A 111,376-nucleotide genomic window follows, 5' to 3' on the forward strand; every position below is an offset into this window, starting at 1 on the left:
CGCAGCAGATGGCGCGGTGAGGGGTAGTGCTCGAGTTGTCGCCGCATCGCAGATGCGCTCCCTCTCCCGCTTGCGGGGGAGGGCTGGGGTGGGGGTGTCGCCGCTGGGGCGCTGCTTATTTGTGCTGAGACAACCCCCACCCGCCGCGCTTCGCGCGTCGGCCTCCCCCGCAAGCGGGAGAGGCGAGCCGCGCGGCTCGACGATCGATCCGCAACCACCGCACCAACAAAAATGGCCGGGATCGCTCCCGGCCATCTTGCTTCGTGCTCCAAGTCGGCTCAGCGCGGCGGCGCCGCGGCCGACTGGTCGCCGTTGAGCAGTGGGGTGATGCGGCGGACGGTGACGCGCCGGTTGATGCGGCTCGGTCCGTCGGTCTGCTCCTTCAGATACTGCTTGCCGTAACCCTGCGACGTCAGGTTCTCCGCCGGCACGCCGAACTGCTGGGTCAGCAGTTCGGCCGCGGCCTGCGCACGGCGATCCGACAGCGACAGATTGTCGACGTCGTTGCCGACCGCGTCGGTGTGCCCCTCGATCAGGAACACCTCGCGCGGATTGCGCTGGATCGCCCGGTTGAGGCCGTCGGCAATCACCTGGAGCTTCGCAGCCTGGTCGGGCGGGATCGCCCAGGATCCGGTCTCGAAGTTGATGGTGTTGATGTCGATCGACGGCATCAACATGCGCACGTTCGGGCTGTAGCGGATCTCGTCGAGCGAATAACGCCGCTGGATGCGATCCACCGGCGGCGCTTCCATGGTGTCGTAGATCACGTCGGGCGAGGCATCCTCCGCGCTGACGATGTAGCGGTCGTAGGGAATGCTGACCACCGGCGGCGGCGCGTCGACATAGAAGCCGCCGACCGCCTGCGGGTCACGGTAGCTGTTGTCGATGATGATGAGCTCACGCCCACCGCGATCCCTGCGGATTCGCCGCAGCAACTGACCGTCGGGGCCGACCACGGTGATGATCTCGCTGCCGTCGGGACGGATCACGACGGTGCGGGTTTCGCCGCCGACGGTCTCGGTGCGGATGTCGCGGGCACCGTAGCGGAAGCGATACAGATCGTTGCCGCGCACGTACTCCTGCCCGCTCGGATCGCGGATGATGATGCGGTCGGGCTCGGTGTAGATCGTGCGGCCGCCTTCGACGACCTCCTGTCGCTGGTTGTGCAGGTCGGCGATGGTCGCGCCGATCACGGCGCCGGCCACCACGCCCGCGCCGATCGCAAGCGGCGTCAGGTCACGCCGCGGCGGTGCCGGCGGCGGCGGCAACGGAGCTGCAACCGCGGGCGCGGCCCGGAAAGCCGGCGCGACCGTCGGCGGGGCGTATTGCGCCCGGCCGGGCGGAGGTGCAGCGGCCGGAGAGCCTGGGACGACGGTCGGCGCCGCAGCACCCGCCGGGAGCGGCGGCCGGGCCGGAGCGCCTGCCTGCGGGCTCGCCGGCGCCGTCGGCAATGCGCCGGGACGCGCCGGCGGCGTTGCGCCGCCCGCGGCCGGAGGCTGGGTCGGCAGCGTGCCCGGTCGCGCCGGCGGCTGTCCGCCGGCGGCTGGAGGTGTCGTGGTCGACGGCGTCGGCGCAGGTGTGGCGGCCGCGGGTGGTGTGCCCGGGGCCGGCCTTGCGCCGCCGGCGGCAGGAGGAGCGGCTTGCGGGCGGGCACCCGGCGCCGGAGGCGGCGGCGTCTGCGCGGCGGGCGGTGAGGTCGGCAAGGCATTGGGGCGCGCGCCAGGAGTGGCGCTCGGAGCTGGGCTTGGCGCCGGGCTCGGCGGTGCATGCGTCGGGCCAGCGGCGGGCGGCGTTGCCGGGCGCGCGGGGGCCGCTGCCGGCGGAGGCGTCGGGGCGGGACGGCTGGGCGCGGCCGCAGGGGGCGCGGGCGGAGTCGGGTGCGCCGGTGCTGCTGTCGGTGGAGGTGTCGGCGACGGCCGCGCGGGTGCAGCAGCGGGCGGCGCCGGTGGCGTGGGATGTGCGGGCGCAGCCGCTGGCGGTGGGGTCGGAGCCGGCCGTGCCGGGGCGGCTGCCGGCGGAGTCGGATGCGCCGGTGCAGGCGGCGGCGCCGGCCGCGCGGCCGGAGGCGTCGGATGGGCCGGTGCGGCCGCAGGCGGCGGAGCCGGTGGTGTCGGCCGTGCCGGAGCCGCGGGCGGGCGGCGGCGGCGCGGGATGCGGAGCGGCGGCCGGGGGCTGCGCCGGGCGCGGTGCCCCGGCGGGCGGGGCGGGATGCGCCGGCGCGCCCGGCGTGGGGCGTGCCTTCGGCTTTCCGTCCGGTCCGAGTTCTTCCTTCGGCTGCGCCTGCGCGACCACAAGCGGCGAGGTTTGTGCGTGCGATGCTGTGGCGGCCAACTGCGTGAGCGTGAGCGCAGTCGTGGCGAGCAGCACGAGACGAAGCTTTGTCATGTAGTGGAATCCCCGGCGAAATGTCTGGGCAGGAAGGAGATGTCAGAACCGAACAATTCGGCGGGACGATGAACAGTCAGCCGTTAGGCCGGATTGTGGCGGGTCACGAATCAAAGCCGAATTTTATTTCGACATCATAACGGGTTGCATGCCCGCTTGTTCATGGCGCATTCAGAAGAAACGCTCAGACATACGAATATCCGCAGCGGAACCTGGTCGGGCAGACGCTGCGCGATGCCGCGGATCGACCGGCCGCAGGCGGCGGCGTGATCGGACCGGGCGGCGTGGGCGGCGTCGGAACCGGCACTTCCTCCGGCAAATTACCGGGAAGTTCGTTCGGCCGCAGGCGGCGGCGTGATCGGACCGGGCGGCGTGGGCGGCGTCGGAACCGGCACTTCCTCCGGCAAATTACCGGGAAGTTCGTTCGGCCGCGACGGCTCGCCGGGCTCATGCACGGGGTCCGGCACTTCCGGGCGAGGGGTGCCCGGAGGGATCCCCGGCGGCGGTTCGCTTGGTGTGCCCGGCGTCGTCGGTGGCACCTCGGGCGGCTCGATCGGCGTCGATGTCGAGAGCTCGCGGGGATCGAGGGGGCCCGGTCGGCTCGCAGTCATTGATCGCTCCCTACCTGTTGAAGCGACAACGGGCCGCGTGCGGCGACGTTCCTGCTTTGCGCAGCAACTCACTCCGGCAGGTGACAGACCGCCTCGATGTTGTGGCCGTCGGGATCGCGCACGAAGGCGCCGTAATAGTTGGGGTGGTAATGCGCGCGGAGGCCGGGCGGGCCGTTGTCTGTGCCGCCGGCCGATATCGCGGCCTTGTAGAAGGCATCGACCGTGGCGCGGTCCTTGGCTGAGATCGCGATATGCACCGGCTTGTTCATCGCGCCTTCGCCGCCGATCCAGAAATCCGGCTTGCCGTCGGCACCGAAGCCGGCGGCGGCATCGTGCCCGGTCTGCTCCGCCGTCACTTCCATGATCAGGCTGTAGCCAAGCGGCGCCAGCGCGGCCTGATAGAACGCCTTCGCGCGTTCGTAGTCGGATACTGAAAAGCCGATATGGTCGATCATCGCGCGCCTCCCTTTGTTGTGATGCAATTGCATCCTCGCTCTTGCTTCACCTCCCCTTGCAAAGGGGAGGTCGCTTTGCTCGCCAGAGCAAAGCGGGTGGGGATCTTCTCTCTCCGCAGACATCTTCCCCGCGGCTGACCCCCATCCCGACCTTCCCCCTTGCAGGGGGAAGGAGAAGAGGAATCTGTTGCCCGGAGGGGAGTCCTCTCGAACGGGCTACACTCACCCTCGCACCAGCAGCGTGTTGCTCCGCGTGCGGCCCTGCTCGGCGTAACCGCGGGCGCGCATGTCGGCAATGCAATCGCTGCTCCATTCGTCCTTTGACAGATGCTCGATCACAACGGCGCGCGGCCACAGCGCCTCCGGTGCGTCCTGGAAGAAACCGATCAGCACGCGGTCCTCGAAACCTTCGACATCGATCTTGAGCGCGTCGACCTCGGTCGCACCGGCTTCCTCGAGAATGCGCTGCAGCCGCAGCGACGGCACCTTGAATGCCTTGCCCGATGGCGTGCCGGTCACGATGTGGCTGGCGCCGAGATTGTCGCCGTCGGTCTCGATCATCAACTCGCCGTCGGCAGGGCCAGCGGCAGCCGCGACCAGCCGCACCTGCGAATAGCTGGAAGCCTCGGTGTTGAATTTGAGCCGCGCATGCGTCACCGGATGCGGCTCGATCGCAATCACCTTGCCCGTGGGGCCGACGTCGCGCGCCAGCGCCAGCGCGTAGGTGCCGACATTGGCGCCGAGATCGACGAAGGTGCCGCCCGCACCGACATGCCGGCGCAGGAATTCGAGTTCGTCGAGATTGTAGTCAGGATTGAACAACGCGCCGCGCTCGGTCGCGCTCGCCTGATGATAAAAGCGGAACGATGCGCCCTGATACGGCACGTCGAGCGGCCCTGAACCGAACAGATTGACCAGCCGCGACAGCCAAGGGCGGAATGCACCGCGTTTCAGCCCGGTGCGATGCGCCAGGCGGATGATCGCAGCCTGCGCTGCATTCGGCGCGAAGGCGCCGAACGGCGCGGGCGAAGTATCGTTGCTGGGGATCACGCGTGGCTCTCGTCGAAAACGGCGCATGGATAGCCGGTTTTGGCCGCGACTCCAACGGCCGCTTTGCTCGGGCCGGTCGAGCGAGGGCGACAGCGCGCAAGGTGGAATCGATGCCGATGTCGTGCCAATTCACCCAGGATTCTGAGGCGCGACGCTATATGTTGCCCGGAGCGACGGTGAGGTGAGCACGGCGGTCAGGCTCCCTCCCCCCTTGCGGGGGAGGGTTGGGGAGAGGGGTAAGCCGCGGGCGAGATGATCGATGGGCGCATTGCTTTTGCAATTCCGTTTTGCCTGTCATCGTGACGAATGCGGAATGAACACGTCGTGTGGCCACCCCTCTCCCTAGCCCTCCCCCGCAAGGGGGGAGGGAACCCATCTGCCGGTGCGTTCCTCACGGGCCAATCACTGAGTTGCCCATGGGGGCGATCGGCGCTCGGCTTCCGGCGGCGAAACGAGATGCAAAGCTCGGACGGATCATGTCGCGAGAATGCAAACGGATGACTCACCAGCCATGCAACTTATTCGGTGTCGTCCCTGCGAAAGCAGGGACCCATAACCACGAATGGGTTTTTGTTGAACGATGCCGGAATGGCGCGTCCCGTTCACAACGTCCGCCGCGGAGCATGGGTCCCTGCTTTCGCAGGGACGACGGCAGACGATGGGGCGCGATATCGGCTACGGGCCTCGCAGGCGCAACATCGAGTCGGTGGCGCAATCGCGCAATCCCTCACGGCGACACCGGCGCCTGATCGCGCCTCACCGTCAGCGTTCGCCCGATCTTGTGCAGCATCCGCGCAAGCTGCTCGATCGAGTAGGGCTTTTGCAGCAGCTCGAAGCCGGAGCTGCCCTGCTGCGCCAGCACCTGGCTGTAGCCGCTGGCGAGCACGATCGGCAGATCGAGTCCCTGCCGGCGGATTTCCTTCGCAAGTTCAATTCCGCTCATGCCGGGCATCACCACGTCGGTGAACACCATGTCGAAGCGGCTCGCGCCGGCCGCGAGCTCCTCCAGCGCGTGGATGGCGTTGTCGACCAGCACGGCGCTGCAGCCGAGTTGGGTCAGCGCGTCGGCGGCAAACTTGCCGACCTCGGGATTGTCCTCGACCACCAGCACCGAGGCGCCGGTTTGACCGACTGACTGGGTGTCGTGCACAAGCCGCGTTGGCGGCGGATCGCCGCCGCTTGCGCGCGGCAGATAGAGCGTGAACGTCGAACCCTTGCCGACCTCGCTGACGACATCCACCTCGCCGCCGGATTGCTTGGCGAAGCCGAATACCTGCGACAGGCCGAGGCCGGTGCCCTGGCCGACCTCCTTCGTGGTGAAGAAGGGTTCGAAGATCCGCTCCAGTTGGTCGTGCGGAATTCCAATGCCGGTGTCGGCGACCGATATGGCGACATGGCCATGCGGACTCGGGTCCGTTGTCGCAGAAGGCAGCTTGTCCACCCGCCGGACCGTGATCGTGAGCCGGCCGGCGCCGCTCATGGCGTCGCGCGCATTCACGGCGATGTTGATCATCGCGGTCTCGAACTGGCCGGGATCGGCGTTGACGAGATTGGGTCCGTCCGGCACCTGCGTGGTGATTTCGATACGCGGCCCGATCAGGGTCGCGATCATCTCGCTCAGGGTCCGCACGCTCTGGCCGACGTCGAACGTCTCGGGCTCGAGAGCCTGTCGCCGCGCGAAGGCAAGCAACTGGCTGGTCAGCCTGGCCGCGCGATTCACGGTGTTGGAAATCGCATCGATGTAGTGCTGTCGCCGCGGATCCGGCAGGTCCGGCCGCCGCAACATGTCGACCGATCCACGGATGACGGTCAGCAGATTGTTGAAGTCGTGCGCGACACCACCGGTGAGCTGCCCCAGCGCCTCCAACCGCTGACTGTGCCGCAGCGCCACCTCGGCCTCGATTCGCCGGTTGGCCTCCTCGTATAGCCGCCGCGTACGCCTCAAGGCGAGCCCGAACAGGGCGAACAGCAGCGCGGTGGCCGGGATGCCGAAGATCAGGTGCGGAGCCATGGTTGCGATCCAGCGCGCCCGGATCGCCGATGTGGCCAGACCGGCGCTGACATAGACCGGGTATTCGGCGAGCCGCTGATAGCGGAGGCGCCGCTCGATGCCGTCGGCCGGGGACTTGATCGTCATGGTGCCGGAGAGCGGATGGGCGACGATGTGCTGGCCGAGCGGCCCGTTCGGCTCGAACCTGAAGTCGCGGTGGACGACGGGAAAGTGGGCCAGCACGGTGCCATCGGTCCGGATCAGCGCGAGGAAGCTGCCCGGTTCGCGTCCGACCCGCGCATAGAAGTTCTCGAAATATTCGGGAAGGATCGAGGCTTGGATGACGCCGGCAAAGCTGCCGTCCGCGTTGTTGCGGCCTCGGCTGACGCCAAAGAACCGCGATCCCTGGTAGGGCGGCCGCGGCGTCAACACCTCGCCGATATAGCTGGCGGCGTCGCCATCGGCATGCATGCGGAAGTAGTCCCGGTCGGAGAAATCGATGTCGGGGGGCGCGGTGACGAGGCTGTTGACCAGGGCATGGCCCCTGGCGTCGAACACCCAGACCGATTTCAGCTGGGGCAGCGCATCGGCGAGCTGGCTCAGCCGCTGGTGCAGGCTCTGCTCATGCGCGACGATATCGGCATCGGACATGCCGCGGATGATCTCGGCGGTCTCGGACAGGCTGCGGTCGATGGTCTCGAACACCTTGAGCGCGTGCTCGTGGGCGACGTCGAGTGTCTGCTCGATCTCCCGGTCGGCGGCCTCGTTGGCCGAGACCCAGGTCACCGCGGAAGCAAAAACGAACAAGGCCAGCGGGAGGGCCAGCGACGCGGCCATCATCCATTGCAACAATCTCAGCGAATTGCGTTGTGCGGTCTGCAAGGGCGCTCCGGCTCCGCGCGAACCTTAACGCAAACCTTAGCGCGGGAGAACGTAAAACCCGACCTTCGGTTGCATCCGCGGCCGGTTAGGTCATCGCCGCGACCGCGGACGGAGGCCGGACATCGGCCTGGATCGATCAATTGCTAACCAATTGGCATTCGCCTCGCCTTGGGTGGTCGCGGAAGGCGGCCGCAGGCGGGGGCGCTTGCCCTCGCCGAGCGCACAGCGGGGCGTCGCGCGCACCCTTCACGACCTCGTTAGCTGCGGCCGGCCGGCAAGCGGAAAATCGACCCGGGACGACGCCCTCGGACGCTGTTTTTAGGGGTTCTAAAACCTGTCGCGGGCAAAGGCTTGACCCTGTAACTACCTGCTGGAAAACAGGCCCCATGACACGCGATATGACCCGCGATCCCACCCGCTCCCAGGACATCCGGCTTGGACATGCGGATCGCGGTTTTGTCGGCACAATCATCGGGCTCGATGCGCCGCAGACCGGCTCGTCGCTCTCGCCGCTGGAGCTGGAGCAGCGCCTGGTTGAGATGGGATTTGTGGAAGGCGCGCGCGTGGAAATCCTGCACGAAGGCATGATCCGGCGCGATCCGATTGCCGTGCGCGTCGACAACATTACGATCGCGCTGCGCCGGAGCGAAGCCATGGCTGTGATCGTCGAATGACAACCGCGTCCCTGCGCCTGGCGCTGGTCGGTGCTCCGAACACCGGCAAGACGTCGCTGTTCAACAGCCTGACCGGCAGCCGCCAGAAGGTCGCCAACTATCCGGGCGTCACCGTCGAGCGTAAATCCGGCAGCTTCGTCACGCCGGAAGGCCGCAACGTCACCGTGCTCGATCTGCCGGGGACCTATTCGCTGCGCGGCCGCAGCCCGGACGAGGAGATCACCCGCGACATCGTGCTCGGGCGCTTCGAGGGCGAGGCGGTGCCCGATCTCGTGCTCTGCGTCGCTGATGCGACCAATCTCCGGCTGACGCTGCGGCTCGTGCTCGAGCTCAAGCGGATCGGCCGGCCGATGATCCTCGTGCTCAACATGATCGATATCGCCAAACGCCGCGGCGTCGATATCGATCTGGAGCGCCTGTCGCAGCAGCTCGGCCTGCCGATCGTGACCTCGGTCGCCGTCCGCAAGGGCGGCATCGCCGACCTGCTCAAGCGAACCGACGAGTTCCTGACCCGATCGCATGAGGCGCCCGCGGCCGGTCAATGGACGGCGCCGACGATCGCCGATCTCAAGGCCGCGCAGCGCGAGGCCGACCGCATCATCGCCGCCAGCGTCAGCCTGCCGGCCAAGCCGGACACCTTGACCAACCGGATCGATGCCGTGGTGCTGCATCCGGTCTGGGGGATGATGATCCTGGCGCTGATCCTGTTCGTGATGTTCCAGGCGGTGTTCACCTGGGCCCAGCCAGCGATGGAGCTGCTGTCGGATGGCTTCTCCGCACTCGGGCAACTGGTGCACGACGTGCTGCCCGAAAGCTGGCGCCTGCTGCAGAGCTTCCTGCAGAACGGCCTGATCTCCGGCGTCGGCAGCGTCATCGTGTTCCTGCCGCAGATCATCATCATCTTCCTGTTCATCCTGCTCTTGGAAGATTTCGGCTACATGGCGCGCGCCGCGTTCCTGATGGACCGCATCATGGGCGGCGCCGGACTGCACGGCCGCGCCTTCATTCCGCTGTTGTCGAGCTTTGCCTGCGCGATTCCCGGCATCATGGCGACCCGGGTGATCGACAATCGCCGCGACCGGCTCACCACGATCCTGATTGCGCCGCTGATGACCTGCTCGGCGCGGATTCCCGTCTATACGCTGATCATCTCCGCCTTCGTGCCGGCGAAGATGCTGTGGGGCTGGGTCAATCTGCAGGGGCTCGTGATGTTCGGCCTCTACGCCGCAGGCATCACCAGCGCGCTGACGGTGTCGGCGGTCGCGAAGTTCTTTCTGTGGCGCGACCATGCGCCGGCGCCGTTCATGCTGGAACTGCCCGACTACAAGGTGCCGCGGCTGAAGAGCATCGCGATCGGCGTGTTCACCCGTGCCAAGATGTTCCTGTATCGCGCCGGCACCACCATCCTCTCGATGATGGTGCTGATCTGGTTCTTGGCGTCGTTCCCGACCGCGCCCGCCGGCGCCGAGGGGCCGGCGATCAATTACAGCTTTGCGGCGATGATCGGCCACGCGCTCGAGCCGCTGCTGCGGCCGATCGGCTTCAACTGGCAGATCGCGGTGGCGTTGATCCCGGGCATGGCGGCGCGCGAGGTCGCGGTCGCAGCGCTCGGCACGGTCTATTCGATCGAGGGCGGCAAGGAGGCGGCTGATGCGATCGGCCTGGTGCTGGCGCAGAAATGGACGCTGGCGACCGCGCTGTCGCTGCTGGTCTGGTACATCTTTGCGCCGCAATGCGCCTCGACGCTTGCAGTGATCCGCCGCGAGACCGGCAGCGCGAAGTGGATGGTGGTGACGTTCGTCTACATGCTCGCGCTGGCCTATGCCGCGAGCTTCCTCACCTTCAATCTGGCGCGGGCGCTGGGGCTGCACTAGGTGAACGATCGAGTTCCGTCGTCCGGGCCTGAGGGTGCAATGGGTGCAAGCAGCGAAGCGACGCACTAGGATGTCGTCGAGGGCGGAAGCTGCGGGCGCCTTCATGTTCCATGCGAGACCATGCAATGTCGACGTTCGGCCTGGAACGGGTATTCTTGCCTCGAAATATCGCAGTCGTTGGCGGCAGCGCGCGCCCGTCGTCGCTCGGCGCGGCGGTGGTCAGGAACCTGAAATCAAGCGGCTTTGCCGGCGGGATCGCCGTGGTCAATCCGCGGCATGCCGTCATCGACGGCGAGCGTACGCGTCCTGATCTGAAGTCGATTCCGTTTGTTCCGGATCTCATCGTCGTCACGGCGCCGGCGGCGGCGATCCCCTCGATCATCGCGGATGCTGCGGCGGTCGGCGTCTCCGGCGCAGCGGTCCTGTCGGCGGGCCTCGGTCACGGCGCGGGCTCGGCTGCCGAGACGGTCGCGCGAACGGCGCGCATGAGCGGGATGCGGCTGATCGGACCGAACTGCCTTGGCGTCATGGTGCCGCGTGCGAAGCTCAATGCGAGCTTTGCGGCCCATCGCCCGGCCGAAGGCCATGTGGCGTTGATCTCGCAGTCCGGCGCCGTCGCCGCGGCGATGATCGAGTGGGCGGCCGAGCGCCGGCTCGGCTTTTCCGGCATCGTCTCGATCGGCGACCAGCTCGACGTCGACGTCGCGGACCTGCTCGATTATTTCGCGCTGGATGACCACACCAGCGCGATCCTGATCTATCTCGAAGCCGTCAAGGACGCGCGCAAGTTCATGTCGGCGGCGCGTGCCGCGGCGCGGCTGAAGCCGGTTATCGTCGTCAAGTCGGGGCGCATGGAACATGGCGCGAAGGCCGCCGCAACCCACACCGGTGCGCTGGCTGGATCGGATGCCGTCTATGACGCCGCGTTCCGCCGCGCCGGCATGCTGCGCGTGTTCGACTTGCGCCAGTTGTTCGATTGCGCCGAGCTGCTTGGACGCGGCTTCGTCCCGCGCGGTAACCGGCTGGCGATCCTGACCAATGGCGGCGGTCTCGGCATCCTCGCGATCGACCGGCTGGCCGAGCTCGGCGGCGTTCCCGCGACGTTGACGGCGGAAACGATCGCGCGGCTCGACGCGGGCCTGCCGCCGGGCTGGTCGGGCGCCAATCCCGTCGACATCTCGGGCGATGCCGATGCTGCCCGTTACGTGTCCGCGCTCGGCGCCTTGCTCGAGGATGCGAACAGCGATGCCGTGCTGGTTGCCAATGTGGAGACCGCGGTGGCGCCGGCCGAGGGAATTGCCGAGGCGGTGGCGCAGTGTGTTCGCGATCGCCGGGCAAAACGGAGTGCAGTGGCCGCGTTGGTGCTTGCGGCGTGGGTCGGCGCCGATGAGCGCACCGGAGCGACCTTCGAGGCCGCGCGCATTCCACACTTTCCGACCGAGGACGATGCGGTCCGCGCGTTCATGTATCTGGTGCGATATCGCGAGGCCTCCACGGCGCTCGCCGCGACCCCGCCGAGCATAGCATCGGTGTTCACGCCCGACACCGCGGCGGCCAGACACGTCGTCGCAAAGGCATTGTCGGAGCAGCGGGCTTGGCTTGATCCAGTCGAGATCGCGGCGTTGTTCGACGCCTACGGCATTCCGATCGTTCCAGCGATCGCCGCGCGTGACGCCGGAGACGCGGCGGAGAAAGCAGCCCAGTTCCTCGCCAAGGGACTTTCGGTGGCGGTCAAGGTGTTTTCGCGCGACATCAGGCACAAGTCCGACGTCGGCGGGGTTATCCTCGGCTTGCATACGAAGGAAGCCGTCGTGGAGGCCGCCGCGACCGTGCTGGCGCGAGCGCGCAACGCGCGGCCGGACGCGAAGCTGGAAGGTCTCACGATCCAGCCGATGATGGTGCGGCGTGCGGCGCGCGAGCTGATTCTCGGCATCGCGGACGATCCGACCTTCGGTCCGGTGATCGTGTTCGGTCGCGGTGGTGCCGCGGTCGAGGTGATCAACGACAAGGCGCTGGCGCTGCCGCCGCTTGACATGAATCTCGCCCGCGATCTGGTCGGACGCACGCGGGTCTCGCGGCTGCTCGGCGCCTATCGCGATGTGCCGGCCGTCCCGCCCGACGTCGTGCCGCTCACCCTTGTCAAGCTGGCGCAGATGGCGGCCGACATTCCCGAGGTCGCCGAGCTCGAGATCAATCCGTTGTTGGCGGACGAGGCGGGCGTGCTCGCACTCGATGCACGCGTGGCGATCCGCAAGCCTGCACGGCTGTTTGCCGGTCAGACCCGGCTGGCCGTCCGGCCCTATCCGTCGCAATGGGAAGGCGAGCTTGTGCTGAAGGACGGCTCGCGCGTCCTGGTGCGGCCGATGCGGCCGGAGGATGAACCCATGGTCCGGAGCTTCTTCAAGCGCGTGACCGCCGAGGACCTCAGACTGCGCTTCTTCCACGCGATGAAGGAGTTCTCGCATTCGTTCGTCGCGCGTCTCACCCAGCTCGATTACGCGCGCGCGATGGCCTTTGTGGCGCTTGATCCGAACACCGGCGAGATGATGGGGGCGGTCCGGCTGCATTCGGACTCGCTCTATGAAAACGCCGAATACGCCATCCTGCTGCAGTCTGATCTCAAGGGCAAAGGGCTCGGGTGGTCGCTGATGCAGCTTCTGATCCACTATGCAAGGTCGGAAGGGCTGAAGCGTCTGTCCGGTCAGGTGCTGACCGAGAACACCACGATGCTGAGCATGTGTCGCGACCTCGGATTCACCGTCACGATGGATCCGACCGATCACAGCATCGTCGATGTCATGCTCGATCTCGATCGGCCCGGCGCCGATGGCGTCGGGGCTGATATACTGATCCGGCCTGGCACGGATCAGGCGGTGTGACGGCGAGGTCTCGATAAGGGCGCGTTTGTCTTGAGCAACGCGACGCTGGCTACGGGGCTTTCAACAGAACCGACGAGCTTCGTCTCAGGGTCTCCTCTGGCGAGCCGGAGGCGTCGATCCGAGGCCAGTCAAGGCGGCCGATATTGTATTGTTCTTGCCGCGCGGCAACGTCGCGGGTCGCATCGGAAGCATCTTTGCCGCGGGATGCGACGCGGTTCATGCGAGTCGACAAATTTGCGTGCAGGAAGATCGGTCGAAACTCGGCTGTCATTCCGCGCGCCTCCTGTTCGAGCGCGGACCGCTCGCCCTCGCGCAGGAAGGCTGCATCAAGAATCGCCGAGAAGCCCTGGGCCGTGATCTGTGCGGCACGCTCGAACATCGCCTTGTAGACGCGATCGCTCACTTGGTCGCTATAGGCATGGTCCGGCAACGCCGTGAGCGGATCAACGTCGAACAGCTCCTTACGGATCACGTCCGACCGCACGATGATCGCGCCGGGTGGCGGTTGCAACAGGCAGGCGGCGTCGCGCGCCAGCACGCTCTTGCCCGTTCCGGACATCCCTCCGATCGGAACCAATGACGGTATTGCCGGAGTGATCAGCCGTAGCGCCAGCTCGAAATAGGAATTCGCCTCGGCCAACCCTGCAGCGTCGCGCGACTGCTCGTGCTTGGTGAACAGCACCAGGCTGCGAATCGCCGCCCGCATGGAAAGAAATAGCGACAGCAGCCGCAGCGCGCCGCCGTTGTCGCGCCAGGTTGGTTCGAGATAACGATTGAGCAGCCGGTTTGCCGCGCGCTGCGACCGAAAATGGATGAGATCCATCAGCGGGAAAGCAAGGTCGTAGAGAACGTCCGTGGTCGCCATTGCGGGATCGAATTCGATGGCATCGAACAACGCCGGCTTCTGGTCGATGAGCACGACGTTGCCGAGGTGAGCGTCGCCATGGCAGCGTCGCACGCATCCGGCTGAAGCCCGCTGTTGGAGCAGGGGCCGGCAGCTTGCCAGCCATCCATGGCTCTGTTCGTGCAATAGCGCGACGGCGCTGCCCTCGATTGTGGGTTGGCCGCGGAATTTCTCCGTGTTGCGGTCGATGATGGTGGCGATGGAAGCCAGCCATGCGCGGCTATCGGCAATCTCGGCGTTCTCGTGCGATCGCAGGATCGTATCGGCCAGCGCGTCACCGATCTCCGGCTTGATCTCGCCGGCAGCGGCCAGGTGATCGAGCGTGCAGCGTTCGTCAAAGCGTGCCATCTCGACGGCCCACTCAAGGACTGGTCCGCCGCCGCCGATTGCGGGTCCGTGCGTTCCCTCGGTGATCGGGATGACTTGCCGGTAGAGCTCGGGGGTGTAGCGCTTGTTGACAGCAAGCTCTGCCTCGCAGGCCTGTTTCCGCTTCTCCAGCGTCGAGAAGTCCAGGAATGGCAGGCGCACGGCCCGCTTGATCTTCAGAACGCGATCCGGCTCGAGGAAGACTATGGAGATATGAGTATCGACCCGTTTCGCCGCGCCGCTGCGAACGCGGTCGTCCATGAAGGCCAGCACTGCATGCTGGTCGTCCTCGTGGGCGTTTGTGCGGGGCGGCGCCGTCATGGTCGCAGCACAGCCGCGCCCACCAGCGCGCCGTCGCGCAACCGCGCCAGCGCTTCGTTGGCCTGGTCGAGCGGAAACACGGTCGTGTGTATTTGGAGATCGGCGCCGGCCCAGGTGCCGAGGAAATCAATGCCGTCCTGCCGTGTCAGGTTGGCGACCGAGACGATCTGCCGCTCGCCCCAGAGAATATCGTAAGGGAATGAGGGAATGTCGGACATGTGGATTCCGGCGCACACCACGCGTCCACCCTTGCGCACCGCGCGCAACGCCTGCGGCACCAATGGTCCGACCGGCGCATAGATGATAGCGGCATCGAGTTCGACTGGAGGCTTGTCTTCGGACGCTCCGGCCCAATCCGCGCCCAAGGAGCGGGCCAGCGACTGAGCGTCGTGGTCATCCTTGCGGGTGAATGCATGAACCGACCGGCCCTGCGACCGCGCGACCTGCGCGATGATGTGTCCGGCCGCACCGAAACCATAGATGCCGATGTTCTTGCCGTCGCCGGCCATCACCAGCGATCGCCAGCCGATCAGCCCGGCACAGAGCAGCGGGGCCAGAGCCACATCGTCGCCACTCAGTCCGAGGGGTAAGCAAAAGCGCGCGTCGGCAACGAGATGGGTGGCGAAGCCGCCATCGCGGGTGTAGCCGGTGAACTGCGGACGGTCGCAGAGATTTTCCTGACCCGCGCGGCAATAGCGGCAGACGCCGCACGTGCGGCCGAGCCAGGGCACGCCGACGCGCATCCCGATCGCTGGTTCGGTGACACCGTCTCCCAGCGCATCGATCCGCCCGACGACCTCGTGTCCGGGGATGATCGGGTAGCAGAGATCGGGCAGTTCGCCATCAACGACATGAAGATCGGTGCGACAAACGCCGCAGGCACTGACCTTGATGCGAACCTCGCCGGAGCCCGGAACCGGGTCGGGCCGCTCCTGAAAGACGAGAGGCGCACCGCGCGCCGCAAGCACCATCGCATACATGGCAGCCCATCCGAAATCGTAGCGGACACAGGGTGAGCAGGCGATCGTCGCGAGCCTTGATCTCGGTCAAGGCAGAGGTTTGAGGCCACCTCTCAAGGACATGGTCCGTGAGTTGGGTTCAGTCAGGAGAGAATGGATGAGCAAGGCTACGGTTCCCGTTCACATCGTGAACGAGCGCGGCTACGGCGTTGCCGTTCCGGCAACGCGACCAGAGTGATCCCGGAGGGAGGCGCGGAGCCCTGGCCAGTCACCGATCGGATCGATCGATAGCCCACACTCCGTCACCTGCGACGGGTCAGATCTGCCGTTCGACCAGCTTGAACTTGAGCTCGGCGATCGCTTCCGACGGATTGAGGCCCTTCGGGCACGCCTTGGCGCAGTTCATGATGGTGTGGCAGCGATAGAGGCGGAACGGATCCTCGAGGTTGTCGAGGCGCTCGCCGGTCGCTTCATCGCGCGAGTCGGTCACCCAACGGGTCGCCTGCAAGAGCGCGGCCGGGCCGAGGAAGCGTTCGCTGTTCCACCAGTAGCTCGGGCAGGAGGTCGAGCAGCAGGCGCACAGGATGCATTCGTAAAGCCCGTCGAGCTTCTCGCGGTCCTCGTGGCTCTGCCTCCACTCCTTCTGCGGCGTCGGCGTGGTGGTCTTCAGCCACGGCTCGATCGAGGCATACTGGGCGTAGAAATTGGTCAGGTCGGGAACGAGGTCCTTCACGACCGGCTGATGCGGCAGCGGGTTGACCTTCACCGCGCCGCCAGCGGCCACGTCGTGCATCGACTTGGTGCAGGCGAGCGTGTTCTGGCCGTCGATATTCATCGCGCAGGAGCCGCAGACGCCCTCGCGGCAGGAGCGGCGGAAGGTCAGGGTCGGATCGATGTGGTTCTTGATCCAGATCAGGCCGTCCAGCACCATCGGGCCGCAATCATTGACGTCGACATAATAGGTGTCGACGCTCGGATTCTTGCCGTCGTCCGGATTCCAGCGATACACCTTGAATTCGCGCGTCTCGGTGGCGCCAGCCGGCTTGGGCCAGGTCTTGCCGCCGGAAATCTTCGAATTCTTCGGAAGTGCGAATTCAACCATGCTTGCTCGCCTTCGTTCTCAGTAGACCCGCGCCTTCGGCGGGATGTACTGCACGTCGTTGGTCATCGTGTAATTGTGCACCGGGCGGTAGTCGATCGAGGTCTTGCCGCTCGGATCGAGCCACGCCAGCGTGTGCTTCATCCAGGTCTTGTCGTCGCGCTCGGGGAAATCCTCGCGTGCGTGCGCGCCGCGGCTTTCGGTGCGGTTCGCCGCCGAGTCCATCGTCACCACCGCCTGCACGATCAGATTGTCGAATTCGAGCGTCTCGACCAGGTCGGAGTTCCAAACCAGCGAGCGGTCGGACACCGAGATGTCACCGACGCCGCCATAGACCTTGTGGATCAGATTCTGGCCTTCCTGCAGCACCTCACCGGTGCGGAACACCGCGCAATTGTTCTGCATCACGTGCTGCATGCTGTCGCGCAGCTTGGCGGTCGGCGTGGAGCCGGAGGCGTGGCGGAAGTGATCGAGCCGGCCGAGTGCGCGGTCGGCGGAATCCTTCGGCAGCTCAGCCTGCTTGGCGTTGGGCGTCAGCTTCTCGGCGCAGCGCAGCGCAGCGGCGCGGCCGAACACGACGAGGTCGATCAGCGAGTTGGAGCCGAGGCGGTTGGCGCCGTGCACCGACACGCAGGCGGCCTCGCCGATCGCCATCAGGCCCGGCACCACCGAATTGTCGTCGCCGTTGCGCTTGGTCAGGACTTCGGCGTGATAGTTCGTGGCGATGCCGCCCATGTTGTAATGCACGGTCGGCACGATCGGGATCGGCTCGCGGGTCACGTCGACATTGGCGAAGATCTTCGCCGATTCGGAGATGCCCGGCAGCCGCTCTTGCAACACCTTCGGATCGAGATGATCGAGGTGCAGGAAGATGTGATCCTTCTTCTTGCCGACGCCGCGGCCTTCACGGATCTCGATGGTCATCGCGCGCGACACCACGTCGCGCGAGGCGAGGTCCTTGGCGGATGGCGCATAGCGCTCCATGAAGCGCTCGCCCTCGGAATTGACGAGATAGCCGCCTTCGCCGCGCGCGCCCTCGGTGACGAGGCAGCCCGAGCCATAGATGCCGGTCGGGTGGAACTGGACGAACTCCATGTCCTGCAGCGGAAGACCGGCACGCAGCACCATGCCGCCGCCGTCGCCGGTGCAGGTGTGCGCCGAAGTGCAGGAGGCATAGGCGCGGCCGTAGCCGCCGGTGGCCAGGATCGTGGTCTGGGCGCGGAAGCGATGCAGCGTGCCGTCATCGAGCTTGAGTGCGATCACGCCGCGGCAGACGCCCTGGTCGTCCATGATCAGGTCGATGGCGAAGAATTCGATGAAGAATTCGGCCGAGTGGCGTAGCGACTGGCCATACATCGTGTGCAGCATGGCGTGGCCGGTGCGGTCCGCGGCGGCGCAGGTGCGCTGCGCCTGGCCCTTGCCGTAATCGATGGTCATGCCGCCGAACGGACGCTGGTAGATCCGGCCGTCCTCGGTGCGCGAGAACGGAACGCCCCAATGCTCGAGTTCGTAGACCGCCTCGGGCGCGTTGCGCACCATGTATTCGATCGCGTCCTGATCGCCGAGCCAGTCCGACCCCTTAACGGTGTCGTACATGTGCCAGCGCCAGTCGTCCTGATGCATGTTGCCGAGCGAGGCCGAGATGCCGCCCTGCGCCGCAACCGTGTGCGAGCGGGTCGGGAACACCTTGGTGATGCAGGCGGTGCGCAGGCCGGCCTCCGAGCAGCCGACCACGGCGCGCAGGCCGGCGCCGCCGGCGCCGACCACGACGACGTCGTAGGTGTGGTCCTGAATCGGGTAAGCCTTGCCGTTCGTGGCCGGGCCACTGTTGGTGGCCTTGCCGTTTCCTTCACCGGCCATGGATTACACTCCCGACGACAATTTGAGGATTGCGTAGATCGAGGCCATCGCGACCACGAAGCAGAAGAAGTTGTTCGCCATCACGCTCGCGATCTTCAGCTTCTCGTTATGCACGTAGTCTTCGATCACGACCTGCATGCCGATCTTCATGTGCCAGACGCTGGCGATAATGAAGAGCAGCAGGATGACTGCGATCGGCAGCGAGCCGAGGATCTGCGCCGCGCCGGCCTGGTTGCGGCCGAGCAGCATGATCACGACGACGATCACAGGTATGATGAGTAACGTCATGGCGACCGCGGTGACGCGCTGGCGCCAGAAGTCGCCGGTGCCGCTATGCGAGGAGCCGAGGTTTCGGACGCGCGCCAGCGGCGTGCGCATCGAGGACGGGCCGCTCATCGACCACCTCCGACAGCATAGGCAATGATCCAGATGAGGACGGTGAGCGAGATGCCGCCGACCAGGGCGCCCCAGGTCAGCGCCTCGCGTTCATTGGCCTTGAATCCGTAGCCGAGATCCCAGACGAAATGCCGGATGCCACTCAGCAGGTGATGCATCAGCGCCCAAGTGTAGCCGAACACGATCAGCTTGCCGATGACGCTGCCGGTGAAGGCCTGGACGTTGGCGTAGGCGGTCGGACCGGACGCTGCCGCAATCAGCCACCAGGCGAGCAGCAGCGTTCCGAAATAGAGCGCAATGCCGGTGGCGCGGTGGACGATGGACAGCGCCATCGTCAAGGTCCAGCGATAGCTTTGGATGTGGGGCGAAAGGGGTCGTTCGATCCTGGCGGTCATCGGCGGGCTTTATGTTGTGTGGGACCGCGGCCGGCCCATCGGGGAACGCGGTAGATGGATTCTATTTACGGAGTCGAACCACGCCGCGCAACGGCCAAATAGCCTTCGGCCGAACCGAAGTTCATTACTAGGCTTGCCGAATTCTGATTGAAGCGCAGTGTGGTATACCACATGCAAGGCCGGTGAACCAAAAAATGAACCAAAATGTCGCAGTATCGATCGGGGCCGCTAGCTGCGTGCCATCGGGGCTCGAAAGGCGTCGATCCTGCCCCATTGTTCCACCAGATAATCGACAAATGCCCTGATCTTAGGCGATGCGAGGCGCGATGGCTGGAACGTCAGGTGCAGCGGCGTTGGCGCCGGTTCGTGATCGGTGAGCAGCCGTTTGAGGCGCCCATTCGCGAGGTCCGGCTGCACCTGCCACGACGGCGCGCGGACGATGCCGGCGCCATCCCGGGCCGCGCTGACCAGCGCATCGAGGCTATTCATCCAGAGCCGACCGGATATGCGGACTTTGCGGCCCGCCTTCGTGCCATCGCCGAAGCGCCACGCGGCACGGCCAGGCGAATCGGAGAACGCCAGGCAGTCATGCGTCGCAAGATCGTCCGGCGTCTGCGGCTCGCCGTGCCGGGCCAAGTAATCGGGTGATGCGCACACGATCATCTGGAGGTCGGTAAGTCGACGCACGACGAGCTGCGAATCGCGTAACCGGCCGATGCGAATGGCCAGATGGATGTCCTCCTCGACCATGTCGACGGCGCGGTCGATCAGCAGGAGGTCGACGGCAAGCGCGGGATAGCGGCGCAGAAACCCGACCAGCAGCGGCGATATCACGAGCCGTCCAATCAGGCTCGGAGAGCTGACGCGAATTCGCCCCGATGGCTGATGCGGGTCGCGCGACAACGCCGCTTCGATTTCCTTGACCTCGCCGAGAATGGATTTCGCGCGTTCGTAGAGGATTCGTCCATCGTCCGTCAGCGCAAGCCGGCGGGTGGTGCGCAACAGCAGACGGGTGCCGAAATGCTGCTCGAGGGCGCTGATCTGGCGACTCACCGAGGTCAGCGAACTCGGCAGTGCGCGCGCCGCCGCCGACAGGCTGCCGCTCTCGACCGCGCGGACAAATGCCGCCATCGCTGCAAGCTGGTCCAAGCTCGATCCTTCCGCATTTCGCAAGAGAGCCTGCTCAACGGCATGGATACTCCCAATTCCTAAAACGGGCTATGGGTGTCGACGAATCTTGACGCTGCCGGACCTGGTGCTTCGGCGAGACCGCCAACGCTGTGTAAAGGGCAAGATGGCTGGCCTGGACCCCAAGGAATTGTTGGAGCTTGCGCTGCTGCTGATCGCGGTGGGCGCGCTGTCCGGCTTTCTCGCCGGCGTGTTCGGCATCGGCGGCGGCGCGATCCTGGTGCCGGTGTTCTACGAGTGCTTCCGCCTCGCCGGCGTGCCGCTGGAGGTGCGGATGCCGCTCTGCATCGGCACGTCGCTTGCGATCATCATTCCGACCTCGCTGAGTTCGTTCCGCGCCCATTATCGCCGCGGCGCGGTCGACATGGAGATCCTCAGGCGATGGTGGCTGCCGATCGTGCTCGGCGTTTTGGCCGGCAGCGTCACGGCGCGGTTTGCGCCGGAGCGGCTGTTCAAGATCGTGTTCGTGATGGTGGCGTGGTCGGCGGCAGCGCGCCTGCTGCTCGCGCGCGAGACCTGGAAGTTCGGCGATGATGTACCGAAGGGTTTCCTGATGCGGCTCTATGGCTTCCTGGTCGGTCTGTTGTCGACGCTGATGGGGATCGGCGGCGGCCTGTTCGCGAACCTCCTGATGACCTTCTACGGACGGCCGATCCATCAGGCGGTCGCGACGTCATCGGCGCTCGCCGTGTTGATCTCGATCCCCGGCGCGCTCGGCTATGTCTATGCCGGCTGGCCCGCTGCCGCACGCTTTCCCGATGTCGCCGCGCTGCAACTGCCGTTCGCGCTGGGTTACGTCTCGCTGATCGGCACGCTGCTGGTGATGCCGACCACGCTGGTTACCGCGCCGCTCGGCGTGAAGGTCGCGCACGCGCTGTCGAAGCGGGCGCTGGAGGTGGCGTTCGGGACGTATCTCTTTATCGTGGGCGGACGGTTCGTGGTCAGCCTGTTGAATGGTGCATAGGTTCGTAGCCCGAATGGAGCGAAAGCATAATCCGGGATCAGTCTACCCGCCCGCAAGAGCCCCGGATTGCGCTTCGCTCCATCCGGGCTACGGCGCTAGTCCTTCAACCGCACTTCGCTGTGTCTCCACAACCGCAAATCGCCAATGCCTTCGATGCGATCGGAGTCGGAAAGCGCGCGCAATCGAGCTGCAATTACGTCGTCACTGATCGGTAAGCCGAGCTCCTTGCAGCGCTTTTCTGCATAGATCAGGATCGCTGCCGTCTTTTGCCAGCGCGGCTTCAAGAGCGAGAAGATGATCTCGTCGAGTTGATCCTCGGTCAAGGTCGATGGGAGGTTCACGTCGCTCCAGGTGAGCTCGCTGCATACCACAGGCGGCTCCCGCTCGGGCTCGGGCGGCAACAGATCCGGATATTGCTCGCAGATCGGCAGGAGCAGTTTGTCTTCGAGATGCTGGATGATCTCGTAAAGCAGGCGATCGAATCTGAGCCGCTCCTCCTTGCCCAGCCCCGCAATCGCCATGTCCGCTTTGTCCAACGCCTCGCAGGCGTCGAGTAGGTGACCGGTAATCCGAACTGCCTGCTCCCGTTTCATTGCCCCTCGCGGACGACCCGCGTCCCTCATCCCTTCGTGTAAATATCCTTATACTTATCGCGCAGAATGTTCTTCTGCACCTTGCCCATGGCGTTGCGCGGCAATTCGTCGACGACGAACACCCGCTTGGGCATCTTGAATTTTGCGAGCCGTCCGTCCAGCGCCTTCAGCACCGAGGCTTCGCTGACGTCGGCGCCCTTGTTGCAGACCAGGACGGCGGTGACGCCTTCGCCGAAATCGGCATGCGGCACGCCGATCACGGCCGACTCGACCACGCCCGGCATGGCATCGATCTCGCTCTCGATCTCCTTCGGGTAGACGTTGAAGCCGCCTGAGATCACCAGGTCCTTGCCGCGGCCGAGGATGTGGACGTAGCCCTTGTCGTCGATCTTGCCGATGTCGCCAGTGATGAAGAAGCCGTCGTCGCGGAATTCAGCCTTGGTCTTCTCCGGCATCCGCCAGTAGCCCTTGAAGACGTTCCGGCCCTTGACCTCGATCATGCCGATCGTCTCCGGCGGCAGCACCTTGCCGGTCTCGGGTTCGGTGACCCGCACCGACACGCCGGGCAGCGCGAAGCCGACGGCGCCGGGCACGCGGTCGCCGTCATAGGGGTTGGAAGTATTCATGTTGGTCTCGGTCATGCCGTAGCGCTCGAGCACGGCATGCCCGGTGCGCGCGGACCATTCGCGATGCGTGTCGGCGAGCAGCGGCGCGGAGCCCGAGATGAACAGCCGCATGTGCTTGGTCGCTTCCTTGTTCAGGCCCGGGTTCTGCAGCAGGCGGGTGTAGAAGGTCGGCACGCCCATCAGCACGGTGGCGCGCGCCATCAGCTTCAGGATCAGGTCCGGATCGAACTTCGGCAGGAAGATCATCGAGGCGCGGGCGAACAGCGTGACGTTGCTCGCCACGAAGAGGCCATGGGTATGGTAGATCGGCAGCGCGTGGATCAACACGTCCTTGTCGGTGAAGCGCCAATAGTCGACCAGCGAGTACGAATTCGAGGCCAGATTGTCGTGCGACAACATCGCGCCCTTGGAGCGGCCGGTGGTGCCCGACGTGTAGAGGATCGCGGCAAGATCGTCGTTGCCACGCTGCACCGTCGTAAAATCCTTGGCCGCCTTGTCGGCGGCCTCGGTCAGCGAGCCGTTGCCGCTCGCGTCGAGCGTCTCGACCTTGGCGCCGACCTTGGCCGCGATGGCCTTGATCCCCTCACGCTTGGAGGGATCGCAAACCACTACCGTCGGCTCAGCGTCGGTGATGAAATATTCGAGCTCGTTGAGCGTATAGGCGGTGTTGAGCGGCAGATAGACGCCGCCGGCCCGCACGGTCGCGAGATAGAGCACGAGGCCTGAGACCGATTTTTCCGTCTGCGCCGCGACGCGATCTCCCGGTTTGACGCCACGGCTGACCAGCACATTCGCCATCTGCCCGGCGCGGGCGATCAGGTCGCCATAGGAGATGCGGCTGCCGTCGAGCTGCTCGATGGCGAGCCGGTTGGGATCGTCGAGGCCGTCGAACAGGCGGGAAAACAGGTTGGCGTTGGCGGTCGTGTTCATGCAACATCCCGAGGGGCGAAAGGGCCGGTAAGTCCAGGTTGGATTAGCAAAAACGCCCTTCGGAAAGCAACGGAGACAGTTTGCATGACAAAAAACGAGAAACGCGTGGCCTGGGTGACCGGCGGCGGCACGGGAATCGGTGAATCCGGGGCGGAGTTCCTGGCCGCGGACGGCTGGACGGTGGTGATCTCCGGCCGCCGCAAGGAGGAGCTGGATCGCGTCGTCGCCAACATTACGAAGAATGGCAGAAAGGCGGAGGCCATCCCGCTCGACGTCAGCAACAAGGCCGATGTCAACAAGGCCGCCGAGACGATCGTGTCCAGGCACGGGCGCATCGATCTCCTGGTCAACAGCGCCGGCATCAACGTGCCGAAGCGAAGCTGGGCCTACATGGAGCTTCAAGGCTGGGACAAGCTGGTCGAGATCAATCTCAACGGCGTGCTCTATTGCATGCACGCGGTGCTGCCGGCGATGCGCAAGCAGAAGGACGGCTGCATCATCAACGTCGCCTCCTGGGCCGGCCGCCACGTCTCGAAGATGCCGGGGCCGGCCTACACCACGACCAAGCACGCGGTGCTGGCGCTGACGCACTCCTTCAACATGGACGAATGCGTCAACGGTCTGCGCGCCTGCTGCCTGTCGCCGGGCGAAGTCGCCACCCCCATCCTCAAGTTGCGGCCAGTGGTGCCGAGCGAGGCCGAGCAGGCCAAGATGCTGCAGCCCGAGGATCTCGGCCGCACCATCGCCTTCGTCGCCAGCATGCCGCCGCGCGTCTGCATGAACGAGATCCTGATCAGCCCGACGCACAACCGCGGCTTCATCCAGACGCCGGCAAATAGGGATTAGGCCTAGCGGGATTAAGCCCGACCTGTCTTCTCCTTCCCCCTGAAAGGGGGAAGGTCGGGATGGGGGTCAGCCGCAGGCGACGCTTGCATGTGGGGAGAGATGATCCCCACCCGCTTTTGCTCTGGCGAGCAAAGCGACCTCCCCTTTGCAAGGGGAGGTTCAAGCTGCGTAGGGCGGATGCAGCGAAGCGCAACCCGGGGCAGCGTCTCCGCGGAAGGATTGTCCTGGATGTCGCTGCACTTTATCCGGGTTACGTCTCCATCTTCTCCTTCCCCCTGAAAGGGGGAAGGTCGGGATGGGGGTCGGCCGCAGGCGACGCTGCATGTGGAGAGATCCCCACCCGCTTTGCTCTGGCGAGCAAAGCCACCTCCCCTTTGCAAGGGGAGGTTCAAGCTGCGTAGGCCGGATGCAGCGAAGCGTAATCCGGGGCAGCGTCTCCGCGGAAGGATTGTCCCGGATGTCGCTGCGCTTCATCCGGGCCTCGGGTTGGTCCCACGATCACGCCTGACATTAGTTTCACGCATCACGATAAATTATCCGCCGAAACCGCCCGCAAAACCTCCCGTAGCTCGGGCCAACGACGATGCACTCAATCCTGTCGTCGTTGAGCCCTTCATCCCGGCGCAGCGCGCCGGTCATATCACTATCGGGAGAGTTTCCATGTCCAAGCCTATTGCACTGTTCTCGGCCGCAGCATTCGCCGCACTCACCCTCACCGCAACCGTCGTCACACCGGTCGGCGCCGCGGAGAAGACCGTGATGGTCGGTGGCGCCGCGATGTTCCCCTCAAAGAACATCATCCAGAATGCCGTCAACTCGAAGGATCACACCACGCTGGTCTCCGCAGTGAAGGCGGCGGGCCTCGTCGGTACGCTGGAAGGCAAGGGCCCGTTCACGGTGTTCGCGCCGACCAATGCCGCGTTCGGCAAGCTGCCGGCCGGAACCGTCGACAATCTCGTCAAGCCCGAGAACAAGACGACGCTGACCAGGATCCTCACCTACCACGTGGTCCCCGGCAAGCTCGAGGCATCAGATCTCGCCGATGGCAAGATGCTGAAAACCGTCGAGGGTGAGGAGCTCACGGTGAAGAAGCAGGGCGGCAAGGTCTGGATCGTCGATGCCAAAGGCGGATCCGCCATGGTGACGATCTCCAACGTCAACCAGTCGAACGGTGTCATCCACGTGATCGATACCGTCCTGATGCCGGCGACGTAACACCCGATCGCCCCGTTTAATCCCGACACGACGCGTGAAACGGCGAGCCGGGTGAGCAGCGCCCGGCTCGCATTTTTGTGACTGCAATGGATTGCGTCCATCAAACTGATAACGCGCGTTTCTGTAACGGAATGGCAGTTCCCGTCGTATAAGCCGATAATGGCCTTGAATAGAGAACGTCCCATGCCGAGTCTTGCCGTCAGCGGCCACCATGCAGACAGCGCGACGCCCGCGAAAGTCATTCAGCCGGCGTGGGTGCGCGTGCTGCACTGGGTCAATGCACTGGCCATGATCATGATGATCATGTCGGGCTGGCAGATTTATAATGCCTCGCCCTTGTTCAACTTCACCTTCCCCCCGAGCATCACGCTCGGCGGTTGGCTTGCCGGCGGGTTGCTGTGGCACTTCGCTGCGATGTGGCTGTTGATGGTCAACGGCCTGGTCTATCTGATCCTCGGCTTCATCACCGGTCGGTTCCGCCGCAAGCTGTTGCCGATCACGCCGGGCGGCGTGATTTCCGACACCAAGGCGGCGCTCACCTTCAAGCTGTCGCATGACGATCTCAGCAAATACAATTACGTGCAGAAATTGCTTTATGCCGGCATCATCATTGTCGGCGTGGTCATCGTGCTGTCCGGGTTGTCGATGTGGAAGCCGGTGCAGTTGTACTGGCTGTCGGCCTTGTTCGGCGGCTACGATGTCGCGCGCTACGTTCACTTTACTTGCATGGCGCTGATCGTCACCTTCCTGGTGATCCATGTCGCGCTCGCGCTGCTGGTGCCGAAGAGCCTGCGCGCGATGATCAGCGGGCGTTGAGGAGGTTGTCATGGGTCGCATGCGCAAGCTTCTGATTCCCGGCGTCGACAAGAGACTGCTGGTCCGCGACGCCGTGAAAACCATGCCGGATCCGACCCGGCGCCGCTTTCTCACGACCGGCGCGAGCCTCGGCGCGCTGACGCTGCTGACCGGCTGCGACGTGGTCGATTCGTCTTCGGCGGAGGAATTGCTGAAGCAGGTCTCGAAGTTCAACGACGCCGTGCAGGCCTGGATGTTCAACCCGGATGCGCTGGCGCCGACCTTCCCGGAGAGCATGATCACCAAGCCGTTCCCGTTCAATGCCTATTACGATCTCGACGATGCGCCCGAGATCGAAGGTAAAGACTGGAAGCTCGAGGTGCGCGGGCTGGTCGACAACAAGAAATCCTGGACGCTGGACGAGCTCTATCAATTGCCGCAGGTCAAGCAGGTCACCCGGCACATCTGCGTCGAGGGCTGGAGCGCGATCGGGAGCTGGACCGGCACGCCGCTGCGCGATTTCCTCAAGCTGGTGGGCGCCGACACGCGCGCGAAATATGTCTGGTTCCAGTGCGCCGACAAGGACGGCTACAACTCGCCGCTGGACATGCGCAGCGCGCTGCATCCGCAGACCCAGATGACGTTCAAGTTCGCCGACCAGATCCTGCCACGGGCCTACGGCTATCCGATGAAGATCCGGGTGCCGACCAAGCTCGGCTTCAAGAATCCGAAATACGTGGTCTCGATGGAAGTCACCAACGACTACAAGGGCGGCTATTGGGAAGACCAGGGGTATAATTCGTTCAGCGGGAATTGATATCTCTCGCTGTCATTGCGAGCGGAGCGAAGCAATCCACGTCTCTGCGCGGGGATAGATGGGTTGCTTCGTCGCTTCAGCGCAAAATTGCTTCGCAATTTTGTCGCGAGCTCCTCGCAATGACGGCAAGCGGAATTCCGCTCAAGAGCTTCCGACCTTCCGTTGAAACGCCGCCAGCAGCGCTCCCAGCGCCAGCATCGCCGCCGAGACGTTCAGCGCGAATGACAGGCTGCCGACCGCATCGGTGATGGCGCCGACCACGATCGGGCCGAGCGTCTGGCCGATGCCGAAGGCGATGGTCATGGCGGCGATCGCTGTAGGCCATGATTCCGGCGGGTAGTTGAGGCGGACGAAGGCGGTGGTCGAGCCGACCACCGCAAAGAAGGCGACGCCGAACACCAGCGCCGAGATGGCGAGCAGCAGCGGCGAATGCCCGAAGATCGGCAGGCTGGCGCCGAGGGTGTTGACGCCGAGGATGATCGTGGTCGCGAGCCCGCCGCGATCGAGCGCCAGCACGCGCCGCCAGACCCATGGCGTCACGAAGGCGCTGACGCCGATCAGGCTCCAGAATGCGCTTTGCGCCGCCGCGCCGCCGCCGCCGTCGCGGACATAGGCGATCATGAAGGTCATGTAGGCGATGTAGCCGGCGCCGAACAAGAAATAGCTGGTGAGATAGATCAGGACCGGCGCGATCGCGAACTTCGTTCGTACGATGCCGCCGGTGACGGTGTCGGCGTGGAACGGCGCGAACCACAGTGGCAGGATCATGGCGATTGAAAGCAGCGTCATCGCCCACCATACGATCCACCACGAGCCCGCGCCGAAGCCCTGCAGCACGAAGGGGGCGATCAGCCCGGACGACAGGATGCCGATGCCCGGTCCGGCATAGAACAGGCTGAGCAGGAAATTGGCACGCTCCGGCCGCGACTGCGCGATCGCCGCCGCAAGCGCGCCGCCGCCGACGAAGCCGATCGCGGCGGCAAAGCCGACCAGCAGACGCGCGAAGCTGAGCACGACGAAATTGCCTGACATGGCCGACAGCGCCAGCGACAGCACGCAAGCCAGCGTCGACCAGCGCACCGATGTGGCAAGGCCGAAGCGCTGGATCAGGCGGGAGGCAACGAGCGCGCCGACCAGATAGCCGGCGGCGTTGATCGTGTTCATGAAGCCGGCGGCCGAGTAGGACCACGCCAGCGAGTCGCGCATGTCGGGCAGCACCAGCGAATAGGCAAAGCGGCCGATGCCCAGGCCTATGGTCGGTGCCAGCGACAGAATAAGGATCAGCCGCGCGGGATGCGCGTAGGAGGGGGTAGGGGCTCTCACAAATCACTCCGGCAATGCGCCATTGTGGCAGGCCGCGCCGGTCCTGCCCAGCGCCGCGCGCCGCAACAGTGTCTTGCGAAAAGGGCAATCAGGCGATCAGCACCAGGGCGACGCCGATCACGGTCAGCGCGGTCCCGGCGACGATCCGCATGGTGATCTCGATGTGCTTGAGCAGCATCGCGCTCAGCGCCACCGTGACCAGCGGATAGACGGCGGCGAGCGGCGCCACCAGCGTGATCGGGCCGTTGCGGACGGCTGCGAACAGGCTGAGCGCGCTGAGCCCGTTGCTGATCCCGGTCATCGCGAACCAGAACCGGCCCTCGCGTGGGGCCTGCACCATGAAGCTGCCCTTCCGAATCCGCTGCACCGTCAGCACCACCAGCGAGGACATGACGTAGCCGACCAGGCAGGCCCACAGCGGACTTGGCCAGATCGCCAGTCCGAGCTTGGCGATCGGCGGCACGATGCCGCGCACCAGCGCGCTGGTGAGCGGCAGCAGCAGCGCCCAGCTCCGCCAATGGCCGAGGTCGCGCGGCCGGGTCACGGTGATGATCGCCGCCCCCGTGACAGCGACGACGAGACCGACGATCTGCTGCGGTTCCAGCGGCTCATGCAGCAGGGCCACGGCGGCGGTGACCGCGAACAGCGGCGCGAGATTGCCCAGCGTCGAGGTGATGACAGGTCCGAGCGCCCGGTTCGACGCGAAGGTCAGGAACGTCAGCGACGCCGGAAAGAACAGGCCGACCGCCATGAAGATCGGCAGTCCCCGCCAGACCACCGGCTCGCCGTACAGGATCAACGGCGACAGCAGCACGAACAGCAGGGTGAAAGAGGGCACGCTGATGGCGGCGCCCGACAGCGGTTCGACGGTGCGCAGGCCGAGTTGCGCCAACACGACCCCGGCGCCGAGGAAAAGGGCCGAGGCAAAGGCGTAGAGGATGGCTGCGGTCATGAGGTCCGTCTTGTTGGCTTCTTGGGGCGCGGGTTGTTTGGTTCGGGGAGGCATTTTGGGCCTGGACAGGGCGCCTTGCCAATCCGCGCCGGGCGTTTTAGCACTCGCGCCGAATGATGGCGGGCATGCCCGATTGAGTGAGGTAACACCATGGCGACCCATAAACTGCTGCTTCTCCCCGGCGACGGCATCGGCCCCGAAGTGATGGCCGAGGTGCAGCGCTTGATCGACTGGCTGAACGCGCAGGGGATCGCGAAGTTCGAGACCGAGCAGGGGCTGGTCGGCGGCTCGGCCTACGACGCTCACAAGGTGTCGATCTCCGAGGGCGACATGGCGAAGGCGCTGGCCGCCGATGCCGTGATCTTCGGTGCGGTCGGCGGTCCCAAGTGGGACAGCGTGCCCTATGAGGTACGCCCGGAGGCCGGCCTGCTACGGCTGCGCAAGGACCTCGGCCTATTCGCCAATCTGCGCCCGGCGGTGTGCTACCCGGCGCTGGCGGAGGCCTCGAGCCTGAAGCGCGACGTCGTCGAGGGCCTCGACATCATGATCGTGCGCGAGCTCACCGGCGGCGTCTATTTCGGCGAGCCGAAGACCATCACCGATCTCGGCAACGGCCAGAAGCGCGCGATCGACACCCAGGTCTACGACACCTACGAGATCGAGCGCATCGGCCGCGTCGCCTTCGACCTCGCGCGCAAGCGCCGCAACAAGGTGACGTCGATGGAAAAGCGCAACGTCATGAAATCGGGCGTGCTCTGGAACGAGGTCATGACCCAGGTGCATGCGCGCGAATACAAGGACGTCACGCTGGAGCATCAGCTCGCCGATTCCGGCGGCATGAACCTGGTGAAGGCGCCGAAGCAGTTCGACGTCATCGTCACGGACAATCTGTTCGGCGACATGCTGTCCGACATCGCGGCGATGCTGACCGGCTCGCTCGGCATGCTGCCGTCGGCCTCGCTCGGCGAGATCGATGCCAAGACCAGGAAGCGCCGCTCGCTGTTCGAGCCGGTGCACGGCTCGGCGCCCGACATCGCAGGCAAGGGCCTCGCCAACCCGATCGCGATGATCTCCTCGTTCGGCATGGCGCTGCGCTATTCCTTCGACATGGGCGATCTAGCCGACAAGGTCGATGCGGCGATCGCGGCTGTCCTCGCCGGCGGTCTGCGCACCGCCGACATCAAGTCGGAAGGCACCACGCCGGCCAGCACGGCGCAGATGGGCCAAGCGATCCTGAAGGAGTTGCAGAAGCTGCACGGGTGACGGCTGTGCGGCCACAGCGGCGGTGTCGTCCCGGCGAAAGCCGGGACCCATACTCCGCAGCTTCTCGATTTGAAATGGTCGCCCGACGAGCTCCATAACCACCAGCGGTGGTTATGGGTCCCGGCTTTCGCCGCGACGACGCAAGACGAGAGACGAGAGATATCAGTAAAGTGGGAAGTTCCGCGGATAGCCGCCGAGATCGGCCGGCGGGCTGAGCGGCTGGCGATCGATCGGACGGTTGTTGTTCTCGCGCCCGAAGGACGGATAGCCGACATCCGGCGGGAACGCGTAGTCGCTGAACTTGCGATCGCCCGGCAGCACCTCGGTGCCGGCGTCGAGCCACGAGCGGGTGGTCACGTAAACGCGGGTGCGGGGGCCCTGCTGATAGACGCGGTTCGGACCCTGCGGGCCGTAATAGTGGCGGCCATCGCGGTCGTAGCGCTGCTGCTGGCGCTTGGTCGGGGCCTGGGCGTCGGCCGGGCTCACGCCGAACGCGGTTGCGGTGACGGCAGCCGCAGCAAGCAACACCAAGAGCTTGTTCGCGGCAGGGAATTTCACGGTCATCGCATCCTCGTCATTACGGTCCCATAAGGGCTGGCGCGTCGCCAAATCGGTTGGAACACATTGTAGCCGCGGTGACTGGGCCGTCACTAGGTCAATTGCGCCACACCGGCCGACATAATGCCGACGGTGCGGCAAAAGTTTCATCAAAACCAGTGCCTTGCCTTGGTACCGTCATCAAAGCGCGCCGCGCAACCTCGGGTTTTCGTTGCCCATGACCCAGTCGGACGACGGGGCCGGCGGGCCGGAGGTAACGCAGTCGGCGCGGCTCGGCCCAGCGATCGGCTGAAGCGCGGCCTCGGCGCAGCGGGAAACGCCCTTGCGGTCGCCCTCAGGATGCCGGAAGACTTCGTAAGTCTCTGTTTTATTGCGTGGATTGAGCCGGCTCGTGGCAAGGGCCGGGGTCGGATGACCGGCCAGACCCCAGCTCGCCGCCGCAGGCCCCGTCGCCGTTGCGTCCGGCAGTTGCTGCCATAGATAGACCGCGAGCCCGCCGAGCAGCGCGAGCGTCGCGACATAGGCAAACAGCCGGGACAGCGTGGCGTAGACCTCGTCGACGAAGCTCGTCAGTGCTGATGGAATTCCCGTATGATGGGGAGCGGCCAGATTGGCCCGAAACAAACGCATCAAAACGCTCAAACGTGACGCAAACGTTGTCTTGATGGGGTTTCTCGCATAGAAGCGCTGCCTCTTCCCTTTCCGCTTGTCGCGTGGGAACGGGCATTTTTCGTCGGAGAGTGAACGATGGGTTACAAAGTCGCGGTGGTCGGTGCGACCGGTAATGTCGGGCGGGAAATGCTCAACATTCTCGACGAGCGCAAGTTTCCTGCCGACGAGGTCGTCGCGCTGGCGTCACGCCGCAGCGTTGGCGTCGAGGTCTCCTATGGCGACCGCACCCTGAAGGTCAAAGCCCTCGAGCACTATGATTTCTCCGACGTCGACATCTGCCTGATGTCGGCCGGCGGCTCGGTCTCCAAGGAATGGTCGCCGAAGATCGGTGCCGCCGGTGCGGTCGTGATCGACAATTCCTCGGCCTGGCGCATGGATCCGGACGTGCCGCTGGTCGTGCCCGAGGTGAATGCGGATGCCGCGGCCGGCTTCACCAGGAAGCACATCATCGCCAATCCGAACTGCTCGACCGCGCAGCTCGTCGTGGCGCTGAAGCCGCTGCACGACAAGGCCACCATCACCCGCGTCGTGGTCTCGACCTATCAATCGGTGTCGGGCGCCGGCAAGGATGCGATGGACGAGCTGTTCTCGCAGACCAAGGCCGTCTACACCAACGACGAGCTGATCAATAACAAGTTCCCGAAGCGCATCGCCTTCAACGTCATCCCCCACATCGACGTCTTCATGGAAGACGGCTACACCAAGGAAGAGTGGAAGATGATGGCGGAGACCAAGAAGATCCTTGATCCCAAGATCAAGCTGACCGCGACCTGCGTGCGCGTGCCGGTATTCGTCGGCCACTCCGAGGCGGTCAATGTCGAGTTCGCCAATCCGCTCACGCCGGACGAGGCGCGCAACATCCTGCGCAACGCGCCGGGCTGCCTCGTGATCGACAAGCAGGAGCCGGGCGGCTACGTCACGCCCTATGAAGCCGCCGGCGAGGATGCGACCTATATCAGCCGCATCCGCGAGGATGCCACGGTCGAGAACGGCCTGTCGTTCTGGTGCGTGTCGGACAATCTGCGCAAGGGTGCGGCGCTCAACGCCGTGCAGATCGCGGAAGTCCTGATCAACCGCAAGCTGATCACCGCGAAGAAGAAGGCCGCGTAAGGCGGATCAGCAGGGGGCCGGAACCATGTCGGAACAATCGGCTCCCGCCCCATCAAGCCCGACGACGCCGCGCATCATGCGCGGCTTCGAATATGTGCTGTTCAACAGCCGCTGGCTGATGGCGCCGTTCTATGTCGGTCTGGTTGTGGCGCTGGCAGTGCTGCTGTTGAAATTCGCGCGTATGCTCTGGGAGTTCGTTCAGCATGCGTCGGGCTACAAATCGTCGGAAGTCATCCTCGATGCCTTGTCGCTGATCGACGTTACTCTGGTCGCCAATCTCGTCCTGATCGTGGTCTTCTCCGGCTACGAGAACTTCGTCTCGCGCATTGACACGTCGGGCAATCCGAACTGGCCGATCTGGATCACCAAGATCGATTTTGCCGGCCTGAAGCAGAAGCTGCTGGCGTCGATCGTCGCGATCTCCGCGATCCACGTGCTGGAAGCATTCCTGAATATCGATGCGGCTTTTGACGCAACGCGGATGACCTGGCTCGTCGCCGTGCATCTGGTATTCGTGATCTCCGCACTCCTGCTCGCGATCTCGGATCGCTGGAGCAGCGATCACTGAGATGGGATAGCGAACCGACGCCCGTTCGCTACTCGCCGGCCTTCAGGGCCTCGGCCACGCTGATGAACTCCTTCGCGACCCGGTCGAGCACGAACAGCGAGCCTTCGGCGACGCCGAAATAGGCGCCGTGGAGCTGCATCTCGCCGCTCTCCACCCGCTCCCGCACGAACGGGAAGGTCATCAGGTTCTCCAGCGAGCGGAACACCGCGGCCTTCTCGATGCGGGTGACGAAGTCCTGCATGCTCTCATGGTCGCGCTGCTCGACCACCTCGCCCGGCTTGATGAACATCTGCATCCATTTGCCGATGAAGTCGCCCGGCGTGAGTGGCTTGATCTTGTCGACGAAGGCGCGGATGCCGCCGCATTGGGCGTGCCCGAGCACCACGACATGCTTCACCTTCAGCACGCTCACCGCATATTCCAGCGCGGCCGAGACGCCGTGGGCATTGCTGTCGGGCTGATAGACTGGAACCAGGTTGGCGATGTTGCGGACCACGAACAGCTCGCCGGGCCCGGCATCGAAGATCACCTCCGGTGAGACCCGGGAATCGCAGCAGCCGATCACCATGGTCTCGGGAAACTGGCCGCGTTCGGACAGCTCGCGGTATCGCGACTGCTCAGTCGGCAACCGCTGGGTCGCGAAGGTCCGGTAGCCGTCGATCAACCGCGTCGGAAAGAATTTCATGGCCTCTGGCTAACCACATGCCGATGACGGGAACAAGACTTTCGGCGCGCCGCCTGAGATGATACGGCAGCGTTGAAGTATGGTTCCGGCCCAATGCCAAAACATGGACAATGGCCGAACCCAAGCCGTCAGGAGATGCCGATGACCCGTCCGCGCCGCAGCCTGCTGTTCATGCCCGGATCGAATGCACGGGCGCTGGAGAAGGCTCGCGCGCTGCCGGCGGACGGCATCATCCTCGATCTGGAGGATTCGGTCGCGCCGGACGCCAAGGCCGTGGCCCGTGAGCAAATCGCCAAGGCGGTCGCGGCCAAGGGCTTTGGCAAGCGCGAGGTCTTGATCCGCATCAACGCGCTCGACACGCCCTGGTGGATCGACGACATCGGCATGGCCGGCAAGGCGCAGCCGGATGGCATCCTGGTTCCCAAGATCTCCACGGTCGACGATCTCAATGCCGTTGCCGATCGCCTCAGCGACGTCAATGCCCCTGCCTCGATCCGGGTCTGGGCCATGATCGAGACCGCACGCGCCGTGCTCGACGCCGACAAGCTCGCGGCGGCGTCGAAGGATTCCGAGGTCCGGCTCGCGGGCTTCGTGTTCGGCCCCAATGACATCGCGCGCGAGACCCGGATCCGGATGAAGCCGGGACGAGCGGCCATGATCCCGATGATCACGCATTGCATCCTGGCGACCCGCGCCCATGGCCTGGAAATCCTCGACGGGCCCTACAGCGACATCGGCAATATCGATGGCTTCGCCGAGGAGTGCGCGCAGGGACGCGACCTCGGCTTCGATGGCAAGACGCTGATCCATCCGAGCCACATCGACGCCTGCAATGCCATCTTCACGCCGCCCGAGGCCGAGGTCGCCGAGGCACGCAAGATCATCGCAGCTTTCGAAAAGCCGGAGAATGCCTCGCGCGGAGCGATCCAGCTCGACGGCCGCATGGTCGAGCGGCTGCACGCCGAGATGGCCAAGCGCACCATCGCGATCGCGGACGCGATCGCCGCGATGGGGCATTAGCGCGATCGGTGATTTCCTTCTCCCTTTGTGGGAGAAGGTGTCGCGGACGTAGTTCGCGACGGATGAGGGGGCTCTATCCACTCGCGAGATTCCCGTGCGGAGAGAACCCCTCACCCGCACTCGCTTCGCGAGCGCACCCTCTCCCATAAGGGGAGAGGGTAAAGAAACGCCGGCGTTACGCGCGAAACTTCTCCGTCGCCCAGGCGTACAGGCTGCCCGGACGAGGCGCCTGCTTGGCGCGTCCCTTGCCCGAGATGTGCAGGCCGATGATCTCCGGATCGTTGAGATATTTCGAGAAATCGGTCGGATCAAAGAACAGCTTTGGCTCGGCGTGCACGGAGTAGAACGATCGCTTCGGCAGCGCATGCTGCAATTCGTTCTCGCGCCGCGCCAGCGCAGTGAGCGCCGCCGGGCCGTAGATCGCAATGCGGATATCGGACACACGCTTCGATTTGCCGATCAGCCGGTGCATCGCAAAAGTCAGGCGATGACGCAGCGCCAGCCAGTCCGGCGTGAGCTCGTCCTGCTTCATCAGCGCTTCGAACGCACGCACGATCGGATCGTCGGGCGGGAAATACAGCACGGAGTTGCCGATCTGCCGCGGCCGCTCCCAGGCAAAATACGGCTTGGCCGGGTCGATCTCGACCGGCCTCAGCAACAGCACATCGGCGTCGAGCCAGAGCCCGGCACGCTGCGCCATCAGCCGCATGCGGAAGAAGTCGCTGAATTGCAGGATGGTCCAGTCGCGCCAGGAGCCGTCGGGCTGCGGCGGGCGCAGCTTCTCGGAGAATGAATGCGGCAGCACGGCCTCGGCTTCGGCGTTACCGATGCCGTCGGGCAGGCCGGGAATCGGATCGAAGCTGTAGACCGTGACCTTGTGGCCGGCCGCGAGCTGCGAACGCAGGCAAGTCTGGCGCAACGCATCCATCGGGCCGTGCCAGAAAGTGACGACGTCAGGCAACATGTGCGGCAGCCATGGGAAGTTTTGCGTTGCAGACAAACCGGCAAAGAAAAACCCCGGCGCCTGATGGCACCGGGGGCATGATGAAAGGACTGCGCCTCAAGCCCAGGCGCGCTCCTTGAGCTTGGACTCGTAGGCGTCGATCGAGCTCTTCTTCTCCATCGTCAGCCCGATGTCGTCGAGGCCGTTGATCAGGCAATGCTTGCGGAACGGATCGATCTCGAACTTCACCTTGCCGCCGTCGGGACCGCGGATCTCCTGGTTGGGGAGGTCGATGGTCAACGTCGCGTTGGCGCCGCGCTCGGCGTCGTCGAACAGCTTGTCGAGGTCTTCCTGCGACACACGGATCGGCAGGATGCCGTTCTTGAAGCAGTTGTTGTAGAAAATATCGCCGAACGAGGTCGAGATCACGCAGCGGATACCGAAGTCGAGCAGCGCCCAGGGCGCGTGCTCGCGGCTCGAGCCGCAGCCGAAATTGTCACCGGCGACCAGCACCTTGGCGTTGCGATAGGCCGGCTGGTTGAGGACGAAGTCAGGGTTCTCGCTGCCGTCGTCCTTGTAGCGCTGCTCCGAGAACAGCCCCTTGCCGAGGCCGGTGCGCTTGATGGTCTTGAGGTACTGCTTCGGAATGATCATGTCGGTATCGACATTGATGATCTTCAGCGGCGCCGCGACGCCTTCCAGCGTGGTGAACTTGTCCATCGATGCACTTCCCGGTCAAAAGATGAGGGGTACGGGCGGGATGTGTATCGCGAATGTGACAGCCGTAAAAGGGCCATTTCTGCAGGGCTGGAGCCCCCGTTCCGATGAGATCGGGACGAGGCTCTTGTTTGGTCGCGTTTTCTTCACGCGGACCGGTGTCCGCTCGAAAACGCTCTAGGTGCCCGCAAGGGCCTCAATCGTCTCCATGTCGGCGTCCGACAGGCCGAAATGGTGGCCGATTTCATGGATCAACACGTGGCGGACGATATGGCCGAGGGTCTCGTCGTGCTCTGCCCAGTAGTCCAGGATCGGCCGGCGGTAGAGCCAGATCAGGTTGGGCAGCCGCGCCACGTCGCCAAGGCTCTGCTGCGGCAGGCCGACGCCTGGAACAGGCCGAGCAGGTCGAACTCGCTCTCGGCCTGCATCTCGTCGAGCACCTCGTCGGTCGGGAAATCGTCGACGCGGATGATCAGGCCCTCGCAGAGGGTCCGGAACGTCTGCGGCAGGCGCGCGAAGATCTCGTGCGCCATCGCCTCCATGTCGGCGAGCGAGGGGGCTTTGGCTGTGGTCCACATGACACTCCTTTAGCGCGAGTGTCGCCGGCGGCGCCAGCGCAGTTGACCTTGGCGGCCCAATGGGAGACCGTGCGGCCCAATAACGGGGTGGCGTGATGAAACGGATCGTGGCGACGGCGCTGTTGGCGACATCAGTCGGAATTGGGCTTCCGGGCGCGGCGACGCAGGCGCAGACCGCCGAGACGGGCGTGCGCGTGGCCCAGGCCGCGCCGCCCGCGGCCGGCAGCACCGTCGTAGTCGGACGTCGCCGGCTGCGACGCGTACCGATCTACCGGCCCGAGCATTGGGAACCCGATGTCATCCCGCGCTACAATCCCGGTCCGAACGCCGTGCGCGAATGCACCGCGACCTATGTGCAGGAATATCGGCCGAGCGGCACCGTGATCACGCCGCGCATGAACTGCTTCTGGCGCCCCGGCTAGCGCGTCCCGGCGCGAGGCGGCGGACGCGTCGCTTGCAACGTGCGCGTCACGACACGCCCATAGAATTTCGCACCTGAGACGGTCTGAACCCGACGTGCTCCGCTTGCGCGAGCGCTCGCACGTCGCACCGGTCGATCCGGTAACAACAATCATCACGAGGTCCATCGCGCACGACTGCCATCGTCACCTGCGTGGCTCGCCGTCGCGGCAAGCGCGGCGCGCATCAACGATGTCGATTGCGTCGGATGGGTATCATGACGATCTCACGCGACAGAAAACGCTTCACGCGCCCGGACCATTTGCGTTGATGTCGTTCATCGACATGAATGTTCCCACGTATGGGGAACCGATCGCTCGCGCCGAATTCATCAGCGTGACGCGATCATTCATGCCGCATTCACGTCATTCGCACTTTGCTTGCGATCTGCGTCGCGACAACGGCAATCGATTCTATCAACGGATCGTCGTTGCAAGACGTGACATTCAGGAATCGAGGAGACAACGACTCATGAAGGTGACGAACGTTCTGGGGCTTGCGGCCGTCGGTGCCGTGCTGGTTTTGGCGGCACCAAGCGAGCGCGCGCAAGCGCTCACGCTCGCGACGCCAGGTGCGGCCGCAACGGTTCAGGACGACTCGAGCCAGATGACCACACAAGTGCATTGGCGCGGGCGCGGATGGCATCGCGGCTGGTATCGTGGACATCACCGTGGCTGGTACCATCGTGGCTGGCACGGTCGCCACTGGCACCGCTGATCGCGCGGCGTATCAGCGCAGTTGAGACACAGGCCCGTGAGCCGCGGGCCTGTTGCCGTTCTCAGCCATCAATCCGGCAGATTCGAGCGCGCGATATGCGTTTCATCGAAATCTGCAGGAGTTGATCATGATGAGATGGATCGGGGTTGCCGTTGCCGCAGGCGCGCTCGCGCTGAGCGCGCCGACATCAGCAACTGCCGCCGCGTCAGCCAAGTCGCAGCCGGCCACGCAACAACGAGGCGCGGGCAAGGCGACCGATATCAGCGCGCAGCGCCACCATCACCACGGCTATCGTCACCACTATCACGGCTATCGGCCCTATTATGGCCGGCCGTACTATCGTCCCTATTACCGGCCGTATCCTTACTATTACGGACGGCCTTACTACTACCGGCCCTATCCGTATGCCGCGCCGGCGCCGTTCACATTCGGCTTCGGGTTCGGCCCGTTCTGGTGATGCAAGCGGCATCGTTGCGCGCGTCGCTGGAGACGCACGGCAGGAGTAGCTCCGTTCGAACGGCGCTGCTCTTGCAGCATCGTTCAGCGAAGCCTCGAAGAGTGTCGATGAACCCGGATTAGGGCGTGAAGCCTTTGACCAGCAGCACGATGGCCTGCGCGCCGCCTTTGCGATCCTTCGATATCTCGACATATTCTGAAGAGTCCGACCAGGCGCGGAACGCGGCTTCGTCGGGAAACGACATCAGCACCACCTTGTCGCGATCCCATGTGCCTTCGAGCACAGCGGGCTGCTCGTCGGCTGATAGCAATCGTCCGTTGAATTTCCTGAACACGTCGAAGAAGCGCGCTTGATACCGATCGTAGGCAGCACGGTCGATCATCTTCAGTTGCACGATCACGTAAACGGTCACTGGCAACTCCTCCCGAACGATGTGTCGCGCCTGCGGTCCGCGCCTGATCTGCCAGCCGTAGTGGCGCCACCGTTGGCGAGAGCTGAAACGACAGCGGGCGCCGAACGGCGCCCGTTCTTAGTCAGGCGATCCCGACTTAGTCCCAGTTCTTCAACTTCCAGGACCTGGTCTTCCACGGCGTCAGATTTTCCATCCGCCACTGTGTCCAGCGTTCCGGCGGCCAGTGGCTGAGGCGCGAGGTCTCCTTCACCTCGGGCAACGGATCGATGACGCGCGGCGCTGCTCGGCGGCGCTTCTGCCGCGTCGCCTCGCTGATCATGTCGACGAATTCGCGTTTCTCGGCCACGTCCGGCTCCTCGCGAAGCTGATCTTCGCCAGGAGCCAGTGTGCGTGCGGCTCGTTAACGAGCCGTTTCCGAAACGGCTCGAGCTTGAGCTACCGCCAGTCGCGGACGTCGACGAAGTGTCCGGCGATCGCGGCGGCGGCGGCCATCGCGGGCGACACCAGGTGGGTGCGGCCCTTGAAGCCCTGGCGGCCCTCGAAGTTGCGGTTCGAGGTCGAAGCGCAACGCTCTTCCGGCTTCAGCTTGTCAGGGTTCATCGCGAGGCACATCGAGCAGCCCGGCTCACGCCATTCGAAGCCGGCCGCAATGAAGATCTTGTCGAGGCCTTCGGCTTCCGCCTGCTCCTTCACGATGCCCGAGCCCGGCACGATCATCGCGTTGACGTTGGCGCTGACGGTCTTGCCCTCGGCGATCTTGGCCGCAGCGCGCAGGTCTTCGATGCGGCCGTTGGTGCAGGAGCCGATGAAGACGCGGTCGAGCTTGATGTCGGTGATCTTCGTCCCCGCCGTCAGGCCCATATATTTCAGCGCGCGGTGCTTGGAGATGCGCTTCGCCTCGTCCTCGATCTTGTCCGGATCGGGGACAAAGCCGGTCACCGAGATGACGTCCTCAGGGCTCGTGCCCCAGGTGACGATCGGCGGCAGCTTTGCCGCGTCGAGCCGGATCTCGTGGTCGAAATGCGCGCCCTCGTCGGAGCGCAGCGTCTCCCAATAGCGCATCGCGGCGTCCCAGGCCGCGCCCTGTGGCGCCTTCGGACGGCCGCGCAGGAAGTCGAACGCCTTCTGGTCGGGCGCGACCAGACCCGCGCGCGCGCCGCCTTCGATGGACATGTTGCAGACCGTCATGCGGCCTTCCATCGAGAGCGCACGGATCGCCTCGCCGGCATATTCCAGCACGTAGCCGGTGCCGCCGGCGGTGCCGATCTCGCCGATGATCGCGAGGATGATGTCCTTGCCCGTGACGCCGTCGGGCAATTTGCCGTCGACGATCGCGCGCATGTTCTTGGCCTTCTTCTGGATCAGCGTCTGCGTCGCCAGCACATGCTCGACCTCGGAGGTGCCGATGCCGTGCGCAAGCGCGCCGAATGCGCCATGCGTCGAGGTGTGGCTGTCACCGCAGACGATGGTGGTGCCGGGCAGCGTGAAGCCCTGCTCCGGACCGATGACGTGGACGATGCCCTGACGCTTGTCGAACTCGTTGTAGTACTCGATGCCGAATTCCTTGGCGTTCTCGGCGAGCGCCTTGATCTGCTCGATGCTCTCGGGGTCGGGGTTGGGCTTGGTGCGGTCGGTGGTCGGCACGTTGTGATCGACGACGGCCAGCGTCTTCTCGGGCGCATGCACCTTGCGGCCGGAGACGCGCAGGCCTTCGAACGCCTGCGGCGAGGTTACCTCGTGCACCAGATGGCGGTCGATGTAGATGAGGCAGGTGCCGTCCTCGGCCTCGTGGACCAGATGGTCGTTCCAGATCTTGTCGTACAGCGTGGTCGGTTTGGACATGAGCGTCAGCTCCAGGGAAACTCGGTGTGAAACTCGGTGGTGGCGGCTTGAGCGCGATGACGCGCGAGCGGGCGAAAGCGTCCGGCAGCATTACGCTGCGGGCGTAAGCTCCGACGTTGCCGAGGTCGCAAAGCGTCCGAAGAACCGGCCGGGCAGCCGCGAGCGATCGTCGATCACGACGCGCTGGCAGGGCTGGCTGGCTTGATCCGGAACCATTCTAAATTTCTAACACAGGGCAAAGCCCTGCGACAATCAATCGATGCGCGGGGCGCCTTTGTCGTCATTGCCGGGCTTGGCCCGGCAATCCAACAGATAGGTATGCCGCAACAAAAAAGCGCGGGGTGAACCCGCGCTTTTGGTCGTCCCGTTTGGGTCGATTACTCGTTGACGGCCGCCTGGCGGTCCTGCTTCTCGACGATGCGGGCCGACTTGCCGCGCAGGCTGCGCAGGTAATAGAGCTTGGCGCGCCGCACCTTGCCGCGACGAACCACCTTGATCGAGTCGATCATTGGCGACATCACCGGGAAAACGCGCTCGACGCCCTCACCGTAGGAGATCTTGCGCACGGTGAAGCTCTCGTTGAGGCCGTGGCCGGAGCGGCCGATGCAAACGCCCTCATAGGCCTGCACACGGGTGCGCTCGCCTTCGACCACCTTCACGTTGACGATGACGGTGTCGCCGGGGCCGAATTCCGGGATTTCCTTGGTGGCGGCGAGCTTGTCGAACTGCTCTTTTTCGAGCTGCTGAATTAGGTTCATTGAAATCTCCATCGGCGGCGCGCCCAGCCTTTGGCGGGCTGCGCAAACGTCCATCTATCCTGCGCGGGTGCGGATTTGGGCGCTCCTATAAGGCAAAGGACAGGGTTTGTCACCCGTCTGTCGTGTTTTTTGTCCGGCTCTTGGTGGCTTTTCTGGCCCAGAGATCCGGCCGTCGGGCTTGGGTCAGCGTCTCGGATTGGGCCAGGCGCCAGGCCGCGACCTTGGCGTGGTCGCCGGAAATGAGGATTTCCGGGATCGGCCGGCCCTCAAACTCCTGCGGGCGGGTGTATTGAGGGTATTCAAGTAGTCCTTCGGAGAAGCTTTCATCGGTTCCGGAGGCCTGCTTGCCCATCACCCCCGGCAGCAGCCGGACACAGGCATCGATCAGCGCCATCGCGGCGATTTCGCCGCCCGACAGCACGTAGTCGCCGATCGAGACCTCCTCCAGCGCCCGCGCCTCGATCACGCGCTGGTCGATGCCCTCGAAGCGGCCGCAGACGATCAGCGGGCCGGGTCCTGCCGCCAGCTCGATGACCTCTGCCTGGGTCAGTGGCCGGCCGCGGGGGCTCATCAGCAGCCGCGGCCGGTGTGGTGCGACAGCGGCCGCATCGATCGCGGCGGCCAGCACGTCGGCGCGCAGCACCATGCCCGGGCCGCCGCCGGCCGGGGTATCATCGACGCTGCGGTGCTTGTCGGTGGCCGACGCCCGGATGTCGCGAGCCTCCAGCGACCACAGGCCGCCGGCCAGCGCCCGCCCCGCGAGGCTCACGCCCAGCGGCCCCGGAAACATGTCCGGGAACAGGGTCAGCACGGTCGCCCGCCAGGGTGTCGGCTCGGATGTCATGGCCTCTGGTTACGGCACCACGGCCGTGAGGTCGAGGCTCTGCATCATCGCGGCGGCATCCACCGCGCGGCGGAAGTCGGCCAGCCTGAAGGTCGCAACGTTGATTTTGCGCAGATCCAGCAGGCCCTCGGCGGCGAGACCGGCAAGCTGGCCCGGAGCGGTGCGGTCGTACATGAATTGCCCGACCACCTCCCAGTCGTTGGCGAGCATCTCGCGGAAGGAGAGCTCGAGCGGCACCTCGGCGCTGCCCATCAGCACCATCCGGCCGCCACGGCGCAGCGCGCGCAGGCTCGACAATGTGGTCGACGTGCTCTTGGCGGCGCCGAGCAGATCGAGCCCGACGTCTGCGGTGCCGCCGGCGGCGCGACGGATGATCGGAAGGTCGGCGGCGGCGTCGCCGCTGACGACGGCGGGAATGACGCGCGGTCCGAAGGCATCGCGCAATTGCTCGAGCGAAGCCTGCTTGCGGCCGACCGCCACGACGCGGCCCGCGCCCATCGCGACCGCGAGCATCACCGCGCCCGAGCCGAAATAGCCGGTGGCGCCGTTGATGATGATGGTGTGGCCGCCGCGCAGGCCGGAGCGCTGTAAGCCGCCGAACGGCACGATCAGCTTGGCAAGCCCAATCAGCTCGGTGGCGGGCTTGTCGTCGAGATTGACGAGCGGCGTGACGCAGGCGGCCGGCCAGTGCGCGAACTCCGCGAACACGCCGTCGCGCCAGCGCGCCTGCAATGCCAGCGCCTCCAGGGTCGTCACCGTCGCGGTGAGGCCGATCAGGATCTGCGGCGGATCGCGGTCCGGCACGTCGCCACGCAGATGCGGGCTCAGGAAGACACGGTCGCCGCTCTGCACATGCGTGACGTTTTCCCCGGTTGCGACGACACGCGCGATCGCGTTGGTGCCGGGCACGAACGGCATCGGCGGCAGGCTGTAGGGCAGGGCGCCCGACAGCAGCTTGTTGGTGTAGGACAGCACCATGCCGGCTTCGATGCTGACGACAACGCCATCAGGCGCGGGCTTCGGTGTCGGAACATCCTCGAAGCGGAGATCGTTGTGCGCGTGCAGCCGCCAGGCCTTGTGCGTGCTTGTCATTGGAATGCTCCGTGAGACCATTGCTTAGGTAGCGCGGATGGAGCGAAGCGCAATGCGGGAATCACATCGGCAATGAGGATTGGCCCCGGATTTCGCTGCGCTCCATCCGCGCTACGGCTCGCTCGCCAGAGCAAAGCGGGAGGGAATCGGCTCCGTCAGCTTGCAGCGTCGCTTGCGGCTGACCCCATCCCGACCTTCCTCCTTTCAGGAGAACACCAACAATCGCCCGGGCTTTGGAGCGTTACGCGTCACGCCGTCGCTGGATCGTCGGCGAGATGCCGTGCCAGCACGATGGCCAGCGGGGAGATCGCAAGCGCGGTGACGGCGGTCGCCGCGGTCGCGAGCGATGGACCGAGCGCATCGCCGAGTACGCCATAGAGCACCGGTGCGACCGCGCCTGATCCGATCGTCCCCGTATAGAACAGAGCGAAGGCGCGCTCGGTCCGGTGCGGCGGCGTGAGCTCGGGCACCGTGCCATACAGCACCGACGACGTGCCGTTGAGCATCACGCCGAGCAGCGGCAGCAACACGATGGCGGGCATCAGCGGCAAGGCCAGCACGCTGAGGATCAGCGCCGCCGTGCCGCCTTCGGTGATGAGCACGGTGCGCAGCGTGCCGACCCGTTCGCCGAGCCAGCCGCAGGTGAACTTGCCGGCCGCGCCGCCGATGAAGACGAGCGCGAGCGCGAAGCCGTTGGTCGGCAGCGACGCGCCCTTGTCGCGCAGCAGGAACGGCAGGAAGGTCAGGAAGCCCATGCGAACGGCGGTGTCGAGAATTCCGATCGCAAGCAGCCAGGGAAATCCGCTGCCACCGGCGCCCTCACGATGCGATGCCGCCGGCGTCCTGCTCGCGGCGCTGCGGCCGACGGCCGGCATCCACACGACGATGCAGACCGCGACGAGCAGACCGGCGAGCGCCAGCAACAGCAGCGTGTGCCGCCACGTCATGATCACCAGCAGGACCGAGGTCAGCGCCGGGATCGCCGCCTTGCCGAGATCGCCGGTGAAATTGTAGATGCCGAGCGGCCCGCGCGCGGTCTTGCCATAGGCGCGCGACACCGCGGCCGATGCGATCGGATGCTGCGTGCTCGAACCCGCGCCTGAGAGCGCCAGCGCCAGGCCGAGCCCGACGATGCCGCCGGAGAATCCGGCAAAGAGATAGCCGAGTGCCGAGAGTGCGGTGCCTGCGATCAGGATGATCTTGCCGTCGATCCGTTCGGCGATCCGCCCGACCGGAATCTGCAGCCCTGCCATGGCGCCGGCATAGAGCCCGCGCAGCAAGGCGAGCAGCCCGTAGCTCAAGGCAAATTCGGTCTGCCAGACCGGCAGCAGCACGTAGATCACGTCGGTATAGCCGTCGTGGAGGGCATGGTTGAGGCCGGTCACCGTCAGCGTGCGCGTCGCCCGCGCGCGGTCGGAGCGGGGAGTCTCTGTCGCGGTGGTCGCGGACTCCGTCATGATCGCAGTTCCGTCGCATCAAACGCAGAAAATCTAACGAACGGACTGTTGCGCATCGGATCGGTCGATTGAAAAGTGGAGCTCAGCAAGTATCTTGATGCTTACTATGCGCCACGACGGTGCTTGTCACAAATCAGTAATAATCGGACAATGAGTTAGAAAATCTGGTTCCGGCGATCATGTTCGTACCACGTCGCAGCCTGCCGCCGCTCAACGCGGTCCGCGCCTTCGAGGCCGCCGCGCGCCTCGGCAGCTTCAAGGAAGCCGCCGCCGAGCTCAGCGTGACCCATGGTGCCGTCAGCCAGCAGATTCGCCTGCTCGAGGAGTGGCTGGGCGCGCCGGCGCTGTTTCGGCGGTCGGTCCGGCGTGTGGTGCTGACGCCGGCCGGTGCGGCACTGCTGGCGGAGTTCGGCCCCGCGCTCGACCGGATCTCGGCCGCCGTGCAGCAGCATCGGGAGCGGCGCGGCGATGCGCCGACGGCCGTGCTCCGCGTCAACGCGCTCGCGACGTTCAGCCTGCGCTGGCTGCTGCCGCGCATGAGCCGGTTTCGTGCCGAGCATCCCGATATCGAGGTGCGCCTCACGACATCGAACGATCCGGTCGATGCGTTGCCCGAAACCTTCGACGTGGTGATCCGCGGCGGCCCGGACACCTTCCACGGCTTTTCATCGCGGGTCCTGCTGTCGGAGCGGCGGTTGCCGGTGTGCAGCCCGTCACTGCTGGCGCAGGTGCCACTGGGCGAGATCGCCGACTTATCGCGGCACACATTGCTGCACGTCACGTCGATGCCGCGGCTGTGGCGCGACTGGCTGGCGGAAGCCGGTATGTCAGCATTGGAGCCGGCGGCCTCGCTGACCTTCGATCACTTCTATCTGACCATTCAGGCCGCGCTCGACGGCCTCGGCGTCGCGATGGGACCGACCGCGCTGATCGCGGATGATCTCGCGGCCGGACGCCTGGTGACGCCATTTCCCGCCATCAGCCTGCCGGCACGCAGCTACTTCGCCTATTTTCCGGCAGGCCGCAGCAATGATCCGCACAGCGCGGTGTTCTGCGATTGGCTCGAACAGCAGGGCCGGATGACCGGCTGAAGTTCGGCTGAGTTGGAAGCGGTCAGGCCGCCGCCGGATCGTCGCCGTCGATTTCCTGCGGCAGCTCGATCACCACGCGGCCGCCGGCGAGATCGACCGATGGCACCACGGCATTGGTGAAGGGCAGCAGCATCGTCGCGCCCTGCGGCGGCGCGATTTCGATGATGTCGCCGGCGCCGAAATTATGGATCGCGATCACCTTGCCGAGCGGTTGCTCGGCCGTCGTCACCGCGGCAAGCCCGATCAGGTCGGTGTGGTAATATTCGCCGTCGTCGGTCTCGGGCAGCCGGTCGCGCGGGACATACAGTTCGAGGCCATTGAGCCGCTCGGCCTCGTCGCGTGTGGCGACGCCCTTCAGCGTCACCACCAGATGGTCCTTGGCTTCACGCACATGCGTGACCTCGAATTGGCGTGTGCCGTCCTTGGTCAGCAGCGGGCCGTAATCTCTCACAGCCAGCGGGTCTTCGGTGAAGGTCCATAGCCGGACGGCGCCGCGCACGCCGTGCGCAGCGCCGATGCGGGCGACACAAACCGGCGCAGCCACCGTATCAGCCGTTCAGCTTAGGCCTTGGCGGCGGCTTCGGCTTGCGCCTTGCGCTCCTTGCGCGGCACGGCCTTTTCCGGGTTGTTGCGCGCGGCGCGCTTCTTGACGCCGGCGGCATCGAGGAAGCGGCTCACGCGATCCGACGGCTGCGCGCCCTTGGCGAGCCAGGTCTTCACCTTGTCCATGTCGAGCTTCAGGCGCGCTTCGCTGTCCTTCGGCAGCAGCGGGTTGAAGTGGCCGAGACGCTCGATGAAGCGGCCGTCGCGCGGAAAGCGCGAGTCGGCGACGACGACGTGATAGACCGGACGCTTCTTGGTGCCCGCGCGAGCGAGGCGGATAACAACGGACATTCAGTTCTCCTTCAAAGTACGATGTGTTCGGTTGATTGATATTCCGCGTCGCGCAGGCTGTATGCGACCCGTCGCGACGAATTCCTCATTTCTTCTTGCCCGGGAAGCCGCCGAGGCCGGGTAGCGTCGGCTTGCCGCTGAGACCGGTCAGCCCGGGCAGGTTTGGCAGGCCGCCGCGCAGGCCGACGGGCATATCCTTCGGCAGGTTCGGCAGACCACCGGCGCCGCCCTGCATCTTCTCGGCGAGCGCCTTCATCTCCTCGGGCGAGGGCGGCTTCATGCCGCCGCCGAAGCCCATCGCCTGCGCGATGCCGGCAAGCGGGCCGCGCTTGCCGCTTCCCATCGCCTTCATCATGTCGGCCATGTTCCGGTGCATCTTCAGGAGCTTGTTGACGTGCTCGACGCTCTGGCCGGCGCCCGCCGCGATGCGCTTCTTGCGGCTCGCTTTCAGGATGTCCGGATTCTTGCGCTCCTGCCGCGTCATCGAATCGATGATCGCGACCTGGCGCTTGATGATCCGGTCGTCGATGCCGGCCGCCGCGATCTGGTTCTTCATCTTGGCGATGCCGGGCATCATGCCCATCAGCCCGCCGATGCCGCCCATATTCGCCATCTGCTGCAATTGCTCGCGCATGTCGTTGAGGTCGAACTGCCCCTTGCGCATGCGCTCGGCGGTGCGCGCGGCCCTTTCGGCGTCGATGTTGGCGGCGGCCTTCTCGACCAGCGAGACGACGTCGCCCATGCCGAGGATGCGGCCGGCGATGCGGCTCGGATGGAAGTCCTCCAGCGCATCGGTCTTTTCACCGGTGCCGATCAGCTTGATCGGCTTGCCGGTGACCGCGCGCATCGACAGCGCGGCGCCGCCGCGACCGTCGCCGTCGACGCGGGTCAGGACAATGCCGGTGAGGCCGACGCGCTGGTCGAACGAGCGCGCGAGGTTGACCGCGTCCTGGCCGGTGAGGGAGTCCGCGACCAGCAGCACTTCGTGCGGGTTGGCAGCGGCTTTGATGTCGGCCGCCTCCTTCATCATCTCTTCGTCGAGCGTGGTGCGGCCGGCGGTGTCGAGCAGCACGACGTCGTAGCCGCCGAGCTTGCCGGCTTCGAGCGCGCGCCGCGCGATCTGCGGCGGCATCTGGCCGGCGACAATCGGCAGCGTCGGGATGTCGAGGTCGCGGCCCAGCACCGCGAGCTGCTCCATCGCCGCCGGGCGGTAGACGTCGAGCGAGGCCATCAGCACCTTGCGCTTGTCGCGCTGGACCATACGCCGGGCGAGCTTCGCGGTGGTGGTGGTCTTACCGGAGCCCTGCAGACCGACCATCATGATCGGAACCGGCGGCACCGTGTTGAGATCGATGGTCTGGCCATCGGAGCCGAGCGTGGCGACGAGTTCGTCATGGACGATCTTCACCACCATCTGCCCTGGTGTGACCGACTTGACGACGGTGGCGCCGATCGCCTGCTCGCGCACCCTCTCGGTGAAACTGCGGACCACTTCGAGCGCGACGTCGGCTTCGAGCAGCGCACGGCGCACCTCGCGCATCGCGGCATCGACGTCCTTTTCGGTCAGCGCACCGCGCCCCGTCAGACGATCGAGAATGCCGCCAAGCCTTTCCGACAGATTGTCGAACAATGCCGTTGTCCTTCGTTGCGCCCGTGAGCGCGCCTCATTCGCTTCTCGTCATACCCCGCGAAGGCGGGGTATCCAGTACGCCGCGGCAGCTCGGTTCAATCCGATACGCTCTGGAATACTGGATCACCCGCCTTCGCGGGTGATGACGACATAGTCTGCCTTGGCATCGTGCCAAGACGATGGTCCAAACACTTTCGCGCCCGAGGGCGCATCGCGCTGTCGGGCGTTGACCTCCGGCCTCCAGGGCCGGTCGGCGGGTCGAAAAGACGGGTCTTTCCGAGAAAGTGGCGGCGTTAAACGCTGCCGGGGCCGGAAAGTCAAGCAAAGTTTGCTTGCATTCCCGCGAATGCAAATCCTAAGTCTCTGAAAGCATTGTGTTTCCCACGTTCCGGTTCCGGAAGGCGCATGGGTCACCCATATAGACGAAGCTGCCCACCAGCCATTTCGGAACCCCGCTTGCGTCTCACCCGTCGCCGCCTTCTCGCTACCCTGACCGGAGCCGCTGCGGCGATCGGCGTTCCATCCATCTGGATCTCATCCATGAAAAGCTATGACGGCCCCATCTCCGATCATTTCGACGGCTTGCGCTTCTTCGATCCCGACGGTGTGCCGCCGAAATCGCTTGGCGCGGTGCTGCGCTGGCAATTCGGCGGCGGCCGGCAGCGCTTTGCCTGGCCGGATTGGGTGCCGAGCCCCTATGCCGACACGCCGCCGCCCCGCGTCGACGGCGGCACGGCGCGGCTCTGCTTCGTCGGTCATGCAAGCTGGCTGATCCAGGCCGGCGGCCTCAACGTCCTCGTCGATCCCGTGTGGTCGATACGCGCGTCGCCGTTCCGCTTCGCAGGTCCCAAGCGGCATAATGATCCCGGCATCGCCTTCGAGAAGCTGCCCAGGATCGATGTCGTGCTGGTGTCGCACGGCCATTACGATCATCTCGACGTCGCGACGCTGTCGAAACTGACCAAGACGTTCGGCCCGCGCGTGGTGACGCCGCTCGGCAACGACATCACGATGCGCGAGGCCGATGCCGCGATCAAAGCCGAAGCGTTCGACTGGCATCAGCGCGTCGAGCTCGGAGGCGGGCTTGCCGTGACGCTGGTGCCGACGCGGCACTGGTCGGCGCGCGGTCTGTTCGACCGCAACCGGGCGCTGTGGGCGAGCTTCGTGCTGGAGACGCCGGCCGGCAAACTCTACATCGTCTGCGATTCCGGCTATGGCGACGGACGGCATTTCCGCCGCGTCGCCGAGGCGCATGGCCCGTTGCGGCTCGCGATCCTGCCGATCGGCGCCTATGAGCCGCGCTGGTTCATGCGCGACCAGCACATGAACCCGGAGGACGCCGTGAAGGCGCTCGCCGACTGCGGCGCGCAACAGGCGCTGGCGCATCACCACGGCACATTCCAATTGACCGATGAGGCGATCGACGCACCGATCATCGCGCTCGGCGAAGCGCTCGATGCCGCAAGCGTGCCGCGCGAAAAATTCGCGGTGTTGAGGCCGGGACAGGTGTTCGAGATTTGAAGGTTGTCGTCCCGGCGAAGCGAAGCGCGAGCCGGGACCCATAACCACCGTCATCGTTTGCCTTGGGCAGCCGTGGCCACAGCGAATCCAAATTGCGGAATCCTGTGGTTATGGGTCCCTGCTTTCGCAGGGACGACGCCTGGACTTATTGGTTACCCTTGATCGACCAGGAGACGCTCACATTGACCGTGAGTGTTTCCTCGCCCTGGGCAACCGGCGTCGGCGCGGCGAAGCCGGCGGTAGCCATCTTGGTGCGGAAGACCGGTCCCGGCGCTGAGCCGACTTCCGAGATGTTCAGCGGCGCGCCGAGTGTGACACCCGCGGCCTTGGCGTAGATCTCGGCCTTGCGGCGGGCGTCGGCGATCGCCTTTTCGCGGGCGTCGTCGAGCAGCTTCGAGGCCTGCGACACCGAGAAATTCAGCCCGCCGATATCGTTGGCGCCGGCTCCGACCAGCACGTCGATGATGCCTGCGACCTTGCTCACATCGTGCAGCTTGATGGTGATGCGGTTGCTTGCGTGATAGCCGACGATGCTGGGCGGTGTGGTCGGGGACGGCGCCGGACGGTTGGCGAATTGCGGCTGCAACGACAGCCGCGACGTCTGATAATCCTTTTCCGCAATGCCGGCGTCTTTCAGCGCGGCCAGCACCTTGCCCATCGTGACATTGTTGGCCTCGGCGGCTTCGCGCGCGGTCTTGGCGTCGGTGGTGACGCCCGCGTCGAGCTGCGCCTGGTCCGGCGCGGCGGAGACGGTCGCCTCGCCGGTGACCGAAATCGCCGGCGGAAAGTCGTTGTCGGCCAGCGCGGGTGCAGCCAGCAGCGTGGTCGCGATCAGAGTGGCAGCGAAGGGGAGGCCGAGGGGGAGGCGGTGGGTCATCTGGTTCACTTCAAGGGTACGTAGACGTTGATCACGAGCTTGTCTTCAGCGGTCTTCAGGGGATCTGTCATGTATTCTTCGATAAAAGTGTCCTTGGCTTCGAGCTTCTTGTCGTCGAGGTGATTGGTGATCGCCTCATAGGTGTTGTCCATGTTGTCGTAGGAGCCGCGGTGGACGAACTTCAGCGACTTGCCCTCGGGTGAATTGCCCATGCTCATGTTCTTGCCCAGGTTCTTCACGTCCTGATCGACCGGAATCTCGGCGATGAAGGTGAAGCCGGTATCGTCGGTCGAGGTGTAGACGATCATCGGATTGCCCGATGCGCTGATGCTCTGCTTGTCGAGCAGCGCGGTGAGGGTCTTGAAGGCGTCGATCAGGGTATCGAAGGCCGAATCCCAGTTTGCGGTGCCCTTCAGCATGACGACCTTCTTCGGCTCCAGCGTGATCGGCTCGCCGAAGGGGTCGGCGGTCTGCACCGGCGCGGCCGGTGGCGGCGCGGGGGTCTGGGAGGCGGCGGGGCTGTCAGCCGGTGATTTGGTCTCGGCCGGCGGCGGCACCGGCGTTGCGGAGGGTGTGGGAGCAGGTGTCGGGCTGGGGCTCGCTGCGGGAGCGGGCGAGGCGGCTGGCGACTGGGCGGACGCCGGGCTTGCCAGAGCGATCGCGGCCAAAGGCAGCAGCGCGACCAGGGCCGCGCGGAAGGTGCTGATACAGTTCATTCGGTATTCTCCATCCCATCCCCAGACGGCCGCTTGAGCTGTCCCGGCGCACGGTCCGCAAGGTGCAACATTCCTAACACGCAAGTTCCGCTTTCGTCCCATGACAGATGCGTCATAGGACTATCGATGCTGGCCTTTCAGCCACCACTCGCCATATAAGCGGGCAGAAATTGGGAAAATCCATGAGCGCGCTCGCCAACCACGCATTCGCCAAGATGAACGGCATCGGCAACGAAATCGTCGTCGTCGACCTGCGCGATTCCAAAGCGCAGGTCTCGGCGGCGGAGGCGCGCGCAGTGGCATCGCCTTCGGGCGGCGTGCCCTATGACCAGCTCATGGTGCTGCAGCCGCCACGGCTTCAGGGCACCGAGGCGTTCATTGCGATCTTCAACAATGACGGCTCGGAGGCCGGCGCCTGCGGCAACGGCATGCGCTGCGTGGTGCGGCGCGTGTTCGAGTCAACCGGCCAGACCACAGCGACCTTCGAGACCCGCGCCGGCCTGCTCAATTGCTGGCAGGGCCCGGCGCCCGATCTCTACACCGTGGACATGGGCGCGCCGAAGTTCGGCTGGCAGGACATTCCGCTGGCGGAGGAATTCCGCGACACCCGCTACATCGAATTGCAGGTCGGGCCGATCGACAATCCGGTGCTGCACTCACCGTCGGTGGTCAGCATGGGCAATCCGCACGCGATCTTCTGGGTCGACGACGTCAACGCCTTCGACCTCGAGCGGTTCGGGCCGCTACTCGAAAATCATCCGATCTTCCCGGAGCGCGCCAACATCACGCTCGCCCATATCGTCGATCGCGATCACATCACGATCCGCACCTGGGAGCGTGGCGCGGGCCTCACCAAGGCGTGCGGCTCGGCGGCCTGCGCGACGGCGGTCGCCGCGGCGCGGCTGAAGCGCGCCAACCGCGTTGTCGAGATCACGCTGCCGGGCGGCAAGCTCGGCATCGAATGGCGCGAGCGCGACGATCACGTGCTGATGACCGGCACCGCCGAGTTCGAATATGAGGGCCGCTTCGATCCGGCGCTGTTCGCCGGTACGGCCTGACCATCATGGGCGTCGACGTCGTCACCTTCGGCTGCCGGCTCAACGCGTTCGAGTCCGAAGTGATTCGCCGCGAGGCGGAGCAGGCGGGCCTTGCCGACACCATCGTCATCAATAGCTGTGCCGTCACCAACGAGGCGGTGGCGCAGGCGCGGCAGTCGATCCGCAAACTAAAGCGCGAGCGCCCGGCGGCACGCATCGTCGTTACCGGCTGCGCGGCGCAGACCCAGGCGGAGATGTTCGCCGGCATGGCCGAGGTCGATCGCGTCGTCGGCAATGACGAGAAAATGCGCGGCGAGGCCTGGCGCGCGACCCGCGCAGCGTTCGATATCGGCGCAAGCGAGAAGGTCGCCGTTGCCGACATCATGGCGGTGACGGAGATGGCGCCGCATCTGCTCGACGGATTCGAGCGCGGCTTGCCGCGGGTGTTCGTGCAGGTGCAGAACGGCTGCGACCATCGCTGCACCTTCTGCATCATTCCCTATGGCCGCGGTAATTCGCGCTCGGTGCCGATGGGCGCGGTGGTCGATCAGGTCCGCACGCTGGTCGCGCGCGGCCACGCCGAGATCGTGCTGACCGGCGTCGATCTCACGAGCTACGGCGCTGATTTGCCGGGCGCGCCGAAGCTGGGCCAATTGGTGCGGCAGATCCTGCGCCATGTGCCCGAGCTGAAGCGGCTGCGCATCTCCTCGATCGATTCGATCGAGGCCGACCGCGATCTGCTCGACGTCATCGCCGACGATGCCCGGTTGATGCCGCATCTGCACCTGTCGCTGCAATCCGGCGACGACATGATCCTCAAGCGGATGAAACGCCGGCATTCGCGAAAGGACGCGATCGATTTCTGCACGCAGGTGCGGCGGCTGCGGCCGGACATCGCCTTCGGCGCCGACATCATTGCCGGCTTCCCGACCGAGACGGAAGAGATGTTCGCGCGTTCGCTCGATCTGGTCGAGGAGTGCGATCTCACGTTCCTGCACGTGTTTCCCTATTCGCGGCGTCCGGGGACGCCGGCGGCGCGGATGCCGCAAGTCGCAGGCGGCGCGATCAAGGAGCGCGCCAAGCGATTGCGTGCGGCCGGCGAAGCTGGGCTACGGCGGCGGCTGGCATCGGAGATCGGCGCCACGCGCGACGTGCTGATCGAAAGCAGCACGCAGGGCCGCACCGAGCACTTCCTGCCTGTTGCGATCAGTGACGATGTGCCGGGCGCAGTGCGGCGGCTCGTCGTGACCGGACACGACGGCACGCGCCTTCTGGCGCCCGCCGGGAATTCATCGACGCACAAGCTCCAGGGGTGACATCGATTCCGCGTTGACACCATGTGTCTTCCCAAAGCGACCGTGAGGTGAGCACGCTCATCAGGTTCCCTCCCCCCTTGCGGGGGAGGGTTGGGGAGAGGGGTAAGCCGCGGGTGAGATGATCGATGTGGGCGTCGTCCTCGCAACTTGCGTTCGCTTGTCATTGTGACGAAAACGGACCGAGCACGTCGTGTGGCCACCCCTCTCCCTAACCCTCCCCCGCAAGGGGCGAGGGAACCCTTCCACCAGCGCGTCCCTAACGGGCCAATCACCCGCATGCGCGGGTGATGACACTGAGCAAGCTGTTCGACCGTTGAATCAGAAGCTCGCCGTCGAAACCTTCGCGGAGCCTGTCATCGGGCGCGCGTTCACGCGTCCCATCTCGGGTCGGTAGGATGTCTAAGGTCACTCGCCGTTCCAGCCGCAAGCCTTGAGCCGCTCGTGCATATGCGCCGGCGCCGGCGCGATCACCTGCACGGGCTCCTTGTTCCTGGAGATCGGGATTGCGATCTCGCGGGAATGCAGGTGCAGGATCGGCACGCCGAAGCGCGGGCCATTGCCGTAGATATTGTCGCCGACGATCGGCCATCCTGCGGCGGCGGAATGCACCCGAAGCTGATGGGTGCGGCCGGTGACGGGCTCCATCGCAAGCCAGGTGAGGCCATCGCCGCGGCCCAGCACCTTCCAGTTGGTGACGGCCTTCTGTCCATCCGGATCCGGCTTCTGCCACCAGCCGCGCTCGGCGTTGAGCCTGCCGAGCGGCAGGTCGATGGTGCCCTCGTCTTCAGCAGGGCCGCCCTCGACCACGGTCCAATAGGTCTTCGCGATCTTGCCATGCTTGAACAGCAATCCGAGCGAAGCGGTCGCCTTGCGGTGGCGTCCCAGCACCAGGCAGCCGGAGGTGTCCTTGTCGAGCCGGTGCGCGAGGACCGGCGGCCGCGGCAGTCCGAACCGCAGCGCGTCGAACGACGCCTCCAGATTGGGCCCACCCTTGGGGCCGCGATGCACCGGCAATCCGGCCGGCTTGTCGATGACCAGCATCAACCCGTCGCGGTGGAGCACCCGCGCCAGGATTTCGTCAGGGGTCAATGAGGGAACATCGATCAATTGGTCGAGACTTTCGTTTGCGAGGCGAAACGGCTAACACACCTGCACCATGAACGATACCACTGCGGGAACTCCAAAACTGAGCTGGTGGCAGCGGCTGAAGGGCGGCCTGAAGCGGACCTCCGGTGCGCTCGGGACGGCAGTCGCCGATCTCGTCATCAAACGCAAGCTCGATCGCGCCATGCTCGACGACATCGAGGATGTGCTGCTGCGCGCCGATCTCGGCACCGAGGTCGCCGTGCGGATCGCGGATGCGGTCGGCAAGGGGCGCTACGACAAGGCGATCTCCGCCGACGAGGTGAAGGAGGTGGTCGCGACCGAGGTCGAGAAGGTGCTGGCGCCGGTGGCGAAGCCGCTCGAGATCGACACCTCGAAGCAGCCGTTCGTGATCCTCGTCGTCGGCGTCAACGGCTCCGGCAAGACCACCACGATCGGCAAGCTCGCCGCGAAATTCTCCGCCGAAGGCCGCAAGGTGATGCTCGCCGCCGGCGACACCTTCCGCGCCGCGGCGATCGAGCAGCTCAAGGTCTGGGGCGAGCGCACCAAGTCGCCGGTCATCGCCGGGACGCAAGGCTCGGATTCCGCGAGCCTCGCCTTCAGCGCGCTGACCGCGGCAAAGGAGCAGCAGCGCGATGTGCTGCTGATCGATACCGCCGGACGGCTGCAGAACAAGTCAGAGCTGATGAACGAGCTCGAAAAGGTCGTGCGCGTCATCAGGAAGGTCGATGCGACGGCGCCGCACGCGGTGCTGCTGGTGCTCGATGCCACGGTGGGACAAAATGCACTGTCGCAGGTCGAGGCGTTTCATCGCACCGCAGGGGTCACGGGTCTCGTGATGACCAAGCTCGATGGCACCGCGCGGGGCGGCATCCTGGTCGCGCTGTCGGAAAAGCACAAGCTGCCAGTGCATTTCATCGGCGTCGGCGAAGGCGTCGAGGATCTCGCGCCGTTCACGGCGAACGATTTTGCCAAGGCGATCGCCGGAATTGAAACTTAGGTTTTCGTCATGCCCCGCGAAAGGCGGGGCATCCAGTACGCCGCGCCGCTCACTGGAATCGAGACCTCTCGGAGTACTGGATCACCCGCCTTCGCGGGTGATGACGGCAACAAAGGTTACGTAATGGACAAGACCCAGCCGCACCCGCTGTTCAAGCTCGCCACCGAACTCGGGCCGCTGCTCGTGTTCTTCATCGCCAACGCCAAGTATCACCTGTTCGTCGCGACCGGCGCATTCATGGTCGCGACCGTCGTAGCGATGATCGCATCCTATGTGGTGACCAAGCACGTGCCGATCATGGCGCTGGTCACCGGGGTGATCGTGCTGGTGTTCGGCACGCTGACGCTGGTGCTGCACGACGAGACCTTCATCAAGGTCAAGCCGACCATCATCTACGGCCTGTTCGCGGCGGTGCTCGGCGGCGGGTTGCTGTTCGGCCGCTCCTTCATCGCCGTCATGTTCGACCAGATGTTCAACCTGACGCCGAAGGGCTGGCGCATCCTCACGCTGCGCTGGGCGCTGTTCTTCGCCGGCATGGCGATCCTGAACGAGATCGTCTGGCGCACCCAGACCACGGATTTCTGGGTGAACTTCAAGGTGTTCGGCGTGACGCCGCTGACCATGATCTTCGCCATCGCCCAGATGCCGCTGACCAAGCGCTACCACCTCGAGCCGGTCTCGCTGGAGGCCAGCGAAGCCGAGGCAGGCGACGTGCGGCAGGGGTGAGCACCACTTTGCTCCCTCGCCCCGCTCTTGCGGGGAGAGGGTTGGGGTGAGGGGTTCTCTCCACGGACAAGGTCGGGAATAACGATCCCAAGCCCCTCACCCGAAATTCCCGCTTCGCGCGAATTTCGACCTCTCCCCGTAAAGCACGGGGAGAGGTGAACGCACGCAGTAGTCGATCACGTCCCGGCGGCCAGCGCCTTCTCGATCTCGGCCTTGAGCACGGTGTTGACGTTATCAGGGGTCACTGGGCCGACCAGCTTGTAGACGATCTTACCCTCGCGGCCGACCACGAACGTCTCGGGCACGCCGTAGACGCCCCATTCGATCGAGGCGCGGCCGTTGCCGTCGACGCCGACGATGCCGAACGGATTGCCGTAGCGGCCGAGAAAGCGCCGGGCGTTGTCGGGCGCATCCTTGTAGTTGATGCCGATGATCTGGAATCGCTTGTCCTTGCCGAGGTCGGTCAGCAGCGGCGCCTCGTCGTGGCAGGGCACGCACCAGGATGCCCAGACGTTGACGACGCTGACCTTGCCCTTGAACACGGTGGGATCGAGACCCGGAACCGGTGCGCCGTCCTTCGTGAGGCCGTCGAGCGCCGGCAGCGCCGTCTGCGGCGCCGGGCGGCCGATCAACGCCGACGGAATTTTCGAGGGATCGTCGCCATAGAGCCGCAGCAAGAACAGGCCGGCAAGCCCGAGGAAGATGATCAGCGGCAGCGCCAGCAGCCAGCGTCGGCCCTGCGGCGGGGAATCGGTCACCTGCTCGCTCATCGGATCTCTCTCGTGCTGCGCCCGGAGCGCCGCGTCACGCCGCTGGCCTCGATCTCCTTGAGGCGGGCCTGCTGCCGGCGATAGTCGGTGACGATCCAGAGGATCAACAGCAGCACCACGGCTGCCACCAGCGCATAGGACGTCACGATGAAGGGGGCGTAGGGTCCGAGCGACATCGTCAGGCCGCCCCAATTTCGTTCGACGCGCTTCCTTCACGCGAACCGGTGCCCACTTCGCTCGTAAACGCAATGCGGCTGGCCTGCATCATCTGCAGGCTGCGCACACGGCGGCGCAGGATTTCGTTGCGCATCGCCGCCACGTGCAGCGTGACGAATAGAAGTGTGAAGGCGAGTGCCATCACCAGCAGCGGCCACAGGAACGCCTTGTCGAGCGTCGAGCCGCCCATGCGGAACACGGAGGCCGGCTGGTGCAGCGTGCTCCACCAATCGACCGAGAACTTGATGATCGGGATGTTGATCGCGCCGACCAAAGTGAGGATCGCCGCCGCCCGCGCCGCGCGCGAGGGATCCTCCACCGCCCGCCACAGCGCCATCAGGCCGAGATACATCAGGAACAGGATCAGCACCGAGGTCAGCCGCGCATCCCACTCCCAATAGGTGCCCCACATCGGCCGGCCCCAGAGCGAGCCGGTGACCAGCGCGAGGAAGGTGAAGGCGGCACCGATCGGCGCTGCGGCCTTCGCCGCGACATCGGCCAGCGGATGGCGCCACACCAGTGTGCCGAGCGCGGCCACGCTCATGACGCCCCAGACGAACATCGACAGCCAGGCGTTCGGCACGTGGATGAACATGATCTTCACCGTGGCACCCTGCTGGTAGTCGTCGGGCGCCATGGCCGATTGATAGAGGCCGATCGCGAGCAGGATCGCGGTCGCGCCGGCCAGCCAGGGCAGGATGCGTGCAGTCAGCGCCAGAAATCTGGTCGGGTTGGCGAGGTCGATCAGCGTCATGGCATCCTGATAGTCGTCTGATGTGTCGCAGGCAATTGGCCGAAGTCCTCTCGTCAAGAATTGATCGGGCGCAGGGTCAGTCCAGCCCGTGCCGCAGGCTCTCGGCTGCGGCAAACGGGCCGATCACGAAGCTGATGAGCGACAGCGCGCAGAGGATGGAAAACGGTGTTCCGAACGGCACCGGGCCGGATATCGCGGCCTGCGAGGCCGCAACGCCGAAGATCAGCACGGGAATCGACAGCGGCAGCACCAGCACCGCCAGCAACAGCCCCCCGCGATGCAGTGTCACGGCCAGTGCCGCGCCGATCATGCCGGTGAAGGTCAGCGCCGGCGTTCCCGCGAGCAGCGTCAGCGCGACCGCCGACGTCGCGGTGCTGTCTAGATTGAGCAGCAGGCCAAGGACAGGCGTCGCCACGATCAGCGGCAGGCCCGCCGCGAGCCAGTGCGCCAGCGCCTTGGCCGCGCAGGCGAGTTCCAACGGCGTCCGGCTCATCACGAGGAGATCGAGCGAGCCGTCGTCATGGTCGGCCATGAACAGGCGGTCGAGAGTGAGCAGGCTTGCCAGCAACGCGCCGAGCCAGAGGATCGCCGGGCCGAGCCGCGACAGCAGCGCGAGATCCGGTCCCACCGCGAACGGCATCAGCACCGTGACGGCCAAGAAGAACAGCACGCCGATCAGCGCGCCGCCGCCGACGCGCAGCGCGATCCTGATGTCGCGACGGATCAATGCAGCGAGGGCGCTCATGCGGCGTATCCGGTCTGATCGCGTCGCGAATAGCGGTCGCGCCGCATCAAGACTGCGCTCCCTCCCTCCTTGCGGAGGAGGGCGGGGGAGAGGGGTAGCCCCAGGCGAGATGTTTGATGGGAACGTCGCGCCTTCAATCTCGGTCGCGCGTCGTCAAAGCCCGATCGGATAGAGCATGCCGTGTGGCACCCCTCTCCATAGCCGAAGCTTCGCTTCGGCGTTCTTACGAACGGCCGCCGAAGGCGGCCTATGCCCTCCCCCGCAAGGGGGGAGGGGACGGAGAGACTTCTGCTGAGTGACAAGAGGGACAACACGCTCACCCCGCACCTCCCATCCGCAGGTCGCGCGAGTCGAGTCCGAGCGGTAGGTGGGTCGCGGCGATGATGATTCCGCCGCCCGCGAGATGATCGCGCATCAATCCGACGAACAGCTCATGGCCGGCAGCATCGAGCGCTGATGTCGGCTCGTCGAGCAGCCACACCGGCCGTCGCACTGACAACAGGCGCGCGATCGACAGCCGGCGGCGCTGGCCGGCGGAGAGATAGGCTGCCGGCAGATGCGCAGCGTGATCCAGCGCCACGGCGGCGAGGCACTGTTCGGCGTCCTCCGCCTTGCCGCCGAGGAATTCGCGCCAGAACGACAGATTCTCAAGCACGCTGAGCGCCGGCTTCAGCGCATCGCGATGGCCGAGATAGTGTGCCTGTTCGGGCAGGCTCAGTTCGACATCGCCGCCGTCCAATGCGACCGCGCCCTCGACGGGAACCAGGAGCCCCGCAATGACGCGCAGGAGCGACGTCTTGCCCGAGCCGTTCGGACCCGTGACAGCGACGATCTCGCCGGAGGAGGCCGAAAAATCCAGACCGGAAAATACCTCGCGGCCGCCACGCACGCATGTCAGATTTCGCCCCGAGAGCCGCATGTTGCTCCTTGTCACAGCCCTCTGAAATCTTTGGCTACCGCGTGAGAATTTTTGGGTCGCGCAATGCTGTCGCACGCTTGTCGGTGTGGCGGCGCTTCTAGAAAGATTCTATAAGCCCGGAACTTGATGCAGCACACAGTCGGCGGCCGCAAGTCACCTGGCCGATCCTCACGGCCGGCGCGGTCGACGGTGTTAAAATACCTCTCATGGGTATAACTGAGAATTGGGATTCCTCGCATGACCTCGCTCGACAGCTTCAAATGCCGCAAGACCATGAAGGTCGGTGGCAAGACCTACGTCTATTACAGCCTGCCCCAGGCAGAGAAGAACGGACTGAAGGGTATCTCGAAGCTGCCGTATTCGATGAAGGTTCTGCTGGAGAACCTGCTGCGCAACGAGGACGGCCGCACGGTCAAAAAGGACGACATCGTCGCGGTGTCGAAGTGGCTGAAGAAGCGCCAGCTCGAGCATGAGATCGCCTTCCGTCCGGCGCGCGTGCTGATGCAGGACTTCACCGGCGTTCCGGCCGTGGTCGATCTCGCGGCGATGCGCAACGCGATGCAGAAGCTCGGCGGCGATGCCGAGAAGATCAACCCGCTGGTGCCGGTCGATCTCGTGATCGATCACTCCGTGATCGTCAACTTCTTCGGCGACAACAAGGCGTTCGCGAAGAACGTGGTCGAGGAATACAAGCAGAACCAGGAGCGCTACGAGTTCCTGAAGTGGGGCCAGAAGGCGTTCTCGAACTTCTCGGTGGTGCCGCCCGGCACCGGCATCTGCCACCAGGTCAATCTCGAATATCTCGCGCAGACGGTGTGGACCAAGAAAGAGAAGATGACGGTCGGCAAGAAGACCGGCACCTTCGAGGTCGCCTATCCCGACTCGCTGGTCGGCACCGATTCGCACACCACGATGGTCAACGGCCTCGCCGTGCTCGGCTGGGGCGTCGGCGGCATCGAGGCGGAAGCCTGCATGCTCGGCCAGCCGCTGTCGATGCTGCTGCCGGAAGTGGTCGGCTTCAAGCTCAAGGGTCAGCTCAAGGAAGGCGTCACCGCCACCGACCTCGTGCTGACGGTTACCCAGATGCTGCGCAAGCAGGGTGTGGTCGGCAAGTTCGTCGAATTCTTTGGCCCCGGTCTCGACTATCTGTCGGTCGCGGACAAGGCGACCATCGGCAACATGGCGCCCGAATACGGCGCGACCTGCGGCTTCTTCCCGGTGGACGCTGCGACCATCGACTACTTGAAGACCTCGGGCCGCAAGGCCGATCGCGTCAAGCTGGTGCAGTCCTACGCCAAGGCGCAGGGCCTGTTCCGCACCGCCAACTCGGCTGATCCGGTGTTCACCACCACGCTGACGCTGGACCTCGGCGACGTCGTGCCGTCGATGGCCGGACCGAAGCGCCCCGAGGGCCGCATCGCGTTGCCATCGGTCGCCTCCGGTTTCGCCAGCGCACTGGTCAACGAGTACAAGAAGCCTGATGGTGAGGAAAAGCGCTACGCCGTCGAGGGCCGCGATTTCGAGCTCGGCCATGGCGACGTCGTGATCGCCGCGATCACCTCCTGCACCAACACTTCGAACCCGAGCGTGTTGATCGGCGCCGGCCTGTTGGCGCGCAATGCGGCTGCCAAGGGCCTGAAGGCCAAGCCGTGGGTGAAGACCTCGCTCGCGCCGGGCAGCCAGGTGGTTGCGGAATATCTCGCCAATTCCGGCCTGCAGAAGGATCTCGACAAGGTCGGCTTCAACCTGGTCGGCTTCGGCTGCACCACTTGCATCGGCAATTCCGGCCCGCTGCCGGAAGAGATCTCGAAGTCGATCAACGACAACGGCATTGTCGCCGCCGCCGTGCTGTCGGGCAACCGCAACTTCGAAGGCCGCGTCTCGCCCGACGTGCAGGCGAACTACCTCGCTTCGCCGCCGCTCGTCGTGGCGCATGCGCTCGCCGGCACCGTGACCAAGGATCTCGCGGTCGAGCCGCTCGGCATCGGCAAGGACGGCAAGCCAGTGTTCCTGAAGGACATCTGGCCGACGGCGAAAGAGATCAACGCCTTCATGAAGAAGTACGTCACCGCGACGATCTTCAAGAAGAAGTACGCCGATGTGTTCAAGGGCGATACCAACTGGCGCAAGATCAAGACCACCGAAAGCGAGACCTATCGCTGGAACATGAGCTCGACCTATGTGCAGAACCCGCCTTACTTCGAAGGCATGAAGAAGGAGCCCGAACCGATCACCGACGTGGTCGATGCGCGGATCCTCGCGATGTTCGGCGACAAGATCACGACCGACCACATCTCGCCGGCCGGTTCGATCAAGCTCACCTCGCCCGCCGGCAAGTTCCTGAGCGAGCACCAGGTGCGCCCTGCCGACTTCAACCAGTACGGCACGCGCCGCGGCAACCATGAAGTGATGATGCGCGGCACCTTCGCCAACATCCGCATCAAGAACTTCATGCTGAAGGGCGCCGACGGGAATATTCCGGAAGGCGGATTGACCAAGCACTGGCCCGACGGCGAGCAGATGTCGATCTACGACGCGGCGATGAAGTACCAGCACGAGGGCGTGCCGCTGGTGGTGTTCGCCGGTGCAGAATACGGCAACGGCTCGTCGCGCGACTGGGCCGCGAAGGGCACACGGCTGCTCGGGGTGCGCGCGGTGATCTGCCAGAGCTTCGAGCGCATCCATCGCTCCAACCTGGTCGGCATGGGTGTGCTTCCGCTCACCTTCCAGGAAGGCACGTCATGGTCCTCGCTCGGTCTCAAGGGCGACGAGACGGTCACGATCCGCGGGCTCCAGGGTGATCTGAAGCCGCGCCAGACGTTGACTGCCGAGATCACCTCGAATGGCGGGGGCAAGAAGGAAGTCCCGCTGCTCTGCCGGATCGATACGCTCGACGAGCTCGATTACTATCGCAACGGCGGCATCCTGCATTTTGTGCTGCGCAAACTCGCCGCCTAGGCCCTTTGTTTGAGCATGATCTCCGCGCAAACGCCTTGCGTTTGTCGCGGGGGAAAACTGCTTCACACTTTTCCGGATCATGCTCCAACGCGGATTTGTGATCAGTGCCTCACTGCTTAGTGAGTAGCGGCTAAAAAGAAGGCGGCCTATGAAAAGGCCGCTTTCTCGCGTTTTGGGGCACGCGGTTCAGGGACAACTTCATGCTCCGTACAAATACGGATGGAAATCATCACGACTGGTTCGCAGTATGACAGCGATGATGGCCTATAATCGTATCTCGCGATGGTCCAGCGCGCTCGGCATCTGCGCAATCGTCGCAATCATCCGCCCCGCTCACGCCGATCCGCGTGCCGTCGTCGAACTCTTCACCTCACAGGGATGCTCGTCCTGTCCGCCAGCGGACAAGATCATCGGCGATCTTGCGAAGGATCCGAGCGTCATCGCGCTCAGCATGCCGATCGACTATTGGGACTATCTCGGCTGGAAGGATACGCTGGCCGATTCGCGCTTCAGTGCGCGCCAGAAAGCCTATTCGCATATGCGCGGCGATCGCGATGTCTACACGCCGCAGGCCGTGATCAACGGCTCGGCGCATGTGATCGGCAGCGATCGCGCTTCCATCGAAAGCGCCATCAAGGACACCGACAGGAGCGCCGGCGTGATGTCGGTGCCGGTGTCGATGACACTGACGGGCAAGCAGATCAATGTTTCGGTGGCGGCGTCCAAGTCGCCGGCGGTATCGCGCGGCGAAGTCTGGATCTGCTCGATCTCGAAATCGGTGCCGATCTCGATCGGACGCGGCGAGAATCGCGGCCGCGAAATCACCTACCACAATGTCGTCCGCAATCTGCTGAAGGTCGGCGACTGGAACGGTTCGTCCGGAAGCTGGACCGTGCCGTTGGAGAACATCACGCGCGAGGGCGTCGACGCCGCCGCCGTGTATGTCCAGGACGGCAGTCGGGACAGGCCGGGCCCGATGCTCGGCGCGGCATTCACCTCACTGCACTAAAGTGCGTATGATTGCCTTTTGAGGTCGGCGTCACGCTTTGAGTGAATGCCAGCCTTCGATCGCGTGCCAACGCGCGCTGTCTTCCCGAGACATGGGCGTCGATATCCGTCCCGAAATCTGTTGCGGTGAGGGCGGCTCAACTCTGCGCGTTTCGATCGCGCGTGAGTATCGCCAAAAACAAAAAGGACCAACTTTCGTTGGCCCAGTGTTGGGGATCAACTCCCCCCGCGTACAGGCCCGATCCCGACGGCCCCGGGGGGCTGGGGGCTGAGGAATCCGGAACCGAAAGGACCGGGCCAACGCAGGGTTCTCTTTTCGCAGAGCAGCGGGGCAGGCGGTGGGCGGAAGTTGGGCAGCAATATGATTCTGCTAACGTTCCCGTGACTCTTTTTCGGACAATCCGTCGCGCTCCGACATGGTTTACGCCTGCTTTGCATTGCGAATGGCCCCTTGCGATGCCCCTCGCTTAGCGCGATCATGTCAGCCTCGTGACGATCCCGGAGAGGGACACCGGCCTTCGGAATAGGTCGTCACCGGGATGACAGGAGGCGCTCGATGAGTTTGATGTCGGAGGACACTGATCCGAGCGGGATGCGTGCCGTGGCGCGCCCCGCCGCCGCGGCCCAGCCCAACCGCGTGACCTTCAATCGACTTGAGCTCAACCGCATTCTCAACCTGTATGGCCGCATGGTCGCCGATGGCGAGTGGCGCGACTACGCGATCGACTTTCTGAAGGAGCGCGCCGTGTTCTCGGTGTTTCGCCGGGCCTCCGAAGTGCCGATCTACCGGATCGAGAAGGACCCGCGCCTCGCGCGCAAGCAGGGCATGTACAGCGTGATCTCGGCGACAGGCCTGATCCTGCGCCGCGGTCATGAGCTGGAGCGCGTATTGCTCGTGATCGATCGCAAGCTGGCACTGGCTAGGCGGGCCAATTCAACGCTGTAACCCGGATGGAGCGAAAGCGTAATCCGGGTCTGTGTCCGCGGATAAACTAGCCCCGGATTTCGCTTGCGCTCCATCCGGTACGGATCTTGGCTAATCGGTCGGCACCGTTCCGGCACCTTCGCCGAGCTCGCGCTGCATCATCACCGTATCGAGCCAGCGGCCGAACTTCAGGCCGACGTTTGGATGCGTCCCGATCATCTGGAACCCGCATCTGCGATGCACGCCGATCGAGCCGGCGTTGGCGGAATCGCCGATCACGGCGACCATCTGCCGGAAGCCGCGGGCTCCGCATTCGGCGATCAGGCGCTCCATCAGTTGCAGGCCGATGCCGCGGCGATGGATCGCGGGATCCAGATAGACCGAGTTCTCGACCGTGAAGCGGTAAGCCGGTCGAGGCCGATAGGGGCCGGCATAGGCATAGCCGACGACGCGTCCCTCGTGCACGGCAACGAAGTAGGGAAAGCCGCCATCGATCAGCGCTCGGTAGCGGCGGGTCATCTCGGTGAGGTCGGGTGGGATCAGCTCGAACGTGGCGGTGCCGAAACGCACCGCCTGCTCATAGATCGCGGTGATGGAAGGAAGGTCCGCCTCAACGGTCGGCCTGATTTCCGGATTGGACATGGCGCGACACTATTTTTGCTCCGCGCAAAAGAAAAGCCCCGGCCAATTGGGCCGGGGCTTCGATCTGTCCGTTCGACGTTGCGCGTCAGTCGCGCTGGCCGAGGAGCTGCAGCAGCAGCGTGAACAGGTTGATGAAGTTCAGGTAGAGCGAGAGGGCACCGGTGATCGCCGCACGCTCTGCCATCGCGCCGCCCTGCGAGGCGTAGCCATAGATGTAGTCGTTCTTCAGCCGCTGGGTGTCCCAGGCGGTGAGGCCTGCGAACACCAGCACGCCGACCACCGACACGATGAACTGCAGCGCCGAGCTCGCCAGGAACAGGTTGACCAGGCTGGCGATGATGATGCCGATCAGGCCCATGAACAGGAACGAGCCCATGCCGCTCATGTCACGCTTGGTGGTGTAGCCGTAAAGGCTGAGCGCACCGAACGTCGCCGCGGTGATGAAGAACACGCGCACGATCGAGGTGTGCGTGTACACCAGGAAGATCGACGACAGCGACAGGCCCATCAGCGCCGAGAACACCCAGAACAGCAACTGGGCGGTCGAGGGCGCCAGACGGTTGATGCCGGCCGAGATGACGAACACCATCACCAAGGGCGCGAGGATGAACAGCCACTTCAGCGGGCTGACGAACATCGCGTAGCCGAACTGCGTCAGATAGGCATTGCCAAACTTCGCGACGGCGGCGGACGGATCGCCGGTCACCGCAGCCATGTAGACACCGAGCGCGGCAAGGCCGGTGATGGCCAGGCCGATGCTCATGTAGTTGTAGATGCGCAGCATGTAGGCGCGCAGACCGGCGTCGACGGCCGCAGCGTCAATGCGCCCGGCGGCCCGGCCGAAAGGAGAAGCGTAGTTGCGGTCTAGGTCCGACATGGTCGAATTCCCGTGGTTGGTCCCGGTGGAGCGCAAGGGATTTGCGGCGCCGGTCGTAAATCTATCTCAGATGGCGCGGTTTGCCGAACATTAATTCGGTGTCATCAAACCGATCATCCGACCCGGTTGGTATGTGGGAAATTAACACATCCGACGCAAGCTTCCACGCGCGGCCGAATGTCGCTCTGGCCCGGCATTTGCAGTGAAATACGGTGTCGCCGGCGCTACAAATTGTCACAAATTCCGCAGCACCGAGGCGGGTTTCTGATTCAGCGCCAGCAGCGTTCCGGCCAGTCCCAATCCGACCGTGACGACCAATGCTGCGACCACGACCAGCGCGGCGCTTCCGGCCTGCCAGATGAAGCTCAGTGTCATGAGCCGCGTCACGATCAACCAGGCCGCGATCGAACCGGCGATGACGCCGAACGCGGCAGTTGCAAAACCGATCATCAGGTACTCCAGCGCGTAGGCGCCGAGCAGTCGTGCTCGCGTGGCGCCCAGCGTCTTGAGGATCACGGCATCGTAGACGCGGTGGCGATGGCCGGCAGCCAATGCTCCGCCCAGCACCAGGATGGCGGAGATCAGCGTCACGGCGCTGGCGCCGCGGATCGCCAGCACAAGGTTGCTGACGACGCTGCCGATCGTCTCCAGCGCCTCGCGGACACGCACGCTCGTCACCATCGGGAAGGCGTCGGCGACCTGCTTGATGATGCGGGCGTCCTCGACGGAACCCGGATGTGGCTCCGTCAGGGTCGCGACATGGCTGTGCGGCGCGCCCTTGAAAGCATTCGGCGAGAACACCAGCACGAAGTTGATGCCGAGTCCCTGCCAGTCGATATTGCGGAGGTTGGCGATTTTCGCCGGGACGTCGCGGCCGAGCACATTGACGACGATCTCGTCACCGATCTTCAGGCCCAAGCCATCGGCGATCTTCTTCTCCATCGAGACCAGCGGAGGGCCACTGTAGTCGGGACCCCACCATTCCCCCTCGACAATCTTCGAGCCTTTGGGAACTTGGCCGGTGTAGGTCAGGCCGCGGTCGCTCTGCAGCACCCATTCCGAGTCCACTGTCGGCTTGAGCTGGTCGGCTTTCACGCCGCGGGCCGCGACGATGCGCCCGCGCAGCATCGGCACGTCCTCGACCGTCGAATCCGGTGAGATCTGCTTGAGGAAGCTGCCGAAGCGGTCGGCCTCGGTGGAAGGAATATCGATGAAGAAGAACGACGGCGCCCGCTCCGGCAGCGCCGCCAGAAACTGGCGGCGCAGGTTGCCGTCGATCTGGGTGATGGTGACGAGCACCGCAAGCCCAAGGCCCAGCGACAGCACGACCGACGGGGTCAGCGCTCCGGGCCGATGGATGTTGGCGATCGCGAGCCGCAGCATGGTCATGCGGCTGCGTGGCAGCCGCCGCGCTGCGGCCATCAGCAGTTCGGCAATTCCGCGCAGCAGCAGGAACACCGCGATCGAGGCGATGACGAACACGGTGGCAACCCGCTTGTCGTAGGACAGCCCGATCGCAACAGTGATCAGCAGGGCGATCACGACTGCCATCAGCGCGAGATAGCTCCAGCGCGGGCGATGCCATTCGCTGGTGACGGTCTCGCGGAACAGCGCGGCCACCGGCACGTCGTGGACCCGGCCGAGCGGCCACAGGCCGAAGGCGAGCGCGGTGAGCTGGCCGTAGATGAAGGCGAGCGCAAGCTCATCCGGATGCACGGCCGGCACCACCGGCAACGGCAGCAGCGTGCCGAACAGGCCGACGATCGCGAACGGCAGCGCGGCGCCGAGCGTAAGACCGATCACCGAGCCGATTCCGGCCAGCACGACCACCTGGGTGAGATAGATCGTGAAGACGTCGCGGCCGGTGGCGCCGAGCGCCTTGAAGGAGGCGATGACGTCGCGGCGGCGGTCGATATGGCTCTTCACGGCATTGGCAACGCCGACGCCGCCGACCAGCAGCGCGGCAAGGCCGACCAGGGTCAGGAATTGCGTGAAGCGGTTGATGCTGCGTTCGAGCTGCGGCGAGGCATTGCTGCGGCTACGGACTTCCCAGCCAGCTTCGGGCGCTGCGTTACGCGCGCCGTCGATCAATGCCGTGGTGGAGCGATCGTCGTTGGCGCCGTCAGGCAGTTTCACGCGATAGATCCAGCGCACCAGACTGCCCGGCTGCAGCAGGTCGGTGGCGCGCAGACTGGCTTCGCTGACCAGGAAGCGCGGGCCGAGGCCGACGCCGCCGGAAAGCTTGTCCGGCTCGGCTGCGACCACACTGCGGATCTGATAGGTCGCGCTGCCGACAGTGACGCGGTCGCCGAGCTTGAGGTCGAGCCGTGCCAGCAAGGTCGAATCGACTGCTGCGCCATAGGCGCCGTCGCGCTCGGCGAGGAGATCGGCGAGCGACAGGTTCGGCTCGAGCATGAGTTCGCCGAGCATCGGATATTTGCCGTCGACTGCCTTGAGCTCGACCAGCGCCAGCTTGCCGTCGTTGCTGCGCGCCATCGCGCGGAGCGTGGCTGCGATCGAGACCTCGCCGCGCGTGCGCAGGAATGCAACCTCGTTCGGCTTGGCCTCGCGCGAGATCAGCGAGAACGCGACGTCGCCGCCGAGCAAGGTGCGGCCTTCGCGCGACAGGCCTTCGCCAAGGCTCGCTGCGACCGAGCCGACGCCGGCGATCGCCATCACCCCGAGCGCAATGCAGGCGATGAAGACATAGAAGCCGCGCAGGCCGCCGCGCAGCTCGCGCATCGCGTAACGGAAGGCGAGCGACGACGCGCGGCCCTGCATCGTGACTTCGGACGCGATGCTCATGTCGCGGAGGGGCCGTCGATCCGGCCCGAGCGCAGCCGCACCACGCGATCGCAGCGCTGCGCGAGGGAGATGTCGTGCGTCACCAGCACCAGCGTCATGCCGCGCTCGGCGTGCTTGGTAAAGAGCAGATCGACGATCTGCTTTCCGGTCGCCTCATCGAGATTTCCGGTCGGCTCGTCGGCCACAAGAATCGCCGGATCGGGTGCGAGCGCGCGCGCGATCGCCACGCGCTGCTGCTCGCCGCCGGAGAGTTGCGTCGGATAGTGATGCAGGCGCTCACCGAGGCCCACCGATTGCAGCTCCTGCGCGGCGCGTGCCGCCGCATCCGCGCTGCCGGCGAGCTCGAGCGGCACCGCGACGTTCTCCAGTGCCGTCATGGTCGGGATCAGATGGAACGACTGGAAAACGATGCCGACCTGGCGGCCGCGGAAGCGCGCAAGCGCGTCCTCATCGAGGGCATTGAACGAGGTGCCGTTGACGACCACTTCTCCACTGTCAGGACGTTCGAGCCCCGCCATCACCATCAGCAAGGTCGACTTGCCCGAGCCCGACGGGCCGATCAGGCCGATGGCCTCGCCCGCCGCCACACGAAGGCTGATATCTTTCAGGATATGAACCCGTGCCGCACCGGTGCCGAGCGAGAGATTGACGTTCTTGACGGAGATGGTGTCCGGCTCGACGCCGGTCAGTGAAGAGGATTCGATGAGACTGTCCATGGTTCGGTCATATGGCACTTCCGCCGCTGCGGTCGAGGGCCGGTTGGGAATCTTCGTGCACATACTCGTGTTGCTTATGGGCTTGATGACGGCGGCAAGCGCGCAGCCGGCGGAATCCGCGAAACCGGTCAAGATGGTGGTGCTGGGTGACTCCTTGAGTGCCGGCTACGGCCTTCCGGCCGCGGCGTCGTTTCCTGTCCGCCTGCAAAAGGCGTTGGATGCCAAGGGGATAAAGGTCGATATCATCAATGCCGGGGTGTCCGGCGATACCGCCTCGGGCGGCCGCGACCGGGTCGACTGGTCGGTGCCCGAGGGAACCGATGCGGTGATCCTCGAGCTCGGCGCCAACGATGCCTTGCGCGGCACCGATCCCGCCGTCACCCGCGCCGCGCTGTCCGACATCATCACAAAGTTGAAGTCGCGCAAGATCGCGGTTCTGTTGTGCGGCATGCTCGCGCCGCCGAACTACGGCAGCGACTATGCGGCCAAGTTCAACGCGATCTATCCTGATCTCTCGAAATCCCTTGGCGTGCCGCTGTATCCGTTCTTTCTCGATGGCGTGGCCGCGGACGCCAAGCTCAATCAGGCCGACGGCATGCATCCGACGGCCGACGGAGTGGATATCGTCGTGAAGAACATCCTGCCCACGGTGGAGGCATTTGTTGGAGCATTATCCGGGCAACGCAGTTGAAATACAGGCTCTGCCGCGCGTCATGACCGTAGGTTTACGAGCTGTTAACGCATCATGCTTCGCAGAGTCATATAACTCGGGTACAAAGAGACATCGGTGATTCGTCACCGGGTCGTAACAGGGCGCGGGCTCCCAAAACTCGCGTCACAGCATCGAGGATTATTGCGATGCCGCGTCTGTTCACTGGACTGGAAATCCCGGCTGATATCGGCCAAACCCTCTCCAGCCTGCGTGGTGGCCTTCCCGGCGCTCGCTGGATCGATCCCGAAAATTACCACGTCACCCTGCGCTTCATCGGCGATATCGATGGTGTCTCGGCCAACGAGATCGCCATGATGCTGTTTCGGGTGAACCGCAAACCGTTCGAGGTGAAGCTGCAGGGCCTGTCGAGCTTTGGCGGACGCAAGCCGCGCGCGGTGGTTGCCGCCGTCGAGCCGAGCCGGCCACTGATCGAGCTGCAGGCGGAGCTCGAGCGGATGATGCAGCGGATCGGGCTTGACCCCGAGGGTCGCAAGTTCACGCCGCATGTGACGCTCGCGCGATTGCACGATGCATCGAGCCAGGACGTTGCGGATTATCTTTCCGTGCGCGGCTACTTCCCGAGCCGCACCTTCATGGCGGATCGCTTCGTGCTGTTCTCGTCACGTGCCTCGACAGGCGGTGGGCCCTACGTGGTCGAGGATTCCTACGCGCTCTGCGCGTGAGATAGCCGCCGCTTTTTCCGCGCCCGGCCGGCTCGCGCGGACGGCCGGGGCGCGCAAGATCGTGCTTCTGCATACCCGTCGCCAAAATTCGCGGCTTGCAATTTTCCGCCGGGTAGGGCCGTAAGGTGGCTCATGCTGTCCACCTCGCCCAGTTCCTTCCTTGATCATTACAAGGCCCTGGTCGCCTCCGGCGCGATCGAGGCTGATCCTGCGCAGGCGCGCGCCGCCACCGCGTTTGGCGCGCTCGATGAGCGGCTCACGAGCTACAAGCCGCAACGCAAGCAGAGCCTGTTCGGCCGGCTGTTCGGCGGCGACAGGGACGAGAAGCCGCCGCGCGGGCTCTATGTCCACGGCGAGGTCGGCCGCGGCAAGACCATGCTGATGGACTTGTTCTTCCAGCAGAGCGCGGTCGAGCACAAGCGCCGCGCGCACTTCCACGAATTCATGGCCGAGGCGCATGAGCGCATCTACGGCTATCGCCAGCAGATCGCGCGCGGCGAGATCGCCGAAGCCGACGTCATCGCGCTCACCGCGCAGGCGATCTTCGATGAGGCCTGGCTGCTTTGCTTCGACGAATTCCACGTCACCGATATCGCCGATGCGATGATCCTCGGGCGGCTGTTCGCAAAGCTGTTCGATCTCGGCACGGTCGTGGTCGCAACCTCCAACGTCGCGCCGGAGGACCTTTATAAAGGCGGCCTCAACCGCGCGCTGTTCCTGCCGTTCATCACGCAGATCTCCGACCACATGGACGTGCTGCGGCTCGACGCACGCACCGACTTCCGGCTGGAGAAGCTGTTCGGCGTGAAGATGTGGCTGGTGCCGGCGGATGATGAAGCCAACGGCGCGCTCGACGCGGCATGGCGCAAGATGACCGGCAATGCGCCGTGCAAGTCGCGCGACATCGCGATCAAGGGGCGCACGCTGCACGTGCCGTGTTCGTCGAATGGTGTCGCGCGCTTCGGCTTCGCGGATATCTGCGAGAAGCCGCTTGCGGCCTCCGACTATCTGCGGCTCGCACACGACTACCACACGATCCTGATCGACCATATTCCGGTGATGGACTACGCGCAGCGCAACGCTGCCAAGCGCTTCATCTCGCTGATCGACACGCTCTATGACAATGCGGTGAAGCTGATGGCCTCGGCCGAGGCCAACCCGGTGTCGCTTTATCTCGCGACCGACGGCATCGAGGCGATGGAGTTCAAGCGCACTGCGTCACGTCTGATCGAAATGAGTTCGGAATCCTACCTGGCGTTGCCGCACGGTCGGAAAGACTCGTCGGCGAGCGGCACGTCGACCGGTCTGGTCGAGACCTGAAGGCTGCCCTTCGGCGCGCCCGTTCCGAGCAACTTTTCGTGCGCCCGCGCGGTTATCGCTGGCATGCCTGATCGAATTCCAGGCAGGGGCGACAATTGGGCAGGCCGCGACTTGAACGTATCATTCGAAAGGGATAACCACCCTTGCAACCGACTTCTCTCCCTCCTGCTACCAGTTCAAAGGACTGATTTCCCATGGCACGCGACAAGATTGCTCTGATTGGCTCCGGACAGATCGGCGGAACGCTGGCGCACCTCGTCGGCCTCAAGGAACTCGGTGACGTCGTGCTGTTCGATATCGCCGAAGGCGTGCCGCAGGGCAAAGCGCTCGACATCGCGCAATCGTCGCCGGTCGATGGTTTCGACTCCAATCTCTCCGGTGCCAATTCCTACGAAGCGCTCGACGGCGCCAAGGTCTGCATCGTCACCGCCGGCGTGCCGCGCAAGCCCGGCATGAGCCGCGACGATCTGCTCTCCATCAACCTCAAGGTCATGGAGCAGGTCGGTGCCGGCATCAAGAAGTACGCGCCCGACGCGTTCGTCGTCTGCATCACCAACCCGTTGGATGCGATGGTGTGGGCGCTGCAGAAGGCCTCTGGCCTGCCGCACAAGAAGGTGGTCGGCATGGCCGGCGTGCTCGACTCCGCGCGCTTCCGCTACTTCCTTGCCGACGAATTCAACGTCTCGGTCGAGGACGTCACCGCCTTCGTGCTCGGCGGTCACGGCGACACGATGGTGCCGCTGACCCGCTATTCCACCGTTGCCGGCATTCCGCTGCCCGACCTCGTCAAGATGGGCTGGACCTCGCAGGCCCGCGTCGACGAGATCGTCGATCGCACGCGCAACGGCGGCGCCGAGATCGTCAACCTGCTCAAGACCGGCTCTGCCTTCTACGCGCCGGCGGCGTCCGCGATCGCGATGGCCGAGAGCTACCTGAAGGACAAGAAGCGCGTGCTGCCCTGCGCCGCCTATCTCAACGGCGAGTATGGCGTGAAGGACATGTATGTCGGCGTGCCGGTGGTGATCGGCTCCAAGGGTGTCGAGCGCGTCGTCGAGATCGAACTGGCCGGCAAGGACCGCGAAGCCTTCGACAAGTCGGTCGGCGCGGTGCAGGGCCTGGTCGACGCCTGCAAGAAGATCGCGCCCGACCTGCTCGGCAAGTGATCTGACTGATAATCTGACTTGGCAATGGCCCGATAGGCATTTTCAATCGCCTGTCGGGCAAGGTGATGAAATTCCCGCGGATTTTATGGGTTGCGTCAGTCTTGGTATATGGTATGCCAGAGCGCGCTGACGCGAGCTTGATGAAGTTCGCCGCACGAGGGTTTGGGAGCATCTCTCCATGAATATCCATGAATACCAGGCCAAGGCACTGCTGCATCAATTCGGCGTGCCGATCTCGCGCGGCGTGCCGGTGCTCAAGCCGGAGGATGCCGACGCGGCGGCGAAGCAGCTCCCCGGACCGATCTGGGTGGTGAAGAGCCAGATCCATGCCGGCGGCCGCGGCAAGGGCAAGTTCAAGGAAGCATCCGCTGGCGACAAGGGCGGCGTCCGCATCGCCAAGTCGGTCGCCGAGGTCGACGAATTCGCCAAGCAGATGCTCGGCGCGACCCTGGTCACGGTGCAGACCGGGCCACACGGCAAGCAGGTCAACCGCCTCTACATCGAGGAGGGCTCCGACATCGACAAGGAGTTCTACCTCTCGATCCTGGTCAACCGCGAAACCTCCGAAGTCTCGTTCGTGGTTTCGACCGAGGGCGGCGTCAACATCGAGGAGGTCGCGCACGCGACGCCGGAAAAGATCGTCTCCTTCTCGGTCGATCCGGCAACCGGCATCATGCCGCACCACGGCCGCACCGTCGCCAACGCGCTGAAGCTGACCGGCGAGCTTGCGAAGCAGGCCGAAAAGCTGACCAGCCAGCTCTATGCCGCGTTTGTCGCCAAGGACATGGCGATGCTGGAAATCAATCCGCTCGTCGTCACCAAGCAGGGCCAGCTCCGCGTGCTCGACGCCAAGGTGTCGTTCGACAGCAACGCGCTCTATCGCCACGCTGATGTGCTGGCGCTGCGCGACGAGACCGAGGAGGACGCCAAGGAAATCGAGGCGTCGAAATTCGACCTCAACTACGTCGCGCTCGACGGCAATATCGGTTGCATGGTCAACGGCGCCGGCCTTGCCATGGCGACCATGGACATCATCAAGCTCTACGGCATGTCGCCCGCGAACTTCCTCGATGTCGGCGGCGGCGCCAGCGTCGAGAAGGTCGCAGCCGCCTTCAAGATCATCACCGCCGATCCCAACGTGAAGGGCATCCTGGTCAACATCTTCGGCGGCATCATGAAGTGCGACGTGATCGCGGAGGGCGTCGTCGCCGCGGTGAAGCAGGTCGGCCTCAAGGTGCCGCTGGTCGTGCGTCTTGAAGGCACCAATGTCGAGCAGGGCAAGAAGATCATCCGCGAGAGCGGCCTCAACGTCGTGCCTGCCGACAATCTCGATGATGCCGCACAGAAGATCGTGAAAGCCGTCAAGGGAGGCTAACGATGGCCGATCATCTCGACGCTCCAACGCCGCTGGAAGAACACCGCAGGCTCGCGGCCTTCGCGGGCGAGTGGAGCGGCGAAGAGATGGTCTATCCGTCGCGCTGGACCGCAGGCGGTCCGGCGACCTCGCATGTGAGCGCACGCATCGCGCTCAACCGCTTCTACCTGATCCAGGACAGTGTGCAGACGCGCGAGGGCAAGGAGAGCTTCGCCACCCATGGCGTCTTCACCTACGATCGTGAAGAGCGGACCTACAAACTGTTCTGGCACGATTCGCTCGGCTACTACCCGCCGTCGCCGGCCTCCGGCGCCTGGGTCAACAAGTCGCTGATCCTGGTGCGCGGCTCGCTGCGCGGCAACGCTCGTCACGTCTACGAGGTCGTCGACGACGACACCTACAACATGAAGATCCAGTTCTCGCCCGACGCGGAAGGATGGGCTGACGTGCTCACCGGCGTGTACCGGCGTATCCACTAGAGCAAACAGTCCTCACTGCTCGTCTCGCGAAAGCATCACGAACCATGTCCATCCTGATCGACAAGAACACCAAGGTCATCTGCCAGGGCTTCACCGGCAAGAACGGCACCTTCCATTCGGAAGCGGCGATCGCTTACGGCACCAAGATGGTCGGCGGCGTGGCGCCGGGCAAAGGCGGCTCGACGCATCTCAACCTGCCGGTGTTCGACACCGTCGCCGAAGCGCGCGAGAAGACCGGCGCCGATGCCAGCGTGGTCTATGTGCCGCCGCCGGGCGCGGCGGATGCGATCTGCGAGGCGATCGATGCGGAGATCCCGCTGATCGTCTGCATCACCGAAGGCATCCCGGTGCTCGACATGGTGCGCGTCAAGCGGTCGCTGTCGGGCTCGAAGTCGCGGCTGATCGGCCCGAACTGCCCGGGCGTGATGACCGCCGGCGAATGCAAGATCGGCATCATGCCGGCCAACATCTTCAAACCCGGCAGCGTCGGCATCGTCTCCCGTTCCGGCACGCTGACTTACGAGGCGGTGTTCCAGACCACGCAGGAGGGCCTCGGCCAGACCACCGCGGTCGGAATCGGCGGCGACCCCGTCAAGGGCACCGAGTTCATCGACGTGCTCGAGATGTTCCTGGCCGACGAGAAGACCAAGTCGATCGTGATGATCGGTGAGATCGGCGGTTCCGCCGAGGAGGACGCGGCTCAGTTCCTGAAGGACGAGGCCAAGCGCGGCCGCAAGAAGCCGATGGTCGGCTTCATTGCCGGTGTTACAGCACCTCCCGGCCGCCGCATGGGCCATGCCGGTGCCATCATTTCCGGCGGCAAGGGCGATGCCGGTTCCAAGACCGCGGCGATGGAAGCGGCGGGGATCAAGGTGTCGCCATCGCCGGCCCGGCTCGGGCACACCCTGGCCGAGATGTTGAAGTAAATCATCCCGCCGCGACAATTTTACTGATCAGGCGTTATCCCGCCGTGGCCTTCCGGAATTTCCGTCCCGGGAGGCCGCGGCGTAGTCGTTTGCGTCCAAAAGATCGTGTATTTACAAGTTTTGAAAAGATATTCACTCCTTAGTTCTTTTAGGCAGGAATATCCAAACTAGATAGGGTAAAGGGTACCCAATCAGCCGGCCCCTCTTCCAGACCGGCACTTGCGCCGTCTTCTACGCGCGAACCGAAAAAAATCACCAGGACTGCCTCATGTCTCGCCAGGACGCGAACGCCGCTTTTGCCCTTTCATCGTTTTTGCAGGGCACCAACGCCGCCTACATCGACGACCTCTATGCCCGTTACGAACAGGATCCAGCATCGGTCGATGCCGAGTGGCAGGACTTCTTCAAGAGCCTGAAGGACACCCCGGCCGACGTCCGGAAGAACGCCGACGGCGCGTCCTGGGGCCGCGACAACTGGCCGGTGACACCGCGTGACGAGCTGACGTCGGCGCTCGACGGCAACTGGGCGGAGGTCGAGAAGGCGGTCGGCGCCAAGCTCGCCGCCAAGGCCCAGGCCAAGGGCGCCGAACTCTCGGACGTCGAGGTCCATCAGGCGACCCGCGATTCCGTCCGCGCCTTGATGCTGATTCGTGCCTACCGCATGCGCGGCCACTTCCACGCCAAGCTGGATCCGCTCGGCATCGAGGCGCCGCGTGATCGCGAGGAGCTCGATCCGCGTTCCTACGGCTTCACCGAGGCCGACTTCGATCGCAAGATTTTCCTCGATCACGTTCTCGGCCTCGAATACGGCACTCTGCGCGAGATCGTCCAGATCTGCGAGCGGACCTACTGCCAGACGCTCGGCGTCGAATTCATGCACATCTCCAATGCCGCGCAGAAGGCCTGGATCCAGGAGCGCATCGAAGGGCCGGACAAGGAGATCAGCTTCACCCCGGAAGGGCGCCGCGCCATCCTCAACAAGCTGATCGAGACCGAAGGATTTGAGAAGTTCTGCGACCTCAAATTCACCGGCACCAAGCGCTTCGGCCTCGACGGCGGCGAATCGCTGATCCCCGCGCTGGAGCAGATCATCAAGCGCGGCGGCAATCTCGGCGTGAAGGAGATCGTGGTCGGCATGCCGCATCGCGGCCGCCTCAACGTGCTCACCCAGGTGATGGGCAAGCCGCACCGCGCGCTGTTCCATGAATTCAAGGGCGGCTCGGCCAATCCGGATTCGGTCGAAGGCTCCGGCGACGTCAAGTATCACCTCGGCGCCTCCTCGGACCGCGAGTTCGACGGCAACAACATCCATCTGTCGCTGACCGCCAACCCGTCGCATCTCGAGATCGTCGATCCGGTCGTGATGGGCAAGGTGCGCGCCAAGCAGGACCAGCACGGCGATCCGCCCGACATGCGCATCTCCGTCCTGCCGCTCTTGATGCACGGCGACGCGGCGTTCGCGGGCCAGGGCGTCGTCGCGGAATGCTTCAGCCTCTCCGACCTGAAGGGCTACCGCACCGGCGGATCGCTGCACTTCATCGTCAACAACCAGATCGGCTTCACCACCTATCCGCGCTACTCGCGTTCGTCGCCCTATCCGTCCGACGTCGCGAAGATGATCGACGCGCCGATCTTCCATGTGAACGGCGACGACCCGGAAGCGGTGGTGTTCGCAGCCAAGGTCGCGATCGAATTCCGGCAGAAATTCCACAAGCCGGTCGTGATCGACATGTTCTGCTACCGTCGCCACGGCCACAACGAGGGCGACGAGCCGGCGTTCACCCAGCCGGTGATGTACAAGCGCATCGCCTCGCATCCGACCACCCTTGAGATCTATGCCAAGCGACTGGTTGCCGATGGCGTGCTGACGGAAGGCGAGGTCGAAAAGGCCAAGGCCGATTGGCGCGCGCGGCTCGATGCCGAGTTCGAGGCCGGCGCCGGCTACAAGCCGAACAAGGCCGACTGGCTCGACGGCAAGTGGGCGGGGTTCAAGATCGCCGATCAGGAAGAGGACGCCCGCCGCGGCGTCACCGGCGTCGATATCGCTGTTCTGAAGGACATCGGCCGCAAGATCACCAAGGTGCCGGACGGCTTCCGCGTCCACCGCACCATCCAGCGCTTCCTCGACAATCGCGCCAAGGCGATCGACAGCGGCGTCGGCATCGACTGGGCGACCGGCGAGGCGCTGGCATTCTGCTCGCTGCTGCAGGAAGGCCATCACGTGCGCCTGTCCGGCCAGGATTCCGAGCGCGGCACCTTCTCGCAGCGCCACTCGGTCCTGATCGATCAGGAGGACGAGAGCCGCTACACGCCGTTCAATCACCTCGGCGGCGACAACACCGGCCACTACGAGGTCATCAACTCGCTGCTGTCGGAAGAGGCCGTGCTCGGCTTCGAGTACGGCTATTCGCTGGCCGAGCCGAATGCGCTGGCGGTCTGGGAGGCGCAGTTCGGCGACTTCGCCAACGGCGCGCAGGTCGTGTTCGACCAGTTCATCTCCTCCGGCGAACGCAAATGGCTGCGCATGTCCGGTCTGGTCTGCTTGCTGCCGCATGGCTATGAGGGACAGGGACCGGAGCACTCCTCGGCTCGCCTCGAGCGTTATTTGCAGATGTGCGCCGAAGACAACATGCAGGTGGTCTATCCGACCACGCCGGCGAACTACTTCCATGTGCTGCGGCGCCAGCTCCATCGCGAGATCCGCAAGCCGCTGATCCTGATGACGCCGAAGTCGCTGCTGCGCCACAAGCGCGCCGTGTCGCGGCTCGACGAACTCGGCAAGAATGCCACCTTCCATCGCATTCTGTACGATGACGCGCAGATGCTGCCGGACGAGAAGATCAAGCTGAAGGCAGACGACAAGATCCGTCGCGTCGTGCTGTGCTCCGGCAAGGTCTATTACGATCTCTACGAGGAGCGCGAGAAGCGCGGCATCGACGACATCTATCTGATGCGCATCGAGCAGCTCTATCCGGTGCCGCTAAAGGCACTGGTGCAGGAGCTTGGCCGCTTCAAGAACGCCGAAATGGTGTGGTGCCAGGAAGAGCCGCGCAATATGGGATCGTGGCACTTCATCGAGCCCTATCTCGAATGGGTGCTGAACCAGATCAATGCGACGAACAGGCGCCCGCGCTACGCCGGCCGGCCGGCGTCGGCGGCAACCGCCACTGGCCTGATGTCGAAACATCTGGCGCAGCTCAAGGCGCTGCTTGACGACGCACTGAACTAACGACCTTCACTCAAGCCATGCCCCGCGAAAGCGGGGCGTCCGGTATCCCGCGTCATCCAGCAGAATTGCTGTCGTCACGGAGTACCGGGGTCGTTCGCTTTGGCGGACCGTGGCCGGACAAATTTTGCGACCGCAAGGTTATCGAGGAAAAGACCATGACTGAAATTCGCGTTCCAACGCTCGGCGAATCCGTGACCGAGGCCACCATCGGCCGCTGGTTCAAGAAGGCGGGCGAAGCCGTCGCGGTGGACGAGCCGCTCGTGGAGCTGGAGACCGACAAGGTGACGATCGAGGTTCCGGCACCGTCGGCAGGAACGCTCGGCGAGATCATTGCCAAGGACGGCGAAACGGTTGCCGTCGGCGCGTTGCTCGGCCAGATCAATGACGGCGCGGCTCCGGCCAAGCCGGCTGCGCCCGCCGCCGCGCCTGCCAAGGCCGCGGCCCCCGCTGCCGCGCCGGCGCCGACCGCCGCCCCGGCTCCGGCCGCTGCGCCGAAAGCGCCGCCCGCGGATACGCCGCTCGCGCCTTCCGTTCGCAAGCTCTCGGCTGAGAGCGGTATCGATGCCTCCACCGTTCCCGGTTCGGGCAAGGACGGCCGCGTGACCAAGGGCGACATGCTGGCGGCGATCGAAAAGGCTGCCTCGGCGCCCACCCCGGTCAATCAGCCGGCCGCCGCCATGCAAGTCCGCGCGCCATCGCCGGCTGACGACGCCGCGCGCGAGGAGCGCGTGAAGATGACGCGGCTGCGCCAGACCATCGCCCGCCGCCTCAAGGATGTGCAGAACACCGCCGCGATGCTGACGACCTTCAACGAGGTCGACATGACCAACGTCATGGCGCTGCGCGCGCAGTACAAGGACGCGTTCGAGAAGAAGCACGGCGCCAAGCTCGGCTTCATGGGCTTCTTCACCAAGGCCGTCGTGCAGGCCCTGAAGGATATCCCGGCCGTCAACGCCGAAATCGACGGCTCTGACCTGATCTACAAGAACTACTATCACATTGGCGTCGCGGTCGGCACTGACCGCGGCCTGGTGGTGCCTGTGGTGCGCGACTGCGACCACAAGTCGATCGCCGAGATCGAGAAGGGAATCGCCGACTACGGCCGCCGCGCCCGCGATGGCCAGCTCAAGATCGACGAGATGCAGGGCGGCACCTTCACCATCACCAATGGCGGCATCTACGGCTCGCTGATGTCGACACCGATCCTCAATGCGCCGCAGTCCGGCATCCTCGGCATGCACAAGATCCAGGAGCGGCCGATGGTGGTCGGCGGCAAGATCGAGGCGCGCCCGATGATGTATCTGGCGCTGTCCTACGATCACCGCGTCATCGACGGCAAGGAAGCGGTCACCTTCCTGGTGCGCGTCAAGGAGAGCCTGGAGGACCCGGCTCGCCTGGTGCTGGACCTCTGAGGACACGACGCACGCGATGCCCGATCGGTTCGGGCATCGCGATCGGATCTTCACTCACACACGCTTGGAGGTTGACGTGACGGACAAGGTCGTTGTCATCACTGGCGGCAGCCGCGGCATCGGCCGCGCCGCCGCGCTCGCAGCCGCTGCGCGCGGCTATCGCGTGGTCGTCGGCTACGCTTCCAACCAGGCCGCGGCCAACGAGGTCGTTGCCGCCATCGAGGCGAAGAACGGCAAGGCGATCGCGGTGAAGTGCGACGTCGGCAGCGAGCAGGATATCCTGGCGCTGTTCAAGGCCGCCGACGGCTTCGGAACGCTCGGCGCTCTCGTCAACAACGCCGGCATCGTCGGTCCGTCGATTCGCGTCGAGGACATGACCGCGGAGCGCATCGCGCGCATGATGGCGGTCAATGTCACTGGCAGCATCCTGTGCGCCCGTGAAGCCGTGAAGCGGATGTCGACCAAGAAGGGCGGCAAGGGTGGCGTGATTGTCAACCTGTCGTCGGTCGCGGCCAAGCTCGGCTCAGCCAACACCTATGTCGATTACGCGGCGTCCAAGGGCGCGATCGACACCTTCACCGTCGGCCTCGGTCACGAGGTCGCCGACGAAGGCATTCGGGTTGCCGGCATTCGTCCCGGTCTGATCGACACCGAAATCCACGCCTCGGGCGGCGAGCCCGATCGCGCGCACCGGCTCGCGCCCATGGTGCCAATGAAGCGCGTCGGCACCGCCGAGGAAATCGCCAACGCAATCGTCTGGCTGATCTCGGACGAGGCGTCCTATGTCACGAGCGCGACCCTCGACGTGTCGGGCGGTCGCTAGAGCATGATCCGGACAAGCAGGAACCGGTTCTCTCACTAACTGTCACAGAGCTTAGCTACAGGACTTCCATCATGGCTTCTTACGATCTCGTCGTCATCGGCACCGGGCCCGGCGGTTACGTCTGCGCGATCCGCGCAGCGCAACTCGGCATGAAGGTGGCCGTGGTCGAGAAGAACGCGACGCTCGGCGGCACCTGCCTCAATGTCGGGTGCATGCCCTCGAAGGCGCTGCTGCATGCCTCCGAGATGTTCGAGGAAGCCGCGCACTCCTTTGCCAAGATGGGCGTCAGCGTCTCGGCGCCAAAGCTCGATCTTCCTTCGATGATGAACTTCAAGCAGCAGGGCATCGACGGCAACGTCAAAGGCGTCGAGTTCCTGATGAAGAAGAACAAGATCGACGTGCTCAAGGGCACCGGTAAGATCCTCGGCGCCGGCAAGGTCGAGGTCTCCGGCAACGGCAAGGCTGAAGTCGTCGAGACCAAGAACATCGTGATTGCCACCGGCTCGGACATCGCGCGGCTGAAGGGAATCGATATCGACGAGAAGCGCATCGTCTCGTCGACCGGCGCGCTCTCGCTGGAGAAGGTGCCGGAGAAATTGCTGATCATCGGCGCCGGCGTGATCGGGCTCGAGCTCGGCTCGGTCTGGCGTCGTCTCGGTGCGGATGTCATGGTGGTGGAATTCCTCGACCGCATCCTGCCCGGCATGGACGGCGAAGTGGCCAAGCAATTCCAGCGCATGCTGGAGAAGCAGGGATTCGTCTTCAAGCTCGGTGCCAAGGTCACCGCGGTCGATACCTCGGGCAAGACGTTGTCAGTGAAGGTCGAGCCGGCCGCGGGCGGTGCGGCTGAGACGCTCGAAGCCGATGTCGTGCTGGTGTGCATAGGCCGCGTGCCCTACACCGAAGGACTCGGGCTGAAGGAGGCCGGCGTTGCGCTCGACAATCGCGGCCGCGTCGAGATCGATTCGCACTTCTCGACCAATGTGAAGGGCATCTACGCGATCGGTGATGTCGTCGCTGGCCCGATGCTGGCGCACAAGGCGGAAGACGAAGGCGTCGCCTGCGCGGAGATCATCGCGGGGCAGGCGGGCCACGTGAATTACGACGTCATTCCAGGCGTTGTGTATACCACGCCGGAAGTGTCGTCGGTCGGCAAGACCGAGGAAGACCTCAAGCAGGCAGGCATCGCTTATACCGTCGGCAAGTTTCCCTTTACCGCCAACGGCCGCTCCAAGGTGAACCAGACCACGGACGGCTTCGTGAAGGTTCTCGCCGATGCGAAGACGGATCGGGTGCTCGGCGTGCACATTGTCGGCCGCGAAGCCGGCGAAATGATCCACGAAGCCTGCGTTCTGATGGAATTCGGTGGTTCGGCGGAGGATCTGGCGCGCACGTGCCATGCTCATCCGACCCGCTCGGAAGCCGTCAAGGAGGCCGCGCTTGCGGTGGGCAAACGCGCCATCCATATGTGACCGATATCCGGCGCCAAGCCGGGGTCGGGATGATCTAGATGTTGCGTCGCCTGTTGCAGCCGTTCTGGGTCCTGCTTGCGATCGTCTTTCTGATCGAAGCATGGCTGTGGGACCACCTCGAGCCGATCGTGGCGCGCGTGGTGGCGGCGATTCCGCTGCGCGCGTTCAAGCAATGGCTGGCCGAGCGGGTCGATTCGCTGTCACCGGCGATGACGCTGATTGTCTTCGCCGTCCCGATCATCCCGCTGTTTCCGCTCAAGCTGATCGGCCTGTGGCTTCTGACGCACGAATACTGGCTGGGTGCGATCTCGACCATTCTGTTTGCGAAATTTCTCAGCGTCGGCGTCACCGCCTTCATTTTCGACGTGACGCGGCCGAAGCTGATGGAGATGCCCTGGTTCGAGGCGCTCTATGAGTTCGTGATGGCGATGCGCGCCAAGGCGACGGCGATCGTCGAGCCGATCAAGCAGCGTATCCGCGAGATCCTGCGCGGCAACGGTGACGGATGGACGGCGCGCACGCTCCGCCTGATCGCGCGCTTCCGCAAGAGCGTGCACGAGGCGCGTTGAGCTTTGATGTTGCTGTCGTCGTCCGGCTTGACCGGACGACCCAGTATTCCCGAGACAGCGGCATAACAACCGAGGCGCTGCGGCGTAGTGGATGCCCCGCTTGAAGCCGGGCATGACAGGAGAGAATTGGCGAACAGTGTGAGCTGCCCCGAGGCCTCAGTGCAGCGGCAGCAAGTGCGGCTGGAAGAGGCCGAGCGCGGTCATCGCGATCCCGGCGAGCGTCAGCAGGCCTGACACCCAGGCCAACGCGATCATGCCGGTGATGATGGTCGCGGACGCCAGTACGATGGCGATCTGGAAGGCGGCGGAGGCGAGCTCGAAGTGGTGATACTTCGCCGTCGCCTCGTCGCGCTCGTGCTCGGCGTGCTTGGCGCGCTCGGCCAACTGCTCGGTCCCTTCGCCGGTTTCCGGCTCCGAGCGGTAGCGCGCCGCGGTCTTCTGCCATTCGTCGATCTGCTTCTGCAGCGTCGCCCTGGTGGCGTCGTCGGTGGCGCCGGCGAGGCTCAGCTTGCCTTGCTCGGCTGCGGTCTGCACGGCGGTCCGGCGGATGCTCTTGGCTTGGAAGAACGCCCAGAGGTTGGAGGCCTCGACATTCTTGCTGATCGATTCGGTCTGCGCGCCCTTGCCGAGCGTCTCCGAGAGGGCCAGGCACAACGCGATCACGGCGATCAGAAGCGCGATCTTCTTGTTCTCGCCGGACGCATGCTCGGCATGCTCCGCGTGCTCCATACTCTCATGTGCGCTCATGATTCCCCCTCCGGATCAGACCGGTGCACGATTACCGAATGCAGCGTGCAACGCAAGGGGCGCGCGATTTATGGCGGACGTGTGAAGACGTATGAATATGAACGGCGTCGCTGCCGCGATCAAAACAGTCTGCGTCACATTTGAAGGCGGTCCGTCTCAGCCCCGCGGATGCGCCGAGCGATAGACTTCGAGCAGGCGCTCGCTGTCGATGCCGGTGTAGATCTGCGTGGTCGACAGCGAGGCATGGCCGAGCAGTTCCTGGATCGCGCGCAGGTCGCCGCCGCGGCTCAGCAGATGCGTGGCAAACGAATGCCGCAGCGCGTGCGGCGTCGCGCTGTCGGGCAGGCCGAGCGCGCCGCGCAGCCGCTCCATCGTGAGCTGGATGATGCGTGGGCTCAAGGGGCCGCCGCGCGCACCGACGAACATCGGCCCCGTCGGGCTAAGCTGGTGCGGGCAGATCGCCACGTAGTCCGCGACGAGTTGCAGCACGTTCTGCAACACCGGCACCATGCGGGTCTTGTTACCCTTGCCGGTGACGACCAGCACGTCGCCTTCGCCCGGCTTCGGCACGTCGCGGCGCCTCAGTCCGAGCGCCTCCGAGATGCGCAGGCCCGAACCATAGAGCAGCGCCATGACCGCGGCGTCACGGACCAGGATCCAGGTCTCGCGGGCTTCGCCGGCGCGCTCATCGGCGTCGGCGAAACGCTTGGCCGCTTCGATGTGAATCGGCTTCGGCAGGCTCTTGGTAATCTTCGGCGCACGAATGGCCGAGAGCGCACCGACCTTGCCCTTGCCCTCGCGTTCCAGGAAGCGCCCGAACGAGCGCAAGCCCGCCAGCGCCCGCATCAGCGACCGCCCGCCGATCTCGTCCGCGCGCCGCATCGCCATGAAGGCGCGGACGTCGCTGGCCTCCAGGGCGGCGAAACCCGCGAGCGTCACCTGGGTGCCCCAATGCCCGGCCAGGAAGGCGAGGCATTGGCGTACATCGCGGGCATAGGCTTCCAGCGTCTTCGGCGACAGCCGCCGCTCGGCGCGCAGATGCGACAGCCAGCGCGTCATCTCCTGCGCCACTCGTGCGTCGGCGCAGTCGAATTCGAGCGGCTCGGTCGCCGGCTCCGTGGTTGCCTGGATTGTTTTGGCCATGGCGCTATTGGCGTTGCGATTCCCTTGATTATATCGCACCGGTTTCGTTTACCGTTCGCTAACTGGCCGGCGCGGCGCTAGAGCGTTTTCGAGCGAAATGGATACCGGATCGCGTGAAGAAATCGCGTCAAAACAAGAATCTAGAGCTTCGGTTGTGATTCAATCAGAACCGAAAATGCTCTAGCCTGCCGCGCCTCAAAGATCGATTCTCGGATGGACCACGCGACGCGCAGCAGTACGACTTCCACATCGATGACGCGTGTCGTCGACGTGCTGGTGCCTGTGGCGCTGAACCAGGCCTATTCCTACCGGATTCCGCGCGGCATGGAGCTGGCGCCTGGCGATGTGGTGTGCGTTCCGCTGGGGCCGCGCGAGGTCGTCGCAGTGGTGTGGGGCGAGAACGCAAATCCCGATCCGCGGCTGCACAACCGGCTCAAGGAGGTCAGCGAGAAGCTCGACGTTCCGCCACTGAAGGCGGAACTGCGTCAGCTTGTCGATTGGGTGTCCAACTACACATTGTCGGCCCGCGGCATGGTGCTGCGGATGACCCTGCGCATGGGTGAGCACCTTGGGCCCGAGCGCACCCGTCTCGGCGTGCGCCTGGTCGGCGAGCCGCCGCGGCGGCTGACGCCGGCGCGCCGGCGGGTAATCGAGGTGCTGTCCGACGGCCTGCTGCATGGCAAATCGGAGGCGGCGCGGGAGGCCGGGGTCAGTTCGGGTGTGATCGACGGGCTGGTCGACGAGGGCACGTTAACAGTCGAGGTGCTGCCGCCGCCACAGCCGCCGCCGCCTCCCGATCCATCTTATGCGCAGCCTGATTTTTCGCGCGAGCAGCGCAGCGCGGTCGATGTGATGCGGACGCTTGCCGCAAGCGGCAGCTTTCACGTCGCGCTGCTCGACGGTGTCACCGGCTCCGGCAAGACCGAGGTCTATTTCGAGGCGATCGCCGAAAACATCCGGCGCGGCAGGCAGTCGCTGATCCTGATGCCCGAAATCGCGCTGACCGGCCAGTTCCTCGCCCGCTTCGCGCAGCGCTTCGGGGTGCGGCCACTCGAGTGGCATTCCGAACTGACGCCACGCACGCGCGCGCGCAACTGGGCCGCGATCTCGGAGGGCAAGGCGCCGGTCGTGGTCGGTGCCCGTTCAGCGCTGTTCCTGCCCTATGCCGACCTTGGTCTCATAGTCGTCGATGAAGAGCACGATCAGGCCTACAAGCAGGACGACGGCGCGCATTATCACGCCCGCGACATGGCCGTGGTGCGAGCGCATATCGCCAGGATACCGATCGTGCTCGCGTCTGCCACGCCGTCGGTCGAGAGCGAGGTCAATGCGCGCAAGGGGCGCTACCAGCGCGTGGCGCTGCCCTCGCGGTTCGGCGGCCAGCACATGCCGCATATCGAGGCGATCGACATGCGGCGCGCGCCGCCGCCGCGCGGCCGCTTCATCTCGCCGCCGCTGGCCGAGCAGATCCGCTACGCGATCGAGCGCCGCGAGCAGGCGCTGCTGTTCCTCAATCGCCGTGGCTATGCGCCGCTGACGCTGTGCCGCGCCTGCGGCCATCGCTTTGCCTGCACGATCTGCGACGCCTGGCTGGTCGATCATCGCTTCCGCCAGCGGCTCGTCTGCCACCATTGCGGCTTCTCGATGCCGCGTCCGAACATTTGCCCGCATTGCGCGGCCGAGGAATCGCTGGTCGCCGTCGGTCCCGGCGTCGAGCGGCTGCAGGAGGAGGCGGCGAGCATCTTCCCGGAGGCCCGCACCATGGTGTTGTCCAGCGACCTCATCACCTCGATCGAGACCATGCGCAGCGAGCTGAACGAGATCGCGGAGGGGCGTGTCGATATCATCATCGGCACCCAACTGGTGGCCAAGGGGCATAATTTCCCGCGGCTCAATCTGGTCGGCGTGGTCGATGCCGACCTTGGCCTGAGCAACGGTGATCCACGCGCCGCCGAGCGTACATATCAGCTCCTGAATCAGGTGGTGGGCCGTGCCGGCCGCGAGCAAGGCCGCGGCGTCGGCTATCTGCAGACGCACCAGCCCGAGCATCCCGTCATCAAGGCCTTGATCGCCAATGACCGCGAAGCGTTCTACGCCAGCGAGATCGAGATTCGGGAACGCACCGGCTATCCGCCGTTCGGCCGGCTGGCGAGCCTGATCATCTCGGCCGGCGATCGTCCCACGGCGGAAGGTTTTGCGCGCAAGCTCGCCGCGGTCGCACCGCTCGATGAGCGGATCCAGGTGCTCGGCCCCGCCGAGGCGCCGCTTGCGGTCATCAAGGGCCGCTATCGCTTTCGCCTGCTGGTGAAGTCGCTGCGCAATGTCGATTTATCGCACTATCTGCGCGAATGGCTGGCTGCGGGCCCCACGACCAAGGGCAACCTGAAGCTCGAGATCGACGTCGATCCGCAGAGCTTTTTGTAGTTCGTATGCACGTGACAGGGGACGCAAACAAAAAAGCCTGCCGTCATTCGCGACGGCAGGCCATTTTGGCGCGCGAGGCAGGCCTCGCGGCCGGTACGCAACGCAACGCTTACTGAACGCTTACGAGATGACCTCGGCGGTGACGCGGCCGACGCCGGCACCCGTGAGGCCGATGGCGCGAGCTGCGCCGGTGGAGAGGTCGAGCACGCGGCCACGGACGAACGGGCCACGATCATTGATGGTGACGACGACGCTGCGGCCGCCGTGGGTGACGCGGAGCCTGGTGCCGAACGGCAGCGAGCGGTGGGCCGCGGTCATGGCGTTCTGGTTGAAGCGCTGGCCGGAAGCGGTGCGGCTACCGGATTCATTGCCGTAGAAGGAGGCCATCCCCGAAAACATGTGGCCGCCGGTCGGCTGAGCGATCGATGCGTTGGTGTTGCGCCAGGCAGAGGTTTCGGCGCGGGCATGGTGATGCTGGTAATAGCGGTGATGATGATGCCTCGACTTCGCGGACGCCTCGGAGACGCTGCCCCCGATCAAGAGCGTGGCGGCGACAAATGCGAGCGCCGTGCGCGACTGGGTTACATTCCCCAGCATCGCCTTCTTCGTATTCAGCATTGATAAGACCCTCAGACAGTATTGCCACTAACGTGGCAAGTGGAACCCCCGTCCCTTCGTTGACCGGGGCCGTTTGGTTTCCCAATGAGGCACGAATTTGGCAGTAAATCGGGATTATCTCTGGCTGAAATATCTTGTTACCGGCTCAGGCTATTCCCCCAGGTTCCGTAATCTTGCTCTTTAACCAATTTTTAAGGAAAGTAATACTTGTGAATACTGTTTAACGGCGCCGAAGTAAGTTTTCGGTAAGTAATCGCCAAATGGAACAGGCGTCCGCAATCGGTTCCTTGCGCTGCCATGCATGGAGCCATGCAGATTCGTGATGGAACTAATTCGGGCCTGGTGAAACCGAGGTCGGGTTCGGCAAATTTCTGTGCGCAGAATTTTCTCGATTCGATCTGCACGCACGGCGGCCCCGCGGGCGTGCGACAAGGCGGCGCCAGCCTATGGCGTCATGTTGCACCTGCGCGATTGCTATGTTAGCAAAGCCGCGATTTTAACGGTCCCGACACGTCCCGTGTCGGTCGAAAATCGAAGTCCCGCTTGAATTCCAAGGGCTTGGATCGCTAGGCGCTGCTTTCGGTGGCGACGGTTTTTCCCTTGCGAGTTTGACAGCAAAAAAGAGCGAGCTCGTGGCTGCTGAAGATCCGTCCGTTTCGGGAGTGTCCGGTCGTTATGCAACGGCCTTGTTCGAGTTGGCGCGCGACGAAAAATCCGTCGATGAAGTGAAGGCCGATCTCGAAAAGTTCGAAACGATGCTCAACGAGAGCGCCGATCTCAAGCGCCTCGTGCGCAGCCCGGTGTTCTCGGCGGACGCGCAGTTGAAGGCGCTGACCGCGGTGCTCGACAAGGCCGGCATCTCCGGCACCTCCGCAAAATTCCTGAAAGTGCTCACTGCCAATCGCCGGCTGTTCGCCGTTGCCGATGTGGTCCGCGCCTATCGTGCGCTGGTGGCGAAGTACAAGGGCGAGGCGACTGCCGAAGTCACCGTCGCCGAGCAGCTCAGTGACAAGAATCTCGACGCGCTGAAGACCGCACTGAAATCGGTGACGGGCAAGGACGTCGCGCTCAACGTGAAGGTCGATCCTTCCATTATCGGTGGCCTGGTGGTCAAGCTCGGTAGCCGCATGGTGGATGGTTCGCTTCGCACCAAACTCAATTCGATCAAGAACGCGATGAAAGAGGCAGGCTGATGGACATCCGCGCCGCGGAAATTTCCGCGATCCTCAAGGACCAGATCAAGAATTTCGGCCAGGAAGCCGAGGTTACCGAAGTCGGGCAGGTGCTGTCGGTCGGTGACGGTATCGCCCGCGTCTACGGTCTCGACAACGTCCAGGCCGGTGAAATGGTCGAGTTCGAGAACGGCACCCGGGGCATGGCGCTCAATCTCGAGACCGACAACGTCGGCGTCGTGATCTTCGGCGCCGACCGCGAGATCAAGGAAGGCCAGACCGTCAAGCGCACCCGCGCCATCGTGGACGCGCCGGTCGGCAAGGGGCTGCTCGGCCGCGTCGTCGACGCACTCGGCAATCCGATCGACGGCAAGGGTCCGATCCAGGCCACCGAGCGCAAGCGCGTCGACGTCAAGGCGCCCGGCATCATTCCGCGCAAGTCGGTGAACGAGCCGATGGCCACCGGCCTGAAGGCGATCGATGCCCTGATTCCGATCGGCCGCGGCCAGCGCGAGCTGATCATCGGTGACCGTCAGACCGGCAAGACCGCGATCGCGCTCGACACCATCCTGAATCAGAAGCCGCTGAACGCCCAGCCGGATGAGAACCTCAAGCTGTACTGCGTCTATGTCGCGGTCGGCCAGAAGCGTTCGACGGTTGCGCAGTTCGTGAAGGTGCTCGAAGAGCAGGGCGCGCTCGAATACTCGATCGTGGTTGCAGCCACCGCCTCCGATCCGGCGCCGATGCAGTACATCGCGCCGTTCACCGGCTGCACCATGGGCGAATACTTCCGCGATAACGGCATGCATGCCGTGATCATCTATGACGACTTGTCGAAGCAAGCCGTCGCCTATCGCCAGATGTCGCTGCTGCTGCGCCGTCCGCCGGGCCGCGAAGCCTACCCGGGCGACGTGTTCTATCTGCACTCCCGCCTGCTCGAGCGCGCCGCCAAGCTCAACAAGGAGCATGGTTCGGGCTCGCTGACCGCGCTGCCGGTCATCGAAACCCAGGCCAACGACGTGTCGGCCTACATTCCGACCAACGTGATTTCGATCACCGACGGCCAGATCTTCCTGGAAACCGACCTGTTCTTCCAGGGCATCCGTCCCGCGGTGAACGTCGGTCTGTCGGTGTCGCGCGTGGGTTCGTCGGCGCAGACCAAGGCGACCAAGAAGGTCGCCGGCAAGATCAAGGGCGAGCTCGCGCAGTACCGCGAAATGGCGGCGTTCGCCCAGTTCGGCTCCGACCTCGATGCCTCGACGCAGCGCCTGCTCAATCGCGGCTCGCGTCTGACCGAGCTGTTGAAGCAGCCGCAGTTCTCGCCGCTGAAGATGGAAGAGCAGGTGTGCGTGATCTGGGCCGGCACCAACGGCTATCTCGATCCGCTGCCGCTCAACAAGGTGAAGCCGTTCGAGGAAGGTCTGCTGTCGCTGCTGCGCGGCAAGAACGCCGAGATCCTCAACGCGATCCGCGACAGCCGCGACCTCTCCGACGACACCGCTGCCAAGCTCAAGACGGTGGTCGAAGGCTTCGCCAAGACGTTTGCGTAAGAAGGCTTTCGCACAAAGTGGGCACTGCCCGGCCGCGGGCCGGGCGTGACGAACAAAGAGGCTTGCGATCTGACCGTTGCGGTCGGATCGCCGGGGTGGACGAAGAATGGCGTCACTAAAAGACATGCGGGTCCGCATCGCCTCGACCAAGGCGACGCAGAAGATCACCAAGGCCATGCAGATGGTCGCGGCCTCGAAGCTGCGCCGCGCGCAGAATGCCGCAGAGGCGGCGCGGCCCTATGCCGACAAGATGGATGCGGTGATTTCCAATATTGCCGCCGCGGCGAACGGTTCGCCAGGCGCGCCGACGCTGCTGGCCGGCACCGGCAAGGACCAGGTTCATCTCCTGCTGGTTTGTACCGGTGAGCGCGGCCTGTCGGGCGCGTTCAACTCGTCCATCGTGCGCCTGGCGCGCGAGCGGGCGCAGTCGCTGATCGCACAGGGCAAAGAGGTCAAGTTCTTCTGTGTCGGCCGCAAGGGCTATGAGCAACTGCGCCGGACCTTCGAGCGACAGATCGTCGAGCATCTCGACTTGCGCTCGGTGCGTCAGCTCGGTTTCGTCAATGCCGAAGACATCGCCACCAAGGTGTTGGCGCGGTTCGACGCCGGTGAATTCGATGTCTGCACGCTGTTCTATTCGCGCTTCAAGTCGGTGATCGCGCAGGTCCCGACCGCGCAGCAGATCATCCCGCTGGAGGTGACTGCCCCCGCAGCCAATGCGGCTCCCTCTACGTCCTACGAATACGAGCCGGAGGAGGACGAGATCCTCACCCGTCTGCTGCCGCGCAACCTCGCAGTGCAGATCTTCCGCGCGCTGCTGGAGAACAATGCCTCGTTCTACGGCGCACAGATGAGCGCGATGGACAGCGCCACGCGCAACGCCGGCGAAATGATCCGCAAGCAAACCCTGATTTACAACCGGACCCGTCAGGCCCAGATCACGAAGGAGCTGATTGAAATCATCTCCGGCGCCGAGGCGGTCTGAGGCAGATTTTCGAAGGAGAACAGTCCATGGCTACAGCAGCCAACCAGATCGGTCGCGTCACCCAGGTCACGGGCGCCGTGGTCGACGTGCAGTTCGAAGGCCACCTCCCGGCGATTCTCAACTCGCTCGAGACCAAGAACGGCGGCCATCGCCTGGTGCTCGAGGTCGCGCAGCATCTCGGTGAATCGACCGTCCGCACCATCGCGATGGACACCACCGAAGGTCTGGTCCGCGGTCAGGAAGTGACCGACACCGGCGCGCCGATCCGGGTGCCGGTCGGTGAAGGTACGCTCGGCCGCATCATCAACGTCGTCGGCGAGCCGATCGACGAAGCCGGCCCGATCAAGTCCGAGGGCCTCCGCGCCATTCACCAGGACGCGCCGACCTATACCGATCAGTCGACGGAAGCGGAAATTCTCGTCACCGGCATCAAGGTCGTCGATCTTCTTGCTCCGTACGCGAAGGGCGGCAAGATAGGCCTGTTCGGCGGCGCCGGCGTCGGCAAGACGGTGCTGATTCAGGAGCTGATCAACAACGTCGCGAAGGCGCACGGCGGTTACTCCGTGTTCGCCGGTGTCGGCGAGCGGACCCGTGAAGGCAACGATCTCTATCACGAGTTCATCGAATCGAAGGTCAACGCCGATCCGCACAATCCGGACCCGAGCGTGAAGTCGAAGTGCGCGCTGGTGTTCGGCCAGATGAACGAGCCGCCGGGCGCGCGTGCCCGCGTCGGCCTCACCGGTCTGACCGTCGCCGAGCACTTCCGCGACCAGGGCCAGGACGTGCTGTTCTTCGTCGACAACATCTTCCGCTTCACGCAAGCCGGTTCGGAAGTGTCGGCGCTGCTCGGCCGTATTCCGAGCGCCGTGGGTTATCAGCCGACGCTCGCGACCGACATGGGCGCGCTGCAGGAGCGCATCACCACCACCCAAAAGGGCTCGATCACTTCGGTGCAGGCGATCTATGTGCCGGCCGACGACTTGACCGACCCGGCGCCCGCCACCTCGTTCGCGCACTTGGACGCCACCACGGTGCTGTCGCGCGCGATCTCGGAAAAGGGCATCTACCCGGCGGTGGACCCGCTCGACTCGACCTCGCGCATGCTGTCGCCGCTCGTTGTCGGCGAAGAGCACTATCAGACCGCGCGCTTGGTGCAGCAGATCCTGCAGCGCTACAAGTCGCTGCAGGACATCATCGCCATTCTCGGCATGGACGAACTGTCGGAAGAGGACAAGCTGACGGTCGCGCGCGCCCGCAAGGTTGAGCGTTTCCTGTCGCAGCCGTTCCATGTCGCCGAAGTCTTCACCGGTTCGCCGGGCAAGTTCGTCGACCTCGCCGACACCATCAAGGGCTTCCGCGACCTCTGCCAGGGCAAGTATGACCACCTGCCGGAAGCGGCCTTCTACATGGTCGGCACCATCGAAGAAGCCGTCGAGAAGGGCAAGAAGCTGGCGGCCGAGGCGGCCTAAGCTTCATGATGTCGTCATCGCCGGACTTGATCCGGCGATCCATCGAACGAGAACTGTTTTGACTGATGGACCCGCGGATCGAGCCCGCGGGTGACAGCGCAAAGAACGGAAAGACCATGGCCACCTTCCATTTCGATCTCGTCTCTCCCGAAAAGCTCGCCTTCTCCGGCGAGGTCGATCAGGTTGACGTCCCCGGCGTGGAAGGCGATTTCGGCGTCCTCGCCGGACACGCTCCGGTCGTCGCCGCGGTTCGCCCGGGCATCCTGACCGTCACCACCGCCGGCAAGCGTGAGAAGGTCATCGTGCTCGGCGGTCTCGCCGAGATGTCTGAGAAGGGCCTGACCGTGCTCGCCGACGTCGCGACGGCGATTGCCGATCTTGATCGTGTGAAGTTCGCCGAGACGATCAACGAGATGCAGGAAAAGCTCGCCGAGAAGGAAGGGTCAGAACTCGATCATGCGATCGAGCGTCTCGATCACTTCAAGAGCATCCAGAACGAGCTCAATACGACAGCGATGCATTAAGCCGTCTCCGGCCCCTCATCGCCTTAATATCCGAACCAATTCAGCGCTCGCCAGACCCCCTGGCGGGCGCTGTTGTTTGCTGCTCTAGATTCTTGGTTCGACGCGTCTTCTTCACGCGACCCGGTATCCACTTCGCTCGAAAACGCTCTAAGTCGCGAACTCCGCGAAGCTCGCGGCGACGGTCCGATAGACGTCGCGGCGAAACGGGACCACGAGGTCGGCGACGCGGTCGAGGCGTTCCCAGCGCCATTGATCGAACTCGGCCGGCTGGCCGTTGCGCGGCGTCAGCGGGTCGATCTCGTCGTCGCGCCCGGTGAAGCGGAGCGCGAACCACTTTTGCCGCTGGCCGCGGAATTTCGCCAGCCGGTGCGATGCCGGTCCGGCATAGGGCGGGAATTCGTAAGTCATCCAGTCGGTCTCGCCGAGATAGTCGGCGCTGACCGCCCCGGTCTCTTCCCAGAGCTCGCGCATCACGGCCTCGCGGGGATCTTCGCCGGCGTCGATGCCACCCTGCGGCATCTGCCATTCGAGGCCGGGCAATACGATCTCCGGACCGTCATCTTTGAAGCGGCGGCCGATCAACACGCGGCCGGCGGCGTTGAACAGCGCGATGCCCACGTTGGGGCGATAGGGCTTGCTTGACGACATGCAGACAGACGTGCCGAACCGTTACTTCGCCGCCAGGGCAGCGAATTCCTTCACCACGCGCTCATACACCGGCCGCTTGAACGGCACGATCAGTTCGGGGAGATTCTTCATCGGCTCCCAGCGCCAGGAGATGAACTCGGCCTTGTGCCCGCCGCCCGGATTGGCAACGTTGATCTCGTTGTCCTTGCCGGTGAAGCGCAGCGCGAACCACTTCTGACGCTGGCCGCGATAACGGCCCTTCCAGGCGCGGCCCGCAACGGTGCGCGGGATGTCATAGATCAGCCAGTCGGCGACCTCGCCCAGCTTCTCCACGGACCTGACGCTGGTCTCCTCATAGAGTTCGCGCTTGGCGGCCTGAAACGTATCCTCGCCGGGATCGACGCCGCCTTGCGGCATCTGCCAGACATGAGCCTCGTCGACATGTTCGATGCCGCCGGCTCGGCGTCCGATGAAGACCAGTCCCGCCGCATTCAGCAGCATGATGCCGACGCAGGTTCGATAGGGCAGGTCTTCATAACGCGCCATGCCGCCGATACCTCCCATACCCCCCGGCCGTCCGAACCCGCCCCCCGGCAGGGTCTGAAGCAGCACCAACAGATTGATCTTCAGCTCGATTTTGATTTCAGCATGGCCGTTGTCAATGGCACAAGCATGATGCCCTTGGAGTCCAGCGTCTTGATCCAGGCGCCGAGCCGCTCGATCGAGACCGGCAGGGCCGAGGCGACGCCCACGGCCATGCCCCGTTCCTTGGCGAGCGTCTCCAGCTTCACCAGCGTGCGGTCAATCTCGGCCGAGGTCGGCACCGCGTCGATGCTGAAATCGGCCTTGGCAAACGGAACACCCTGGCTCGTGGCCAGCGCCTGGGCGACGCTGCGCGGCGTGGAACCATCGTCGAAATAACCGAGGCCGCGCTTGGCCGCCTCGCGGATGATCGGCTGCATCACCGGGTCGGTCGCCACGAAACGCGCGCCCATGAAATTGGCGATCCCGGCATAGCCCTGCAGGCGGCTCAGGTGCCAGTAGAAGCGATCGAGGTTCTGCTCGCCGTTGAGCGTGGTCAGCAGGGTCTGCGGCCCGGGATCGTTGTCAGGGTAATCGAACGGTTCCATCGGGATCTGGAGCAGGATCTCGTGGCGCTGCGTGCGGGCGCGTTCAGCAAGCTTGCCGGGATCGGCCCCATAGGGCGTGAAGGCCAGCGTCACGGCCGGCGGCAGCTTCATGATGGCTTCGACTGTCTTCGCGGCACCGACACCAAGGCCCGCGACCACGATGGCCACCACCGGCATTGTGGCGGCCTTGGCGCGGTCGGCGTCGGCTGCATAGACCGTGAAGGGCTTCAGGCCGTCGGCGACCACCGGGATCATGCCGTAGCGGGATTTTTCCAGCAGGCGCGGGTCGCCGCCGGTCATCGCCGGGGCCGCCGTGTCGCCATTGGCCGCGCTGGTCGGGTCACCGCCGCCGATCACCACGTCCTGGCGCTTGCCGCTGGAGCCGTCGATGATCGTAATCGTTTTGACGTCGCCGGCGGCGGTCGGCGTTTTCGGCGTGGATTTGGCCGCGGGCTCGGCGGCCTGGCTGGCCGTGGAGTGCTTTTCATCCGCCGCGGTCGGCGCCTTGCGCAAGGCAATATGGGCGACCGGCTCGCCGCCAAGCGGGTTGTCGTTGAACAGTGCAATGCCGACGAAGCCGACCAGCACGATCCCCAACAGCACGGCAACCGCCTGCATCGCCGTGAACGGCAGGCGAAACCGGCGCGTTTTGCTCACGGTGTCCTGCCCAAGCGGCGTGCTCAGTTCGTCGGCCGCCTCTGCCATGGCCCCCCCGAATCAACAGCGCGAACGATAGCACGATGCCGTGCATTCCCGCGCACCGCGCCTCCCCGTCAAAGCACGGGGTGAGCACCGGACGGTCGAGGTCGCAAAAGCAAAAAGGCGACCCGAGGGTCGCCTTTTCGCCGAGACGATCGCTTGATCGAATCAGTTCGCGGCTTTGCCGGCCGGCTTGTCGACCGCGGCCTTGTCGCCCGGCGCGGGCGCCGCCGGCGTCGCGCTCGAGGTCGACTTGATGCCGTGCAAGAGGTCGTCGGCCATCTTCAGTGCCTTGTCGTCCTTGGCGTCCGGCGGAACGTAGGACTGCGAGCCGGTCTTCTCGTCGCCATCGTTGGTCTTCAAGTGCCCGCGCAGCGAAGCTTCGCCCTTGGTGTCGGTGCGGGCCTTGAGCTCGTCCGGCACGTCCTGCAGCACCTCGATATCCGGCACGATGCCCTTGGCCTGGATCGACTTGCCCGACGGCGTGTAGTAGCGCGCGGTGGTCAGGCGCAGCGCGCCGTTGCCCGAACCGAGCGGGATGATGGTCTGCACCGAGCCCTTGCCGAACGAGCGTGTGCCGACCAGCGTCGCACGCTTGTGGTCCTGCAGCGCGCCGGCGACGATCTCGGAAGCCGACGCCGAGCCGCCGTTGATCAGCACGATGACCGGCTTGCCCTTGGTCAGGTCGCCCGGATGGGCGGTGCGGCGCTGGGTTTCCTCGGCGTTGCGGCCGCGGGTCGAGACGATCTCGCCGCGCTCCAGCAACGAGTCCGACACCGTAACCGCTTCTTCAAGCAGGCCGCCGGGATTGTTTCTGAGATCGATGATATAGCCCTTCAGCTTGTCGCCGATCTGGCCCTGCAGATTGGCGATCTCCTTCTTCAGGCCTTCGGTGGTCTGCTCGTTGAAGGTGGTGATGCGGATATAGGCGATGTCGTCCGCCTCGACCCGGGCGCGCACCGAGCGGACGCGGATGTTGTCGCGCACCAGCGTGACGTCGATCGGATTGTCCTGGCCCTTGCGGATGATCCGGAGCTTGATCTTGGTGTTGACCGGACCGCGCATCTTCTCGACGGCCTGGTTGAGCGTCAGGCCCTGCACGGCTTCGTCGTCGAGCGTGGTGATGATGTCGTTGGCCATGATGCCGGCCTTCGACGCCGGGGTGTCGTCGATCGGCGAGACGACCTTGATCAGCCCGTCTTCCATCGTAACTTCGATGCCGAGCCCGCCGAACTCACCGCGGGTCTGCACCTGCATGTCGCGGAAGCTCTTGGCGTCCATGTAGCTGGAATGCGGATCGAGGCCGGACAGCATGCCCGAGATGGCGGATTCGATCAGCTTGCTGTCGTCGGGCTTCTCGACATAGTCGCTGCGCACGCGCTCGAACACGTCGCCGAACAGGTTGAGCTGGCGGTAGGTGTCAGACGTCGCGGCGCGCGCGCTCGATCCCATCAGCACAGCGCGGGGCTGCGTGACGAAAAGCGTCAGTGCCGCGCCGGTGGCGGCGCTGAGGAGAATTACAGAAGTCTTGCGCATCATCCGCGAACCTTTTCGCCTTCATTTGCGGCCCACCATGGACCTGGATCGATTGGAGTGCCGTCTTTCCGGAACTCGACATAGAGCACTGGCTGGCTCGCATTGGTCGCGAGAATGGATGCGACTTGGGATGTCGACCCCATGGTCGCTACCGGCTCCCCCGTAAGTACAAACTGGCCGATGTTAACCGAAATGTGCTCCATCCCGGCGATCAGGACATGATACCCGCCCCCGGCGTTGAGGATCAAGAGTTGTCCGTAGCTGCGGAAAGGACCCGCATAAACGACCCAGCCGTCACACGGGGTTGTGACCTGCGCTCCGGCCTTGGTCGCCAAAGAAATGCCTTTTTGTACGCCGCCCGCGCCATCGGAACCGCCAAAATCGCGAATCTTGCTGCCGTTCACGGGATACGAGAACAAGCCCTTGGCCGAGGCGAAGGCAACCGCCGGGCTCATCCGGGCCGGGTTCTTGAAAGCGTCCAGATTCGGCTTGCCGTTGACGGTCGCCGGCGCGCCCTGGAGGTTGGCCGTGGCGGCGGCCTTGGCCGCGCTCTTCAGATCCTGCTCCATCTTGGCGATCAAGCCCTGTAGGTCGCCGACCTGCTTCGACAGCGCGATAGCGCGGGTGCCTTCAGCCGCCATATCCTTCTCGGCCGCGGCCTGCTGCCGCTGCCGCTCGTCGACCAGCGCCGTGAGGCGGGTCTGATCCTCCTTGAGCTTGTCGCGGTCGCGGGCCAGCGCGTCGCGTTCGGTCGAGATGGTCTTGCGCAGCGCGACCAGCTCGCCGAGGTCGCTCGCAAGCTTCTCAGCGCGGCCGCGTAGCTCCGGCACCACCGCTCCGAGCAGCATCGCGGTGCGCAGCGATTGCAGCGCATCCTCGGGCCGCACCAAAAGCGCCGGCGGCGTCCGTCTCCCGGCACGCTGGAGCGCGGCGAGCACTTCGATAATCTCGGCGCGCCGCGAATCGAGCGAGGCGCGGATGTCGCGCTCGCGGCCGTCGAGCGGCTGCAGGCGCGTCTCGGCGTCCGCGATCCGCGTCTCGACGCTTCGCACCTGGCCGGCGATGTCGATCAGTTGCTGGTTGAGCTTGCTGCGGTCCTGGCCGATCGCCGCGATGTCGGCCTTCAGCTTCTCCTGCAGTTCAGTCGCCTTGCGCTGCTGCTCGCGCGCGGCCTCGAGCTCCTGTTCGCGCTGCTTGATGGCGTCGGGCGAAGCCGTCGTCACCGCCGCCTGTTGCTCCTGCGGCGCGGCTTGCGCATGCGCCGGCGGGGTCGCGGCGAGCATGGCGATCGACAGAGACAGTGCTGTGGGCAGCCATCCGCGACGCGCGGCGCGCAAATACGAAACTATGTCCCGCCTGTGGTGCATCCAGTTTTGTTCAGCGCTGTCGACTGTCCGTTACGGCATTCATGCGCGGTGATAGGGGTGGCCGGCCAGAATGGTGGCGGCTCGATAGATCTGTTCCAGGAGCATGACGCGGACCATTTGATGCGGCCAGGTCGCGGAGCCGAATGCAATACGCAAGGATGCCTTGCGCTGCAATTCGGGCGAAAGTCCGTCCGCGCCGCCGATCACGAAGACTGTATTTGCAGTTCCCTCGTCGCGCCAGCGGCCGAGCTGACGGGCGAAACTTGCGCTGTCGACGCTCTTGCCGCGTTCGTCGAGCGCGACCAGCACATGCTTTTCAGGCAGCGCCGCGGAGATCACCGCGGCCTCTTCGGCGATGCGCGTGCTGGCGTCACGCGCGCGACTTTCGGCGATTTCATGAATCTCGATGCCGCGAAAGCCGAGCTTGCGGCCAATGTCATCGAACCGCTCGCGATAGCGCTCGGCGAGCTCCCGTTCCGGGCCCTGCTTCAGGCGGCCGATGCAAATCACAACGAAGCGCATCAACGCAGACTAGCTGCGCTGCCGTCGATTCGCATCGGCTTCGACAGGCCTTAGACCGCCACGACAGCCGGGTTCTGAGTCCACAACCGCTCGAGATTGTAGAACTCACGCACCTCGGGTCTGAACACGTGCACGATCACATCGCCGGAATCGATCAGCACCCAGTCGCAATTGGGCAAGCCCTCGACGTGGATGCTCTTAACCCCGTTTTCCTTCAGGCCCTTCGTCACATTTTCCGCGATCGCGCCGACGTGCCGGTTGGCCCGGCCCGAGGTGATGATCATGTAATCGGAATATGCGGATTTGCCGCGAAGATCGATGGTGACCGTCTCTTCCGCCTTCATATCCTCGAGGCGGGAGAGGATCAGGCTCAGCGTCTTGTCGGCGCCGGGTTGCGCCTGCAAGGCCGCGTTTTTCGTCGATGTTTTACGCGCAGTCTTGGGAACCTTGGGTAAAACAGACTTGGACAATACAGATGTGGCCAGGGACCATTCCTTTCACTGTATCGCGGGTGCCGAATCCTCGGCGCCCACACATCATACTACGCATGTGGGGTTAATGGTTTCAATATTCCAGTAACCCTCTTGTGCTTCACGCCGTCCTCCAGCTCCCGTCCGGGTTCCGAAGGCCGGTCGAAGACAACTTGGATTTCATTCCCGTCAGGAACACCCAGGCCGGGGCGCGTTGGTCGGCCAGCCGCGTCGCCTGATTCTCGGGCAAGCGGTAGCGCGCGAGCGCTTGTGCCGCCGGTGCGGCAAGAGCGCGGAAACTCTGGGGCGGGCGGTCGATCACGGCAATCGGCACATCGGAGGCGATGCGCCGCCAGTCTTTCCAGCGATGGAACTGCGCAAGGTTGTCAGCGCCCATGATCCAGACGAAGTGCACGCCGGAGACACGGCGGCGCAAGTGGATGATCGTGTCGACAGTGTAGCGCGTACCAATGACAGCTTCGAGACAACTGATGTCGATGCGCGGATCGTCGGCAACGCGGTGCGCGGCGTCGGCCCGTTCCGCAAGCGCACGCAGGCCGTCATGGTTCTTCAGCGGATTGCCCGGCGTCAGCAGCCACCAGACCCGGTCGAGTTGCAGTCGCTTGATCGCAAACAGGCTGATGGCGCGATGCGCCGCATGCGGCGGATTGAACGAGCCGCCGAGCAACCCGATGCGCATGCCGTTGGTGTAGAACGGCAGCGCCTTGGCTGCGGAGTACGGCACGGTCGAAGCTTGCTGCAATGGTCTACCGTGCGCGGGCGACAATGATCACGGCCGCGTCTGCCCGGTGCCGCGGACGCGGTATTTGAAACTCGTCAATTGCTCGGCGCCGACCGGACCGCGGGCGTGGAATTTGCCGGTGGCGATTCCGATCTCCGCGCCAAAGCCGAACTCGCCGCCGTCGGCGAACTGGGTCGAGGCGTTGTGCAACACGATCGCGGAGTCGACCTCGCTCAGGAATTTCTCGGCGGCGTTGGCGTCCTCGGTCACGATCGAATCGGTATGGTGCGAGCCGTGATCGTGGATATGCGCGATCGCCTCGCCGACCCCGTCGACAACGCGAGCGGCAATGACGGCATCGAGATATTCGGTGTCCCAGTCCTCGTCGGATGCCGGCTTGACGCGCACATCGACCTTCTGCACGGCGTCGTCGCCACGAACCTCGCAGCCGGCATCGAGCAGCATTTCAACCAGCGGCTTCAGGCTGGTCGCTGCGGCGGCGCGATCGACCAGCAGCGTCTCGGCCGCACCGCAGACGCCGGTGCGGCGCATCTTGGCATTCAGCACGATCGACTTCGCCATATCGAGATCGGCGCCGGCATCGACGTAGACGTGATTGACGCCCTCGAGATGCGCGAACACCGGCACGCGCGCTTCCGCCTCGACGCGCGCGACCAGGCTTTTCCCTCCGCGCGGCACGATCACGTCGATGCCGCCATTGAGCCCCGACAACATCAGGCCGACGGCGGCGCGATCGCGCGTCGGCACCAGGCTGATGGCGGCTTCCGGTAAGCCGGCTTCGCGCAGACCCTGCACCAGGCAGTCATGGATTGCGCGGCAGGAGCGGAAGCTGTCCGAGCCGCCGCGCAGGATCACGGCATTGCCCGACTTCAAGCACAGCACGCCGGCGTCGGCTGCAACATTGGGTCGGCTCTCGAAGATCACGCCGATCACGCCGAGCGGCACCCGCACGCGCTCGATCGTCATGCCATTCGGCCGCTGCCAGCTCTCGGTGATGGAGCCGATCGGATCGGCGATCTTGCGCACGGTCGCAACCCCATCGGCCATGCCGTCGATGCGCGATTGCGTCAGCGTCAGGCGGTCGAGGAAGGCCGAAGTCGTGCCGGCAGCGCGCGCCTCCGCGACGTCCTCGGCATTGGCTGCCAGGATGGCCGCCGCGTTGGCACGGATCGCGCGTTCGATCGCGGCGAGCGCGCGATTCTTCTGCTCCGGCGGCGCCAACGCCAGCACGCGCGCGGCCATGCGCGCCTTGGCGGCGAGGTCGGTCATCAGGGCTTCGAGATCGGCGTTGCCGTCGATCGCCTTCAGAGGCGCGGTCATGGACGTCCCAGCTTTTCGATTAGCGCTATGTTCTAGCATGGCAATTGAGGGGGTGGCGAGGCGCGGAACCGGCATGGCAGATGGGCGGCCGGCCGCCGGCAAGTCGGCCAATGGCCTATTTGGCCGGGACTGTCCCGGCCGGACCGACCACCAGATCGTCGCGATGGATCATCTCGGACCGGCCGCTGGTGCCCAGAATGGCCATCACCTCCGGCGAGGAATGGCCCTTGATCCGCTCCGCGTCTTCGGCGTCATAGGCAATGAGGCCGCGGCCGATCTCATGGGTGTCGGGGCCGCGCACCACCACGGCATCGCCGCGGGCGAACTGGCCGTCGACCCGGACGACACCGGCCGGCAGCAGGCTTTTGCCGGCGCGCAGCGCATTCACCGCGCCGGCGTCGATCGTCAGCGTGCCCTTCGGCTCCAGCGAGCCCGCAATCCAGCGCTTGCGCGCGGTGATCGGATTGGCCGGGGTCAGGAACCAGGTGCAGCGGCCGCCATCGGCGATCGCGGCAAGCGGATGCTCGATCTTGCCGGAGGCGATCAGCATATGCGTGCCGGCGGTGGTCGCGATCTTTCCGGCCTCGATCTTGGTGGTCATGCCGCCGCGCGACAGTTCGGAGCCGGCGGAGCCTGCCATCGCCTCGATCTCCGCGGTGATGCTTTCGACGACCGGGATCAGCTTCGCATCAGGGTCGACCGCCGGCGGCGCGGTGTAGAGGCCGTCGATATCAGACAGCAGGATCAGCAGGTCCGCGCTCGCCATGGTGGCGACTCGCGCGGCGAGGCGATCATTGTCGCCGTAGCGGATCTCGTTGGTGGCAACCGTGTCGTTCTCGTTGATGACCGGCACCGCGCGCCATTCGAGCAGCTTTGCGATCGTCGAGCGTGCATTGAGATAGCGGCGGCGCTCCTCGGTGTCCTGCAGCGTGACGAGGATTTGCCCGGCGCCGATGCCGTGACGGCCCAGCACCTCCGACCAGGTTCGTGCCAGCGCGATCTGCCCGACCGCGGCGGCGCCCTGGCTTTCCTCGAGCTTCAGCGGTCCGCGCGGCAGTTTGAGACGGCTGCGGCCGAGCGCGATCGAGCCCGACGACACCACCATGACCTCGCGGCCTTCCTTGTGCAGCTTGGCGATGTCGTCGACCAGCGCCGACAGCCACGCCGCGCGCACCTCGCCGGCCTCGGAATCGACCAGCAATGATGAGCCGACCTTGACGACGATGCGGCGGAAATTCTTGAGCGCGGGGCGTTTCATGGGTTTGGTCTAGCAGGAAGGTGGAAGCAATACGCGCCACGATGTGGCTTGGGAAGTGCAAGAGGTGCGCGGCCTGGCCGTTCAACCCTGCGGCACCGGGGTCGCCCACGGCTCCGCCTCGCCCTTGGCCTTGCTGGACACCGGCGCCTCGCCAATCACCTCGACCAGCGCGCGAAGCGCGTCTTGCACGCCTGCACCGGTGGCGCCCGACAGCAGCAGCGGCGTCTTCTTCGCGGCCCGTTTCAGGCGGTCCTTCTGCTTCTTCAAGTCGTCCGGCGCGACCGCGTCGATCTTGTTCAGCGCAACGATCTCGATCTTGTCGGCCAGATGGCCCTCATAGGCTTCGAGCTCGGTGCGCACGGTCTTGTAGGCCTTGCCGGCATGCTCACAGGTCGCGTCCACCAGATGCAGCAACACCCGGCAGCGCTCGACGTGGCCGAGGAAACGGTCGCCGAGGCCAGCGCCTTCATGCGCGCCTTCGATCAGCCCGGGAATATCGGCCAGCACGAATTCGCGGCCGCCGAAGTTCACCACACCGAGCTGCGGGTGCAGCGTGGTGAAGGGATAGTCGGCGATCTTCGGCCGTGCCGCGCTGACCACCGACAGCAAGGTCGATTTGCCGGCGTTGGGCAGGCCGACCAGGCCGGCATCAGCGATCAGCTTCAGCCGCAGCCAGATCCAGCGCTCCTCGCCGGTTTGGCCGGGATTGGCGTTGCGCGGTGCGCGGTTGGTGGAGGATTTGAAATGCGCGTTGCCGAAGCCGCCATTGCCGCCCTTCGCCAGCACGAATTTCTCGCCGAGCTTGGTGAAGTCGTGGATCAGCGTCTCACGGTCTTCGTCGAACACCTGGGTGCCGACCGGCACCTTCAGCACGATCGCCTTGCCGTTGGCGCCATGGCGGTCCTTGCCCATGCCATTGCCGCCCTTCTGGGCCTTGAAGTGCTGCTGATAGCGATAGTCGATCAGCGTGTTCAGGCCGTCGACGGTCTCGATGATGACGTCGCCGCCGCGGCCGCCATTGCCGCCGGAGGGGCCGCCGAACTCGATGAACTTCTCGCGCCGGAACGCGACGCAGCCATTGCCGCCGTCGCCGGAGCGAATATAGACCTTTGCTTCATCGAGGAATTTCATAATGCGCTCTAGTTAGGGCAGGGTGGCCGCTGCGGCAACCCGGAAGCGCCCTGACTTCGGCGAAAAGCCTTAATTTTCGGGCCTTTTTAGGACCCGCGGCCTATGCCGGCCGGCGCCGCACCAAGAACTTTTGCACCCCCTCCAGCACCAGCTCGCGGCGCTGGTTGTGCACGGTCGAGCGCAGCGTCACCACGCCGGTGGTGCGGCCCGGAGCGAGTTCGATCACTTCCAGCGCCGGGTAGATGGTGTCCCCGGCGTAGACCGGTTTAAGGAACTTGCTCGATTGCTCGAGGAAGCCGATCAGCGACTCCTCCACGACATAGGGAAACAGTCCCGCACCCGGCGCTGTGTGCACCAGGGTCTGGAAGCCATGCGCAAGCAGGTCCGGCATGCCGCGCGCGCGGCAATATTCGACGTCATAGTGGATCGGATGGGTGTCGCCGCTCGCGGTCTGAAAGGCGGCGAACACGGCGGAGGTCTGGGTGCGGCTCGGGATCACGAAGCGCTCGCCGAGCACAAAGTCCTCAAACCAGCGCTGCGCGGTCACCATGCGATGCTGGGTCGGGTCGAACTCGGTCATACGGTGTGTCCTGCACTATTTCTTGAATGGCTGATCCACCGGTAGCGCAGGGACGGCACTGCGACAATTGGTTCGATACGCAACCCTCGGGGTTGTCCTGTGCAGCCACGTCGTTAAAACCGGCGACGAGATCGGCCCGACTCACACGCGGCGGCGACAAGAGCAAGATGAGCCTGTTCGCAAAACTGTCCTCCTATGACGATCGATCGGCGCGGCTCGCCGGCATCGGCTTGATGCTGCTGTCGATCTTCATGTTCTCGTTCGGCGACGCGATGGGCAAATTCATCGTCGCGACCTATTCGGTCGGGCAGCTTCTGTGGCTGCGTGGCTGCGCGGCGCTGCTCGTGCTGCTGCCGGTGGTGTGGCAGCGCCGCGCGGACTTCCTGCATCTCGAGCGGCCGTGGCTGCAATTGCTGCGCGTCACGCTGTCGACGCTGGAGGTCGCGGCGTTCTTCCTGGCGACGGTCTATCTGCCGCTCGCCGACGTCATCACCTATTACCTGGCGTGCCCGATCTTCGTCACAGCGCTGTCAGGCCTGGTGCTGGGCGAGCACGTCGGCTGGCGGCGCTGGACCGCGATCCTGGTCGGCTTCTGCGGCGTGCTGATCGCGCTCAGGCCATCGACGCAGACGGTGAGCTGGCCCGCGCTGATCGCGCTCGGCGGCAGCACCTCGTTCGCGCTGCTGATGCTGATCACGCGCTCGCTGCGCACGACGCCGGACATCGTGCTGACGACGTCACAATTTTGCGGCACGTTCGCGCTCGGCGCGGCATTGTCGCCGATCGGCTGGGTGACGCCGACCGCCGGCAGCCTGGTGCTGTTTGCGGCCGCCGGCCTCATCTCGGTGGCCGCGCTGTTCTGCGTCAATCGATCGCTGAAGCTCGCACCGGCCAGCGTCGTGGTGCCCTATCAATATTCGATGATCGTCTGGGCGGTGATCTTCGGTTTCGTGGTGTTCGGCGACGTGCCGTCCTGGGCCACGATCATCGGCGCCGCGATCATCATTGCGGCCGGCCTCTACATCTTCGTGCGCGAGCAGCAGCTCGGGCGCGAGGAGCCCGCGGTGAATCCGCCGGCGTGATTGTGCAACTGATTTGCCAAGACGATACTGAACGTGTGGCATTGCCTGCATCCACAATCGTCGTCCCTGCGAAAGCAGGGACCCATAATCAAAGGGTACTGTTGTTGAAGAGGATTGTAGCCCCAGCGTCGCGCAACAACTTCAATTCGTGGTTATGGGTCCCGGGTCAAGCCCGGGACGACACTGAATTTGTTGCACGACCTAGTTCTCGGGGACGACGATCGTAATTGTGGAGCGGTCGAGCCTTAGATGCGTAGGGCGGGCAAAGGCGCGTTAGCGCCGTGCCCACCATCAACAATACGCTCATGAAGGTGGGCACGCTGCGCTTTGCCCACCCTCCGCGATGTCGGTACTACCCGTGCCGTCGCGTCGAGTTGTTCCAGTTCTTCAACGATGCCCAGACGCTGCGCGAGAGGCGGAAGCAGTCGACCGGGCTCGATGAGCCCAGCGCCTCGAAGCGGTGCAGCTCCACGCCGCTCCACTGGAAGCCGCACTTCTCGAGAATGTTGCGCGACGACGGGTTGACGACCCGGGCGCCGGAGATCAGGTGGTCGAGGTCGAACTCCTCGAAGAAGTAATCGATCACCGCGCGCGCGGCTTCGGTGCCGAAGCCCTGGCCCCAATGGTCGACGCCGAGCCAATAGCCGAGCTCCGGCGTGAGCCCGTCGCGCCAGTCGATACCGACCATGCCGATCGGCGTGTGATTGTTCTCGATCAGGAAAACCGTTTCGGGTCCGCCTGCGAGGGCTCGCACGAAGTCGATGGCATCGTCCTGGCTGTAGGGATGCGGCAGGCGGCGGGTGTTCTCGGCGATGCGGCGATCGTTGGCGAGGCGGGCAATTGCTTTTACGTCCGCGAGAGTCGGCTTGCGCAATGTCAGCCGTTCGGTCTCGAGGACGCAGGCTCTTGCTTCGCGCAAGGTCGTCGGCGTCGGGATGTCCTGCAACATGTCGGGCTCCTGTGATGCGAAAAAACGGTACGCAACGCTTGGAACGTCACGCGTGGTCGAAGAACAAACACGCGCAACAAAAAGGGGAGGCCGGTTATCCCGCCTCCCCTGGAGCCCTTTGCGACTCCGCCGGTTCAACAGGACCCGGCAGACTCGTATGTGTCCACCGTCTACTCGGCCGCTTCCGCCATCGGGATAACCGATACGAATGTGCGGCCGTTGGCTTTGGCACGGAACTCGACATGACCCTCGATCTTGGCGAAGAGAGTATGGTCGGTGCCCATGCCGACATTAAGGCCGGGATGCCAGGTGGTGCCGCGCTGACGCGCGATGATGTTACCGGGGATCACGCGCTCGCCGCCGAACGCCTTGATGCCAAGGCGCTTGCCCTTGGAATCACGTCCGTTGCGCGATGAACCGCCTGCTTTTTTGTGAGCCATAGCTCGTCTCCGACTTCGCTTTGATCTTTAGATCAATTCCTTGACGGAATCATTTCACATTTTGTCACGCTTCAATTCGCGAAGCGCGGTGATCACTTCTTCTCGCTTTTGCCGGCGGCCTTCTTGGCCGACTTCGGTGCTGCGTCCTCGCCCTCGGCGGGAGCCGCGACCTTTTCCTTCTTCGGCCGCGGGCCGATGGTCGGCTTGGCGTTATCCGCGAGGATCTCGGTGATGCGAAGCACCGTGAGCTCGTCGCGATAACCGCGCTTGCGGCGTGAATTCTTGCGGCGACGCTTCTTGAACGCGATCACCTTGGCGCCGCGCTTGTGCTGCAGCACCTCGGCCGCAACGGACGCGCCTGCCACGGTGGGCGTTCCCAGCACCGGCGTGTCACCGCCGAGCACCAGAACTTCGCCAAGCTGCACGATCGTGCCGACGTCGCCGGCGATCTTGCCTATCTCGAGTACATCATTCGGAACGACACGGTACTGCCGGCCGCCGGTTTTGATGACTGCGAACATCGTTTGATTCCTTCGTGTTCGATCCCAACCTCGGACGGATCGCCCGGGTCGGCTTTTTGTTCAGTCGCTATGGGTTACGATTTTCGCGCGAAGGGAACGAATTCCCCAAAACGGCTCGCGCAAAAACAAGCGGCGCGAGCAATCCTCGCGCCGGATGGAGCGGACTTATAGCCGCAAAGAGCGGAGAGTCAAGGTAAAGAAGGGCAAAAACCCGCCAAAAATGAAGGATTTGGCGCCATTTTTGACCCTGCGAACACAGGTAACCCGGGCACAAGGAGAAACCAACGGGTTCCCTACCCGTTGTCCCCCAGCTCGCCAATGGGCAGAGGACACATGGCTGACAACATTGCAACCAGCACCACCGGCATTGCCCGGCACGGCGCCGCGCGGCTGCCATCGGTCGACGTCGACAGCTTCAACATCGAGCTTAGGGACGAGGATGGTTTCCTTGGCGATCGTGCCTCCAAGGGCGCGTTCCGCAAGATTTTGGACCGCTGGCGCAAGCCGCTGCGCAAATCGGGTGAGGACCCGTTCGGCGACGAGCCGTCGGACAAGATCAGCAAGAAGAAGCTCGATGAGATGCTGGTCGGCGAGGACACCGAGGCGTCCGCGGTGGTCCACAGCGCGATCGAGGAGTTCGCCCAGGAGCTCGCCTATGTGACGCGTCGCTTCCTCAACACCAAGAGCTGGGCCGGAACCGAGCGCATCGTGGTCGGCGGCGGCTTTCGCGAAAGCCGCATGGGTGAACTCGCCATCGCCCGCACCGAGATCATCCTGAAGTCCGAGGACCTCAAGGTCGACATCGCGCCGATCCGCCTTCACCCCGACAGCGCCGGCCTGATCGGCGCGCTGCATCTGGCGCCATCGTGGATCTTCGAGGCGCATGACGGCGTCCTGGCGGTCGATATCGGCGGCACCAATATCCGCTGCGGCGTGGTCGAGACACGCTGGAAGAGAGCCCCGGACCTCTCCGAGGCGACAGTCTGGAAATCGCAGCTATGGCGCCATGCCGATGACGAAGCGACCCGCGAAGGCGCGGTGAAGCGGCTGGTGAAGATGCTGAAGGATCTGATTGCCGACGCCGAGGCCGAGGGTCTGAAGCTGGCGCCGTTCATCGGTATCGCCTGTCCCGGGGTCATCGATGAGGACGGCGGGATCGAGAAGGGCGCGCAGAACCTGCCGGGCAACTGGGCCAGCAGCAAATTCAACCTCCCGGCGAGTCTGGCCGAGGCGATCCCCGAGATCGGCGGCCATGACACCGCAATCGTGATGCACAATGACGGGGTGGTTCAGGGGCTTGCGGAGATCCCCTTCATGCAGGACGTCGAGCGATGGGGCGTGCTGACCATCGGAACCGGGCTCGGCAATGCCCGCTACACCAATCGCCGCAGGGAGAGCGGCAGGGACGCGCGAAAGGCCAGGAACAACAGCGGAGACC

The 111,376-nt window shown here is 64.8% G+C and carries 108 protein-coding genes and 1 pseudogene (2 of these 109 cut by a window edge); 46 read left to right on the forward strand and 63 right to left on the reverse strand.

Annotated features, from left to right (window positions below; translation table 11 throughout):
- On the forward strand, window positions 1-20 hold the 3' portion of the coding sequence (locus tag P6U30_RS01600; protein ID WP_407167815.1) for a nuclear transport factor 2 family protein. The gene continues 346 nt to the left of window position 1, outside the view; the window shows 20 of its 366 coding nt (coding positions 347-366); the start codon falls outside the window, past its left edge; its stop codon occupies window positions 18-20.
- A gap of 258 nt (window positions 21-278) precedes the next feature.
- Here the strand turns inward: P6U30_RS01600 and P6U30_RS01605 are convergent, their stop codons facing one another.
- Entirely contained in the window at window positions 279-1,703 is a 1,425-nt protein-coding gene (locus P6U30_RS01605; protein WP_407167816.1) for an OmpA family protein, read from the reverse strand.
- 41 nt (window positions 1,704-1,744) lie between these two features.
- Between P6U30_RS01605 and P6U30_RS01610 the strand changes: the two genes are divergently transcribed.
- The gene (locus P6U30_RS01610; protein WP_407167817.1) at window positions 1,745-2,389 is read left to right on the forward strand and encodes a hypothetical protein; all 645 of its coding nucleotides are present in this window, start codon (window positions 1,745-1,747) and stop codon (window positions 2,387-2,389) included.
- A gap of 316 nt (window positions 2,390-2,705) precedes the next feature.
- Here P6U30_RS01610 and P6U30_RS01615 read toward each other — a convergent pair whose 3' ends face one another.
- The 4 genes from P6U30_RS01615 to P6U30_RS01630 form a co-directional block, all read right to left on the reverse strand.
- Window positions 2,706-2,996, reverse strand: coding sequence for a hypothetical protein (locus tag P6U30_RS01615; protein WP_407167818.1), 291 nt, complete (start codon window positions 2,994-2,996; stop codon window positions 2,706-2,708).
- A 68-nt stretch (window positions 2,997-3,064) separates the two neighbouring features.
- Complete coding sequence (locus P6U30_RS01620; protein ID WP_407167819.1) at window positions 3,065-3,451, reverse strand: VOC family protein; 387 nt, start codon at window positions 3,449-3,451, stop codon at window positions 3,065-3,067.
- 222 nt (window positions 3,452-3,673) lie between these two features.
- Window positions 3,674-4,501, reverse strand: a complete 828-nt coding sequence (locus P6U30_RS01625) for an FkbM family methyltransferase (protein WP_407167820.1) — start codon at window positions 4,499-4,501, stop codon at window positions 3,674-3,676.
- A gap of 727 nt (window positions 4,502-5,228) precedes the next feature.
- The gene (locus P6U30_RS01630) at window positions 5,229-7,373 is read right to left on the reverse strand and encodes an ATP-binding protein (protein ID WP_407167821.1); all 2,145 of its coding nucleotides are present in this window, start codon (window positions 7,371-7,373) and stop codon (window positions 5,229-5,231) included.
- A 398-nt stretch (window positions 7,374-7,771) separates the two neighbouring features.
- Here P6U30_RS01630 and P6U30_RS01635 point away from each other — a divergent pair, with 398 nt between their 5' ends.
- The 3 genes from P6U30_RS01635 to P6U30_RS01645 all read left to right on the forward strand — a co-directional run bounded on the left by P6U30_RS01635 (window position 7,772) and on the right by P6U30_RS01645 (window position 12,800).
- Window positions 7,772-8,047, forward strand: coding sequence for a ferrous iron transport protein A (locus tag P6U30_RS01635; RefSeq protein ID WP_407152727.1), 276 nt, complete (start codon window positions 7,772-7,774; stop codon window positions 8,045-8,047).
- Window positions 8,044-9,921: a ferrous iron transporter B gene (locus P6U30_RS01640; protein WP_407167822.1), complete on the forward strand. Its 1,878-nt coding sequence runs from the start codon at window positions 8,044-8,046 to the stop codon at window positions 9,919-9,921. The genes P6U30_RS01635 and P6U30_RS01640 overlap by 4 nt, the downstream gene beginning before the upstream one ends.
- Before the next feature lie 125 nt (window positions 9,922-10,046).
- Window positions 10,047-12,800, forward strand: coding sequence for a GNAT family N-acetyltransferase (locus P6U30_RS01645; RefSeq protein ID WP_407167823.1), 2,754 nt, complete (start codon window positions 10,047-10,049; stop codon window positions 12,798-12,800).
- Between the two features lie 49 nt (window positions 12,801-12,849).
- On the opposite strand, the gene P6U30_RS01650 is transcribed toward P6U30_RS01645, so the two are convergent.
- The 7 genes from P6U30_RS01650 to P6U30_RS01680 form a co-directional block, all read right to left on the reverse strand.
- Window positions 12,850-14,391, reverse strand: a complete 1,542-nt coding sequence (locus P6U30_RS01650; protein ID WP_407167824.1) for an AAA family ATPase — start codon at window positions 14,389-14,391, stop codon at window positions 12,850-12,852.
- Window positions 14,388-15,371, reverse strand: a complete 984-nt coding sequence (locus P6U30_RS01655) for a zinc-dependent alcohol dehydrogenase family protein (RefSeq protein WP_407167825.1) — start codon at window positions 15,369-15,371, stop codon at window positions 14,388-14,390. The genes P6U30_RS01650 and P6U30_RS01655 overlap by 4 nt, the downstream gene beginning before the upstream one ends.
- Before the next feature lie 295 nt (window positions 15,372-15,666).
- Complete coding sequence (locus P6U30_RS01660; RefSeq protein WP_407149696.1) at window positions 15,667-16,452, reverse strand: succinate dehydrogenase iron-sulfur subunit; 786 nt, start codon at window positions 16,450-16,452, stop codon at window positions 15,667-15,669.
- Window positions 16,453-16,470: 18 nt separating this feature from the next.
- On the reverse strand, window positions 16,471-18,309 hold the full coding sequence (sdhA, locus tag P6U30_RS01665) for a succinate dehydrogenase flavoprotein subunit (RefSeq protein ID WP_407167826.1): 1,839 nt from the start codon (window positions 18,307-18,309) through the stop codon (window positions 16,471-16,473).
- A 3-nt stretch (window positions 18,310-18,312) separates the two neighbouring features.
- Window positions 18,313-18,687, reverse strand: coding sequence for a succinate dehydrogenase, hydrophobic membrane anchor protein (sdhD, locus tag P6U30_RS01670; RefSeq protein WP_407170657.1), 375 nt, complete (start codon window positions 18,685-18,687; stop codon window positions 18,313-18,315).
- Between the two features lie 14 nt (window positions 18,688-18,701).
- Complete coding sequence (sdhC, locus tag P6U30_RS01675; protein WP_407149698.1) at window positions 18,702-19,100, reverse strand: succinate dehydrogenase, cytochrome b556 subunit; 399 nt, start codon at window positions 19,098-19,100, stop codon at window positions 18,702-18,704.
- 228 nt (window positions 19,101-19,328) lie between these two features.
- Entirely contained in the window at window positions 19,329-20,249 is a 921-nt protein-coding gene (locus P6U30_RS01680; RefSeq protein WP_407167827.1) for a LysR family transcriptional regulator, read from the reverse strand.
- Between the two features lie 145 nt (window positions 20,250-20,394).
- On the opposite strand from P6U30_RS01680, the gene P6U30_RS01685 reads away from it, so the two are divergent.
- Window positions 20,395-21,252, forward strand: coding sequence for a sulfite exporter TauE/SafE family protein (locus P6U30_RS01685; RefSeq protein WP_407167828.1), 858 nt, complete (start codon window positions 20,395-20,397; stop codon window positions 21,250-21,252).
- 95 nt (window positions 21,253-21,347) lie between these two features.
- Here the strand turns inward: P6U30_RS01685 and P6U30_RS01690 are convergent, their stop codons facing one another.
- Complete coding sequence (locus tag P6U30_RS01690; RefSeq protein WP_407167829.1) at window positions 21,348-21,845, reverse strand: hypothetical protein; 498 nt, start codon at window positions 21,843-21,845, stop codon at window positions 21,348-21,350.
- A 26-nt stretch (window positions 21,846-21,871) separates the two neighbouring features.
- Window positions 21,872-23,401, reverse strand: a complete 1,530-nt coding sequence (locus tag P6U30_RS01695; RefSeq protein WP_407167830.1) for a malonate--CoA ligase — start codon at window positions 23,399-23,401, stop codon at window positions 21,872-21,874.
- Between the two features lie 84 nt (window positions 23,402-23,485).
- Between P6U30_RS01695 and P6U30_RS01700 the strand changes: the two genes are divergently transcribed.
- From P6U30_RS01700 to P6U30_RS01715, 4 genes are all read left to right on the forward strand, one after another.
- Window positions 23,486-24,247 carry an SDR family oxidoreductase gene (locus P6U30_RS01700; RefSeq protein WP_407167831.1) on the forward strand — a complete coding sequence of 254 codons (762 nt, stop codon included), beginning with the start codon at window positions 23,486-23,488 and terminating at the stop codon, window positions 24,245-24,247.
- 660 nt (window positions 24,248-24,907) lie between these two features.
- Entirely contained in the window at window positions 24,908-25,462 is a 555-nt protein-coding gene (locus tag P6U30_RS01705; protein ID WP_407149704.1) for a fasciclin domain-containing protein, read from the forward strand.
- Between the two features lie 183 nt (window positions 25,463-25,645).
- Window positions 25,646-26,278 carry a cytochrome b/b6 domain-containing protein gene (locus tag P6U30_RS01710; RefSeq protein ID WP_407167832.1) on the forward strand — a complete coding sequence of 211 codons (633 nt, stop codon included), beginning with the start codon at window positions 25,646-25,648 and terminating at the stop codon, window positions 26,276-26,278.
- A gap of 10 nt (window positions 26,279-26,288) precedes the next feature.
- Complete coding sequence (locus P6U30_RS01715) at window positions 26,289-27,074, forward strand: molybdopterin-dependent oxidoreductase (protein WP_407167833.1); 786 nt, start codon at window positions 26,289-26,291, stop codon at window positions 27,072-27,074.
- 141 nt (window positions 27,075-27,215) lie between these two features.
- On the opposite strand, the gene P6U30_RS01720 is transcribed toward P6U30_RS01715, so the two are convergent.
- The gene (locus tag P6U30_RS01720) at window positions 27,216-28,397 is read right to left on the reverse strand and encodes a YbfB/YjiJ family MFS transporter (RefSeq protein ID WP_407167834.1); all 1,182 of its coding nucleotides are present in this window, start codon (window positions 28,395-28,397) and stop codon (window positions 27,216-27,218) included.
- 88 nt (window positions 28,398-28,485) lie between these two features.
- Window positions 28,486-29,349: an EamA family transporter gene (locus P6U30_RS01725; protein WP_407167835.1), complete on the reverse strand. Its 864-nt coding sequence runs from the start codon at window positions 29,347-29,349 to the stop codon at window positions 28,486-28,488.
- Between the two features lie 150 nt (window positions 29,350-29,499).
- Between P6U30_RS01725 and leuB the strand changes: the two genes are divergently transcribed.
- Window positions 29,500-30,612, forward strand: coding sequence for a 3-isopropylmalate dehydrogenase (gene leuB, locus P6U30_RS01730; RefSeq protein ID WP_407167836.1), 1,113 nt, complete (start codon window positions 29,500-29,502; stop codon window positions 30,610-30,612).
- A 162-nt stretch (window positions 30,613-30,774) separates the two neighbouring features.
- Here the strand turns inward: leuB and P6U30_RS01735 are convergent, their stop codons facing one another.
- Window positions 30,775-31,176, reverse strand: a complete 402-nt coding sequence (locus P6U30_RS01735) for a hypothetical protein (protein ID WP_407167837.1) — start codon at window positions 31,174-31,176, stop codon at window positions 30,775-30,777.
- A 174-nt stretch (window positions 31,177-31,350) separates the two neighbouring features.
- A complete protein-coding gene (locus P6U30_RS01740; protein WP_407167838.1) occupies window positions 31,351-31,800 on the reverse strand; it encodes a hypothetical protein in 450 nt (149 codons plus the stop codon).
- A gap of 117 nt (window positions 31,801-31,917) precedes the next feature.
- On the opposite strand from P6U30_RS01740, the gene P6U30_RS01745 reads away from it, so the two are divergent.
- Window positions 31,918-32,952, forward strand: a complete 1,035-nt coding sequence (locus P6U30_RS01745; RefSeq protein WP_407167839.1) for an aspartate-semialdehyde dehydrogenase — start codon at window positions 31,918-31,920, stop codon at window positions 32,950-32,952.
- A 25-nt stretch (window positions 32,953-32,977) separates the two neighbouring features.
- Complete coding sequence (locus P6U30_RS01750) at window positions 32,978-33,520, forward strand: TIGR00645 family protein (RefSeq protein ID WP_407167840.1); 543 nt, start codon at window positions 32,978-32,980, stop codon at window positions 33,518-33,520.
- Window positions 33,521-33,548: 28 nt separating this feature from the next.
- Here the strand turns inward: P6U30_RS01750 and P6U30_RS01755 are convergent, their stop codons facing one another.
- Window positions 33,549-34,205, reverse strand: coding sequence for a carbonic anhydrase (locus P6U30_RS01755; RefSeq protein WP_407167841.1), 657 nt, complete (start codon window positions 34,203-34,205; stop codon window positions 33,549-33,551).
- A gap of 141 nt (window positions 34,206-34,346) precedes the next feature.
- Between P6U30_RS01755 and P6U30_RS01760 the strand changes: the two genes are divergently transcribed.
- A complete protein-coding gene (locus tag P6U30_RS01760) occupies window positions 34,347-35,225 on the forward strand; it encodes an HpcH/HpaI aldolase/citrate lyase family protein (RefSeq protein ID WP_407167842.1) in 879 nt (292 codons plus the stop codon).
- A gap of 175 nt (window positions 35,226-35,400) precedes the next feature.
- Here P6U30_RS01760 and P6U30_RS01765 read toward each other — a convergent pair whose 3' ends face one another.
- The 3 genes and pseudogenes from P6U30_RS01765 to P6U30_RS01775 all read right to left on the reverse strand — a co-directional run bounded on the left by P6U30_RS01765 (window position 35,401) and on the right by P6U30_RS01775 (window position 37,463).
- Complete coding sequence (locus tag P6U30_RS01765; protein WP_407167843.1) at window positions 35,401-36,189, reverse strand: hypothetical protein; 789 nt, start codon at window positions 36,187-36,189, stop codon at window positions 35,401-35,403.
- 96 nt (window positions 36,190-36,285) lie between these two features.
- Entirely contained in the window at window positions 36,286-36,888 is a 603-nt protein-coding gene (gene leuD, locus P6U30_RS01770; RefSeq protein WP_280974950.1) for a 3-isopropylmalate dehydratase small subunit, read from the reverse strand.
- Window positions 36,889-37,062: 174 nt separating this feature from the next.
- Window positions 37,063-37,463 (reverse strand): annotated as a pseudogene (locus tag P6U30_RS01775) (metallopeptidase family protein).
- Window positions 37,464-37,558: 95 nt separating this feature from the next.
- Between P6U30_RS01775 and P6U30_RS01780 the strand changes: the two are divergent.
- The 3 genes from P6U30_RS01780 (at window position 37,559) to P6U30_RS01790 (ending at window position 39,096) form a co-directional block, all read left to right on the forward strand.
- A complete protein-coding gene (locus P6U30_RS01780) occupies window positions 37,559-37,885 on the forward strand; it encodes a hypothetical protein (RefSeq protein ID WP_407167844.1) in 327 nt (108 codons plus the stop codon).
- 103 nt (window positions 37,886-37,988) lie between these two features.
- Window positions 37,989-38,639, forward strand: a complete 651-nt coding sequence (locus P6U30_RS01785) for a hypothetical protein (protein WP_407167845.1) — start codon at window positions 37,989-37,991, stop codon at window positions 38,637-38,639.
- 127 nt (window positions 38,640-38,766) lie between these two features.
- Window positions 38,767-39,096 (forward strand): hypothetical protein, encoded by a 330-nt coding sequence (locus tag P6U30_RS01790; RefSeq protein WP_407167846.1) that lies wholly within the window; start codon window positions 38,767-38,769, stop codon window positions 39,094-39,096.
- A 118-nt stretch (window positions 39,097-39,214) separates the two neighbouring features.
- Here P6U30_RS01790 and P6U30_RS01795 read toward each other — a convergent pair whose 3' ends face one another.
- The 8 genes from P6U30_RS01795 to P6U30_RS01830 form a co-directional block, all read right to left on the reverse strand.
- The gene (locus P6U30_RS01795) at window positions 39,215-39,508 is read right to left on the reverse strand and encodes a DUF1330 domain-containing protein (protein ID WP_407167847.1); all 294 of its coding nucleotides are present in this window, start codon (window positions 39,506-39,508) and stop codon (window positions 39,215-39,217) included.
- Window positions 39,509-39,644: 136 nt separating this feature from the next.
- Window positions 39,645-39,854, reverse strand: coding sequence for a hypothetical protein (locus tag P6U30_RS01800; RefSeq protein ID WP_407167848.1), 210 nt, complete (start codon window positions 39,852-39,854; stop codon window positions 39,645-39,647).
- Window positions 39,855-39,943: 89 nt separating this feature from the next.
- Window positions 39,944-41,350 carry a 3-isopropylmalate dehydratase large subunit gene (gene leuC, locus P6U30_RS01805; RefSeq protein ID WP_407167849.1) on the reverse strand — a complete coding sequence of 469 codons (1,407 nt, stop codon included), beginning with the start codon at window positions 41,348-41,350 and terminating at the stop codon, window positions 39,944-39,946.
- A 90-nt stretch (window positions 41,351-41,440) separates the two neighbouring features.
- Window positions 41,441-41,566, reverse strand: coding sequence for a hypothetical protein (locus tag P6U30_RS01810; RefSeq protein WP_407167850.1), 126 nt, complete (start codon window positions 41,564-41,566; stop codon window positions 41,441-41,443).
- Between the two features lie 161 nt (window positions 41,567-41,727).
- Window positions 41,728-42,108: a 50S ribosomal protein L19 gene (gene rplS / locus P6U30_RS01815; protein WP_407149723.1), complete on the reverse strand. Its 381-nt coding sequence runs from the start codon at window positions 42,106-42,108 to the stop codon at window positions 41,728-41,730.
- Window positions 42,109-42,217: 109 nt separating this feature from the next.
- The gene (gene trmD / locus P6U30_RS01820; RefSeq protein ID WP_407167851.1) at window positions 42,218-42,952 is read right to left on the reverse strand and encodes a tRNA (guanosine(37)-N1)-methyltransferase TrmD; all 735 of its coding nucleotides are present in this window, start codon (window positions 42,950-42,952) and stop codon (window positions 42,218-42,220) included.
- 9 nt (window positions 42,953-42,961) lie between these two features.
- Window positions 42,962-44,044 (reverse strand): zinc-binding dehydrogenase, encoded by a 1,083-nt coding sequence (locus P6U30_RS01825; RefSeq protein WP_407167852.1) that lies wholly within the window; start codon window positions 44,042-44,044, stop codon window positions 42,962-42,964.
- Window positions 44,045-44,292: 248 nt separating this feature from the next.
- A complete protein-coding gene (locus P6U30_RS01830; RefSeq protein ID WP_407167853.1) occupies window positions 44,293-45,501 on the reverse strand; it encodes an MFS transporter in 1,209 nt (402 codons plus the stop codon).
- A 179-nt stretch (window positions 45,502-45,680) separates the two neighbouring features.
- Between P6U30_RS01830 and gcvA the strand changes: the two genes are divergently transcribed.
- Window positions 45,681-46,592 carry a transcriptional regulator GcvA gene (gcvA, locus tag P6U30_RS01835; protein ID WP_407167854.1) on the forward strand — a complete coding sequence of 304 codons (912 nt, stop codon included), beginning with the start codon at window positions 45,681-45,683 and terminating at the stop codon, window positions 46,590-46,592.
- A 22-nt stretch (window positions 46,593-46,614) separates the two neighbouring features.
- On the opposite strand, the gene rimM is transcribed toward gcvA, so the two are convergent.
- The 3 genes from rimM to ffh all read right to left on the reverse strand — a co-directional run bounded on the left by rimM (window position 46,615) and on the right by ffh (window position 49,116).
- Window positions 46,615-47,136, reverse strand: coding sequence for a ribosome maturation factor RimM (gene rimM, locus P6U30_RS01840; RefSeq protein ID WP_407167855.1), 522 nt, complete (start codon window positions 47,134-47,136; stop codon window positions 46,615-46,617).
- Window positions 47,137-47,153: 17 nt separating this feature from the next.
- Window positions 47,154-47,486, reverse strand: coding sequence for a 30S ribosomal protein S16 (gene rpsP, locus P6U30_RS01845; RefSeq protein ID WP_407149728.1), 333 nt, complete (start codon window positions 47,484-47,486; stop codon window positions 47,154-47,156).
- A gap of 85 nt (window positions 47,487-47,571) precedes the next feature.
- Window positions 47,572-49,116, reverse strand: a complete 1,545-nt coding sequence (ffh, locus tag P6U30_RS01850; protein WP_407167856.1) for a signal recognition particle protein — start codon at window positions 49,114-49,116, stop codon at window positions 47,572-47,574.
- Between the two features lie 456 nt (window positions 49,117-49,572).
- Between ffh and P6U30_RS01855 the strand changes: the two genes are divergently transcribed.
- On the forward strand, window positions 49,573-50,637 hold the full coding sequence (locus tag P6U30_RS01855) for an MBL fold metallo-hydrolase (RefSeq protein ID WP_407167857.1): 1,065 nt from the start codon (window positions 49,573-49,575) through the stop codon (window positions 50,635-50,637).
- A gap of 145 nt (window positions 50,638-50,782) precedes the next feature.
- On the opposite strand, the gene P6U30_RS01860 is transcribed toward P6U30_RS01855, so the two are convergent.
- Window positions 50,783-51,514 (reverse strand): SIMPL domain-containing protein, encoded by a 732-nt coding sequence (locus tag P6U30_RS01860; RefSeq protein ID WP_407167858.1) that lies wholly within the window; start codon window positions 51,512-51,514, stop codon window positions 50,783-50,785.
- A 5-nt stretch (window positions 51,515-51,519) separates the two neighbouring features.
- Complete coding sequence (locus P6U30_RS01865; protein WP_407167859.1) at window positions 51,520-52,230, reverse strand: GyrI-like domain-containing protein; 711 nt, start codon at window positions 52,228-52,230, stop codon at window positions 51,520-51,522.
- Between the two features lie 182 nt (window positions 52,231-52,412).
- Here P6U30_RS01865 and dapF point away from each other — a divergent pair, with 182 nt between their 5' ends.
- Entirely contained in the window at window positions 52,413-53,288 is an 876-nt protein-coding gene (dapF, locus tag P6U30_RS01870) for a diaminopimelate epimerase (protein ID WP_407167860.1), read from the forward strand.
- Between the two features lie 5 nt (window positions 53,289-53,293).
- Window positions 53,294-54,583, forward strand: coding sequence for a tRNA (N(6)-L-threonylcarbamoyladenosine(37)-C(2))-methylthiotransferase MtaB (gene mtaB / locus P6U30_RS01875; protein ID WP_407167861.1), 1,290 nt, complete (start codon window positions 53,294-53,296; stop codon window positions 54,581-54,583).
- A gap of 405 nt (window positions 54,584-54,988) precedes the next feature.
- Here the strand turns inward: mtaB and P6U30_RS01880 are convergent, their stop codons facing one another.
- Window positions 54,989-55,690 (reverse strand): RluA family pseudouridine synthase, encoded by a 702-nt coding sequence (locus P6U30_RS01880; protein WP_407167862.1) that lies wholly within the window; start codon window positions 55,688-55,690, stop codon window positions 54,989-54,991.
- A gap of 49 nt (window positions 55,691-55,739) precedes the next feature.
- Here P6U30_RS01880 and ftsY point away from each other — a divergent pair, with 49 nt between their 5' ends.
- Both ftsY and P6U30_RS01890 read left to right on the forward strand, forming a co-directional pair.
- Window positions 55,740-56,687 carry a signal recognition particle-docking protein FtsY gene (gene ftsY, locus P6U30_RS01885; protein ID WP_407167863.1) on the forward strand — a complete coding sequence of 316 codons (948 nt, stop codon included), beginning with the start codon at window positions 55,740-55,742 and terminating at the stop codon, window positions 56,685-56,687.
- A gap of 123 nt (window positions 56,688-56,810) precedes the next feature.
- Entirely contained in the window at window positions 56,811-57,413 is a 603-nt protein-coding gene (locus tag P6U30_RS01890; protein WP_407167864.1) for a septation protein A, read from the forward strand.
- A 176-nt stretch (window positions 57,414-57,589) separates the two neighbouring features.
- Here P6U30_RS01890 and P6U30_RS01895 read toward each other — a convergent pair whose 3' ends face one another.
- The 5 genes from P6U30_RS01895 to ccmA form a co-directional block, all read right to left on the reverse strand.
- Window positions 57,590-58,183, reverse strand: coding sequence for a DsbE family thiol:disulfide interchange protein (locus tag P6U30_RS01895; protein ID WP_407167865.1), 594 nt, complete (start codon window positions 58,181-58,183; stop codon window positions 57,590-57,592).
- Window positions 58,180-58,359 carry a heme exporter protein CcmD gene (ccmD, locus tag P6U30_RS01900; RefSeq protein ID WP_407167866.1) on the reverse strand — a complete coding sequence of 60 codons (180 nt, stop codon included), beginning with the start codon at window positions 58,357-58,359 and terminating at the stop codon, window positions 58,180-58,182. Before ccmD ends, P6U30_RS01895 begins: the two co-directional genes overlap by 4 nt.
- 2 nt (window positions 58,360-58,361) lie before the next feature.
- Window positions 58,362-59,153, reverse strand: a complete 792-nt coding sequence (locus tag P6U30_RS01905; RefSeq protein ID WP_407170658.1) for a heme ABC transporter permease — start codon at window positions 59,151-59,153, stop codon at window positions 58,362-58,364.
- A 76-nt stretch (window positions 59,154-59,229) separates the two neighbouring features.
- Window positions 59,230-59,898, reverse strand: a complete 669-nt coding sequence (gene ccmB, locus P6U30_RS01910; RefSeq protein WP_407167867.1) for a heme exporter protein CcmB — start codon at window positions 59,896-59,898, stop codon at window positions 59,230-59,232.
- Window positions 59,899-60,214: 316 nt separating this feature from the next.
- Window positions 60,215-60,817, reverse strand: coding sequence for a heme ABC exporter ATP-binding protein CcmA (gene ccmA / locus P6U30_RS01915; RefSeq protein ID WP_407167868.1), 603 nt, complete (start codon window positions 60,815-60,817; stop codon window positions 60,215-60,217).
- Between the two features lie 237 nt (window positions 60,818-61,054).
- On the opposite strand from ccmA, the gene acnA reads away from it, so the two are divergent.
- From acnA to P6U30_RS01930, 3 genes are all read left to right on the forward strand, one after another.
- Window positions 61,055-63,775, forward strand: a complete 2,721-nt coding sequence (acnA, locus tag P6U30_RS01920) for an aconitate hydratase AcnA (protein WP_407167869.1) — start codon at window positions 61,055-61,057, stop codon at window positions 63,773-63,775.
- A gap of 247 nt (window positions 63,776-64,022) precedes the next feature.
- A complete protein-coding gene (locus P6U30_RS01925) occupies window positions 64,023-64,784 on the forward strand; it encodes a DUF1223 domain-containing protein (RefSeq protein WP_407167870.1) in 762 nt (253 codons plus the stop codon).
- A 555-nt stretch (window positions 64,785-65,339) separates the two neighbouring features.
- Entirely contained in the window at window positions 65,340-65,729 is a 390-nt protein-coding gene (locus P6U30_RS01930; RefSeq protein WP_407167871.1) for a DUF2794 domain-containing protein, read from the forward strand.
- A 90-nt stretch (window positions 65,730-65,819) separates the two neighbouring features.
- Here the strand turns inward: P6U30_RS01930 and P6U30_RS01935 are convergent, their stop codons facing one another.
- The 4 genes from P6U30_RS01935 to P6U30_RS01950 form a co-directional block, all read right to left on the reverse strand.
- A complete protein-coding gene (locus tag P6U30_RS01935) occupies window positions 65,820-66,350 on the reverse strand; it encodes a GNAT family N-acetyltransferase (protein WP_407167872.1) in 531 nt (176 codons plus the stop codon).
- A gap of 85 nt (window positions 66,351-66,435) precedes the next feature.
- Window positions 66,436-67,227 (reverse strand): Bax inhibitor-1/YccA family protein, encoded by a 792-nt coding sequence (locus tag P6U30_RS01940; protein ID WP_407167873.1) that lies wholly within the window; start codon window positions 67,225-67,227, stop codon window positions 66,436-66,438.
- Between the two features lie 234 nt (window positions 67,228-67,461).
- Window positions 67,462-70,032 (reverse strand): ABC transporter permease, encoded by a 2,571-nt coding sequence (locus tag P6U30_RS01945; RefSeq protein ID WP_407167874.1) that lies wholly within the window; start codon window positions 70,030-70,032, stop codon window positions 67,462-67,464.
- Window positions 70,029-70,748, reverse strand: a complete 720-nt coding sequence (locus P6U30_RS01950) for an ABC transporter ATP-binding protein (RefSeq protein ID WP_407167875.1) — start codon at window positions 70,746-70,748, stop codon at window positions 70,029-70,031. The genes P6U30_RS01945 and P6U30_RS01950 overlap by 4 nt, the downstream gene beginning before the upstream one ends.
- Window positions 70,749-70,803: 55 nt before the next feature.
- On the opposite strand from P6U30_RS01950, the gene P6U30_RS01955 reads away from it, so the two are divergent.
- The 12 genes from P6U30_RS01955 (at window position 70,804) to P6U30_RS02010 (ending at window position 84,911) form a co-directional block, all read left to right on the forward strand.
- Window positions 70,804-71,439, forward strand: coding sequence for an arylesterase (locus P6U30_RS01955; protein ID WP_407170659.1), 636 nt, complete (start codon window positions 70,804-70,806; stop codon window positions 71,437-71,439).
- A 167-nt stretch (window positions 71,440-71,606) separates the two neighbouring features.
- Window positions 71,607-72,143: an RNA 2',3'-cyclic phosphodiesterase gene (thpR, locus tag P6U30_RS01960; protein WP_407149753.1), complete on the forward strand. Its 537-nt coding sequence runs from the start codon at window positions 71,607-71,609 to the stop codon at window positions 72,141-72,143.
- A gap of 132 nt (window positions 72,144-72,275) precedes the next feature.
- The gene (gene zapE / locus P6U30_RS01965; RefSeq protein WP_407167876.1) at window positions 72,276-73,463 is read left to right on the forward strand and encodes a cell division protein ZapE; all 1,188 of its coding nucleotides are present in this window, start codon (window positions 72,276-72,278) and stop codon (window positions 73,461-73,463) included.
- 194 nt (window positions 73,464-73,657) lie between these two features.
- Complete coding sequence (gene mdh / locus P6U30_RS01970; protein ID WP_407167877.1) at window positions 73,658-74,626, forward strand: malate dehydrogenase; 969 nt, start codon at window positions 73,658-73,660, stop codon at window positions 74,624-74,626.
- A 178-nt stretch (window positions 74,627-74,804) separates the two neighbouring features.
- Window positions 74,805-76,001, forward strand: coding sequence for an ADP-forming succinate--CoA ligase subunit beta (gene sucC, locus P6U30_RS01975; protein WP_407167878.1), 1,197 nt, complete (start codon window positions 74,805-74,807; stop codon window positions 75,999-76,001).
- A gap of 2 nt (window positions 76,002-76,003) precedes the next feature.
- Window positions 76,004-76,480: a DUF1579 family protein gene (locus P6U30_RS01980; RefSeq protein ID WP_407167879.1), complete on the forward strand. Its 477-nt coding sequence runs from the start codon at window positions 76,004-76,006 to the stop codon at window positions 76,478-76,480.
- A gap of 44 nt (window positions 76,481-76,524) precedes the next feature.
- Window positions 76,525-77,406, forward strand: a complete 882-nt coding sequence (gene sucD, locus P6U30_RS01985; protein ID WP_407167880.1) for a succinate--CoA ligase subunit alpha — start codon at window positions 76,525-76,527, stop codon at window positions 77,404-77,406.
- Between the two features lie 268 nt (window positions 77,407-77,674).
- The gene (locus tag P6U30_RS01990) at window positions 77,675-80,635 is read left to right on the forward strand and encodes a 2-oxoglutarate dehydrogenase E1 component (protein WP_407167881.1); all 2,961 of its coding nucleotides are present in this window, start codon (window positions 77,675-77,677) and stop codon (window positions 80,633-80,635) included.
- 155 nt (window positions 80,636-80,790) lie between these two features.
- Window positions 80,791-82,047: a 2-oxoglutarate dehydrogenase complex dihydrolipoyllysine-residue succinyltransferase gene (gene odhB / locus P6U30_RS01995; RefSeq protein WP_407167882.1), complete on the forward strand. Its 1,257-nt coding sequence runs from the start codon at window positions 80,791-80,793 to the stop codon at window positions 82,045-82,047.
- Window positions 82,048-82,123: 76 nt separating this feature from the next.
- Window positions 82,124-82,870, forward strand: a complete 747-nt coding sequence (locus P6U30_RS02000) for an SDR family oxidoreductase (RefSeq protein ID WP_407149761.1) — start codon at window positions 82,124-82,126, stop codon at window positions 82,868-82,870.
- Between the two features lie 71 nt (window positions 82,871-82,941).
- Window positions 82,942-84,342, forward strand: a complete 1,401-nt coding sequence (lpdA, locus tag P6U30_RS02005; protein WP_407167883.1) for a dihydrolipoyl dehydrogenase — start codon at window positions 82,942-82,944, stop codon at window positions 84,340-84,342.
- Between the two features lie 38 nt (window positions 84,343-84,380).
- Complete coding sequence (locus P6U30_RS02010; RefSeq protein ID WP_407167884.1) at window positions 84,381-84,911, forward strand: hypothetical protein; 531 nt, start codon at window positions 84,381-84,383, stop codon at window positions 84,909-84,911.
- 156 nt (window positions 84,912-85,067) lie between these two features.
- Here P6U30_RS02010 and P6U30_RS02015 read toward each other — a convergent pair whose 3' ends face one another.
- Window positions 85,068-85,658 (reverse strand): DUF4337 domain-containing protein, encoded by a 591-nt coding sequence (locus P6U30_RS02015; protein WP_407167885.1) that lies wholly within the window; start codon window positions 85,656-85,658, stop codon window positions 85,068-85,070.
- A gap of 156 nt (window positions 85,659-85,814) precedes the next feature.
- Window positions 85,815-86,801, reverse strand: coding sequence for a tyrosine recombinase XerC (locus P6U30_RS02020; protein WP_407167886.1), 987 nt, complete (start codon window positions 86,799-86,801; stop codon window positions 85,815-85,817).
- A gap of 213 nt (window positions 86,802-87,014) precedes the next feature.
- Between P6U30_RS02020 and P6U30_RS02025 the strand changes: the two genes are divergently transcribed.
- Complete coding sequence (locus P6U30_RS02025; protein WP_407167887.1) at window positions 87,015-89,225, forward strand: primosomal protein N'; 2,211 nt, start codon at window positions 87,015-87,017, stop codon at window positions 89,223-89,225.
- Between the two features lie 120 nt (window positions 89,226-89,345).
- Here the strand turns inward: P6U30_RS02025 and P6U30_RS02030 are convergent, their stop codons facing one another.
- Window positions 89,346-89,843 (reverse strand): septal ring lytic transglycosylase RlpA family protein, encoded by a 498-nt coding sequence (locus P6U30_RS02030; protein WP_407167888.1) that lies wholly within the window; start codon window positions 89,841-89,843, stop codon window positions 89,346-89,348.
- A gap of 632 nt (window positions 89,844-90,475) precedes the next feature.
- On the opposite strand from P6U30_RS02030, the gene P6U30_RS02035 reads away from it, so the two are divergent.
- The 5 genes from P6U30_RS02035 to P6U30_RS02055 all read left to right on the forward strand — a co-directional run bounded on the left by P6U30_RS02035 (window position 90,476) and on the right by P6U30_RS02055 (window position 95,543).
- Window positions 90,476-91,036 carry a F0F1 ATP synthase subunit delta gene (locus P6U30_RS02035; protein ID WP_407167889.1) on the forward strand — a complete coding sequence of 187 codons (561 nt, stop codon included), beginning with the start codon at window positions 90,476-90,478 and terminating at the stop codon, window positions 91,034-91,036.
- Entirely contained in the window at window positions 91,036-92,565 is a 1,530-nt protein-coding gene (gene atpA, locus P6U30_RS02040; RefSeq protein ID WP_407167890.1) for a F0F1 ATP synthase subunit alpha, read from the forward strand. Before P6U30_RS02035 ends, atpA begins: the two co-directional genes overlap by 1 nt.
- Before the next feature lie 106 nt (window positions 92,566-92,671).
- The gene (locus P6U30_RS02045; protein WP_407167891.1) at window positions 92,672-93,550 is read left to right on the forward strand and encodes a F0F1 ATP synthase subunit gamma; all 879 of its coding nucleotides are present in this window, start codon (window positions 92,672-92,674) and stop codon (window positions 93,548-93,550) included.
- Window positions 93,551-93,576: 26 nt separating this feature from the next.
- The gene (gene atpD, locus P6U30_RS02050; protein ID WP_407167892.1) at window positions 93,577-95,019 is read left to right on the forward strand and encodes a F0F1 ATP synthase subunit beta; all 1,443 of its coding nucleotides are present in this window, start codon (window positions 93,577-93,579) and stop codon (window positions 95,017-95,019) included.
- 116 nt (window positions 95,020-95,135) lie between these two features.
- On the forward strand, window positions 95,136-95,543 hold the full coding sequence (locus P6U30_RS02055) for a F0F1 ATP synthase subunit epsilon (RefSeq protein WP_407149772.1): 408 nt from the start codon (window positions 95,136-95,138) through the stop codon (window positions 95,541-95,543).
- 147 nt (window positions 95,544-95,690) lie between these two features.
- On the opposite strand, the gene P6U30_RS02060 is transcribed toward P6U30_RS02055, so the two are convergent.
- The 12 genes from P6U30_RS02060 to P6U30_RS02115 all read right to left on the reverse strand — a co-directional run bounded on the left by P6U30_RS02060 (window position 95,691) and on the right by P6U30_RS02115 (window position 106,946).
- Window positions 95,691-96,191 (reverse strand): RNA pyrophosphohydrolase, encoded by a 501-nt coding sequence (locus P6U30_RS02060; RefSeq protein WP_407167893.1) that lies wholly within the window; start codon window positions 96,189-96,191, stop codon window positions 95,691-95,693.
- A gap of 21 nt (window positions 96,192-96,212) precedes the next feature.
- On the reverse strand, window positions 96,213-96,716 hold the full coding sequence (locus P6U30_RS02065) for an RNA pyrophosphohydrolase (protein WP_407149774.1): 504 nt from the start codon (window positions 96,714-96,716) through the stop codon (window positions 96,213-96,215).
- Between the two features lie 80 nt (window positions 96,717-96,796).
- On the reverse strand, window positions 96,797-98,005 hold the full coding sequence (locus P6U30_RS02070) for a divergent polysaccharide deacetylase family protein (RefSeq protein WP_407167894.1): 1,209 nt from the start codon (window positions 98,003-98,005) through the stop codon (window positions 96,797-96,799).
- 162 nt (window positions 98,006-98,167) lie between these two features.
- Complete coding sequence (locus tag P6U30_RS02075; protein ID WP_407167895.1) at window positions 98,168-99,538, reverse strand: S41 family peptidase; 1,371 nt, start codon at window positions 99,536-99,538, stop codon at window positions 98,168-98,170.
- Entirely contained in the window at window positions 99,535-100,902 is a 1,368-nt protein-coding gene (locus P6U30_RS02080) for a murein hydrolase activator EnvC family protein (protein ID WP_407167896.1), read from the reverse strand. The genes P6U30_RS02075 and P6U30_RS02080 overlap by 4 nt, the downstream gene beginning before the upstream one ends.
- 39 nt (window positions 100,903-100,941) lie before the next feature.
- Window positions 100,942-101,424, reverse strand: coding sequence for a 23S rRNA (pseudouridine(1915)-N(3))-methyltransferase RlmH (gene rlmH, locus P6U30_RS02085; RefSeq protein WP_407167897.1), 483 nt, complete (start codon window positions 101,422-101,424; stop codon window positions 100,942-100,944).
- A 50-nt stretch (window positions 101,425-101,474) separates the two neighbouring features.
- Window positions 101,475-101,828 carry a ribosome silencing factor gene (rsfS, locus tag P6U30_RS02090; RefSeq protein ID WP_407170660.1) on the reverse strand — a complete coding sequence of 118 codons (354 nt, stop codon included), beginning with the start codon at window positions 101,826-101,828 and terminating at the stop codon, window positions 101,475-101,477.
- A 187-nt stretch (window positions 101,829-102,015) separates the two neighbouring features.
- Complete coding sequence (locus P6U30_RS02095; RefSeq protein WP_407152733.1) at window positions 102,016-102,594, reverse strand: nicotinate-nucleotide adenylyltransferase; 579 nt, start codon at window positions 102,592-102,594, stop codon at window positions 102,016-102,018.
- Window positions 102,595-102,684: 90 nt separating this feature from the next.
- The gene (locus P6U30_RS02100; RefSeq protein WP_407167898.1) at window positions 102,685-103,977 is read right to left on the reverse strand and encodes a glutamate-5-semialdehyde dehydrogenase; all 1,293 of its coding nucleotides are present in this window, start codon (window positions 103,975-103,977) and stop codon (window positions 102,685-102,687) included.
- Between the two features lie 115 nt (window positions 103,978-104,092).
- Window positions 104,093-105,235 (reverse strand): glutamate 5-kinase, encoded by a 1,143-nt coding sequence (gene proB, locus P6U30_RS02105; RefSeq protein ID WP_407167899.1) that lies wholly within the window; start codon window positions 105,233-105,235, stop codon window positions 104,093-104,095.
- An 81-nt stretch (window positions 105,236-105,316) separates the two neighbouring features.
- Window positions 105,317-106,366, reverse strand: coding sequence for a GTPase ObgE (gene obgE / locus P6U30_RS02110; protein ID WP_407167900.1), 1,050 nt, complete (start codon window positions 106,364-106,366; stop codon window positions 105,317-105,319).
- A gap of 100 nt (window positions 106,367-106,466) precedes the next feature.
- Window positions 106,467-106,946: a MaoC family dehydratase gene (locus P6U30_RS02115; RefSeq protein ID WP_407167901.1), complete on the reverse strand. Its 480-nt coding sequence runs from the start codon at window positions 106,944-106,946 to the stop codon at window positions 106,467-106,469.
- Window positions 106,947-107,113: 167 nt separating this feature from the next.
- On the opposite strand from P6U30_RS02115, the gene P6U30_RS02120 reads away from it, so the two are divergent.
- Window positions 107,114-108,028, forward strand: coding sequence for a DMT family transporter (locus P6U30_RS02120; protein WP_407167902.1), 915 nt, complete (start codon window positions 107,114-107,116; stop codon window positions 108,026-108,028).
- 352 nt (window positions 108,029-108,380) lie between these two features.
- Here P6U30_RS02120 and P6U30_RS02125 read toward each other — a convergent pair whose 3' ends face one another.
- From P6U30_RS02125 to rplU, 3 genes are all read right to left on the reverse strand, one after another.
- Window positions 108,381-108,977: a GNAT family N-acetyltransferase gene (locus P6U30_RS02125; protein WP_407167903.1), complete on the reverse strand. Its 597-nt coding sequence runs from the start codon at window positions 108,975-108,977 to the stop codon at window positions 108,381-108,383.
- Between the two features lie 170 nt (window positions 108,978-109,147).
- Window positions 109,148-109,417: a 50S ribosomal protein L27 gene (rpmA, locus tag P6U30_RS02130; protein ID WP_028336337.1), complete on the reverse strand. Its 270-nt coding sequence runs from the start codon at window positions 109,415-109,417 to the stop codon at window positions 109,148-109,150.
- A gap of 92 nt (window positions 109,418-109,509) precedes the next feature.
- Window positions 109,510-109,938 (reverse strand): 50S ribosomal protein L21, encoded by a 429-nt coding sequence (rplU, locus tag P6U30_RS02135; protein ID WP_407167904.1) that lies wholly within the window; start codon window positions 109,936-109,938, stop codon window positions 109,510-109,512.
- A 333-nt stretch (window positions 109,939-110,271) separates the two neighbouring features.
- Between rplU and P6U30_RS02140 the strand changes: the two genes are divergently transcribed.
- Window positions 110,272-111,376: the 5' portion of an ROK family protein gene (locus tag P6U30_RS02140; RefSeq protein ID WP_407167905.1), read on the forward strand. 38 nt of this gene lie beyond the right edge of the window; the window shows 1,105 of its 1,143 coding nt (coding positions 1-1,105); its start codon is at window positions 110,272-110,274; the stop codon falls past the right edge of the window.

Source organism: Bradyrhizobium sp. ORS 111, assembly GCF_045571485.1.
GTDB lineage: Bacteria > Pseudomonadota > Alphaproteobacteria > Rhizobiales > Xanthobacteraceae > Bradyrhizobium.

What these genes read in the sequence shown, in the direction of transcription:
- P6U30_RS01615 (WP_407167818.1), bottom strand. Translation starts at nt 2,996, where the DNA reads ATGACTGCGAGCCGACCGGGCCCCCTCGATCCCCGCGAGCTCTCGACA.
- P6U30_RS01620 (WP_407167819.1), bottom strand. Translation starts at nt 3,451, where the DNA reads ATGATCGACCATATCGGCTTTTCAGTATCCGACTACGAACGCGCGAAG.
- P6U30_RS01635 (WP_407152727.1), top strand. Translation starts at nt 7,772, where the DNA reads ATGACCCGCGATCCCACCCGCTCCCAGGACATCCGGCTTGGACATGCG.
- P6U30_RS01640 (WP_407167822.1), top strand. Translation starts at nt 8,044, where the DNA reads ATGACAACCGCGTCCCTGCGCCTGGCGCTGGTCGGTGCTCCGAACACC.
- P6U30_RS01645 (WP_407167823.1), top strand. Translation starts at nt 10,047, where the DNA reads ATGTCGACGTTCGGCCTGGAACGGGTATTCTTGCCTCGAAATATCGCA.
- P6U30_RS01650 (WP_407167824.1), bottom strand. Translation starts at nt 14,391, where the DNA reads ATGACGGCGCCGCCCCGCACAAACGCCCACGAGGACGACCAGCATGCA.
- P6U30_RS01655 (WP_407167825.1), bottom strand. Translation starts at nt 15,371, where the DNA reads ATGTATGCGATGGTGCTTGCGGCGCGCGGTGCGCCTCTCGTCTTTCAG.
- P6U30_RS01660 (WP_407149696.1), bottom strand. Translation starts at nt 16,452, where the DNA reads ATGGTTGAATTCGCACTTCCGAAGAATTCGAAGATTTCCGGCGGCAAG.
- sdhA (WP_407167826.1), bottom strand. Translation starts at nt 18,309, where the DNA reads ATGGCCGGTGAAGGAAACGGCAAGGCCACCAACAGTGGCCCGGCCACG.
- sdhD (WP_407170657.1), bottom strand. Translation starts at nt 18,687, where the DNA reads ATGCGCACGCCGCTGGCGCGCGTCCGAAACCTCGGCTCCTCGCATAGC.
- sdhC (WP_407149698.1), bottom strand. Translation starts at nt 19,100, where the DNA reads ATGACCGCCAGGATCGAACGACCCCTTTCGCCCCACATCCAAAGCTAT.
- P6U30_RS01685 (WP_407167828.1), top strand. Translation starts at nt 20,395, where the DNA reads ATGGCTGGCCTGGACCCCAAGGAATTGTTGGAGCTTGCGCTGCTGCTG.
- P6U30_RS01690 (WP_407167829.1), bottom strand. Translation starts at nt 21,845, where the DNA reads ATGAAACGGGAGCAGGCAGTTCGGATTACCGGTCACCTACTCGACGCC.
- P6U30_RS01695 (WP_407167830.1), bottom strand. Translation starts at nt 23,401, where the DNA reads ATGAACACGACCGCCAACGCCAACCTGTTTTCCCGCCTGTTCGACGGC.
- P6U30_RS01700 (WP_407167831.1), top strand. Translation starts at nt 23,486, where the DNA reads ATGACAAAAAACGAGAAACGCGTGGCCTGGGTGACCGGCGGCGGCACG.
- P6U30_RS01705 (WP_407149704.1), top strand. Translation starts at nt 24,908, where the DNA reads ATGTCCAAGCCTATTGCACTGTTCTCGGCCGCAGCATTCGCCGCACTC.
- P6U30_RS01710 (WP_407167832.1), top strand. Translation starts at nt 25,646, where the DNA reads ATGCCGAGTCTTGCCGTCAGCGGCCACCATGCAGACAGCGCGACGCCC.
- P6U30_RS01715 (WP_407167833.1), top strand. Translation starts at nt 26,289, where the DNA reads ATGGGTCGCATGCGCAAGCTTCTGATTCCCGGCGTCGACAAGAGACTG.
- P6U30_RS01725 (WP_407167835.1), bottom strand. Translation starts at nt 29,349, where the DNA reads ATGACCGCAGCCATCCTCTACGCCTTTGCCTCGGCCCTTTTCCTCGGC.
- leuB (WP_407167836.1), top strand. Translation starts at nt 29,500, where the DNA reads ATGGCGACCCATAAACTGCTGCTTCTCCCCGGCGACGGCATCGGCCCC.
- P6U30_RS01735 (WP_407167837.1), bottom strand. Translation starts at nt 31,176, where the DNA reads ATGACCGTGAAATTCCCTGCCGCGAACAAGCTCTTGGTGTTGCTTGCT.
- P6U30_RS01740 (WP_407167838.1), bottom strand. Translation starts at nt 31,800, where the DNA reads ATGCGTTTGTTTCGGGCCAATCTGGCCGCTCCCCATCATACGGGAATT.
- P6U30_RS01745 (WP_407167839.1), top strand. Translation starts at nt 31,918, where the DNA reads ATGGGTTACAAAGTCGCGGTGGTCGGTGCGACCGGTAATGTCGGGCGG.
- P6U30_RS01750 (WP_407167840.1), top strand. Translation starts at nt 32,978, where the DNA reads ATGTCGGAACAATCGGCTCCCGCCCCATCAAGCCCGACGACGCCGCGC.
- P6U30_RS01755 (WP_407167841.1), bottom strand. Translation starts at nt 34,205, where the DNA reads ATGAAATTCTTTCCGACGCGGTTGATCGACGGCTACCGGACCTTCGCG.
- P6U30_RS01760 (WP_407167842.1), top strand. Translation starts at nt 34,347, where the DNA reads ATGACCCGTCCGCGCCGCAGCCTGCTGTTCATGCCCGGATCGAATGCA.
- P6U30_RS01765 (WP_407167843.1), bottom strand. Translation starts at nt 36,189, where the DNA reads ATGTTGCCTGACGTCGTCACTTTCTGGCACGGCCCGATGGATGCGTTG.
- leuD (WP_280974950.1), bottom strand. Translation starts at nt 36,888, where the DNA reads ATGGACAAGTTCACCACGCTGGAAGGCGTCGCGGCGCCGCTGAAGATC.
- P6U30_RS01780 (WP_407167844.1), top strand. Translation starts at nt 37,559, where the DNA reads ATGAAACGGATCGTGGCGACGGCGCTGTTGGCGACATCAGTCGGAATT.
- P6U30_RS01790 (WP_407167846.1), top strand. Translation starts at nt 38,767, where the DNA reads ATGATGAGATGGATCGGGGTTGCCGTTGCCGCAGGCGCGCTCGCGCTG.
- leuC (WP_407167849.1), bottom strand. Translation starts at nt 41,350, where the DNA reads ATGTCCAAACCGACCACGCTGTACGACAAGATCTGGAACGACCATCTG.
- P6U30_RS01810 (WP_407167850.1), bottom strand. Translation starts at nt 41,566, where the DNA reads ATGGTTCCGGATCAAGCCAGCCAGCCCTGCCAGCGCGTCGTGATCGAC.
- rplS (WP_407149723.1), bottom strand. Translation starts at nt 42,108, where the DNA reads ATGAACCTAATTCAGCAGCTCGAAAAAGAGCAGTTCGACAAGCTCGCC.
- trmD (WP_407167851.1), bottom strand. Translation starts at nt 42,952, where the DNA reads ATGACATCCGAGCCGACACCCTGGCGGGCGACCGTGCTGACCCTGTTC.
- P6U30_RS01825 (WP_407167852.1), bottom strand. Translation starts at nt 44,044, where the DNA reads ATGACAAGCACGCACAAGGCCTGGCGGCTGCACGCGCACAACGATCTC.
- P6U30_RS01830 (WP_407167853.1), bottom strand. Translation starts at nt 45,501, where the DNA reads ATGACGGAGTCCGCGACCACCGCGACAGAGACTCCCCGCTCCGACCGC.
- gcvA (WP_407167854.1), top strand. Translation starts at nt 45,681, where the DNA reads ATGTTCGTACCACGTCGCAGCCTGCCGCCGCTCAACGCGGTCCGCGCC.
- rpsP (WP_407149728.1), bottom strand. Translation starts at nt 47,486, where the DNA reads ATGTCCGTTGTTATCCGCCTCGCTCGCGCGGGCACCAAGAAGCGTCCG.
- P6U30_RS01860 (WP_407167858.1), bottom strand. Translation starts at nt 51,514, where the DNA reads ATGACCCACCGCCTCCCCCTCGGCCTCCCCTTCGCTGCCACTCTGATC.
- P6U30_RS01865 (WP_407167859.1), bottom strand. Translation starts at nt 52,230, where the DNA reads ATGAACTGTATCAGCACCTTCCGCGCGGCCCTGGTCGCGCTGCTGCCT.
- dapF (WP_407167860.1), top strand. Translation starts at nt 52,413, where the DNA reads ATGAGCGCGCTCGCCAACCACGCATTCGCCAAGATGAACGGCATCGGC.
- mtaB (WP_407167861.1), top strand. Translation starts at nt 53,294, where the DNA reads ATGGGCGTCGACGTCGTCACCTTCGGCTGCCGGCTCAACGCGTTCGAG.
- ftsY (WP_407167863.1), top strand. Translation starts at nt 55,740, where the DNA reads ATGAACGATACCACTGCGGGAACTCCAAAACTGAGCTGGTGGCAGCGG.
- P6U30_RS01890 (WP_407167864.1), top strand. Translation starts at nt 56,811, where the DNA reads ATGGACAAGACCCAGCCGCACCCGCTGTTCAAGCTCGCCACCGAACTC.
- P6U30_RS01895 (WP_407167865.1), bottom strand. Translation starts at nt 58,183, where the DNA reads ATGAGCGAGCAGGTGACCGATTCCCCGCCGCAGGGCCGACGCTGGCTG.
- ccmD (WP_407167866.1), bottom strand. Translation starts at nt 58,359, where the DNA reads ATGTCGCTCGGACCCTACGCCCCCTTCATCGTGACGTCCTATGCGCTG.
- P6U30_RS01905 (WP_407170658.1), bottom strand. Translation starts at nt 59,153, where the DNA reads ATGACGCTGATCGACCTCGCCAACCCGACCAGATTTCTGGCGCTGACT.
- ccmB (WP_407167867.1), bottom strand. Translation starts at nt 59,898, where the DNA reads ATGAGCGCCCTCGCTGCATTGATCCGTCGCGACATCAGGATCGCGCTG.
- ccmA (WP_407167868.1), bottom strand. Translation starts at nt 60,817, where the DNA reads ATGCGGCTCTCGGGGCGAAATCTGACATGCGTGCGTGGCGGCCGCGAG.
- acnA (WP_407167869.1), top strand. Translation starts at nt 61,055, where the DNA reads ATGACCTCGCTCGACAGCTTCAAATGCCGCAAGACCATGAAGGTCGGT.
- P6U30_RS01925 (WP_407167870.1), top strand. Translation starts at nt 64,023, where the DNA reads ATGACAGCGATGATGGCCTATAATCGTATCTCGCGATGGTCCAGCGCG.
- P6U30_RS01930 (WP_407167871.1), top strand. Translation starts at nt 65,340, where the DNA reads ATGAGTTTGATGTCGGAGGACACTGATCCGAGCGGGATGCGTGCCGTG.
- P6U30_RS01935 (WP_407167872.1), bottom strand. Translation starts at nt 66,350, where the DNA reads ATGTCCAATCCGGAAATCAGGCCGACCGTTGAGGCGGACCTTCCTTCC.
- P6U30_RS01940 (WP_407167873.1), bottom strand. Translation starts at nt 67,227, where the DNA reads ATGTCGGACCTAGACCGCAACTACGCTTCTCCTTTCGGCCGGGCCGCC.
- P6U30_RS01945 (WP_407167874.1), bottom strand. Translation starts at nt 70,032, where the DNA reads ATGAGCATCGCGTCCGAAGTCACGATGCAGGGCCGCGCGTCGTCGCTC.
- P6U30_RS01950 (WP_407167875.1), bottom strand. Translation starts at nt 70,748, where the DNA reads ATGGACAGTCTCATCGAATCCTCTTCACTGACCGGCGTCGAGCCGGAC.
- thpR (WP_407149753.1), top strand. Translation starts at nt 71,607, where the DNA reads ATGCCGCGTCTGTTCACTGGACTGGAAATCCCGGCTGATATCGGCCAA.
- zapE (WP_407167876.1), top strand. Translation starts at nt 72,276, where the DNA reads ATGCTGTCCACCTCGCCCAGTTCCTTCCTTGATCATTACAAGGCCCTG.
- mdh (WP_407167877.1), top strand. Translation starts at nt 73,658, where the DNA reads ATGGCACGCGACAAGATTGCTCTGATTGGCTCCGGACAGATCGGCGGA.
- sucC (WP_407167878.1), top strand. Translation starts at nt 74,805, where the DNA reads ATGAATATCCATGAATACCAGGCCAAGGCACTGCTGCATCAATTCGGC.
- P6U30_RS01980 (WP_407167879.1), top strand. Translation starts at nt 76,004, where the DNA reads ATGGCCGATCATCTCGACGCTCCAACGCCGCTGGAAGAACACCGCAGG.
- sucD (WP_407167880.1), top strand. Translation starts at nt 76,525, where the DNA reads ATGTCCATCCTGATCGACAAGAACACCAAGGTCATCTGCCAGGGCTTC.
- P6U30_RS01990 (WP_407167881.1), top strand. Translation starts at nt 77,675, where the DNA reads ATGTCTCGCCAGGACGCGAACGCCGCTTTTGCCCTTTCATCGTTTTTG.
- odhB (WP_407167882.1), top strand. Translation starts at nt 80,791, where the DNA reads ATGACTGAAATTCGCGTTCCAACGCTCGGCGAATCCGTGACCGAGGCC.
- lpdA (WP_407167883.1), top strand. Translation starts at nt 82,942, where the DNA reads ATGGCTTCTTACGATCTCGTCGTCATCGGCACCGGGCCCGGCGGTTAC.
- P6U30_RS02010 (WP_407167884.1), top strand. Translation starts at nt 84,381, where the DNA reads ATGTTGCGTCGCCTGTTGCAGCCGTTCTGGGTCCTGCTTGCGATCGTC.
- P6U30_RS02015 (WP_407167885.1), bottom strand. Translation starts at nt 85,658, where the DNA reads ATGAGCGCACATGAGAGTATGGAGCACGCGGAGCATGCCGAGCATGCG.
- P6U30_RS02020 (WP_407167886.1), bottom strand. Translation starts at nt 86,801, where the DNA reads ATGGCCAAAACAATCCAGGCAACCACGGAGCCGGCGACCGAGCCGCTC.
- P6U30_RS02025 (WP_407167887.1), top strand. Translation starts at nt 87,015, where the DNA reads ATGGACCACGCGACGCGCAGCAGTACGACTTCCACATCGATGACGCGT.
- P6U30_RS02030 (WP_407167888.1), bottom strand. Translation starts at nt 89,843, where the DNA reads ATGCTGAATACGAAGAAGGCGATGCTGGGGAATGTAACCCAGTCGCGC.
- atpA (WP_407167890.1), top strand. Translation starts at nt 91,036, where the DNA reads ATGGACATCCGCGCCGCGGAAATTTCCGCGATCCTCAAGGACCAGATC.
- P6U30_RS02045 (WP_407167891.1), top strand. Translation starts at nt 92,672, where the DNA reads ATGGCGTCACTAAAAGACATGCGGGTCCGCATCGCCTCGACCAAGGCG.
- atpD (WP_407167892.1), top strand. Translation starts at nt 93,577, where the DNA reads ATGGCTACAGCAGCCAACCAGATCGGTCGCGTCACCCAGGTCACGGGC.
- P6U30_RS02055 (WP_407149772.1), top strand. Translation starts at nt 95,136, where the DNA reads ATGGCCACCTTCCATTTCGATCTCGTCTCTCCCGAAAAGCTCGCCTTC.
- P6U30_RS02060 (WP_407167893.1), bottom strand. Translation starts at nt 96,191, where the DNA reads ATGTCGTCAAGCAAGCCCTATCGCCCCAACGTGGGCATCGCGCTGTTC.
- P6U30_RS02065 (WP_407149774.1), bottom strand. Translation starts at nt 96,716, where the DNA reads ATGGCGCGTTATGAAGACCTGCCCTATCGAACCTGCGTCGGCATCATG.
- P6U30_RS02070 (WP_407167894.1), bottom strand. Translation starts at nt 98,005, where the DNA reads ATGGCAGAGGCGGCCGACGAACTGAGCACGCCGCTTGGGCAGGACACC.
- P6U30_RS02075 (WP_407167895.1), bottom strand. Translation starts at nt 99,538, where the DNA reads ATGATGCGCAAGACTTCTGTAATTCTCCTCAGCGCCGCCACCGGCGCG.
- P6U30_RS02080 (WP_407167896.1), bottom strand. Translation starts at nt 100,902, where the DNA reads ATGCACCACAGGCGGGACATAGTTTCGTATTTGCGCGCCGCGCGTCGC.
- rlmH (WP_407167897.1), bottom strand. Translation starts at nt 101,424, where the DNA reads ATGCGCTTCGTTGTGATTTGCATCGGCCGCCTGAAGCAGGGCCCGGAA.
- P6U30_RS02095 (WP_407152733.1), bottom strand. Translation starts at nt 102,594, where the DNA reads ATGCGCATCGGGTTGCTCGGCGGCTCGTTCAATCCGCCGCATGCGGCG.
- P6U30_RS02100 (WP_407167898.1), bottom strand. Translation starts at nt 103,977, where the DNA reads ATGACCGCGCCTCTGAAGGCGATCGACGGCAACGCCGATCTCGAAGCC.
- proB (WP_407167899.1), bottom strand. Translation starts at nt 105,235, where the DNA reads ATGAAACGCCCCGCGCTCAAGAATTTCCGCCGCATCGTCGTCAAGGTC.
- obgE (WP_407167900.1), bottom strand. Translation starts at nt 106,366, where the DNA reads ATGAAATTCCTCGATGAAGCAAAGGTCTATATTCGCTCCGGCGACGGC.
- P6U30_RS02115 (WP_407167901.1), bottom strand. Translation starts at nt 106,946, where the DNA reads ATGACCGAGTTCGACCCGACCCAGCATCGCATGGTGACCGCGCAGCGC.
- P6U30_RS02120 (WP_407167902.1), top strand. Translation starts at nt 107,114, where the DNA reads ATGAGCCTGTTCGCAAAACTGTCCTCCTATGACGATCGATCGGCGCGG.
- P6U30_RS02125 (WP_407167903.1), bottom strand. Translation starts at nt 108,977, where the DNA reads ATGTTGCAGGACATCCCGACGCCGACGACCTTGCGCGAAGCAAGAGCC.
- rpmA (WP_028336337.1), bottom strand. Translation starts at nt 109,417, where the DNA reads ATGGCTCACAAAAAAGCAGGCGGTTCATCGCGCAACGGACGTGATTCC.
- rplU (WP_407167904.1), bottom strand. Translation starts at nt 109,938, where the DNA reads ATGTTCGCAGTCATCAAAACCGGCGGCCGGCAGTACCGTGTCGTTCCG.